This is a genomic window from Fibrella aquatica (genome assembly GCF_041321135.1).
GTDB classification, from domain to species: Bacteria; Bacteroidota; Bacteroidia; order Cytophagales; family Spirosomataceae; genus Fibrella; species Fibrella aquatica.
The window spans coordinates 1-115,343 of record NZ_JBGGWF010000010.1 but is presented as its reverse complement, the minus strand read 5'-3'; the positions used below and the strand labels follow the sequence as shown (position 1 = coordinate 115,343).

Here is a 115,343-nt window from a genome sequence, read left to right as displayed (position 1 = left end):
TGTAACTGTGCCGAGAGTTCATCGTTCTGCGTAAACAAACCACCCGCCTGATAACCCAACGCCGCAATAACGTTGCCTGTCAGCGTGGCCAGGTCGATCAATACGTCGGGTTGAATGTGCCGGACCATGTGCCCCAGCCCATCGGCCAGAATAACGCGGCCTTCGGCATCTGTATCGATAATTTCGATGGTTTTGCCGAGGTAAGAGGTAATTACATCACCGGGTTTCGTAGCCATTCCGTCCACTACGTTTTCGGTGGTCGGCACCACGCCCACCACGCGGCGGGGTAACTTGAGGCGGGCAGCAACTTCCAAGGTACCCAGCACTGCTGCGGCCCCGCCCATGTCGCTCTTCATCATGTGCATATTCGCCGAAGGCTTAATGGAAATGCCTCCTGTATCGAACGTCACCCCCTTACCCACCAGCCCGACGGTTGACCCGGTTGCGTTGGCGGGGTTGTAATCGAGTACCAGCATCATTGGCGGATTCTCGCTACCCTGACCTACGCTGAGCAGGGCGTTGTAGCCTTGCCGGGCTAGTTCATCATGATCCATCACGCTGACGGTGTAGCCATGCGCGCGGCCCGACGCTACTGCCCAATCGGCCAGCACCTGCGGAGTTTTGTAGTTCGAAGGCGCATTCATCAGATCGAGCATCGCCTGTTGAGCTTCCCAGATGATGGTAGCTTTGTCAACGGCTTGCTGAGCGGCCTCGCGATCAGATTCAGCTACGGTTACATGCAATTCGCCCAAAGGACTATAAAACGAAACGGGTGAGGGCTTATCGGTCTGGTATAGTTTCAGGTTATACCCACCGGCCAACGTACCCAGCACAACGGCTTCAACCACCGCGGCCGATTGATTGGTCAGGTCAATGGCAATCGCTGCAGGAAATTTGCCTTTCTGGCTGTAGGTCAATTTCCGGACGGCCCGTAAAAAATCGGTACTTGTGGGTGTTTCTCCCAGACCAAGCAGCCAGTGTTTCGCGCCATACTGGCCGTAGAGAAGCTGCGTCTCGTTGAGATCTCCCTTGAAATCGGCCTGCGCTGCTTGAATTGGCTCGGGCAATGGCTGGCCTTTTAGTAATAACCAGATGGTAGCTGCCGAAGCAGAAGCAGTAGTATGAAGATGAACGTGCATGAAGTTGATGGTCAAAAAGCAGATTTACCTACGTGGATGGTCAAGCCGTTTTGCTGACAATAAAATTGATGGTTCCGTTGATGAGCAAGGCAAACAGAAAAGACTCACCGACCGAAAAAGCGGGCAGGAAAAAAGCCTGTAGAAACAAAAAGGTAGTGAATCCGAGCAGACCCATCACAATGCCACGAAGGGTAGTAATGGCGGCGCTACTGCCATGAAGGTAGTGCGTAAAAATGGCCAGAATCGACGTAATGATCGGAAAAGGGGTTAGCACACCACTCCAGGTTGGTCCCAGCGCCGTAGCAAGCTCCGTAATGCCGATCACGAAGAGCGTGGCTACTACCATACGAATGGGCAGATCGTAGGGCAACCGTTTCACCGCCGAAGCCGCCACCGCGGGAGCTGGGAAAAAGCGGAGTGTGACAAGAACAGCACCCATGATGAGGCCATAGCTGACCGGTAAATCCAGGTTAATGGCGTTGAACAACACAGCAATCACTACGAAAACCAAATATGATACCAGCAGTGTCCAGATGCCTGATAGGTGAGGGGCAAGTCGGGCGTAGCAGTAGCAAAAGCCGATCAGCGACGCAATGCCCGTCAGAATGCCCGGAACAGCCTGTATACCAAAGGCTTTTCCCTGTTCAAGAATAAGAAACAGCAAAATGGGCCCTGCTATCCAGGGTAAACTGGCAATCAGCCCTCCCGCTTTGTGGCCCCACCGGCGACTAACCAGCGTAACCAGGCCAATCACAAAAGGCATCAGCGTAACCTTGATGAGCAGGATGTTCATGGAAACAGCCCCTAAACCGCTACTGGCGCTTTAATGGCGGGCCAGGGATCATAGTTTTCTAACGTGAAATCGGCGTAGGTGAACTCAAAAACCGAGGTGACATCAGGATTCAGACGCATAGTAGGCAGGGGCCTGAATGAGCGCGACAATTGGGTATTGACCTGTTCTAGGTGATTGCTGTAGAGATGCGTGTCGCCACCTGTCCAGATAAACTCGTGGGCTTCGTAGCCGCATTCCTGAGCTACCATCATGGTCAGCAGGGCGTACGACGCGATGTTGAACGGCACACCCAGAAAAACATCGGCACTACGCTGATAGAGTTGGCAGGATAGCTTGCTGCGCGTTTCGCCTTTTTCCGGATCGGGCGGGGCCACGTAAAACTGGAAAAGCGCATGACAGGCGGGGAGTGCCATATTAGGAATGTCCGAAGGGTTCCAGGCCGTGATGATCATCCGGCGCGAATCGGGCGAGTTCTTCAGTTGCCGTAAGACATCAGCCAACTGATCAATTTTACCTCCGTCGGGATCAGGCCAGCTTCGCCACTGCTTGCCGTACACCGGCCCCAGATCACCATTTTCGTCCGCCCATTCGTCCCAAATGCTGACGCCATTATCTTTCAGGTACTTGATGTTGGTGTCGCCTTTGATAAACCAGAGCAATTCGTGAATGATTGACTTGGTATGTACCTTTTTGGTGGTCAACAGGGGAAATCCATCCTGCAAATTGAAGCGCATCTGATAGCCAAATACGCTGAGGGTTCCGGTTCCGGTACGGTCGGTTTTACGCGCACCATTGGTCAGGATATGTTGAAGCAGGTCGTGGTATTGCTGCATGGGAAAGGCTAATTGAAGCCGCAAAAGTACAAAAATGCCAATACAGGTAAGTGGTGGATGGAAATCCCCTAATCGGCGTTTTCGTAGAGAAGTACAAAAGGCTGGGTGATGGGGGCTTCGCCCAGATCGTTGAAGGTGAGCCATTCGCCGCCGGGAGCGTGCGTTTGCGTGTACCGGCCACCGGGTTGCGGCGTATGGCCAACAGCCTGATTAAAACCTGTTAAAGGGTCTGCTTGAAGTTCACGCTGGTCGCACCAGATGGGGCCACCCGATTGCGATAAACCGCCACGTTTCACGCCTACGGTGGCAATCAGATTAGTATAGGCATCGGGCGAAACCGTTTTCAGGCTGGTATTGAGGGTCTGCACCAGATTGTCTAGTTCGAGCGGCTGGCGCATTCGTCGCTCATAAGCGTGCTGAAACTGCTTGACCCACCAGTTGGTGAATCCGGCATGGCTGGCAAAGGTCTGGTCAAAACGGGAAGCGAGCCGGAACAGGTCCAGGTTTTTTCGGATCAGGCTGTGCCATTCCTCAGCGCCATCCTCGCGGTAGCCCGAACCGATAAACATGGGATTATTATAAAAATAATAAAAGTCGTGATTCCCGAGGTGTAGCCTAATTTTGTCGGGATGAGCCTGCTTCAACTTAATGATTGCTCTGAAATTGGCATCAATCCGTTCGGTAGTCATCCGCGGGTCGTGCGTATCGAGGTAATCACCCAGAAAAACGATCTGATCGGCATGGTCTAGCCAGGTTTTAACTACGCTCTGCCAGTTATGGCGACCGTGAACATCTCCGATGAAAACTGCTTGTTTATGCATTGAAAGGGTATAATCAGCCGAAAATACCATTTTAATTTAACACTCAATACGTGGTCGATCAACGTGAAAACAACAATTGACCACTAATTCGCCACTAAAGACTAGTTAATATTTCCTCTATGTTTCTTCTCGGACTCGATCTCGGTAGCTCATCTATCAAAGCCTGTTTGGTAGACGCCGATTCAAATAAGGCAGTTGCTTCGGCTTTTTTTCCTGAAGTGGAAATGACCATTGAAGCCCCGCAACCGGGCTTTGCCGAACAGCAACCCGACTTATGGTGGCACAATGCCACGCTGGCCATTCGGTCGGTGATGGACGCTGCCGGGGCTAAGGGGAGTGATGTACTGGCCATTGGCATTTCTTATCAGATGCACGGTTTGGTAGTGACCGATGCCCAGTTAAATGTGCTACGGCCTTCCATTATCTGGTGCGATAGCCGCGCTGTTCCCTACGGGCAACGGGCGTTCGAAGCGCTGGGGCAGGATCGGGTGTTGCGCCATTTGCTGAACTCGCCGGGTAATTTTACGGCGGCTAAACTGGCGTGGGTAAAAGAAAATCAGCCCGATGTATACGCCAACGTAGCGCACTTCATGCTTCCCGGCGATTACCTGGCCGCCCGCCTCACCGGCGATATCGTTACCACGGCATCAGGTCTTTCAGAAGGCATTATGTGGGATTTTCTGGAGAATCGACCCGCCGAGTTCCTGATGAATTACTACGGTTTCGATACCGCGCTGATGCCGGTGATCAAGCCAACCTTTGGTGATCAGGGCCATCTAACGGCCAAAGCCGCCGCCGAAACAGGATTGGCCGAAGGCATCCCCGTTACCTACCGCGCTGGTGACCAACCCAACAATGCCATGTCGCTGAATGTGCTGGAGCCGGGCGAAATTGCGGCCACCGCAGGTACGTCGGGCGTGGTCTATGGCGTGAGCGATTCGGCGCAGTACGATCCGCAATCGCGGGTGAATACGTTCCTGCACGTGAATCACACGCCCGAAGTGCCGCGCTATGGGGTGCTGATGTGCGTGAACGGTACGGGTAGCCTCAATAGCTGGCTTCGGAACACCCTGTTTCAAAAGACCCTCAGCTACGCCAGCATGAACGATATGGCGCAAAAAGCACCCATCGGGGCCGACGGATTGGTTTGTTTGCCATTTGGCAACGGTGCCGAGCGTGTATTGGAAAATCGCGATTTGGGAGCCACGTTCCAGGGCCTGAATTTGACCCGTCACGGCTTACCACAAGTGTTGCGGGCCGCTCAGGAGGGAATCGTTTTTGCGCTCTATTACGGCATAAAAGTGATGGAACAGGTAGGAGTAGGTCTAAAAACCGTTCGGGCGGGCGAGGCCAACATGTTTTTGAGTCCGCTTTTTGGCAGCACGTTTGCCAACCTGTCGGGCGCTGCCGTTGAACTTTACAATACAGATGGTGCGCAGGGGGCTGCCCGTGGTGCCGGTCTTGGTCTGGGTCACTACGCCAATCGCGATGAAGCTTTCAGTGGCCTGAGTATTGTGCGCACCCTCGACCCTGACCAACGTACCCATCAGGCGTATCAGGAAGCGTATGCGAACTGGCTGAGCGCGTTGGAAAAACAACTGGAGAAACAATAGGCGGTTATCTGTATTGCCCGCTTCTGTGCTGGTGATGCACTGGTAAGGCTAACTGCTCTACACAGTGACCACCTATTTACTGGCGGTTGTTGCTTACTTTTGGGCTAAACAAGCCTAGTGCTGCATGGGTCGTTTCAAGGTCGATGAGGCCCGTTCGACGTGCTTTCATTCCCTTGAAACGACCTATTCGGTATTTTTCCAATGACGCCTACTCAGTTAGCTGACGCGCTACTTCGTCAATTCGAACAAACTCCATACGGTCAGTCACCGGCCGAACTCTACGACCCAATCCGGTATATTATGAGCCTCGGCGGGAAGCGAATGCGCCCGCTGATGACGTTGCTCGCCGCTTCGCTATTCACCGACGAATGGCAGAAAGCCCTGAAACCCGCCGTAGCTGTGGAGGTGTTTCATAATTTCACCCTGCTTCACGACGATATCATGGATCAGGCTCCGCTCCGCCGCGGACAGCCAACGGTTCATGAAAAGTGGAACACCAATATTGCCATTCTTTCCGGCGATGTCATGCTGGTGAAGGCCTATGAACAACTCCTCGATGTAGAGCCCGCCCATTTGCGGCAGGTACTGAAGCGGTTTGGCGAAACAGCGGCTGAAGTGTGTGAAGGTCAGCAACTGGATATGAATTTCGAGACCCTCGATACGGTATCTGAAGCCGACTATATCGAAATGATTCGCCTTAAAACGTCGGTTCTGCTGGGTTTTGCCATGGAAGTAGGTGGCATTGTGGCGGGTGCCGATGAGGCAGATACCAAACGGCTATACGATGCGGGCGTAAACATTGGAATCGGCTTTCAGTTGAAAGACGACTTACTCGATGTATACGGTGACCCGGCTAAATTTGGCAAACAGGTCGGCGGCGACATTATTGCCAACAAAAAAACGTTTCTGCTCATCGAAGCGTTGGAAAGGGCCGAAGGTCAGGTACGTACCGATTTGCTGGACTGGCTGAACCGGGGCGTTTTCGACAAAACCGAGAAGGTAGATGCTGTCACAGCGATTTATGATCAGTTGGGCATTCATGAGCTGACCGAGGCCCGCATTGCTGATTACTTTGCCAAAGGCTTTGCCAATCTGGATCAGATCAGCGCCGACCCCGCCCGAAAAGAATTACTGATCACATTTGCCCGTCAACTGGTTGAACGGGAAAGTTAATTATGCTTCGCTGTCATTAAGTGGTCATTAGCTTTGCGTCATTAGTGGTCACGTATAGAAAAAGCAGTAAATGACTATCAATGACGCGAAGCCAATGACCAATAATGACGTTTTTCTCCCTTCAACATGTCAATCACTCTGCTTCTCATTGCCGTTACCGTTGGCATCAGCCTATGGGCCTGGAATAGCCCCGCGCTGATGGATCGCTGGATTATGAATCCGTATGCCGTGGCAAGGCGAGGCGAATACTATCGCTTAATCACCTCGGGCTTTCTGCATGCCGATATGGGCCATTTGTTCTTCAATATGCTCAGCTTCTACTTTTTCGGCCGATTTACCGAACGTATTTTCGAAGAGATTTTTGGCGATTTGGGTGGCGTTGTCATGATCGTCTTTTACCTGATCGCGATCATCATCTCCGATATTCCGACGCTGATGAAGCACAAAGACAGTCCGGGCTACAATTCGCTGGGTGCCTCGGGTGGAGTAGCGGCTATTATTTTCGCTACTATCCTGATTTTTCCGCTCACGCCGATTTACTTTTTCTTCATTCCGATACCTATTCCTGGGTTCATCTTTGCGTTTCTGTATCTAGCCTATTCCTACTACTCGGCCCGCCGGGGCGATTCAGGCGTGAACCACGATGCCCACTTGTATGGTAGTTTGTTCGGCTTGCTGTTCATGGCTATAGCCTATCCGCCCGCCGTTCCCGGATTCATTACCCAAATCAGTCAGTGGAGCCCTTTCTGATTTGTTAAGCGAGCGCCATGAAACTGCTTAAACTGCTTCGTCAGCCGTACCCTGTTCCCGAAAATGCGGGTAATGAATGGGTTATCGGTGCCTTCGTGGGCGGCTTTCTGCTTTTGTTTCAGCCTTTTGGTTTGTCACTTTGGAATACGTCTGACAAGGTTTACAAAGTGCTCGGGTTTGGCGCTGTCACTACTGGGGTTATGCTTCTGGTCAATGAAGGAACCCGTTTATGGCCCCGGTATTTTGCCGAAGAACACTGGACCGTAGGGCGCGAAATTGCCAAAATTTTGATCCTTATTTTCCTGATCGCGTTGGCTAATCGGTTATATATGAGCTGGCTAATGGGCTGGTCGTTGCAAGGCGGCTGGTTGCTGTCGATCGGTATGACGTTTCTGATCGGGATTTTTCCGACGGTGGGAGTGGTCATGACCAACTACATTCTGCAACTGCGGAAATACCAGCAACAGGCAGCTCACCTGGTATTGCACAAACCGATACCTGCCGCGCCGAATTCACCGCCGGAAAAGCAGACTCCCGACGAAGATTCAGTTACGGTTGAACCACAACCTTTCTTAGATGAGCAGCTCGTGCTTGTAGCCGAAAATGAAAAAGATACGCTGACGCTTAAACGGGATGAATTGCTCGCGATTGAATCGAGCGATAATTACTGCACGATTTTGTACCTCAGGAAAGGCGTACTAACCAAAGAATTAATGCGGAGTAGCCTGAGCCGCTTCGAGAATCAGCTTGTCAATGGCTCGTCCTTTGTTCGTTGCCACCGGTCGTATATCGTTAATCTCGATCGCATTGAGCGGGTATCTGGAAACGCACAGGGTTACAAACTGCACCTCTTTAATGGACAGCTTACGGTGCCGGTAGCCCGTAAATACAACGATACGTTGGTGGCGGGACTGAAATAAGTTATTCCCGAATCTGCCCCGTTCCGGTTACCACCCATTTCTCGGTCACGAGTTTTTCGAGCGCGAATGGCCCGCGAGCGTGAAGTTTTTGGGTCGAGATGCCGATTTCGGCACCCAGGCCGAAACATCCTCCGTCGGTGAAGCGGGTCGAGGCATTGGCGTATACGGCGGCGGCATCTACTTCACTCAAAAACTGATCGATCAACGCCTGATTACCGGAAACAATGGCTTCCGAATGTTTTGATGAATAGGCCTGAATGTGCGACAGCGCCTCATCGAGACCAGATACGACTTTCACGGCGCATTTAAGATCCAGAAACTCGCGGCCAAAATCGGCCGGTTGCGCGGGCTGTAAATACGGATAACCAGCTTGTTCTAAAAGGCTAAAAGCCTTTTCGTCCGCGAAAATTTCGACTTGGTGTGTTGTGAGTGCCTCGGCCAGCAAGGGCAGGAACGTACCTGCAACGGCTTCATCGACCAGCACCCCATCGAGCGAATTACATACGGAGGGGCGCGATACTTTGGCGTTTACCACAATGCGGGTTGCCATGGCCAGATCGGCCGATTGTTCTACGTAGGTATGACACACGCCAGCCCCCGTTTCGATGGTCGGGATTTGCGAATGCTGGCGTACGTACTGGATCAGAGACTCGGAGCCGCGTGGAATGATAATGTCGACGTAGCGGGTAGCGGTCAGCAATTCGTTCACCACCGCCCGGTCGGGAGGAAGTAGCAGTACGGCTTCTTTGGGTACGTTAAACTCGATCAGTACATCCTGAATGAGGCTGACCAGCATCCGGTTCGAGTAATCAGCTTCTTTACTGCCTTTCAACACACACGCATTACCCGACCGCAGGCACAGCGACGCTACATCGACCGTTACGTTGGGCCGTGACTCATAGATGACACCCACAACACCCAGCGGCACGGCTATTTTCTTCAGCGTTAGACCGGGCTCCAACTCCCGTTCTAGTTGCACCGTACCGGCGGGATCGGGCAACAGGGCTACCTGACGCAGACTATTAGCCAGATCGGCCACCCGCGCTTCAGTTAAACGCAGGCGGTCTTTTTTGCTGTCGGTATCGGGCATTCGGTCCAGGTCACGCTGATTTTCGGTCAGGATGGCCGCTGAAGTAGTCAGCAACACATCGGCCAGACGATTGAGCAGGGCGGTTTTCTGATCGCTGCTCAACCGCCGTACGGCTATGGCTGCCTGTTGCGTGGCCTGAAGAAGAGGCGTGATAGGAGTCATGGTTTCAGGGTATTTTCTTCAGATACGTTATTGTGTAATAGGGAACGTACCTGGCTTTCGTTACAAAAGTACAATGTCGTTGGCGTTGGCGACCTCCACATTTTGACGCGAGGTGAGATTAGCCAGATCAAAAGAAGAAAGTCGGGCTTGGGCTACGGCCAGTGCGGCATCTGTTTCGTCGACGATTTCAATGACTTCGCCCGCCGAAAATTCGCCCAATATTTCTGCCACCCCAACGGCAAGCAAGCTGCTTCGGCGTTGTAAAGCCGCTGCAGCTCCGGCGTCGACCCGAACCCGGCCTACCACCAAACTACCACTGCCCAGCCATCGGCTCCGCGCCGAGAGCGTCATGGCCTGTGGTTCAATCTGTGTGCCGATGCTTCCATCAAGGGCTTTGCTGATGCTGTCTGCTTCGGTTAGTCCGAAAATTACCACCCGGATTCCCATGCGGGTAGCCAGTTTGGCAAAGGTCAGTTTCGAGGCCATGCCGCCCAGCCCCATTGATGATTTGTCGGTGCGAACGACGCCAAATACGGCTTCGGTCAATCTGGGTACGTGCCGGATGAGGTTACCGTCGGGGTCGAGCAAGCCGCCTACTGAGGTGCAAAGCATGAGCACTTCGGCCCCGAAACCAACCGCTAGTAAGGTCGCCAGTTCATCGTTGTCCGAAAACTTAAGTTCACGGTTACTTACCACATCGTTTTCATTCACGATGGGAATGATACCGTTCTCCCACAATTTTTCGTAGGTGTCTTTGAGTTGCAGAAACTGGTCGCGGTTGGCAAAATGATGGCGTTCGCACAGACTTTGCGCCACGGTGATGCCATACACATCAAAAAAACGGCTATAGAGGTTCAGTAGCAGGTGATTGCCAACGGCAGCGGCCGCTTTTCGCTGACTGATTTCGCCCCGGTAATTGCTTATACTGCTGCGCCCGGCCCCAACGGCTCCCGACGATACCAAGACAATCTGGTACTGATCGCGCAAGGCCGATACCTGACGGGCAATGTCCATCAGAGCGGGTTTATTCAATTCGCCGCCCGGCAGGGTAATCGACGCGGTACCAAATTTTAGAACTAGAATAGGAAGGGGCATGGGGCAAAATTAGACCCAACGAGTAAGGGTTCAAAGTCTAAAGTTGCCCGTTCAACATAATCCTCAATTTCCGGCATGGGTTTTAAAGAGGTGTTCAACGGCGGGTTCAGTGAAGCGGGCCTTAAAACGCAATGCTTTTTTAAGCAAATCGGTGTAGTCGCGCTTGCTGATATCGATGGCCCCATAGCGTTTCACGTTGTCGTTGATAAATTGGGTATCGAGCAACTGGAAACGCTGTTCACGCAGAATCATGATCAGGTGATGAAAGGCTACTTTCGAGGCGTTCGAAACAAGATGAAACATAGATTCTCCGAAGAACACAGAACCGATTGCCACGCCATATAAGCCACCAACTAACCGATCATCAATGTAGGTTTCTACACTGTGTGCCAGACCCATTCGATGTAGTTCAGTGTAAGCATCAATGATTTCATCTGAAATCCAGGTGCTGTCGTCTTCCGAGCGAGGCAATGCACAGTGCCGCATAACCTGTTCAAAATCAGTGTTTATGCGAACTTCGAAGAGCCGTTTGTTGAGTGTGGGCCGTAACGATTTAGCCGGTTTATAGGCGTCGATCGGAATAATAGCACGTGGATCCGGCGAGTACCAGTAAAGCGTACCGTCGGCATCGGCCATCGGAAAGATGCCGTTTATGTAACCGTAGATGAGATCGTCGGCGGTCAGCTTGTTCATGAAATCCGAAAGGGATACCCTATTTGGACAAAGTTATAGAAAACTCCGCCTTACCAACAAGTCGATAGGCCGTTAAGTTTAGTCTTGTCCTTGCCTTTACCGGAGGGCTAAAATCGGCCAGATTTTACATAAAAAAAGAGCTACGCTAATTGGGGCAGCGTAGCTCTTGTTGGCGCGTTTATTTCGTTTTTCGTCGTTGCCGGGCAAAATAAACAGACATAATGCCTGCCGTGGCACCACCGGTGAGGGCGGGTGGCGCTTCATAGCCACCCATGTATTGCAGGGCGGTAAAGAAAATTTGAAGCGCCAGTATAAGGCCGAGTATTGTTAGCAAGTTGTTACGATTCATATGTAGGTTAGTAAAAGATAAAGTCTACTAATCTACAGGGTTTTGCTGAAAATGCCAACCCGGACTTGGTTAGAATTGGTAAAATAACCGGCCGCGAAGACCAACCGATGCCGCATTGAGGCTAGCTGCCGACTGCTGTACCGGCATAAGAACAACCGGGCTAAATTGACCCACAAAGTGCCCCCATTGCCGTTCAACCCCCGCACCAGCCTGCACCGTACTGTACCAGGCAAGTGGCCGCTGAATGCGTATCTGCTGTCTTACGTCTTCGCGAGGCTGCAAACGGTCATACTCGAAGTTCACGGTTTCGTAGGTGTTGACGCTTAAATTCAGCCCTACGGTGGGCGTTAACACAAACAGGTTGTTTACATTGAAGCGATACCCAAATTGCACCGGAACCATGATACTCTTAGCGGTTCGGTTGATGTTCAGCACCTCGTGCGGCCGACCGGGGCCTGTGGGCATCTGCGGTTTGCTACCGGGGTAATTCTCTTTAAAGTCGCGTTTTGTCTTGGCAGTGAATTGTTTCTCGGTGATGAATTCGTCGCCTTTCCATTCCGTCTGCGCTAGTCCGGTGCTAATTGTAAGGCGGTTAGAAATAATTGCTTCGGCATGAAAACCCAGTCCCGATTGCACTGTTCCTACATCTCCACCCACACCTAACCGAAACTTGACGGGTAATGGTACAGTATTTTGCTCGGGCGCAGTGGGCTTGACCGTCGCCACCGTTGCATTCATTGTAGTAGTATAGGGCGATCGGTAACGTACCCGGCGGAGATGGCGTTGCCAGCTATCAGTGAACGCGTCAGCCGGATCGGGCATCGATCTGGGCGCCAGGGGCTGAACCATAGATAACGGGCCTGTAGAATACAACATCGGGTTGGCAACGGTGGTTTCTGACGTATTTATCTGGTTAGCTACTGAAGGAGAGTAGAGGGTTGGTTCATTGACTCTGGTTAAGCGGTTTTTCGATGCACTGCTTTGATAATCAGAAAATTGATTCTTATCTGGCGACTTACCTGGCTGGGTAGTTTGGCCCATGTTTTTTCGGTCCGATTCGGGGGGAAGTGGAACGGCCCCTGCTGATTCGCCGGCATAACGAGATCGATCTCTTGCAAGCGAATTAGCCGACCTTGCCGTGTTACCTGCTGCCACTGGATCGGCCTCGAGCCGAGAGGGTTCGCTAAGCCTATCAACGACGCTATCATCGGCACGTTGTTGATTAACCAAACGGTTACTTCTGGTTGCTACAGCAGAACCTGACGGCTCCTGTATTGATGAAACAGAGCCCTTGGCAACTTGTTGCTGTTGCTGGTTTGGCTGATCTAAAACAGCATCGGTAGAGTGGAGTTGGCCAGCTATCGCCTTAGGTGTTGTCAGGGCGTTTGCTGATGGGGTAGTGGTTAGGTAGACAGTATCGATCCGAACCGACGCGCTAAGTTGATCAGCCATCGACTGTTGCAGGCGAGTTTGCGCCTGTTCCATTCGCTCAACTGTTTTAGTCAGCGTACGTACATGTTCAGTTAGCGCCTGTGTAGTTCGGTACTGCCAGATGGTGCTGATGATAACCCCAGCTACGGCGGCTGCCATCATGGTGGGTTGCAGCCAGCGGGTAGGTGTTTGCCAAAGCGAGGGGGGAAAGCCCTGGCTTCCCATAAACCGCTGAAACTGTGTCCAGTTTTTTTCCTGAAAGGGGGGATCTACTCCCTCTAATTTACGGCGTATAGCGTCGTCAAATGGATCAGTTTTCATAGAATTGTGACGAACGTTTTGAAGATGAAGAGGCGGTGGTGACTAATTCCTGAAGGCGGACTCGGGCCCGCAAAAAGTGAGATCGTATAGTTGCCTCGTTCGCATTGAGACTGTCGGCTACTTCGCGCAAACTGTAACCATCAACTACATGCATCAAGAATACGGTTCGGTGGATAGGGGGGAGTTGCTGGACCAGTGCCAGAATTTCCTCAGCTGCCAGTTGATCAACAGCCGTTTCATGAACGGGAATATCGGGCGGAGGACTGTTGCCGGTTGTCGGCGATAAAGAAACTGTGTCGAGCTTATGGTGTTTGCGGTGGTAACTGATGGTGGTGTTTACCACAATGGTGCGTAGCCAGGCCTTAAAGGGTAATGAGGTATCGTAGGAATCGAGGTGTTGAAAAACTTTCAGAAAACTCTCATTCAGCACATCATCGGCTTCGTCGACATTAGCCATATAGCGCAGGCAAACGCTCTTGGCGTAGCTATAATACTGCCGGAACAACGTCCGCTGTGCCCGAACGTCATTTGTTCGGCAAGCTTCGATAACACTCAGCAGGTCGTTATCGGTGAAAGAGGAACGGCGGCGGAAAAACACGAGCGGTGGCAGATTAAATGAGACAAACTACACAATACGCGCTACGCAAAGAATGCGTGTACCGTTGCACGCACGTAATCTTTTTGTACGCCGGTGAAATTCATGCGGTTTAATGATATAAACTGCAACGCCCTGTCTTTGTCGTACGTATGGTCGATAGGAGGATATGCAGACGCACTAACCTTCGGCACCATCTACTTTATTCGTTCTTAAACTACCATGAATATACTTGTTTTGGGCGGCAAACAGGCCTACAAATCTGAAATGCCCGATAGTAAAAGTTACCTTGCCCAGTTTGCCAGGCGGATTAGAAAAACCGGCAACCCAGTCAAGATCGATCATCGTCCTGTGGCTCTGGCAGAAGCTACCCAACTCATTCCGCAGCTACAGCTTTCTGATTATGATCTGATTTTGCTTCAGTTCGATTTGCCTCTTGACTGGCTTCCGATCACGCCTGTGAGTCGGCTAGGTATGCGGACCACACTCTGGCTGCGGGGAATGCGGTTTCTGCTCCTGAAAGATGTCCGCAGGCAATTGGCGCAGGTGTTGTTACAGGTACGGGTGTGTAATCGGCAGGTGATTCTGATTACACCGTTTCCCAACCGTCGTGGGCTGGAACAACAACTAACACAGTTAACGCATACTGTTTATGTTCAGGAAAGTCTTGAGTGGCAAGTGCCTTTGTTTGATGTAAGCAAACAGCTTTCGTGTGGTGATGAATTTTTCCGAAATGGATCAATGGATCAACTCAGTACGGTAGCTCATGAACTGCTTGGAAGTGAACTGCACACCTTTATCACTGAACCCACCTACACACTATGGTCATAATCTTTACGTCATCAGTATCAAAAAAAGGGTCGTAGCAATGCTACGACCCTTTTTTTGATACTGATGACCACTATTTCTACCGGCTCCGGCCAACGGCTACCGGCTCAACGATAGCGTCAACGTCGGCCAGGATACGGCCGCAATGTTCGCAAACGATGATTTTCTTTTTGTCTTTAATGTCGGCCTGGCGTTGTGGAGGAACCACGTTAAAGCAACCGCCACAGGCACCGCGCCGAACCGTTACTACGGCTAGTCCGTTGATGGCGTTGTTACGAATTTTGTCGTACGAAAGCAGCAACCGGGCTTCTACGTTTTTGGCCTGCGTATCGCGGTCAACAGAAAGTGATTTTTCGTCAGCTTCGCTTTCGGCAACCAACTGGTCGAGTTCCTGCTTTTTCATCTTCAGATCTTCTTTTCGAAGATTGAGCGACTGCTGCGTGGTGTTGATCTCCTCCTGCTTGCTCTGCATCCGGAACTGAGACTCGCCGATTTTCTTATCCGACAGTTCCATTTCCAGCGATTGCAATTCGATCTCTTTCGTGATGGCGTCGAATTCGCGGTTATTCCGCACATTCATCTGTTGCTCCTTGTAACGGGCAATCAGTTTGTCGGCGTCTTTCTTGATACCCTTGTGGCGGTCAACTTCTTCCTGAAGGGTGCTTACCTCGCTGTTGAATTTACCAATACGTGTTTCGAATCCGGCAATTTCGTCTTCAAGATCGCGAACTTCTTCGGGTAGATCGCCCCGCATTTTGCGAATATCATTTAACTGAGAATCAATGGCCTGCAGTTTAAGAAGTGCGTCTAACTTTTGCGCTACCGTTAGTTCCATTCGGAGGAGTGATGTTTTAAAATGTATACTGTGAGAAGTGAGAAATAAGATATGAGAAACAAGATGACTAACTAATACTTGCGTCTTGCCTCTTATTTCTTGCTTCTTTGTTCTATCTAAAAGAAATACCGCACCGGATTGGTGTCAGTATCTGCTAAAATTACCGCAAAGGTAGTGAATTTCTGCCTCAAATGCTGGGCTATCAGGTCTTTGGTAAATACCTCGCTTTCGTAGTGGCCAATGTCGCAGATTATGGTTTGTCCGTCGGCATCAAAGAACTCGTGATACTTGTAATCGGCAGTAACAAACACATCGGCTCCTGCCCGAATGGCAGCGGGAAGCAGAAAGCTGCCTGACCCACCGCAAACGGCCACGCGACTTACTGGCTTGTTGCGTGGTGCCGTATGCCGAATAACGGATGCATTCATGCTATACCTGAGGTGGTTGAGCCAATCTGTTTCGTTCATCGGTTCGGACAAGTCACCTACCGCCCCGGAGCCCACGGTCTGGTTTATATTATTCAGAGCGTAGAGATCATAGGCAGGTACTTCGTAGGAGTGAGCCTGTTTCAGGGCACCTACAACGGTACTTTCCAGGTACGTTGGCAATAACACTTCCAAACGTTGTTCGGAAACCGTTTCGTCTTTCCCCACCTCTCCAACCACCGGACTGGCACCATTCAGCGGCCGGAACGTACCTGTACCGCCCACCCGAAACGAACAATGATCATAGCTGGCAATCTGGCCGGCACCTGCCTCGTAGAGGGCTGTCAGGACGTTCTGAAGATCAGCCTCAGGTACGTACGCCACAAGCTTACTAAGGGTCTGTGCTTTCGGAGCCAGAATCTGAACATTCGTTAAACCCAGTCGACTGGCGATGTGGTAATTGACGCCTCCCACTACGCTATCCAGATTGGTATGTGCCGCGAAAATAGCAATGTCGTTTTTAATGGCTTTGATTACTGTGCGTTCTACATAGTTCTTACCATTCAGTTTTTTCAGGCCTTTGAACACAATAGGGTGGTGAGCCACAATGAGGTTGCAGCCGCGGGCAATGGCTTCGTCGACAATGGCTTCGGTGGCATCGAGCGAAACCAGTACACCAGTTACGGGTACGTTCGGGTCGCCCACAATAAGCCCGGCATTATCGTATGATTCCTGATAGGCGGGTGGGGCCCAAGCGTCGAGGTAGCGCGTGAGATCCCGGATCAATGGCGTTGTCATGGCGCAAAGGTACAGGAAGGCGGCGCATAGGCAGTGTGCCGGTGATTTTTGGACGAGCTAGGATTTGGCTAAGATTTTACGGAATAATTAACGGTATTATACATTTTCGATAACCACATTTTTCCCGGCGCTGTTATTAGTACGGGTGGGTATACTTACCCGATAATTTTAGTCTAGATACACTATGAAAACGATTCAGTCAATTACCGCGATTCTTCTACTGACGCTGATTTTAAGCGCATGCGGACGAAAAATGAACTTCATCAACTCAACCATTGTGCCTGGTGCTACCGGACAGGTTGCCGTGAAGAAAGACAAGAACAACAACTACGTGATTAATGTAGACGTGCTGAATCTGGCCGAGCCCAATCGGCTAAGCCCCCCTAAGGACGTGTACGTTGTCTGGATGGAAACAGGCCGTGGTGCTGCAAAGAAGCTGGGTCAGATCAATCCAAAGTCAGGATTGCTGTCTAAGGCACGGAAAGCAAGCCTGAATGCCACGTCGACTACCGATCCAAGCAGAGTATTTATCACAGCAGAAGATAACATTGACGTTTCGTACCCAGGTGGCCAAACGGTGCTGGCTACTCAATAATCTCTGACATTAACGCAAAACGCCCCTGACTGTGTAGCCAGGGGCGTTTTGTGTAGTAGCGAAGGGGCAATTACATCATGCCACCCATGCCGCCACCGCCGTGGGCGTGACCGCCACCGGCAGGCGCTTCTTCTGGCTCGTCAGCGATCAGGCACTCTGTTGTCAGTAACAGGCCGGCAATAGAAGCTGCGTTCTCAAGAGCAAGACGCGTTACTTTCTTCGGATCGATCACACCAGCAGCGAACAGGTCTTCGAAAGTGTCGTTTTTGGCGTTGTAGCCATATCCGCCTGTACCTTCTTTCACTTTGTTCACAACTACCGAACCTTCGCCACCAGCGTTGGCAACGATGGTACGAAGAGGTGACTCAAGGGCCACACGGATGATGTTCACACCCGTTTTCTCGTCTTCGTTGATCGTATTAACGGCATCAAGTGACTCGATAGCGCGGATCAGAGCGATACCACCACCTGTTACGATACCTTCTTCAACGGCAGCGCGGGTAGCGTGCAGGGCATCGTCAACGCGGTCTTTCTTCTCTTTCATCTCTACTTCGGTAGCAGCACCGATGTACAGAATGGCAACACCACCCGACAATTTGGCCAGACGCTCTTGCAGCTTCTCGCGGTCATAATCAGACGTTGTGTTTTCGATTTGCGCTTTGATCTGGTTTACGCGACCAGCGATATCTTCTTTACCGCCAACACCATTTACGATGGTTGTGTTGTCTTTATCGATGATGATCTTCTCGGCCTGACCCAGATACTCGGCTGTAGCGCTTTCCAGCTTGTAGCCACGCTCTTCAGCGATTACAGTACCACCAGTCAGGATGGCGATATCTTCCAGCATGGCCTTGCGACGATCGCCGAAGCCAGGTGCTTTTACGGCAGCCACTTTCAGAGCACCACGGATTTTGTTTACAACCAGTGTAGCCAGGGCTTCACCGTCAACGTCTTCGGCGATGATCAGCAGCGGACGACCCGTTTGGGCCACCTGCTCCAGAACTGGCAACAGTTCTTTCATCGACGATACTTTCTTCTCCGAGATCAGGATGAACGGGCGCTCCAGTTCAACTTCCATTTTCTCGGTGTTGGTTACGAAGTAAGGCGACAGGTAACCGCGGTCAAACTGCATACCTTCTACGGTTTTCACTTCCGTTTCAGTACCACGAGCTTCTTCAACCGTGATCACACCTTCTTTACCTACTTTCTTCATCGCCTCGGCGATCATGGTACCGATTTCTTCGTCGTGGTTAGCCGAAATAGTAGCTACCTGCGCGATTTTGCTGAAATCATCACCTACTGTCTGAGCTTGCTCTGACAGATTGGCGGTCACAGCCAAAACGGCTTTGTCAATACCGCGCTTCAGGTCCATTGGGTTGGCACCGGCAGCTACGTTCTTCACACCGATCGAGTAGATCGCCTGCGCCAGTACGGTGGCTGTAGTAGTACCGTCACCTGCTGAATCAGCGGTTTTAGAGGCTACTTCTTTCACCAGTTGAGCGCCCATGTTTTCCATGGCGTCTTTCAACTCAATTTCTTTAGCTACCGTTACACCATCTTTGGTGATGGCTGGTGAGCCAAATTTTTTGTCGAGGATAACGTTCCGGCCTTTAGGACCCAGGGTTACCTTAACGGCATCGGCTAACGTATCAACGCCCTTCTTGATTTTATCGCGGGCTTCTGTATCGAAAAGAATTCTTTTAGACATGGTTTTTGGGGTTTAAAGTTCAAGGTTCAACGTCTAAAGTTGCTCCGCCTATTGATATAGACCCTGGCAACTGACATTGAACATTAGACCTTAGACGTTAAACTGTTATTAAACGATTGCGAAGATGTCAGACTCACGCATGATGAGATACTCTTTACCTTCAATAGTGATTTCGGTTCCGGCGTATTTGCCGTACAGCACCGTATCACCCACCTGAACAGTCAGGGGTTCGTCTTTTTTGCCTGTACCGATAGCGACGATAGTGCCACGCTGGGGTTTTTCTTTGGCCGTGTCGGGAATAATAATTCCAAATGCGGTTTTTTCTTCAGCCGGGGCCGGTTCAACCACCACGCGGTCGGCGAGGGGCTTTACTTTCACGTCTTCCATTGCTGTGGTCATAGCGATAAGAGATGATATAGGGTTGATAAAACTAGTTTGACTAATGAGTAATCAGACAGTAAGCTGTTGGTCAACCTCTGTGCCAAATCGAAAATACTGACAAAGTTGCAGGTTGCCCCTGTCAGTGTGTCAATGGAGCAAATGCTTAATATTTGTTCGGCGAAGTAGATAAACTGTCTACCTTTTATATGGCAATTATTCGTTATTGCCATATCTTGTAAAAAAGAACGATGCTTCACCTTATCTGTTTTCTTCGTGTATGACTACGTTACCGTACGATTGGCTGACACAAAACCGGATTGATGTCGAGTATAAGCAGTATGTCGTTTTGGCGTATTTGCAGAGTGTAGAACGCCGGTTCGCCGACAGCCAGCTTCATCCCGACCTGCCAGAATTGAAACGTCACTATGAGGCTACGCTTCATTTCAGAACGGGAAAAGGCTCACTTACAGCCTCTTTTCCCAAGCGAGTAACCGGAATTAGCGGACCACCCCCGCGCATAAACTATGAATCTGAGTTGCCGGAAGATTCGTTGCTGGACGAAGTAGATGAAATCATTGATTTTGCGTTGCCACGCTTCAATGCAACTCTGACCGAAGGGCAGCAACGCTGGAACGATCTGGCTGCTACCCTTACTCTGGAGCCTGTAGGCCTGATGCCACTGCGTCCCGATGAAGGATACCTTTTTTTACACTACGCTACATCGTCCGATCTATCTATCTACCAATACCGGCTCACGCTATATGATGAGCAGGCCCCGGGCGGGCGATTGGTGCATTGGCAACTGCGCGAACGTACCCAGCGTACAATAGGTACCACATTTGAACGACTTAAACTGGATTTGATACGACGGTATAACCTGCCAAATCCAGCTGCATTTCGGCTCGAAAGCCAACGTCAGGTACCTGAGCAGGAAACCCTTTTGCCAATTGCTCAGCAACTGTTAAACCAGGCTATTTGCTAGACGCGTTATTACCAAGAGGATAACAAACAGGGTCAATGTTAAGAAATTGTTAAGTTTCTTAACATTGACCCTGTTTGCTTGATTTAAGATAAGTAACTGAAATATAGTTGGTTAAGAAAGTAATTGACTCAAAGATTTAGCTGATTGATAAGTTATATTCGGGAAAATGATTAACATTGACATAACATTGGGGTAATAATTACGTAATATTACATATCAGTCAGCCAGCAGTAGTCAATACGATAGCGCTTCCGGTGCTAATACGAGCGAGTGCCACGACAGACTGGGTTTGGTCTCTTTTCTAATTATAAAAGCCTTATATCATGAAAACACTCATTTGTTCATGGATTATCCTCGGTGTTACAACCGTTGGGGCTTTTGCCAACCCTGGAACTAAAAAAATCAGCAAGGCAAAGCCACAAGTTAGTTTGGAACAACAGCTAGCTAATCAGTTAACGTACCCCGTTGCGCTGCAAAAGGCAACCGGTAATGGGGTCGTTGTCATTCAGTTTCGCCTTGCCGACAATAATAAATTGGTTAATCCAACTGTGTTTACTGACAACAAGCAACTTAACGATGAATTGACGCAGCAACTCATGAATGCCAAATTGTCATTGCCTGAGTCGGGCGATTCAGAACAGGTTCATACCGCCCGGTTGCGCTTCAAGGCATCCGAATAACCAGTAGTACTTACTGACTAAAGCTGTACTACAGTCGACTGCAAAAAGCGGAATGGCCAGTTAGATTTGATCTAACTGGCCATTCCGCTTTTTGTTAAGTAATAGTTGCTGGCTTCAGCGCTCAATGTATTCGGGATGACCTTCCTGAGTGTACGTACCTGTAAAGGTTATTTTACCCGAAACGAGCGAGTGTAGAATACGCTTGGCTTCGTCGCGTGCTTTGGGGTATACGGCCATGAGTGTACTTTCGTGTCCTTCTACCGACTCAGGATTAGCCCCGTATGTCGATAGTATCGATTTTCCATATTCGTTGCCGAGTGTATTCAAAAAAGTAAGCCCGTGGGTGAATTTTTCATACATACTGACCAACGCAGTAAGCGGACGATCTTTCCAGATAATGGCCATCAGCAACTCAGCTAGCTGCTCTTTTTCGTGCTGAGCCCAATCTATATAACCACGAAGTAACTTGTCGAGTAAAGAAGGGGATTCAGTATGTTGGAAATCGATTGACATAAGGGCAGCGTAATCGGTTGGAGAAAGTATAGAGCGTAATTCGGGCGTTGCTTTTACCCATTGGGCAAAATCATCTAATGTTAATCCGCCAACTAGGTAGGAAATTAATTGTGAACTGATTCGACGACTTGTAACGGGGTCCTGATCGGGCATGTGGCAAATGAGGCTGTACTACTAACATAAAAATGGTATGATTTTTCGCTATCAGCATTGGGCCGATAGTTAGATCAGAAACACTCTTGGTTTACTATGCTATCCAACCTTTCTATAAAGCAAACACCCGGCCAGACTATGAGACTGATGCTGTTTTTTGTCGCTTTTCTCTTTTTCGGTTCAACCGCTTGTTCCACTAAACAACCTATGTCAAGAATAAGTAACTTTACTATGTTATCACTTGGCGATTCGTATACCATTGGCGAAAGTGTTGCAGAAAATGACCGCTGGTCGGTACAATTGGCCGGATTATTGCTAGAGCGTGAAACGGCCGTAGAAAAGCCTACTATTATTGCTCGAACCGGTTGGACTACCGCCGAGTTAATCACCGCCATTGAGGCATCGGGCAATCAGAAACAATACGATTTGGTATCATTGCTGATCGGGGTAAATAATCAGTACAGGGGGCAGGGAATTGAGCAGTACCGGAGTGAGTTTCGGCAGTTGCTGCAAACAGCGGTCAGGTTTGCGCACGACCGGGCCGATCGGGTTGTAGTGCTGTCAATTCCTGATTGGGGTGCATCACCTTTCGCAGCTAATCGCGATCGAACAGTCATTGCCGCGCAAATCGATTCATTCAACCAGGTAGCCCGTCAGGAGTGTGAAAAAGCGGGTGTTGCCTATGTCGACATTACGCCGTTGACAAGGCAAGCCAGCGGTGACGCTACTCAATTTGCAGACGATGGCCTGCACTATTCTGGAAAACAGATGAAGAAATGGGCCGAAAAAGCCCTGCCGGTGGTAGAGGGAATGTTGAAGAAATGAAGTCTAAAGTCTAACGTTCAAAGTCCAAAGAGCTTTGCTTTGTCAGGATATTTGCCAAGCGAAGCACCTTAGACATTAAACAGTAGACCTTGAACTTTTAAAATCTTACCGTTGCGTGAAATCGGAAAGAGGCAGATTGTCGGCTTCATCGTTGAGTGAGTTCAGCATCTGCTCTACCTCCTGCATACGTACCTTATCGCTATTCCGGTCGAATGAGAGCATCAGGTTTCTGAGCATGCGGCGGATAATATCTACGTTGGAGCAAGGTTGGTAAAAAATCGGAGCCGGTTTCAGATTCAACTGACCAATATAATGGTCAATATCTTTGGTTGAGAAGATCAGTCCGCGGTTAAAGACGTTGATGTAAAACTGTACGCCGTTGGGTGCTTTATAGGTCAGCACAAACAGATTGGGCAGGTTGACACCATAGATGGGCAGCCCTAGTTTTTGGGCAATCATCATATAAATCAGGCACAGGGAAATGGTATTGCCCTTTCGGGTTTCCAGCACCTGATTAATCATCGAATTGGCTGGTGAGTGGAAGTTCTTTGTGTTAGGCGCAAACTTCATTTCGTTATAAAACACGCCATTCAACCCTTTCACCTGATCGGCAGGGTGAACGTCGGTCTGTACCTTTAGCCAGGCGTCGTAATAAAGTTGCTCCAGATCTTGCCGAAGTTTGTCGATCGACAAATCAGGATATTGGTAGGTCGCCACAATCCAAAGCCCTTCCAATAAGTCCATTGCACCACCTTCTTTCCAGGCATACAGCCTATCGAGGACAGAAGTATATTGCAGGTCATGAATGATTTCTTCGATCCTTTTCTGCAAAAGGGGGTTAAAACTGCCTTCCCACTCCGTTTCCAGAAAGGGGATTATGGTATTGCCCAATTGCCGGATGCGCTCTTCCACATGAGTGGTAATTTCAGCATCGTCATCGTCGAGCAAAGAGATCAGGGCTTTGATTTCGTTGTCGTTCATAAGCGTTGTCACGTAAAGCGGCAGGTGATAAGCTAAATAATTGATTGAGAAACCAGGTTGATTTGGTTAGTTTTGCCCGGTTTTTACGAGCCAGACTGTATAGGCCCTCTTTGCAAGTAACAACAAAAAATTACAAAAAACGATTTGGACGCTCACCCAATCAATCCCCCGAAAATACTTGTTACCGGAGGTGCCGGTTTCATTGGTTCACACACCGTTGTAGCCCTGGTAGAAGCCGGTTTTGAACCCGTCATCGTAGACGACTTTTCTAATTCAGAACCGAGTATCCTCAACGGTATTCAAGCGATACTTAACCGCGAGGTACGTTCATACCACATCAACTGTAACGATTCTGCCGCCATGACCGATGTGCTCGATAGAGAACAGGTTAGGGGTATTATTCATTTTGCGGCATCGAAGGCAGTTGGCGAGTCGGTTGAAAAGCCGCTGAAGTATTACCGGAATAATCTCGATTCGCTGTTGTTGCTGCTCGAACTTATGCCGCAGTTTGGCGTGCAGAACCTGGTATTTTCTTCTTCATGTACGGTATATGGTCAACCCGAACAGTTACCGGTTACGGAAGAAACGCCGCGTTTACCTGCAATGTCGCCTTACGGTAACACCAAAGCCATTTGCGAAGACATTATCCGCGATACGGTAACGGCGCAAATGCCGGTTCGGGCCATTTCACTGCGTTACTTTAATCCAATTGGGGCGCATCCGTCAGCACTTATTGGCGAATTACCACGCGGCGTGCCGGCCAATCTGGTACCTTACCTGTTGCAAGTTGCTTCTGGGCAGCGGGCGAGCCTGACAGTTCACGGCAACAACTACAACACACCCGATGGAACAGCTATCCGGGATTATATTCACGTGATGGATCTTGCCGATGCCCACGTGAGCGCCATTAAATTGCTGGCTGCAAAAGAAGAAACGTCATTTTATGATGTGTTCAATATCGGTACCGGTCGAGGTGCTTCGGTGCTTGAACTGATCAGTACATTCGAGGAGGTCAATGGGGTTCAACTACCTTATTCACTAGGTACCCGTCGCGCCGGAGATATCGAGCAGATTTACGCCGACGTCACCAAATCAACCCAGGGATTGGGTTTTGAAACAAAACGTACTCTTGCCGATGCCCTGCGCGATGCCTGGCGCTGGCAGCAAAAAATCAGTTAAAAAGTTTGCCGTTTACCGTTTTCTGTTGCTTTGCTAAATAATCAATACGATGCAGGGCAAAGCAACAGAAAACGGTAAACGGCAAACAGTAAACTTCCTCCATGAAAACCATCATCATTACCGGCGGGGCCGGCTTTATCGGGTCGCACGTGGTGCGTCTGTTCGTTACCAAATACCCCGATTACCAGATTGTCAATCTGGATGCGTTGACTTATGCGGGTAATCTCACCAACCTGACGGATATCGAGAGTGCGCCTAATTACACTTTTGTGCGGGGCGATATTACGGATGCCGCCTTTCTGGAGAGCTTCTTTACGGAGTATAAACCGGAAGGTGTTATTCATCTGGCTGCCGAATCGCACGTTGACCGGTCAATCACCGACCCAATGTCGTTTGTGATGACTAACGTGGTGGGAACGGTTAACCTGCTCAACGCCGCCAAGAAAAGCTGGCTAGCCTCAGACTCTGGTTTCGACGGAAAGCGATTCTACCACGTATCGACCGACGAAGTATACGGATCATTGCATAACCCGGAGGATTTTTTCACCGAAGACACCGCCTACGACCCGCAGTCGCCCTACTCAGCGTCGAAAGCCGCTTCTGATCATTTTGTTCGTGCGTATGGCAACACATACAAAATGCCTGTTGTGCTGACCAACTGCTCAAACAACTACGGTCCGAATCATTTCCCGGAGAAACTGATTCCGCTGATGATTCACAACATTCAGCAGAATAAGCCGCTGCCTGTGTATGGTAAAGGCGAAAACGTGCGCGACTGGCTATACGTGGTCGATCATGCCCGGGCCATCGATACGGTATTTCACACGGGGAAACTGGGCGAAACCTACAATATTGGCGGTTTCAACGAGTGGAAAAACATCGATATTGTTCACTTGCTTTGCCGGGTGATGGACGAGAAACTGGGTCGTCCCGCAGGTACGTCGGCACAATTGATTACTTACGTAACCGACCGTGCCGGACACGATCTACGTTACGCCATTGATGCCAACAAGATCATGAATGAGTTGGGCTGGCAGCCGTCGCTTCAGTTTGAAGAAGGCTTGAACAAAACAGTCGACTGGTTCTTGGCTAATCAGGAATGGCTCAACAATGTTACGTCAGGTACGTATCAGGGCTATTATCAGGAAATGTACGCGAACAGATAAAAAGAAGTCTTGACAGTCGGTTTAGAAAAGTGCTGAGTCTGGAAAGTCAGCTTGGTGCGTCAGCGCTGCTAAATTGACTTTTCAGACTTAATACTCTTTTTGCATTGACTCACCAGACTTAAAATCATGAAAGGAATTATACTCGCCGGTGGATCCGGCACCCGATTACACCCGTTGACACTGGCTGTATCGAAACAACTCATGCCAGTCTACGACAAGCCGATGATCTACTATCCGCTGTCGATTCTGATGTTGGCCGGTATTCAGGATATTCTGATTATTTCGACGCCCCACGATTTACCCCATTTCGAGAAACTACTGGGTGATGGATCGCGCATCGGATGCCGATTTACCTATGCCGTTCAGCCAAGCCCCGACGGGCTGGCTCAGGCGTTTATTATTGGCGAAGAGTTCATTGGCACCGACAAAGTGGCGCTTGTGTTGGGTGACAACATTTTTTACGGTTCTGGCTTATCGAAACTTCTACAAGCCAACAACGACCCTGATGGAGGTGTTGTGTATGCCTATCAGGTGCAGGATCCCGAACGGTATGGCGTAGTTGAGTTCGACGATGATTTCAACGTATTATCAATAGAGGAAAAGCCGGAAAAGCCAAAATCGAATTACGCCGTTCCGGGGCTGTATTTCTATGATAACGATGTGGTAGAGATTGCGAAAACGATTCCGGCGTCTCCCCGTGGCGAACTGGAAATCACCGACGTAAACCGGGTATATCTGGAGCGGGGTAAGTTAAAAGTAGGCGTGCTCGACCGAGGCACTGCCTGGCTAGATACAGGTACGTTCGCCTCGCTGATGCAGGCTGGGCAGTTTGTACAGGTTATTGAAGAACGACAGGGCCTGAAGATTGGCTGCATTGAAGAAATCGCCTATCGAATGAAATTCATTTCTAAGGAGCAACTCACCGAGATTGCCAAACCGCTCGTCAAGAGCGGATACGGGCAATATTTATTGGGTATATAAAAAAAGCCGGAGCATTGCTCCGGCTTTTTGTTACCTAACCTATGAGATGAGAAAACTTAAATACTTTTGGAAACTTATAGTCTATGTGGACATCGTCGGAAAACTAACCCGCGTTGATGCCATCAAAGATACCGGTCGAACGGTAGCTCTAAAAGCGCATAACCACCCTTTTTGTAACAAGTGTAGATAATGCGCAAAAACCCGTATACGACCACGTAGTTCTACGTGTTTGCTCTTGTAAAAGGCAATAAATTCGCAACCAGACCTAGTGCGTTGTTTTATAGGGTGGAAACCTAAGAAGTCTTTTGGTAGCTTTCCGGTCAAATTGAAACCACCCTCACTGCAATGACCGATAAGAAAAAATTCCACGGTGACGTGGGCCGGTTCCTGACCGGAAACGACGCTCGTTCCCGCACTGCCCGTTTTAAACGGTACAAGCAGGAGCAGGGCTTCAAAGAAGAGACCTTCACTCGGGGTGAATTCTTTGGTATCAATCGCATTAACAAGCTCCTGGGTCGCAAAGACTGTGTCGGTATACGCATTTACTACGGTAAAACGTACGAAGACCAGGATGAAAACCCGGTGGCTGACGGCGAAGGTGAATTGAAATCACGCATGGTCATTGTGGGCGTGCGAGCTGATGGCAGCGATATCTTCGATGACAAAACGGGCCTCAAAGACCCCGGTGACGGCGATGCACTGGGTGATGGATTTATATGCCCAAGACATTGTCCTTCATAAACAGTATGATTGAGCGACTGATCAAGTTTACCTTAAACTATCCGCTAGACATCATTAGTTATCTGTTTCTGCTCCTGCCTGTATTTGTCGCTATATACAGGCGGGAGTTGTTAGATAAAGTACTGTTTCTTGCTGTCATCTACTTCCTGGTTCGCTTCCTTGAAGAGTCAGCTCTTCTGTATTACTCGCTTCTGGCACCAAGCACGATAAGCTTGCAGAAAGGGTTGCTCGTTATTGATGTTATTCTGATAGCCCAACTCTATTATTTCGCTCTGGAAGGCCAGAATCTGACCCGAAAAGCGGGCCTGTTCTTTTCGTTTATAACACTTGTTGTTATTGTTGTTACTTATTTTTACAGTGAATACGCGTCCATAGGGGCTTCTTTACTGCGAGTGCTGATTATCTTTTTCTCGCTGTCTTATTTCAATAAAATTCTATCAGAAAATCGAATACTAAGAATTGTGCATCATCCTATGTTTTGGGTGAATGCAAGCATTCTGCTCTATGGTATGGGTACGTTTATGATCTGGCTATTTATTGATTACCTGCTGGATATGACCAAAACCTCAGATCAAACATTCGACCTTTTCTGGAACATGGGGCAGATCATCGTTATCATTCAATGCATCGTTTCAGCTGTCGGTATATGGGCAACTAAATTTGACCGGGATAACTATATCCAATCGGTGTAGACGGTTAAGTGTCGTAGTTGTTGTGATACTTCTTTACTGTGTTTCTTGCTTTTGCCGGTGCTGATTAGCTTACTTTTGCGTGGTTAGCCAACCTGAACACCGTCTATGACTGAGCCTACCCCGAACGTACCTGCCAAATCCGTCAATTACTCCCGTACCACGCTAACCGAATTGATGATTCCGGCTTATGCCAATTTCGGTGGTAAAATTCATGGCGGTACCTTGTTGTCGCTGATGGATAAAGTGGCTTATGCCTGTGCCGCCAAACACGCTGGCGAATATTGCGTGACGGTGCTGGTCGACGGCGTTAACTTCCGCCAACCCGTTGAAGTAGGTGAACTGGTTTCTTTCATGGCGTCGGTTAATCACGTCGGACGCACGTCGTTGGTGGTGGGTATAAAAGTGATTGCCGAAAACGTGAAAACGGGTACTGTGAAGCATACCAATACCTCGTACTTTACAATGGTGGCCAAAAACGACGACGGGGTACCGACCGAAGTACCACCGCTGTTGCTCGAAACAGCCGAAGATGCCCGCCGATTTCTAGAAGCCATCAAGCGGAAAGAGCTCCGGGCCGATTATAGTAAACACTTTGATAATGAACGTACCCGGATGCTACTGGTTGAGCGATTGGTTGAACTGACCAGCGAACGATGTGTGCTTGGCCCCGGTTTATTGGGCGACAATCAATAACCATACAACGGCCAACGAGTTATCAGTTTATGTGGTATTTCATACTGAAGCAAGACGATCTCAAACCCGAGCCTTACCGGACATTACAACAAAAAGCGGTGCAAACGGAAGTTGAACCGTTCAATGAGCCGTTTGATAATCTATGCCTGTTTACCGTGGAAGATTATGCCGCGTTCGTTGATGCGCTTGATCTGGAAGGGCTGCAATACGACGTCCATAATCAGCGCCCCAGCCGCGATCGTCTTCTGGAGCAACTGCGGGCGGCGTAGCGTCTGCTCATCCACTCGACCTGATTTTATAGTTTCTGGCTGGCGAGCTTAAAAAACCGCAGGGTGAGCAATAGGGCGGCGAGGCTAAGGCCAACTAGTAAGCCAATCCAGACGCCGGCCGCGTCATAGCCGAAGGTAAAACCCAGCAAATAACTGGTTGGCAGGGCCACGAGCCAGTACGAAAAAAGCGTGATCAGCGTAGGTACGTTCACATCCGAGAGGCCACGCAACACACCAACCCCCACGGCCTGAATACCGTCGGAAAGCTGAAAAAAACCAGCCATAAACACTAGTGTGGCCGCAATCTGGGCTACTTCGGGCGCATCGGTGATATACAGGTTCACCAGCACCTCGTTGAACGACAGAAAGACGACACCGGCAAAACCCATCAGCATGATCGTTAGCAGGAAGGCCGCAATTCCTGCCCTTCGAATGCCCGCCTGATCACCTCTGCCCAGCGCCGACCCTACCCGGATGGCAGCGGCCGACGATATACCGGTAGCCATCATATACGTCGACGATACCATGTTGATCGCAATCTGATGCGCGGCCAGCCGGTCGGCCCCCAGCCAGCCAATGATGACCATAGCAGCGGTAAAGAGCGCAATTTCGAAGAAGAAGGTTAGGCCACTGGGCAGGCCCAATCTTAGGATTGTTCGTACGTCGGCGGCAATAGGGAGGCGGGCAAATTCAGGGTTGAAATAGGCCCGAAAATTGACCGACCGGCGAACGTACCAGATCATGGCCCCCGCCATGAATACCCGCGACAACAACGTAGCAAACGCCGATCCCTGAATGCCTAACTCCGGAAAGGGCCCGATGCCTAGAATAAAGAGGTAGTTAAACAACGCATTGAGCACCAGCGCCATGATGGTAATGGTCATGGCTATACGGGGGAAACGGAGCCCATCACAAAGCTGACGGGCGGCAATAAACACAAACAAGGGTAGGTTAGACGCGCTCAGGATCAGCATGAACGGCCGGGCCAGCACGTTTACTTCGGCGGTTTGTCCCAGCCACTGAAAATTCAGAGCCACTACCGCTACCACCGCACCAAGCACCAAACTGAGCAGCAGAGCCACCCGAATACCAGCCCGGTAGTTACGGTGTACATCGGCCGCATTTCCCCGCCCGTTCGCCTGCGATACCAGGGCGGCCACAACGGTAAGCCCGCCCATACCGATGCTCGACAGAAGGAATGACATAGAGTTGGCCAGCCCCGCTGCGCCCAATGGAATAGCGCCCAGCAGCCGACCCACAAACAGGTTGTCGGTTACGCCCATCAGTACGTTACTCAGTTGGGCAATAACGATGGGAATACTAAGACGAAGGGTATCGGATAAGTCGGCGCGGAGGGTCACTGGAAGGGAGGAGAGGGAGAACGGAGGGAAGAAAATAGAGGGAAAGCAAAGGTAGGAAGACAACGCCCTTTCTTTCCTCTACTCTCCCTATTCCCCTTACTCCGTTCTCCGTTTCCTCCTTTCCTCCCTTCATTTTCCTTACCTTTGTTTATACACAAGAATCAAACGTTCGCTTGAAAGAATACGGAAGTAGTATCGAGAAGATGGTCAAGTACCTGTTGACTATCGAAGACCGCGAGAAGCGCACCCGGCAGGCGCATATCCTGGTAGAATTGATGCGGCAGATTCACCCGGGCATGAAAGACGGGCAGGATTACTATAATAAACTGTGGGATGATCTGTATATCATTTCAGAGTTTAAACTAGACGTCGATAGTCCGTTTCCGCCGCCATCGCCGGAGGTGCTTGGTAAGAAGCCCAAGAAGATTGAATACCAATACCATAACCTGAAATACAAACATTTCGGGCAGAATATAAATCTGCTGGTCGAGCGGGCCATTAATACCGAAGACCCCGAAGAAAAGCGGGCATTTGTGTCATACCTGACACGGTTAATGAAAACGTTCTACATGGCCTGGAACAAGGAGACCGTTGAAGATGAAACAATCTACCAAAGTCTGCTCGATATTTCGAAGGGTAAACTGGCCGCCGACATCCAACTCATTCGGGATGAAGGGCTGGTAGAAGGGTCACCCCGCGAGCGGACCGAAGATCAGCCGCAGAAACTGGGTCGTCAGCCGCAATTGAAGCCCTATGCCGGTAACTACCAGCCTCAACAGCAGCGTAACCGGCCCGATCGTCCCAACAACAATAACAATCGTAACCCATTCCGGGGGGGCAACAACAACGGTGGCCGAAACAACCCTAATCAAGATTCGGGTCCCCGTAATTTCCGGGGTGGTGGCGGCAATAATCCGAACAACAATAGCGGCGGCGGCAATAACCGGCGGCGGGGAAGGTAGATCAATTAAGAATTAAGAATTAAGAATGGTCGCGTGCCTAAAAACTCTTAATTCTTAATTCTGCATTCTTAATTCATAAAAATGGCATCTTTTAAAATTACCGGCGGCCGTCGGCTATCGGGCGAGTTAGTGCCGCAAGGGGCTAAAAACGAGGCTCTGCAAATTCTTTGTGCAGTATTGCTTACGAAAGAACCCGTTACGATTCACAACATCCCGAATATTCGGGATGTCAATCAGCTCATCGAACTGTTAGGCGACATGGGCGTTTGGGTGACTAAAATCGGTGAGAGTTCATACCGATTCGTGGCTAGCGACGTAAACCTTGATTTCCAGAATACCGACGCCTATAAGCGCAAAGCGGCTGCCCTGCGTGGCTCTGTCATGCTGCTCGGGCCTATGCTGGCCCGCTATAAGCAGGGACGTATTCCCCGGCCGGGAGGCGACAAAATCGGTCGTCGTCGGCTGGATACTCACTTTTTGGGCTTTGAAAAACTAGGGGCCAAATTTCATTTCGACGGCGATTTTTACCGCGTTGAAGGCGATCAGCTCAAGGGGGCGTATATGCTACTCGACGAAGCTTCGGTGACCGGAACAGCCAATGTTCTGATGGCTGCTGTTATGGCTGAAGGTACCACAACGATCTATAACGCTGCCTGTGAGCCGTATTTGCAACAATTGAGCAAAATGCTCAACCGCATGGGCGCCAAAATTTCAGGTGTAGGTTCTAATATGCTCATTATTGAGGGGGTCGAGCAACTGAGCGGTACTGAGCATACGATGCTGCCTGATATGATTGAGATTGGCTCGTTCATTGGTATGGCTGCCATGACCCAGTCGGAGGTGACGATCAAGAACTGCCAGATTCCTGAACTGGGTATCATTCCTGACGTATTCAAGCGGTTAGGTATTCAGCTCGAATTCCGAGGCGACGATATTCACGTACCTGCCCAGGAAATTTACCAGGTTGAAACGTTTCTTGACGGCGGCATGATGACCGTTTCTGATTCGCCCTGGCCCGGTTTTACACCTGATCTACTGAGTATCGTGCTTGTGACCGCTATTCAGGCGAGCGGAACGGTGCTGATTCACCAGAAAATGTTTGAGAGCCGCCTGTTCTTCGTTGATAAGCTGATAGAAATGGGTGCACAGATTATCCTCTGCGATCCGCACCGGGCCACGGTGGTTGGCTTGGGGCGGCAGCAGCAGTTGCGCGGTATTCGTATGTCGTCGCCTGATATCCGGGCGGGCGTGTCGTTACTGATTGCCGCCATGTCGGCCAGCGGAACAAGCATCATTGACAATATTGAACAAATTGACCGGGGTTATCAAAACATCGATACCCGCCTCAACGCCATCGGCGCCGATATTATCCGGCTGTAGGTACGTTGTTGATTTTAAGTAGATTTTGACAAAGCGCGGGAGAGTTACCCGCGCTTTTTTATATTTCGGCCATGCCGTCACTAAATGTACTATTCTGGAATGTCCAGAAAAAAGATCTGATAACTCAGATTACTAATCTTGTTGAAAGTAAGGATGTTGATATTCTAATACTAGCTGAAAATCCGGTGAGTTCAGAACGTCTCGTGGATGTATTGAGCACTGTGAGATTTGGAAAAGCTTATACTAGCTTTTCCAAATGCGAAAAGATTACCATAATTACCCGGTTTTCTAACCACTTAATTAAACCAATAGAAGAGGATCCTCGACTAACAATACGTCAGGTTTCGATACCTGGTATTGACCCTTTTCTGTTAACGGCTTTACACCTCCCTGATAAGATGAGTGCAGATGAAGAAAGCCAAAGTGAAAATGCATCTTCAGTTGCTACCCAACTGATTATAGCAGAGAATCGACTTGGCTTGAAGCGACATCTGGTAGTTGGTGACTTCAATATGAATCCATTCGAACGTGGAATGATAAAAGCTAATGGTTTCCACGGAACGATGTCGAGCGAAATAGCCAGTAAAGGCGCACGAACCGTACAGGGTAAGTCATATCCTTACTTTTACAATCCTACCTGGGGTTTGTTTGGCGATTTGAACAAAGAGGCGTCAGGCACGTATTATTATCGTAAAGCTGAACACGTTTGTTACGAGTGGAATTTATTTGATCAAGTATTGATACGTCCTAGTCTGATCGCCAACTTTGTCAAAGAGAGCTTGACAATAGTTCAACAGGATAGTGTATCTTCACTTATAAAGAGGAATAGCCAGCCTAATAAGAACGCTTACTCGGACCATTTACCCCTGTTTTTTACCCTGAATTTTTAAGCAATATGGAAACGCAAAATCTTTGGCCTGATTTCCCTGTCCAAGAAAGTAAAGGGCCTAAAACTATCTTGAGCGAGCAGGCACGGTACCTAACGGAACAGACAAACAACATACTTTCGGCAGCGGTTACGCCAAGTGCTGTGCCAAATAACGAACGTATTCAATATACGCTGTTTATCATAGCTCCCCTACTAAACGATTACCGTTATAAATTGCTGACTATCTCTTATGATCTAGCGGTGAATTATCCTCTATATATAACCTGGAGGTATGAAGAGGACCCTAAAAAGGAAATTCTTAGTGAAGAAGAGTTCATCAAAGAATTGAGAATGATATTCAATGATCCAACCACAATAAGTGTGGTCTCGTCGCTTTTAGCACAAAGTAGAACTGAAGCGCTAACTGAGTAATTATTTATACCCGCCTCAACGCTATCGGCGCCGATATTATCCGGCTGTAGGTACGTTATAGCTTGAAAAGCAAGATAGGCCATTCCCGCGAGGGAGTGGCCTATTTACGTAATACCGATTCGGGGCGAGTAGCTTACGAAACGTTTAATAAAGTTAGACGTATGAGTTCTGTATTTATGGTAACTTTTCAACTGTTTGCTCTCCCCCTATCGCTATACCGCCAATGAACCGTTCTTTACTTTATTTGCTCGTCATAAGTCTACTGGTCAATCTGACCGCACAGGCTCAGAAAAAGCCGTACCAACTGCTCATGCAGGATGACAACGTCCGTTATCAGGAAGTAAAGGCTGAATTTGAAAAAGAACGCCAATCTGTAGAGCGAATTAGGGAGAAAGCGCTACGAAAAGCCCGTCGCAAGTCATTGCCTGAGCCTGAATTTGAAGAGAACGAAGATGAAGCCAAGTTCTATCGTTGGGAGCAGTGGCGATTACGGCATCTTGGTCCCGATGGCAGTTATGACCCTGCCTACGTACCTGCAGAGTTAGCTCGTTTCGAGAAAAGTCAGGTTTCCAGTCGGGCACGAAAAGCGGCCAACCCAGCCTGGAAAGAACTAGGCCCGTTTACAACGCCGACCTCAGCCCTGAACAACAGCAGCCATTTGCTGAACGGCTATAATGTGGGGCGGCTAGGTGCGGTAGCCTTTCACCCCACCGACGCTAGCACAGTCTACACCGCCTCGCCGGGGCGTAGCAACTCCACAACCGGAGGCCTTTGGAAAACAACCGACAACGGCGTAAGCTGGACTCCTTTGTTCGATAAGGCGAACAACATGATCGTCACTGATGTGGCGGTGTCTGCCCGTACCCCGCAACTCGTAATTGCAACCAGCAACTGGTTTGCCGCAGCCGCGTCGGGCGGTACGGTTGGGTATGGCATTCAGAAATCAACGGATGGGGGTGTTACGTGGTCTCATCTGCCTTTCCGCATCCGCTACGAAAACACGGCTGGTAGCACAAACACCGTAGGTATCGGCCGGGCTACCAATATTATTATCGACCCCGCCGATGATAATCATCTGATTGTGACTTGTGTGAACGGTATTCTTTATTCAACCGATGGCGGGTTAAACTGGGTGAAAGCAACAACGCCCATTGCCGACCGCCTGGCCAGTTACGCCGATATTGAGCTAAAACCGGGTGATCCGCAGACGGTATACGTGAGTGGCGCCGGTCGCGACCAGATGCTTCGGTCTGTTGATGGGGGCAAGACGTTTACCTCACTTAACCTGCCCACTACCATTGAAGTAGGTACGTCGGGCCGGATTGAACTCGCGGTTTCTGACGCCGCTCCAGATTACCTGTACATGCTAACCGGCCAGGGCTCCGAGAAACACGCCGGGCTGTATCGCCTGAATACCGCTACCAGTGAGGTGCGGGTTATTGTGGCGAAAGGAGCCCGGTTTGCCACTAACCAGCAAACGCGCGATGATACGCAACTCTTCTGGTGCCAGTCGTTGGGCGTATCGCCGGTTGATACGAGCGAGATTCATGTGGGCATGGTTGCCCTGATGTCGACCTTCGATGGGGGACGTACCTGGGAATACCGGCATGGATGGGCCACTAACCGGGCGGGTGATGTCCATTCAGACGTGAGCAGTTTCGGCTATCAGCCCGGTACAAACCGATTTTTTGTTACGTCAGACGGCGGGTTGAATGCGGCAACAGGTAAACGAGGGGCGGCTTACCAATTCTTCGATCAGATTGCGGTCTCACAGATCTATTTTCTGGCGCAGTCGGCTACAGTGTCAGATCGAATGGTGATCGGCTTGCAGGATAATGGATCGAAGATGTTCATCAATGGCACCTGGCAACAGGTCAGCGGTGGCGACGGGATGAGTTGTCTCATCGACGGTGATAATCCGAATGTGTATTATTCCACGGCACAAAACGGCGTACTGTATCGGGTAGCCAATGGCTTTCAAACGTATATCACGCCAACCGGAGTCACGGGTGATAACACCAGCTTCTACAGTCCGATCGATTACCATCAAGCCACGAAAACGCTGTTTTTGGGGTCGAATAGCCTGTGGCGAAAAAATGAGCAGAACTTTCTGTCGCAGTGGGAGAATGTGAAGACCTTCGAGACGGGTGAAGAAATTCAGGATGTTTTTGTGGCTCCGTCTGACGTAAATACGCTCTACGTCCGTACCTATAAAACGGGGGCTAGTTACCGGTTCTATTTCAGTACCGATGCGGGGCAGAATTGGGAGCGGGTGTTGGGCGACAGTTTCGATGCCTACATGACCGCCATCGTTGTTAGTCCCACCGACCCCAAAACAATCTACGCTTCACGGTATGTGCTGGCCGAATCGACGTATCACGTCATGAAATCAGCCGATAATGGACGTACCTGGACTAAGATAACGGAGAATTTGCCCCGCATCGCTAGTAACGCCATCGCCTTTCAGGAAGGGACTGATGAGGGGATTTACGTGGCGATGGATCAGGGCGTTTATTACAAAGACAACAGCATGAGTCAGTGGGCTCGGTATGGTACAGTATTACCCAACGCTATGGTGTATGATCTCGACATCGACTATGCAGGCGGTAAAATTAAGGCAGCTACGCATGGTCGGGGCGTTTGGGAGGCCGAATTGGCTGTCCCGGTTGGTCAGGTAACGGCGCTGGCCACTGCCGCTCAGCAAGTGTGTGCTGGAGGCAACATACCTGTTACGTTTCAGGTGTCTAGAGGAAACACGGGCGTTAGCAACTACGGCATACAACTATCGGACGGAAACGGGTCGTTTGCCAATCCGCAGCTTTTAGCCTCGGTTACTTCTACAACTGCCAACGTTACCATCCCTGCCAGTTCGTCGGCCGGCAATGGCTATAAAATCCGGGTATTGCGCAACAACAACATCAGCACGGCCGACACATCCGCTACGTTTTCTGTACTGAGTTTGCCCAGCCTGGCGGTCAGTGCTCCCGCAGAGGTCGTGTTTGGGAATCCCGTGAGTGTTACGCTGAATTTCGGTGGTTCGGGCCCCTGGCAGTATAGCCTGACTGGTGATACATTACGCACATCGGCGAACAATACACTCGTTCGTTCACTGTCTATTGCAGAAGGAACGACCTACCGGGTCAACAGTGTCAGCAACGTGTGTGGCTTGGGTGAGGCCACCAGCACGGCCAAAGTGGTTGTGATTCCAACACTGGCCATCCAAAATATAGCAAAAACGGCCCTTTGTGCGGGTCAGAGCGGGTCACTGACCGTGGTGCAAGGTGGTTCGTTCAACGGGTCTACCGGGTACGTTGTCCAGCTTTCTGACGCAGTAGGCAGCTTTGCCAATCCTGTGGCTGTTGGTAGCGGCACACAAGCCGACATTGCCTACACGATTCCTGCCAGTCAATCGGCGGGAAGTGGATACCTACTCCGGGTGGTGGGCAATACCGCTGAAAAAGTGGAAACAACCCCCGGTCAGGTATTTACGGTAAACGTATTACCTACGGGAGTGATTGCCGCCGGGGGCGATGTCAGTATTCTGCAAACCACCACCACAACGCTCCGCCTCACATTCACTGGCACACCGCCGTATTCCTTCACGTTATCGGATGGCCAAACCGGTACGTCACCATCATCACCGTTTGAGGTGACCGTCAAGCCTGACAAAACGATAAGTTACGAAGTGACTGGTCTGTCGAACGGATGCGGTACAGGTACGTTCTCGGGTAGCGTGGCCATTACCGTCATTCCACTGCTGGCTGTCGATCCGGCTCGTGGGCCGGTAGTTACGGTATTACCCAATCCAGCCTCTGAGCAGGTTCGGGTTGAAACCAGTTTAGGCGGGGCTCATAGCGTTATTTTGTATGATGTGCTGGGGCGTGAGCAATTGCGCCGTAGCTTCGAAAAAAGTACCGACGTAGGCCTTCGCACACTGGCAAAAGGCGTGTACGTGTATCGAGTCATAACTCCAGTGGGAGCAGTAGAGGGCCGTTTGCTGGTTCAATAAGTTAGAAATAAGGTTTGGGGCGGTTTGCTATTCGTCCCAAACCTTGTTGAATGCCCCAAAAAGCGTGTTTTTGTGTACGGGTCCCGCTACGTTTGTTTCATCAAACGATAACCTAATTGCGCCATGAAAACGCTGCTGACTCTTCTCCTGGTTACACACATAGCTACTGGTTTTACCGCATTGGTTGTTGGCCTGATTCCCATGCTCGCTCAGAAAGGAAGCCGACTGCATAACCGGGCCGGGCTGGTTTATGTCTACTGCATGATTACTGTAGCCGTTACGGCCCTGCTACTTTGCGGACTTCAGCCGTTTAAAATGATGCGCCTTTTTCTGACCGGAATTGCTGTGTTTAGTTTCTACCTGTGCTTCACCGGCTGGCGGGCTATCAAAAATAAAAAAGGCCAGCAGGCAACGCTCGATATAGCGCTTACCTACGCTACCCTGGTTGTGGGCGCTGCCATGATTGTCGTTGGAACGTACCTGCTTACTCAACGCGGGTTCTCGTTCATGCCGATTGTGTTTACGTTTTTTGGCGCCTTGACGGGGCGTTTTGCCTGGCAGGATTACCGTCAACAAAGCCAGCCAACGCTAAAAATGGGCTGTTATTTTCAGCATTTCACCCGGATGGGCGGTTCGTACATCGCCACGTTTACCGCCGCAGCCGTCACCAACGTACCCCGATTACTGCCCACTAATGCGCCAGAATGGGCCGGCACGCTCATCTGGCTTGCCCCGTCAATTCTGGGCGGCATGCTCATTGGGCGCACGGTGCGTTATTACAAACAGAAATTTGCATCTAAATCGGCGGGTATGGCTGTTTCGTAGATTCGGACTGTCCGTTACCTTTACAATTCACTCGTAGGGTAGGGGACACCGATCATGAAAATTGCATTTATCACCGATATACACATTGCCGGCGAGGGCGAAACACCGGCGGGAATCGATGTGCGGGCTAATTTCCTGAAAGCACTCGACATCGTTCGGGCCATGAAACCAGCCTGTCTGGTGATTGGGGGAGATCTCTGCTTCGATGTAGGCGTGCGGGAAATTTACCAGTGGATTTACAAGCAGCTGCAAAACGATCTGCCTTGCCAGTGGTACGCCATCCCCGGCAATCATGATGATTCGGTGATGATGGCTGAAGAACTGCACTTAACCCACCATCTGACTGGCACCGAACTCTATAGCGCTTTGCCGCTCGATGGGTATCCCGCCTTGTTCCTGGATTCGTCGAAGGGAAGTTTCTCCGATACACAGTGGGCCTGGCTTGCCGACCAACTTGCGGTTATCAGCCACAATGTGCTTATTTTCTGCCATCACCCTGTGCTGCCTGCCAATGCCCGATTTATGGACACGAAATATCCGTTCCGCCAGCAAAATCAGTGGCTCGAGGTTACCGAAGAGTTACCCTGCCGTATGCAGATGATTAGCGGCCATTACCACACCGAAGCCACTGTGATGCGCGGCAACACAACGATACTGGTTACGCCTTCAACCTATATTCAGCTCGACCCCCATACGACAGAAATAAAACTTCTTAACTCAGGTCCATACATGCGCGAAATCGATGTGACAACGCATGGTGTGAGTAGCAGGTTGATTACGTTCTAATAGTCTGGATAGTCGTTAAAAGAGTAGTGCCGAGTCTGGAAAGTCAGTTTGAGCGACTTTCCAGACTCGGCACTACTCTTTTAACGACTATCCAGACTCAATTGACCTCTACTTCGAGCTATAATTCGGCGCTTCTTTCGAAATCTGAATATCGTGGGGGTGGCTCTCTTTTGAACCGGCGGTGGTGATCTTCACGAATTTCGCCTGTTGCAGCGCAGGTACGTCGGCAGCACCGCAGTAGCCCATACCCGCTTTCAGACCACCTACCATCTGGTAGATAATTTCCGATACTTTTCCCTTCACCGGCACCCGACCTACAATACCTTCGGGAACGAGCTTCTTGATGTCGTCTTCGGCATCCTGGAAATAGCGATCTTTCGAGCCCTCTTCCATGGCTTCCACTGAGCCCATACCCCGGTAGCTCTTGAAGCGGCGACCTTCAAACAACACCACTTCGCCGGGGGCTTCTTCCGTACCGGCGAGCAGTGATCCGATCATCACCGTACTGGCTCCACCGGCAATGGCCTTGGTGATATCGCCGGAGAAACGAATACCGCCATCAGCAATAATGGGAACGCCCGTGCCGAGCAGTGCCTTGGCTGATTCATAAACGGCGGTTAGCTGTGGCATCCCGATACCGGCAATGATTCGCGTGGTGCAGATGCTACCGGGGCCTACGCCTACTTTAACGGCGTCGGCTCCGGCATCGGCCAGGGCTTTTGCACCATCGCCGGTGGCCACGTTACCGGCAATGACCTGTAGGTTGGGGAATTTCGTCTTGATGTTCCGAACGGCATCGAGTACACCCCGTGAGTGGCCATGCGCCGTATCAAGGCTCACCACATCGACACCTGCTTTTACCAATGCTTCGATGCGCTGAATCAGGTCGGGGGTTACGCCAACGGCAGCACCAACGCGCAGGCGACCCAACTCGTCTTTACAAGCATTGGGATGGCTTTTGCGTTTTAGAATATCCTTGTACGTAATCAGGCCTACCAGTTTGTACGCTTCATCGACGATAGGGAGCTTCTCGATTTTGTACTCCTGAAGCATATTCTCCGCATCTTCAAAAGACAGCCCCACTGTAGCCGTGATCAGGTTAGCGCGCGTCATGATGTCGGTGACAGGCAATGTAAGGTCGCGCTGAAAACGAAGGTCACGGTTTGTCAGAATGCCAATCAGTTTGCCATCGGCATCAACGATGGGAATACCGCCAATCTTCGATTCGCGCATGATCCGGTGCGCATCCGACAGTTTCGAGCCTTCAGTGAGCGTGATCGGGTCGATGATCATACCACTTTCTGAGCGTTTCACCTTGCGGACCTGTTCGGCCTGCCGTTCGATGCTCATGTTTTTGTGGATCATACCAATGCCGCCTTCCTGCGCCATAGCAATAGCCAGGTCAGATTCAGTAACCGTATCCATGGCGGCCGAAACGAGTGGAACGTTCAGACGGATGGTGCGTGTAAGTTGTGAAGTGGTGTTGGTGTCTCTCGGTAAAACCTCCGAATAAGCGGGGAGGAGGAGTACGTCGTCGTAGGTGAGTGCCTCGTACAGAAACTTGCTGGCGTCTAAGCTCATGGCAAATAAGCAGGGGATGTTATTTGCCGGACAAAAGTACTACTAATCTGCGGAACTTAGGTAATGGAATTGTTAAGTTGCTTGAACTAGCTGGGAAATAGGCTTGTACTGGGGCTACTTGCCAATACAGAAACGGCCAAAAATCGAGGCTAACAAGTCATCGGTTGTCACTTCACCAGTCAACTCACCTAGCTCGCGGAGGGCGATGCGGAGGTCCATGGCGATCCAGTCGGCCGACGTACCTGCGTCGATGGCCGCAATGGCGTGGGCCAGCGCGTCGTCGGTAGCGGTGAGGTGCTGAAGGTGCCGGGCGTTGGTTACTACCGAGCTACCTGACTGCATGGCCGAATCGGTTCGGGCGCGGGCCGATAGCACGGTTTTTAACGCGTCGATCTGCGCATCTTTAGCCGAAATCCAGATGATTGCCCGATCGCTAGGCACGTTGCCGGGTACGTTATTCGCTGGCGAAAGGGCATAGATACTGCCGTCAAGGGTTTGACGCGTTGCGTCTGATATAGCGTCGACTTTGTTGCCAACCAGCACGTACGGTTTGCCCGATTCGTGCAGTTCGGCGATGGCTTGCTGGAGTTCGTCGGGCGTAGTGGTGGTACCGTCGAAGAGGTAAACGACCAACGCAGCCTTATCGATCTGTTGCCTGGTACGGGCCACGCCAATGGCCTCAATGGTGTCGGTGGTGTCGCGCAGACCGGCCGTGTCGATCAGGCGGAAACGAACGCCGTCGATGAACAACTCATCCTCAATGACATCACGGGTGGTGCCGGGAATATCAGAGACAATGGCTTTTTCTTCGTTCAGCAAGGTATTCAACAACGTCGATTTACCTGCGTTGGGTTTACCCACAATCACAGTAGGAACGCCATTTTTGATCACGTTTCCGGCCGTAAATGACTCGATCAGCGGTTGAATTACGCCACGGATCGTTTGCATGAGTCCACGCAGTTGATCGCGTTTGGCAAATTCAACATCCTCTTCGCCAAAATCCAGTTCCAACTCAACTAAGGCGACAAAGTCGATCAGTTGCTGGCGGAGGTCTTTCAGCCGTTTAGAGAAACCACCCCGCAGTTGACTCAACGCCGCCCGGTGACTCGCCGCCGAATCGGCCGCAATCACGTCGGCTACGGCTTCTGCCTGAATGAGATCAAACTGTCCGTTCAGAAAAGCCCGTTGCGTGAACTCACCCGGTTTGGCTAGCCGTGCCCCCGCATTGGTCAGCTCGGTCAGAATCTGCCGGATAATGTACTCCGACCCATGACACGAAATCTCGACGACATCTTCTTTCGTGAACGATGTCGGACTCTGAAAAATCGTCACCAACACCTCATCAATAATGACATCACTAGCCGACCGGAACGTGCCGAAGTGAGCTGTATGGCTGGGCTGCTGCGTCAGGTCTTTTCCGCTAAACCGGTTGTTTGTCAGTGCAATAGCGCCTTCGCCCGACACACGGATAACGGCAATGGCGCCAATACCCGGTGCAGTGGCCAACGCCGTAATGGGTTCAAGTTGGTGGATCAAAGGTAGTTTGAAGTTTGAGGTTTGATGTTGCGTTGCCGGTCCGGCGTTACGTGCTCTGGCAACGCAACATCAAACCTCAAACGACAAACTTCAAACGATAGAAGTTGGTATCAATTTCGGGAAAATAGGCAGGCGACTGACTACGCTCATCAGGCGGGACTCGACAGGTACGTTGGGAATGTCCAGCGCATCGGCGTGATCGTTGCCGAGAAAGAAACGCATCTGTGCCGCCGCGAGGTTCCGGGCATTCTCGCTGCCGGCCTGTTTACCAATGGTGTCGAGCAGGGCTTTGGTGAGGCCCGAACCGGCTTCCGATGGGTTAAACTGCCGTTGCACAATCAGCTTATCAAGGTGGAAAGCTTCGCGGGAATTCTTGGGAAGCAGCTCTTCAGCTACGCCGTTGATATAGCCGACTACATTGATGTGGTGCAGGTAATCTTCTTCTTCCTGGTTCGTTACAGAAACCCCCATTTTCCGAAGACCACGTAACACAATATAACCAAACGAGCCAATGGTACCCACCATATCTTCCTGACAAACAGGCATCCCCCACTCCATATTCCAGCGCCCCGTGTGTAACCCAAACCAGCGCGAAGCGGCATGGATCAGGCGAATTTTAAGGGTATAGTTGATGGCTTTCGACGAATCTCTCCAGTTTTTCGGGTCGTTCACCGCGAATACCCATTCGCCGGTTTCCTGCAAACGTCGGGCAGTGTCGGTGCGGATTCGGTCGGTGAGCCAGAGCAGTTGTACGCCGTTGGCACCCAGGTACGTATAGGGTAATGAGAACGTACCCAGAATGAGCCCGATTACGCCGATGTGTTGCTGATAAAAAGCCATTCCGCGTCGCATCTGAGCCTCATTGGCCCAGATAGGCAAGTGAGCAAAGTCGGTGAAAAATTGCTGAACTGCCTCGGGCTGAGTGCTGGTGTCGAAGTCGGTGTTATTGGCCAGCCAGCGCATTAACGTACCCACGCCTTCGCGGCCTCCGTCGGCTACCACGTTGGCAACGACGGCATCGGCAGGCGGATCGCCTACTTGTCGGTAGGCCTCAAGTTGAGCGCTGGTAAAGGTGCGGGTAGGGGTAATAGGAGTGGCCATAACAGGAAAGCTGTTTTGACTGACTAACAAAATGTGGATGCGTTTGATTGCATCGTGAAACACCCGCTAGAGTTTAATCTGAAGGCCATCGTAGCCTAGCTGTACACCGGCAGGAAGCACTTGATTGATTTCACGGTGAAGGCCCATCTGATGGCTTATATGCGTCAGGTATGTTCGCTCGGGCTTGATACGCTCGATGAGCGCCAGCGATTCACTCAGTGCAAAATGAGAGAGGTGAGGTTCCTGACGCAGGGAGTCGAGCACCAATACACGCGTTCCGTAGACCTTTTCCAACTCGGCGTCGCTGATGTAGTTAAGATCAGTCAGGTACGTAAAATCGCCGATTCGAAAGCCGAAGACGGGCAATTTATGGTGCAACACGTTGATAGGAATGACGGGAACACCCATCACCTCGAATGGTTCGTTGCGAATCTCGTAGGTGTCGATGCGGGGAATGCCGGGATACTTGTGTTCGGCGAAGATGTATTCAAATTCCCGCTCCAACTGCCTAAGCACGCTGGAGCGGGCATAAACCGGTATATCCTGACCTGAACGGAAGTTAAACGCACGTACCTCGTCCAGACCGGCAGTATGATCTTTATGCTCGTGAGTGAACAGTACGGCGTCGAGGTTCAGTAGATTTAGCCGGAGCGCCTGCTGACGGAAATCAGGCCCGGTGTCTATCACGAAGCTTTTGCCCGCCACCAGGATGTGCGCCGATGTGCGGAGCCGCTTATCGCGAAAATCGACAGACCGGCAAACGGGGCACTGGCAGCCAATCATCGGAACGCCCGACGACGTACCCGTACCGAGAAGGGTGACGACCATGAGTAATGAGTGAATTAGCGAATAAGTGATTGAGTGAATGAGCCGCTAGTGTAAAACGCTACGGATAGTGTCAACGAGGCTATTTGCGTAGTATTTCAGATTAGTCACTCATTCACTCATTCGCTCCGGGCGGCGTTCCGCATTCACTCATTTTTACTTGTCCGTAAGTTGATTGACCACTTCAACGAGGCGGTCGAAATTGAGGGGCTTTACCAACACATCGTTAAAACCAGCCGACTTGAATTCTTCTTCCGTATAGTTGCGGGCGTTGCCTGTGATGGCTACGATGGGTACGTTGGCTTTCGTTTGATCACTAAGGGCACGGACCTGCTTTACGCATTCCATACCATCCATGACGGGCATATTAATATCGAGCAGCAGGATAGAAAAATCTTCTTTATCAAGAATCTGCAGTACCTGCTCGCCGTTTTTTACCGCCGTAATATCGTAGTTCTGAAACTCCAGAATTTTACGGGCGAGGTTTTGAATGACGGAACTGTCTTCGGCAATCAGGACACGTTTTGAGGAAGCCATGCGGTTCGTAGGGTCTGTTTTCGGTGGGTGAAATTAACGTAAAAAGCTCAGCCTATTTCACCGGAGGCTAAAATCGGTCTCAGAATTTTTTAGATACTTATGTAGGTATCGAATCGGACTTTTTGTAGATTCAACTTTTTAAACTATATTATCGATAGGTATTGATGAGTTAATTTTTGGGTGGGCGGATGCACCCGTCCGGCTTGCAGATCTCTCTAACTACTGACCCATAAGCAATGAAACTTACAGGACCACGGGGTGACTTCGAACTGAATATACTGGACTATGAGTACAGCGATTCGAGCGATTTTTTAGATCGCAACTGGCTTATTGTAAGTATGGTAACCAAAGAAGGGGCTCAACAGTCGACCCGGACGCTTACGTTTCTGTCGACCTGGGAGCTGGAAATGCTTCATAGCTGGATGCAATCGGTTATCGATAATGCCGAACTAGCGCCCAAGCTGACGTTCATTGAACCATCGCTAAGTTTCTGTAATCTTTCTGACGGCAAAGAACACTACGTTTTTCGAATAGGCATGAACAAAGAGGCCTCGCCAAAATGGCACGATGATCACTCAAAAACGTATTGGCTACCCGTAACACCCAACAAAGACGAACTTCGACAAGCGATCAACGACCTTGCTCAGCAGCTAAATAAGTTTCCCGTCCGGGCGTAGGTGACTTCTGTGAATGGGTACGCGGATCTCGCAGATTTAAAAGGATTTACACGGATTTTTGGATTTAGAGGGATTTGCTATGCCTCAGTCTAAAAATCTGCGTACTCAATCAAAAATCCGCGTGAATCGGTTTAAATCTCTTTAATCCGCGTACCTATCAAAAAATCCATGAATTCGGCGAAGGCGGCTTCAAGTGCTTTAAGTTCCTGCGCTAACTGACTGGTGTCCTGAACTTTCAGTTTGCCTTCTGCTTCACGGGCAATACGCGCCAGCCGCGCCACACCAACCGTACCGGCGCTCCCTTTTAGCGTATGCAGATGGCTCTTCACTGTAGCAATATCACCCGCTGCAAAGGCCGTCAGCGACTCCGTTACTAACTCGGTGGCCTCGGTTACGAAATCCTCAAAAACGCTTTCGACCAGCTCGGCCCCACCAATGTCGCGCAACTGCTCCAGTATCTCCGTATCTATCACAGGTACGTCAGCGTAGGCTTGTAGAGACGGAAGACTTTCCGTCTCCCGTGCGTCAGCAACTTTTTCAGGCATTTGCTGATGCACGGGAGACGGAAAGTCTTCCGTCTCTATAGCTTTTCTGCCCTTCTTCACAATCTCAGCCACTTTGGCAATCAGGCCCTGGGCGCGGATAGGCTTGGCAATGTAGTCATCAAGGCCCTGACTCAGGAACCGTTCGCGGTCTTCCCGCATCGAATAGGCCGTCATGGCTACGATGGGCGGTAATTGCGCCGCGTACTGGGTACGTAGATAGCGCGTGGTTTCAACACCGTCCATGTCAGGCATCTGGATATCCATGAAAATTACGTCGAACCGGTTGTTGCCCTGCCCGCTGCCAGCCGCTACTTTCTCGATGGCTTCGGGGCCGCTCGACGCCGTAGTAACCACACAACCCGATTTACGGAGAATCTCGCTGGCCACTTTCCGGTTTACGGCGTTGTCGTCGACGAGCAAAATAACGGGCTTATAGTCGGTGAAAAAGTCGGTCACCTTCATGTCGGCGGCGGCTTCGCTTTGGCTTTGCGTGGGGCTAATGGCGGTTTCTTTCAGCTCAAGCGTAAACCAGAACGTACTGCCCATACCCACGGTCGACTCAACACCCACTTCGCCTTTCATCAGGGCCGCCAATTCCTTCGAGATCGACAGGCCGAGTCCCGTACCACCAAATGTTTTGCGTGACGACGTATCGACCTGGCTGAACGAATTGAACAGTAACCCAATGTTTTCGGCGGAAATGCCAATGCCCGAATCGCGCACCTCAACTTTAATGCGATTGAATTTACCGCGTTTGCTCACCAGCGAAGCCGCTACCTCCACGGTGCCATCTTCGGTAAATTTCAAGGCGTTCGACGTCAGGTTCGACAAGATCTGGAGCATCCGGGTTTGGTCGGCAATCACGAATTTGGGTAATTCGGGGCTAAGCGTGTAGAACAGGCGGTTGCCTTTGGCGTTAGCCTGCTGACCAAACAAGGCAATGAGTTTCTCGAAGACCTCGCTCAGAGTCACTGGCGCTTCGTGCAACACCATTTTACCCGCCTCGATTTTCGACAAGTCGAGAATGTCGTTCAGAATGTTCAGCAGCGTTTCCGACGAGCGGCGAATGGTGCGCACATAGTCGCGTTGTTCGTCGTTTAGCACGGTGTCGTTCAGCAGGTCGACCATGCCGATGACGCCGTTCATGGGGGTACGTATCTCGTGGCTCATGTTGGCCAGAAAACGTTCTTTTACTTTCAGTGACCGTTCGGCTTCGTCTTTCGCCTTCACCAGTTCGGCCGATTGTTTTTTGAGTTCGGTGATATCTCGGGCCAGCGCGGCCACTACCGAGTAACGACCATCTTCATCTTTCAACAGCAGCATGTTGAACATAAACTGTCGTTCAGACCCGTCTTTCCGACGCAGTGTGGCCTCGAAATTGCGCACCGACCTGGTACGTACCAGCTTGAACAAGGCCCGCCGAATCACGCCGGGATCGACGAAATAGGTCAGCGCATTCTGGCCCAGCACTTCGTCGGGCGTATAGCCGCTCCGTTTAAATATTGACGGGCTAACCATGGTAATTTCCCCGTGCCTGTCAACGCGGACGTATATATCCTGGAGGTTTTCGAAGATGCCCCGGAACTTCTCTTCGCTCCGTTCCAAGTTCAGTTGCGCACCTTTCCGGTTCGTGATGTCGCGGCCAATGCCCGATACTTCTTCGATGACCCCGCCCGACAGCAGAATTGGATTCAGGTGTAATTCGAGCCACGCCTCTTTTCCGCCCAGCTCAAGGCGCATCTCGAAGTTTTGTGCTATTCCTTTAAATGCCAGTTTGTACCGATCGTCGAGTAGTTGCTGGTTATCATCGCCGATGCCACGCCATCCCTGATTTTCGGCGCTAATGAATAGCCGGGGTTGCTCGTTGGTCAATTGCTGAATCAGCCCGGCGTAGTTCTGGTTGAATGACGTTAACTGTAATGCCTTATTGACCGACCAGATCAGGTACGTGCTGCTGTTGAAAATGGCGTTCAGGCGGGCGGTTTGCTTATTCAGCGCGGCTTCGGCCTGTTTGCGGGCAATGGCCAGTGCCACTTGTCCCGAAATAAATTCGAGCAGTTCCAGATCGCGGGGGCCATAGAGGCTGGGATCGGTATACGATTTGACGCCGATGATGCCCGTGATTTCGTCACCAATCCGAAGCGGGGCAGTCAGCATCAGCTTGGGTTGCTGTTGTCCATAAAGGTCAATCTGGTGTTCCTCGGCGAGGTGCAGAATGTCGGTGTCGCGCAGGAAAAGCGGTTTGTCGGCCTGAATAGTGTATTCGGTGAGGCCGGTGCCCAGTCTCTTTTTGGTGAAGCGCATGTTTCCCTGAAACGACTCGTCGACGTAGTAGGGGAAGGTTAGGTACTTTTTGCTCTGGTCGTAGAGCGCAATGAAGAAGTTGCTGGCGTCGATGATGTTACCTAGTTCGCGGTGTACGCGCTGGTAAAAGTCATCAAGGTTAGGCATGTTCAGCGTCCAGCTGGCAATGCTGTAGTAGAGGCGCTGTGCTTTTTCGGCCCTGATCTTCTGCGTGATGTCGCGCAGGATACACCGGAAAGCGGTTGGTTTTCCCTGATCGTAGCGGCAGTTGACGCTACCCGACAGAAAGAGCGTACGACCATCGCGGCTGCGGAAAACGGTTTCAAACGACGGATTGGGTTCTCCTTCCTGCACCCGTTGCAACCGGTCGATGGTGCTTTTAACGTAATCGGGGTGCAGCACATCGCGCAGGGTGAGCGAGGCAATCTGATCGGCGCCATAGCCCAGTAGCTCGCGCCAGGCTTTGTTTACGAAAATGAACTTACCGTCGAGCGTTATCAACTGAATCAGGTCACTCGTGTTGTCGACTAGATCCTGCAATTGGGCGTTGGTGTTGCTCAGAGCCGAGGCCACGCGCCGTTTGCTGGTCAGGTCTTCGCCAATGATTGTAAAAGCGTCCGTTCGACCACCGGTACCACTCGGAATAAACGAGTTCAGGTGAACATTGCGCGTTGATCCGCTCTTGGTCAATAGCTGAATTTCACGCTGTTCCGGGAAACTTCCCCGCTCAAGTGCCTCCCGAAATAATTGCTCCAGCACAGTCCGATCAGCCGGGGGAACGAGGACGTCGAAGAAGTTGCGGCCCACAATTTCGTCGATACTCCAGGCGGTAACGCGCAGTGCATACGGGTTCACGTACGAAACAGAGCCGTCGTGCTCAACGGTCAATCCGATCAGGTTTAGTTGGTCAACGGTTTTTCGGGCGTCAAACGGTTGGGTGGTAGTCATGGAGTTATTTACGATGTACGATAGACGAATTACGATTTAGTGCCATATGCCAGCGTGATGTCACAAAGGTCAATAACACTGGCAAGTCATAACCAAATCTTACGTCATATATCGGTTAATTCAAGGGAAGGATCCCAAAGTCGAGTTTTAAAATCAACAACGGTATCGTCGACGACCTGCATGCCTTCAGCTTCGAGGAGTTCCTGCATCCGGGTAGGTGATCCGAAAAAATTCTTACCTGATAATACGCCCAGTCGGTTAATGACGCGATGTGCAGGTACGTTCGGTTGGCCGTGGCTTGCACTCATAGCCCAACCCACCATTCGGGCACCGGCGCGCAGGCTTAGGTACTGCGCAATGGCCCCGTAGGTTGTAACGCGCCCCGCAGGTATCTGCCGAACAACGGCGTAAACATCTTCGAAATAATCACGGGGAGGGTCGGATACTGAGCCGTCGGCAGTAGTGATGGTGCGTTTTGTGGCCATACGTAAATATACAACGGAACGCCCGTTCGGCATAGTCTGCAAAGACATGGCCAAACGGGCGTTGTATGAGTCAAAGTTAAACCGTTATACGCATGCTTCGCCCCGCCGGGGCTTAGACTTTTTCGTCAATGCTAGGTTCTACCGATGCTACGGCCCGCTGGGCCTTTGAGGGTGAGCATCCGCCACAGGCCCAGTGGGCCGCAGCATCGGTAGTCAATCATACATACCCCTGTCAACCAGAGCCCCAGCGGGGCGAAGTATGCGTTTCGAGAGTATTTACAGTTGATTAACAATGCCTCTCTATTTCACCAGATTCTTGAATGCTGATCCGAAAATTAAGTAGCTGGTATTGCCACCAATCGTGCCTTCATTCTGGCCCCAGAAAAATGGCCAGTCGTCATAGTTTTCAAAGTGATCGGGCTGTCTGAACAATAAGCCCGGCGCAACATTGCCCGGTATAAAGGAGAAATCAGCCCGGTTGTTGCCGTAGAATACCGCTTTGGGACGGGTAGCGCCCACCGTTGCTACCAATGAATAATTGTGGTACGGGTGGCAGCCATAGAGATAGTTAGCGGCCTTATACGCATGGCTTTCGCTGATGATGTCCGGGAAGTATTTGCTGGCGAAGCAAATGGTAGTACCAAAGTTTATCACATCGCCGCTACCTGCCCAGTTACGAAGCCCAATGGGCACGCCGTATGGATTATCCTTCTCCAGATTTTCGATGTAGGCTTTGTACTTGACAATATAGGGCTGGAGCTTTGCCTTGTACGCTGCGTCCATGTGCGGTATGGCATCTAGGGCGGTCAGCAGGGCGAACGTAAGATTGCGATCAAGGGCAGGCCATAAAGCTTGCTGAAATTTATCAACGTATTCTTTTTCACCGGTCGATATATACAATTGGAGATTAGTGCCAATATCAGCCCCCCGTCCCCGCCTGCCTAGGCTATCTTGCGACCGATTAGCCATTAATTCCGTTGACTCTTTCAGCAATCTTTTTGACTGCTTCAACGCTCTGGCTGAAAGATCGTCATTATACCCCTTCAGCGCCCGGCTGGCTGCGGCAAACATCGTTGCTGCACTTAGGTCGAGGCCGGGATTGCGGCTGGTGAAGGCCCACAAGTCATCTTTCACGCCGCTCGACCGGCCGTCGGCCGCTACTTCATACGGCCCCAGTTTGGGATCATAAGGCAGACCGTCGGTTAAGGAAGCAGCATCGCCGAGGTGATGGTAATTGTCGAGCACTGCATTCGAGAGTGTTTGGGTCATGTGGCCAACAATCTCGGCCTGAGCTACCAGGTTCAACGTGCCGTGCTCAATAAACTGTAATACGTCTGGTGTGCCATCGGGGCGGTGAAGGTCAACATAGCGTTGCTTTTGGTCAACAAACGTCTGATCCCGTAATGGCTTGAACGATTCCCAGGTACGTACGAAGTTTTGCACCACGCCAATATTCGATCCGGTCTCGATGTCAAAATCACCCGCATCGAAAAATCCGCCCACGTTCAATCCCGGGATCAGTTCAAGCGCTTTATATTTTGTATCGGTTTTGGGCCCCTGGGCATGCAAGTCGAAGTGGTCCGTGTTTGGCGGTGCCTGCCGATAGCCTTCCTTAAACGGCTCGCCATGCCATACCCGGTACGCTTCGTTTACGAACATATGATCCATATGAATCGGAATCCAGATATCGCTCGTGGCATCGGTGATTTTGTCGTAGACGTTATCTTGAATTAAAAAATTATTCGTTTTAATACTTCCGTACTGGATATAATATATGCCAGGCGTTTTAACCGACGAGAAGTCAAACTTTACGTAGTTGTATTTGAAATAATTTCCCCAGGAGGCAATTTTTCCAGTAAATACTTTGGTCGCTTTGCCGTCGTCTCCAATTTTAAATAGGGTTGATGTGGCGAGTGGTTTGTCTTTTTTGTCGAGTTCAATCACCGCAACTTTCGCTTGAGAAGGCATGTAGCCCACTTGAGAAAAACCGATGTTCGGCTCTCGTACCCAACCCGGAATGGCATTTGGTTCAACCGTCCAACTCAATACCTTACCCGTTTTTCCGGCGGGTAGTAAACTACGGACAACAAACCAGCCATTTTGGGCCAGCATACGACCATCAAAAAGCATCAGATCGGCATCGGCTGAGGTGATTTTAACCAGGCGTTCCGGTTCATCAGGGGCCAGAAGTAAGGTACGTCCGGTTTCGAGGGGAAGCGGATCAATGTATTTGCCGGTTCCTCGGTCGTCTGATGTTTTATATCCTTTATACTGTTTTGGCTTTTCACTGTTCGGCTTCGTAACGGTGTTACCTACAACATAGCGTGGAAACCGGTTGTAACGTCCATCCATCAAATAGGCCTTCTGCCAGTATTGCGAGGGAAGAAACTCCAGATTGAATCCGGCACTGCCTTCGAGTGCTTTGGGAATGGGTTTATCCAGATAAACAGCAATCTCGACTCCTTTACCTTTCGCCGTTACCACCACTCGCGACTCAAAATCATAATCGGCATATTTTAAGGTAGCCTCAATGGTTTGGGTGGCCGTATTTACCTTCCGGTTTGATATGTTGGGCACGAGGTCCCACTGCTCCGGCGTGTGGGAGAGCCGTACGGCACCACCCTGCGCTGTGCGTACGCCGTGGTGAATCAATTCGATCCCGGCGTTCTTCTCATCGTTAAATCCCCCGGTAAACAGGTTGTTGTATACAAGTACGTTGACGCCCTGCGTCTCGAAATACTCAAGCTTGTTGAGTTTCAAACCCTGGGCCGACGCATACGTGAATGCTACCAGCAGTTGCAGGGCAACTAGTAAAAATTTTCGTCTTATCATGTTAATTCAAACTACCTATCCGTTTTCTGTTGCTCCGATTGCTAACGGGTGAAGAAGCCTGAAAGTGGTCTGATATACTATGCTAAAAACTTTGAAAATCGGTTTATAAAATCATCACCCTTGTTCTTTGAATATTTCTATAGAATAAGGTCAAAATCGTATAGTTAATTGATCAGTATTACTTCTAATCGACAGCTAAGGCAACTAGCTGGCTTTTTAACTTTTGTTGCGAAAATTGATTTGAAAATATACTATTTGACCAACGACTAAACTATTTCTGGAATACGAAAATCCATATTTCGGATATAGGCTGTCGTTCTTGCCGTTCGTTGGTTATCCCTTTTAGTGTGAAACGACTTTTAGTCCGACGATAGACCCTATCAACGTGCTGATAAAAAGCAATCGAAGAAAAGTAGCCGGTTCGTCAAAAACCAAAATGCCTACTAAAACAGTCCCAACTGCGCCAATACCTGTCCAAACTGCATAAGCGGTGCCGATTGGTAGTGTTTGAGTTGCTTTAATTAACAGTGCCATGCTGATAGTGAGAGCCACAATAAACCCTGCATACCATAAATACATTTCGTTGCCTGTGGCTTCTTTTGCTTTCCCCAAACAGAATGCAAAGGCAACTTCAAATAGGCCGGCAATAATTACGATAATCCAATTCATTTTTTACCTGTTAAAGCTATTTTTACTAATATTCTTTTGAAAAAATTTAGTTGATTTTATATAGTTTTTGATCTGCCAAAGGCAGGACTTTCTCATGAAAAATAGTTGTGCTAACAATTGCTGCCGAAAGGCCCTTCGACTAGGCGTCCCCGACAGGCTCAGGGTGGCATTACCACTCAAGGTTGTCATTCACATTCTTGAGTTTCCTGGTACGCCAGACCGGTGTCACCCTGAGCCTGTCGGGGACGCCTAGTCGAAGGGCCTCGCGTCAGCAATTGTTACGCTGAAAGTTTTTGTGAGAAAGCCCTGTCAAGAAGGTAAAGCGTAAGCGTTCGGTAGTTTTCTTTAGCCTCCTCCCCCCAAACTACTTGGTAATCCATTGCTTAGCCTCCTGAACTACATCACTGTGAGGGGTAAAGTTACCGGCCGAAGCCGACGATAAGGCGTGCTGCAACTGAGCCAATAGCTCCGGGGATTCATCGGGTAGCCCACCACGATGGCTGACAAATTCGCTGACAGTCAATAGTAAGTCTTGCAGATCGTCTTCCTGCTGAAGCCGGTCAATTTGATCGTGCAGGAGGCTTTTAAGGTCAGTTGTAGACATAGCAATACACTTTTTAACAAATATACGTGAAACCCACTCCGACAATTCTGCACCAGACCATTGTTAGGCAGCCTATCTCTGATCCCCGTCATACCGCCTTTTGTGATTACTTTTGAAGAAGCCAATTTGATCTTCTTCTGAATGACTGCTTTTCGCCAGACACTGCTAAGTGTCTTTTTCCTCCTGCCTTTCTCTGCCCAACTGCTTGCTCAGACGGCTGTTGCCCCTGCTCGTAAGCCTATTTCACTCCCCAACACCGTCCCCATGTTCCTGCGCAATACGGAACAATCGGCGCGGTGGGCCGATTCGGTCATGACCGATCTGTCTCTGGAACAGCAAATTGCCCAGCTTATTATGGTGGCGGGCTACTCGAACCGAACACGTACCTACGAAGATTCGCTGACCCAATTGGTACGTACCTGGCAACTTGGCGGCGTGGTCTTTTTTCAGGGTGGACCTATGCGGCAGGCCAAGCTGAGCAACCGGCTACAGGCCGCGTCGCAAATTCCGCTGCTGGTGGCAATGGATGCCGAATGGGGCATTGCCATGCGGCTGGATAGTACCGTGCGCTATCCGTATCAGATGACCCTGGGCGGCCTGCCCAAAGCTAGTGAAGGACTGATCTACCAGATGGGGGCCGACTTGGCTCGTCAGGCGCGGCGGCTTGGAATGCACGTCAATTTTGCGCCCGTTGCTGATGTTAACAACAACCCAAACAACCCGGTAATTAACTTCAGGTCGTTTGGCGAAGATAAATACGCCGTTTCCCGCAAGTCGCTGGCGTATCTGCGTGGTATGCAAGATAATCAGCTGTTAACCAGTATAAAGCATTTTCCCGGCCATGGCGATACGGGTACTGATTCGCATTACGACCTGCCGCTGATTGTTAAAAGTCGGGCGCAACTGGATAGTTTGGAGCTGTATCCGTTTCGGGAACTGATCAAAGCAGGGGCGGCGGGCGTCATGGTGGCGCATCTTAGCATTCCGTCGCTCGATAGCACGCGTAATCGGCCGTCAACGCTGTCGCCAAACATCGTGACGGGCTTGCTGAAAAATGAGCTTGGTTTTGGCGGACTGATTTTTTCCGACGCTATGAACATGAAGGGCATGACCAAGTTTTTTCCGTCTGGCCTGGCCGACCGTCGTGGTTTGGAAGCGGGTATGGACATTCTTGAATTTACCGAAAATATTCCGCTCGCCATTGCCGAAATATGCAAAGCGGTTGACGAACGTACCCTGTCGGCGCAGGCCGTGGCCGAGCGCTGCCGCAAAATGTTGATTGCGAAATACTGGGCTGGCCTGAATAACTACAAACCCATTGTGCTCGATGGCCTGGTGGCCGATCTGAACCGGCCTGAGTCGGAGGTGCTGAACCGCCGCCTCACCGAAGCCAGTATGACGGTGGTTACCAACAACCGCAATGTGCTGCCGTTGCAACGTCTCGACACGCTTCGCATTGCGTCGGTATCGGTTGAAGCCGTTGCACCAACGGTTTTCCAGAATCGCCTGGGCGACTACACAACGGTAACTCCGTATCAGATTTCGTCGAAATCGACGGATGCGCAGATAACGGCGCTGCTCGATTCGCTGAAGCAGTATAATACGGTACTGGTGGGGGTGCATCTGAACAATATCCGGCCGGGGGCCAAATACGGTATGATGCCCCGTACCGCCGAACTGGTGCAAAAACTAGCCAATACGGGTAAAGCGGTGATTTCGGTATTCGGCAACCCCTACGTGCTCGACCGGTTTGCCGACCTCGATAAGGCGCAGGCGATTGTGATGCCGTACCAACTCACCAATCACACCGAAGACCTCTCGGCCCAACTGATTTTTGGCGCTATTGGCGCATCAGGACGGTTACCCGTAACGGTGAATCAAACCTACCGTCTGGGCGATGGCGTGACGGTTCAGCCCATTGGCCGACTGAAATACACGATTCCCGAAGAGGTGGGCATCAGCAGCACGTACCTGGCGCAGCAGGTCGATTCGGTGGTAAATGTGGGCCTGAAGGCGAAGGCATTTCCGGGTTGTGTGGTGCAACTGGCCAAAGATGGTAAAGTCATTTTCCGTAAGGCATACGGTCAACATACCTATGATACAAGCCTCGGCGGCGATGCGCAACCCACCAAACTCGATGACCTATTCGATTTTGCGTCGGTAACGAAAGTAAGCACATCGACACCCGCCCTGATGCGCCTTGTCGATGCCGGAAAGTTCAACATCGATGGAACGATGGGCGAATACCTGCCTGGCTATAAGAAGTCGAACAAAGACACCGTTCGTTTTCGCGATGTGCTTACGCATCAGGCCAAGCTAAAGGCCTGGATTCCGTTCTGGCAAGACACTAAAAACCCAGATGGCACCTTCAAGAAAAACACCTTCAGCCCGGTGCGCTCAAGCAAATTTCCGATTGAAGTAACGGATAGCCTGTTCCTGCACCGCAAATATGCCAAAACGATTTTCGATAAGATCAAAGATTCGCCGCTGAGCGCCAAGCGAGATTATGTCTACAGCGACCTATCGTTTTATCTCTATCCGCAGATCGTTCAGCGCATCACCGGTGTGCCGTTCGAGACGTACATGAAAGACAGCCTCTACCGCCCAATCGGTGCTACCACGCTGACCTACAATCCACGGCGGTTCTACCCGCTCAGCCGGATTGTGCCAACGGAATATGATTCGCTGTTCCGCAAAACGCTGATCTGGGGACGGGTGCATGATGAAGGCGCCGCTATGCTCGATGGTCTGTCAGGCCACGCCGGTTTGTTCGGAACGGCCAATGACCTGATGAAGTTGACCCAATTGTATCTGCAACACGGTTCGTTCGGCGGTCAGCAGTTTATCAGTTCAGCTACGATCACGGAGTTTACGCGTTACCAGTTTCCTGAGCTGGGCAATCGTCGTGGGTTGGGCTTCGAGAAAGCGGCCTACAAATATAACGGCAACGCGCCCCGGCTTGCCAGCCCGTCGAGCTATGGGCACTCGGGTTTCACAGGTACGTTCACCTGGATCGACCCCGCCGTTGGTCTGAACTACGTGTTCCTGTCGAACCGGGTTTATCCCACGCGCAATAACAACAAGATTAGCGAGCTAAGCACCCGCACCGGCGTTGCTGATGCCTTCTACCGCGCGATACGTCGCGGAAACGATGTGATGTAATGGTGATGGAACGCGGATAAAAATGGAACACGGATTTCGCTGATTAAACGGATTTACGCAGATTTCGGATTTAAACGGATTGTCCAGTCGCAGCAGAGCAAATCCATTTTAAATCTACAAATCAGCGTAAATCCTTTTTAATCAGCGAAATCCGCGTACCCATACTCATCCGTGTACTATTGGTTTATGGAATTAGGCAGGTCACGGCATCAATGAGTTGTCTTTGTTGTTCAACTGGAAAACAGTGCCTGGTCGATGTTCTTCAAACGGTTCAGAAACAGTGCGAGTAGGGCCCGCCCCACTACCGATGCCGAGTATGTGGCGGCCTATAAGGCTACGGGTAGTCTGGAGCTGTTGGGCGAACTGTATGAACGGCATATGGAACTGGTCTACGCCGTGTGTTTCAAGTACCTGCGCGACGAAGCTGACAGCAAAGACGCTGTGATGCAGTTGTTCGAGCAACTCATTGTTGATCTGCGGCGGCACGAGGTCACCAACTTCAAAAGCTGGCTGCACTCGGTGGCCCGCAATTATTGCCTCATGCAGTTGCGTAGTCAGCGGGTGCGGGTGGGTGAAGGTGGTGATGCCGATCTGATCGATGAAGAACGCCCGGTGACTGAATCACTGGTGGTGTGGCCCAACGAAGCGCGGCCCGATGACTATGAAACGGCGCTGGATATAGAACGTCATCTTAGCCGTTTACCCGATGCCCTGCACCGCCTGCCCGACCCGCAACGCGTGTGCATCGACTTATTTTATTTGCAACAGAAAAGCTACGCCGACGTAGCCGATCTGACTGGATATGACCTCAAACAGGTGAAGAGTTACCTGCAAAATGGTCGCCGTAACCTGAAATTGATTTTACAGAAATGAATCGCCATTCGTCATCCCATACACCACCCGATCAGCTTTCTCTCGATGACCTTCGGGCCTATCAGGCCGACCAGTTAACCGGCGCAGCCCGGCACCGTGTAGAGCGTTTGCTGCTCGAAAATCCATTCTATGCCGACGCCCTCGACGGCCTCGACGCTTTACAGCAGGTAGGGGGAAACCTGAAATTGCAAACCCGCGATCTGCACGTTGCCTTGCAGGAACGGGTACACGAATCGGCCACCACCCAGCGCCTGATGCCGCTGTGGGTAACTAGTTTGGTCGCTTCGGTGCTGTTGGTTTTGTCTGTGTCGATCTACCTGATTTTCAATACGGCACAAAGGCAGAAACAGGCGGTACAAGCTGTTCCACAAGCCATTGAACCAGGTACCATACTGATTGACCCCGACGATCTGGGTACGTCAACGTCGGTTGAGACAACGCCAAACGTATCGGCAGTCGTAGCCAAACCGATTCAGGAAACGGCAGTGCCTGGTTCTGCCAGGAAAATATCCCGGAAGAGTTATCGGACACCTACGAAGAAAGCCGTGGTTGTGATAGAGGAAGCAGAGCCGGTTATGTATCAGCACTGCTCGTATTGCGCCATGAATGACGAAATGCCTTTGCTCCCCAAACTAGAGTTGGAGGCTCCTAACCGTCGCTACGTCAACACGGAGCGGGCGTTTTTAAATTAGAGAAGACAGGGCGATCTTCAGATGTTGGTGTGCAGGGCTTTTGTCATCCCTCCGTTGTCGGGATGACAAAAGCCCTGCTTGGTTTGAGATAACCAAATAGGTCAGGCGCTAGAGAAAGTTCTTAGATGGTGTGCTGCACCGCCTACGAATACGCTGGCTTATACGCCACGGCATCGATCACGATTTTGGCAATTATTTCGCGCATGATCTCCGACGTACCTCCAGCAATAGTGCCTACGCGGGCGTCGCGGTAAGCCCGACAGATCGGGTAGTCTTCCATGTACCCGTAGCCTCCGAAAAATTGAAGGCAGGTATCGATCACGCGTTTTTGCATTTCGGAAGTATGCAGCTTTGCCATCGAGCATTCTTTTACTACCGGTTCGCCCTGCGCAAAGAGCCAGCAGGTGTGGTACACGAACTGCTTCGCCACTGCTACTTCGGTAGCTACATCAGCAACTTGGTGTCTGATTGCCTGAAACTTTCCGATGGATTTACCGAAAGCTTCGCGCTCGTGCAGGTACGTTAGCGTCCACTCCAAAGCAATCTCGGCTCCCGAAACGGCCATGATCGCGGCTACCAGGCGTTCAAGTTGCAGGCTTTCCATCAGATAATAAAAGCCCGAATTCTCGACGCCTATCAGGTTGTCGGCAGGTACGTGTACCCCGTCGAAACGGATCTCGGCCGTGTCAGACGAGTGCCAGCCCATCTTATTTAGCTTGGTTCGGGTTATGCCGGGGCTGTTTAAATCGACCACGATCAGGCTGATACCGTTTAGCCCTTTTTCGGGGGCGGTCTTCACCGCTAGCGTGACAAAATCGCCGTAAGTGCCGTTGCTGATAAACGTTTTGGCCCCGTTGATGATGTATTCGTCGCCCAGGCGGTGGGCCGTTGTGCGTATAGCGGCTACGTCAGAACCTGTATCGGGCTCCGTAATGGCCAACGCCGCCACTTTCTGACCAGCGATGGCCGGGGCCAGGTACGTTCGTTTCAGGTGCTCACTCCCCGCTTTGGCAATATGGTTAATGGCCATGTACTCGTGGACGCTTACGGCGGTGGTAAACCCACCCATGCCGCAACGCGCCAATTCTTCAAGGAACACGACCGAAAACCAGAAATCGGTGTTGGAACCGCCATACGCTTCAGGGAAGGGGAGACCCAGAAACCCCAGTTCACCCATCCGCTGAAACACGGAGACCGGAATGCGCCGGGCTGTTTCCCAGGCCTCGGTGTTGGGTACAACTTCTTTGTCAATGAACTGTCGAACACTTTGCCGAAACAGGTCATGTTCATCGGAAAAATACAGCGAAGGGCGTTTCATGGTTTTTTTTTGTTGATGCGAGTTTGGGGGCAATTCGAGTATACTATCTACTGAGTGGCGTCCTATGTTCGCTCCTGAAAAATCCAGAAAAAGTCATTTCGCGTAGTTGAGCTAGATGGTCGATCAAAGCTACAGAATGCGGGCCATTCACAAAAACTATTAAACTTTTTGAAACAAACCCCCCGCATTACCGTTATCGGAACAGTCAATCAACGTAGAAATTTCATACTGCTAGTCTGGCAAAGCAATTTTTTAATGCTATAACTGATTGACAAGCAACTAATTAAGAAAAATAATTTGCCGGACTAAATCCATCAATCATCTTATTATGCAAAACGCACGTTTCGCTCTACTCATCGTTACACTCTTTTTTATTCAATTAACTGGCTACAGTCAGTCTCGTCAGCGGTGGAGCTTTGGTCCACGGGTGAATCTTAATCTAACCAACTTTGCTGGTCCCGACGCGGATACTTATGGCACTGGCGAGTTACCTTCTAATGCCAGTAGCGTAGAGACCAATCGGCTGTTGCCGGGTATCGAGGCAGGGGTAGGTTTTATGTACAGTGACATCAGTCGGTTTGGGTTTGCTTTTGATGTCTTGTACTCTCAGCGGGGTAATCAGACAGCCGCCACCACGAACAATACAGAGTTTACACGGAACACACGGCTCAATTATTTATCGGTGCCCATTACGGCGCGTTATTTTTTGAACCGGTCCGGTAATTTCCGGCCTAACGTTTATGCCGGTATCGTGCCTGCTGTTTTGCTTAGCACCAAGCAAGTTGACAAGCCTGCAAATTCAACGAATACAGGGAATGTTAACGACCGTTTCAAAAAAGGCGATTTGGGTCTGACTGCTGGTTTTCAAGCTAACTTCCGCACTGGCGACCGGCAGCGTTTCACGGTAGATGCCCGCTACACGTATGGTGTCCCCAACATTTCTGAATTCACCAGTAACCTGCATAATCAGATGATCACGGTTGGACTAGGCTATAACTTTGGTATCGGCCGTCAGTATCAGCCTGGTGATCGTAAACTGCCGATTCGCAACCGGTAGTTACAACTGGTGTCTGATGTCAACGAAGATCAGATACATAGAAATATTGGCTGTCAGTCTGTTTCGCAATAGGCTGACAGCCCAATTAAAACCATCAATCACCCTGTTATGAAAAACGCACGTATTACACTACTCATCATTGCACTTCTCTTTGTTCAATCTGTTAGCTACAGTCAGTCTCGGCAGCGGTGGAGTTTCGGTCCACGGGTCGGCCTGAATCTAACCAACTTCGTAGGCAGCGATGCGGTAAATGAGCAACGCAATGCGATTGATCCAGACTCGAGAGACAATCAATTACTGCCGGGGCTGTCGGCTGGCGTTGGTTTTATCTACAGCGACGTTAGCCGGTTCGGTGCCGCCGTTGATCTGTTGTATTCGCAGCGGGGCGTTCAGTCGAAGACCAATTTGGGTAGTGTTGCAACTACTTACACAAATCGGATCAATTACTTAGAACTGCCTATTACTGCCCGGTACTTCCTCAACAGATCTGGAAATTTCCGGCCTAACGTGTTTTTCGGGGTTGTTCCCGCTCTTCGCCTCAATGCGTACACTCGTGAAAAAGCGGCTGATGGTAAAGATGTCAAGACGGTTACTACAGACTTGTATCGCTCTGCTGACTTGGGTTTGACTGCAGGTTTCCAAGCCAACTTCCGGGTTGGTGATCGGCAGCGTTTCACTGCTGATGCCCGGTATACGCATGGCATTACGAATGTGGCAGTTAATTCTACTGACCTTCGTAACCAGATGATTACGATTGGTTTGGGTTACAACTTCGGCATTGGCCGTCAGTATCAGCCTGGTGATCGTAAGTTGCCAATCCGCAACTAGTCTGCTTTTCAGGTACGTTATATAACGCAACAGCCCGACCAATTGATATTGGTCGGGCTGTTGCGTTAAGAGGGTCAAAGTTTTTAATCCAGAATGGAGAGGGCCAAATCAACAATTTGGCCGAGCATTGGTCCATTCGGAATTGCCTTGCCGAGAACACGAATCCCCGAAAGCTGACTCATCAGGTAAGGAACCACCTGATCGGGTGCCAGGTTGCTGCTGAATTCTCCGCTGGTTTTGCCATTGTCGATCAACTCACGAAACGTCTGGTCGAGTTGCTCAAAATTATCGGCTACAATGGACTGAACGTCGGCGTAGTGAGGTAGCATTTCCAGCGTAGCGTTGGTCATGAAACAACCTTTGTGCTCCTGATCGTCGAGGGTTTCGGCAATAGCCCGGTCGAATATGGCGTGAATTTTTGCCTTTGCCGTAGTTGCTCCGGCAACCGCTTCGGCCATATCGGCGCAGTTCAGGTCACGGTACCGTTCTAGCGCATTCAGGTAGAGCGTGTGCTTGTCGGTAAAGGTATCGTAGAGGCTGGCGCGGTTGATACCCATTGAGTCAACGAGATCTTGCATGGAGGTATGGTGATACCCTTTCCGCCAAAACGTTTCCATCGCCGCGTGCAGGGCATCCTGTTCCGCAAATGCTTTTGGTCGAGCCATATAAACAGTTTTCTGTTTACAATTTTCAGTTTACTGCGGTTCGCCGTCGCGATGCGCTGCTAACGTACCTGATTTTGGTGTGGCATCGCAACTGAAGACAGTAAACTGAAAACTGTAAACTTAATTTTATGCTCCGTGCAGGAATTCCATGATGTCGCCGTCCTGAACGACGTATTCTTTACCTTCAACGGAAAGTTTTCCTGCTTCGCGAACGGCTGATTCTGACTTATAGTGTTCGAAATCAGCGAGTTTTATTACCTGAGCGCGGATGAATTTCTTCTCGAAATCGGTATGAATGACGCCTGCTGCTGCCGGGGCTTTCCAGCCGCGACGGATCGTCCAGGCACGTACTTCTTTTACACCGGCGGTGAAATAGGTGATCAATCCCAAGAGGCCATACGAAGCCCGGATAAGCTTACTTAGGCCCGATTCGGTCAGTCCGTATTCGCTCAGAAAGAGCTCACGCTCTTCGGCATCTTCCATCTCGGCGATCTGCGATTCGATACCGGCTGAAATGATCACGATTTCGGCACCCTCTGCCTTGGCGGCTTCGCGAAGTTTATCAGAATACGCATTGCCATCGGGTAGCGAACCCTCATCTACGTTGGCTACGTACAAAACGGGTTTCACGGTCAGCAGATCGATATCGCCGATCGCTTCTTCCTGCTCTTCGGGCGTAACCTGAACGGTGCGGGCACTTTTGCCCTGTTCCAGGGCTGTTTTATACTGTTTCAGAATTTCGAGTGATGCCTTCGCTTTAGCGTCGCCTGATTTGGCATTGCGCTCAACCTTCTGAATTTTCTTGTCAACTGACTCTAAATCTTTAAGTTGCAGTTCAGCATCGATGATTTCTTTGTCGAAAACGGGATCGACCCGGCCTTCAACGTGCACGATGTTGTCATCTTCAAAGCAACGAACAACGTGAACGATGGCATCGACCTCGCGAATGTTGGCCAGAAATTTGTTTCCTAGACCAGCTCCCTGACTAGCTCCTTTCACCAGTCCGGCAATGTCGACAAATTCGATAATAGTTGGTACCACACGCTGCGGATTGACCAGTGTTTCGAGCGAGTCGAGTCGTGGATCGGGTACGGTCACCACGCCAACATTTGGCTCGATGGTGCAGAAAGGATAATTGGCTGCTTCGGCTTTACCGCTCGAAATCGCATTAAATAAGGTGGATTTACCAACGTTCGGTAAGCCCACAATACCACATTGAAGTCCCATGAATTGTAGTCTATAGCTATATAGTCTGGAAAGTCGAATCAGGTTAATAGTCCATAGTCTGAAGACATTTTGTAGACCTTATAACTGTTAAGGCTTCGGGCTATCGACCTGGAACGATAGTTCAGATTCGTAAAAGTACAACAAAAAAGCCTCGGACAGGGTACCGGGGCTTGGTAATGCAATCATGACGTAAATAGGATTATTCCCATTTTAGGCTACTGCTTATTTCATCGCCTACTTCTTCCTTCCGGTCAAACTGAGCGAAGTCAACATCAGGCATCAACTCTGTTTTTACGTAGTCGATTGTCTCCTGCAGTGCTTCAATGAACTTGGCAAAATCTTCTTTGTAGAGAAACATTTTCTGTTTCTCGTAGCTGAAACTGTCACCCTGAGGCTGGCGGCGGCTCTCGGTCAGGATCAGGTAGTAATCATTTCCGCGCGTTGCTTTAACGTCGAAAAAATAGGTTCTCTTGCCCGCCCGTACCCGTTTTGAGTAAATTTTCTCTTTATCTCGTTCCTCCACTTGTCGAAAAAGTTAACCATTGTAGACTGCCAAAGTACGCTGATTGGCATATAGGTTAGTAAGCAAACCATAAAATAATTTACTGCCTATTTATGATTCAGCGGTTACGCTCGATTTGACCGCTGCCAGACACCGCTCGGGCAAACCATTGCTTTTTAAGGTGTTATACTTATCTTTGTGTTACGGGAATTGCATTTTTTGGTGAAAGAGGGCGTTATGAATCCTAGTTTAATTAGGTCTTCTTTTAATTGTTTCACTAACCAAAAACTGTATGAGTTTACTAATGTCCCTACTGCTGTTTTCGGGCAGTATCCATCCGACAGAGGCTCCTGCGAAGGGCCTCATACAGCAGGAAGGTAAAGCGTCTTATTATGCCAATAAGTTTGAAGGGCGCAGAACAAGTAATGGTGAGCGTGTAAAGCAACACATATTTACGGGAGCTCACCGGTATCTACCATTCAATACGCTGGTTGAAGTAACAAACAAGGCAAACCAGCAGTCGGTCATCATCCGGATCAATGATCGGGGGCCGTTTACAAAAGGCCGTGTTGTCGATATGACATACGCCGCCGCTAAAGCCATTGGCATGCTCGGACGAGGTGTAGCCAATGTTACCCTTCGGGTAGTGAATCCAACCAAGATGGTGGCACTGCTCGATCATTCGCTAACGCTTGACAGGCGTTCACCACTACTACCGGATTTGATGCCGGTACTGTAAAAACGGTATAGCTACATAGCGACGTAGCCTAACCTGTGCGGACGAGTACAGTCCGATTTTTTAAAACCTGATTCACGGGCTGGCCCCCTTTTTGCAATTCCCTAAGTAGGGCGCCAGACTCACGAATCAGGTTTTTTGTTTGTAAACGACGCTGGATTGTGGATATTAGACGTTAGAATGTAGCGCTGAAGCTCCAGCTTCGGCAGTTTGCACGTTGTTATACTACCGAAGCTGGAGCTTCGGTGCTACCAGTCTCTTTCTCTGTGGCAAACACACTCAACTTATCGCAGGTACGTTCATTCGGAAACGTCGAATTTTTGGCCCGTCAACTCGTTGAGGGATTCATTACGGGTTTGCATAAATCGCCTTTCCACGGCTTTTCGGTTGAGTTTGCCGAGCACCGTCTGTATAATCCCGGCGAGAGCACGCGCTATATTGACTGGAAAGTGTACGGTAAAACAGATAAACTTTTCGTAAAACGGTACGAAGAAGAGACTAACCTTCGCTGTCATTTGCTGATCGATACGTCGTCGTCGATGTATTACCCGGAGAAGGATTACGGGAAGGTAACGTTTAGTGCAATGGGTGCTGCCAGCCTGGCCTATATGCTTCAAAAACAGCGTGATGCGGTAAGCCTGTGTACATTCTCGAACGAGATTGAGGTACAAACGCCCGTAAAATCGACGCCGGGCCATGTGCATAAAATTTTTACGTTGCTCGATCAGGTGCTGCAATCACCCAAACCTAACCGACGCACGAGCACGGCCGAAGTGATTCACCAGATTGCCGAGAAGATCAATAAACGATCGCTGGTGGTGCTCTTCAGCGATATGTTCGATACCGCCGGTGCCGACCCTGACCGACAGGACGCCCTGTTTTCGGCCCTTCAGCATCTGCGCCACAACCTGCACGAGGTACTTATCTTTCACGTGACCGATCGCAAAACCGAGCAGGCATTTGCTTTTGACGACCGTCCCTACGAATTCATCGATCTGGAAACCGATGCGCGGGTAAAATTGCAACCCAATCAGGTACGCGATGCCTATAAACAGGCTGTTGGCGATTACCTGCAAAGTCTGAAAATGCGCTGCGCTCAGTACCGCATCGACTTCATCGAAGCCGATATTGCCCAGGGTTTCGAGCCCGTCCTGAGTGCCTATCTGGTGAAACGCACGAAGATGCGGTAAGAAGAAGGGTTAACACTAAATTAGATTGCTCCGCGCATCGTGCCCTTCGACCGCGACGGCGGACCGCTCCGCTCAGGGTGACAATTACCACCTGGATGTTTGACTGAGCATGATGATGGCTGATGTCACCCTGAGCGGAACGGTCCGCCGCCGCGGTCGAAGGGCACGATGCGCGAAGCAATCTTGTTTATCCGTAAGCAACTCTACTTCCCAGCGGCCGCGGCTTTCTGGTCCTCCCGCAACGTGGGATACTTGATGCCAAGCTGTTCCAGGTACGTCTTGTACTTGGCTGGGTCATAATAGAACGATTGAAGCTTCGGTTTGAAATCGGTCATGATTTTCTCATTCAGGTAGACCGCCGGGTTCTCTTTGGCCGTAATAAGCGGCGTGTATTTCAGGTCTTTCGTTTGCTCGTTGACGTAGTATTCCTTCGCCTTCTGAATCAATTCGGGTTTTAATAGCAGGTCGAGTAGGGTCATTGCCTCAGCTTTGGCACCGGCTACAATGCCTTTGTGGGCAATCGGTGTGGCCATCGAAATAGCGTTGCTCCAGTGGTGACCAGGTAGGTCGGGAATGTTGCTGGGGTAGCGGAGAACGATGGTGGGCACCGACCAGGCAATGTCGGCAATGTCATCGGAACCACCAGTAAGCGGGACGAATGATTGCCCGCCCATCATCATGGTCGGGGCGGTATTAGCAGGCAGGCCCAGGCTGTCCAGTTTAATGGCCAGCCCTTCTACTTTGCGGGCCATCATCTCTTTTTGGGTGGCTTTGGCCAGCATCTGATCGTCGGGCGACCAGGTAGGTAATCCCACTTTCTTGATGTTCTCTGACATAGCCTCGGCAATCGGTTTATTAAAATGCCCCGGCCAGGCCGATCCCAGAATATCGTAGGTGAACTTGGTGTCGGTCATTTTAGCAGCTCCTTCCGCTATAGCCAGCCCTGTTTCAAACAGGCTACGGATTTTGGGGTAGCTACGTTCGCGGAAGTAATACCAGACCGATGCTTTCGAGGGAACAACATTGGGCTGGTCGCCGCCATCGGAGATTACATAGTGAGATCGTTGGGTGAGTTCGAGGTGTTCGCGACGGAAATTCCAGCCTATATTCATCAACTCCACCGCATCCAGCGCCGACCGGCCCCGCCACGGAGCGCCCGCTGCGTGGGCTGCGGAGCCCTCAAAGGTGAACCGCACCGAAATGAGGCCGTTGTTGCCAGCATCGCCGTAAGAGGTAACCAGATTATTGCCAACGTGGGTGAAAATACAGGCGTCGACATCCTTGAAATAGCCATCCCGAATGTAAAATGCTTTGGCACCTACCAGCTCTTCGGCAACACCGGGCCAGAGCATCAACGTACCCGGAATTTTATCGCGTTCCATCAGTTTCTTCACGGCCAGGGCCGCAACGATGTTTAGCGCCTGCCCTGAATTGTGCCCTTCGCCATGTCCAGGAGCGCCGTCGACGATGGGGTCGCGGTAGGCTACGCCGGGTTTCTGGCTGGCTTTCGGAATGCAGTCGACATCGGAGCCAATGGCGATGACGGGCTTACCGCTTCCCCAGGTGGCGATCCAGGCGGTGGGCATTCCCGAGATGTTTTTCTGGATGGTAAACCCTTCTTTTTCGAGTAAAGTGGTCAGGTACGTAAATGTTTCGACTTCCTGAAAGCCCAGTTCCGAATAGCTGAACAGCATGTCGTTGATCTGTTGCGCCTGATCCTTTCGTGCGTCGACAGCAGCCGCTGCTTCGGCTTTAAGCTTGTCGAGTGGCGTAAGGGCGGGTTGTTTTTTGGGTTTCTGCGCCAGTAGCGCGGCGGGCAAAAGAAGTAGGGCGATGAAGAATAGGTACGTGTGTTTCATATGGGGAGTCTATCAGGTTGATTATTTTCTGTAATCGAGTGGGGGTTTCCGATCACCCGCAAGCGATTTGTAATTGAACTGGTCACCGCCTCGGGCCGCCTGAAGTTCCGCTTTTGCATTGGCAATGGCTTCGGGATGCTGAAACAAATCGATGGCAGTGAGCGAGAGAGTTTTGGCGGCTACCATCATCCCTTTAAAGCCAATCGACATCCCGTTGCAGGCAACTGCCTGCCAGCTATGCGCCGGTACGCCGGGTACCCAGGTCGCCGTAGATAAACCAGCCGTGGGTACCACCCAGCTTACATCACCCACATCGGTAGAAGCCGGTGTAATACCACCCGGCGCGTACGGTAATACATCTTCGGACTGGCTTAGGGGTGGCAGCGTAGAGGTGGCTATTGTTTGGCGAATCTTGTTGGCAAAGTCTGTTTCACTGGCAGTAAGCCGAACCCCACCCACTTCCTGAAGGCTGTTGTGCATGGAACGGGCCAGCGTTTCGTTGGGGAGCAGGTTGTACAAGCCAGCCATTACCTCGTAGGTCATGGTTGTTTCGGTGCCCAGGGCGGCAGCCTGCGCCGTTTTCATAATGCGTGCCCATACGTCTTCCAGCCCCTTGGCCGATGGATGGCGGATCGTATATTCCACTTCGGCGTAGTCGGGAACGATATTGGAGGTGAGCCCACCCTGCTTGATCACGTAATGAATTCGGGTTTCGGGGGTGACGTGTTCCCGCATCAAGTTCACCATGTAATCCATGGCTTCAACGGCATCTAATGCTGAACGCCCTTTTTCGGGTGCGGCGGCGGCATGCGCTGCCTGCCCATTAAATCGAAACAGCGCAACCCGATACGCCAGTGACGACGACGGACTGGCGCTGTTGTTAGCCCCCGGATGCCAGTGTAGGACGGCGTCTACCTGGTTGAAAAGGCCCGCACGAACCAGGTATGTCTTGCCACCACCAGCGCCTTCTTCGGCCGGGGTGCCAATCAGTTGAATAGTGCCCGGCTTACCGCTTTGCTGAAGCCACTGTTTTGCCGCAATGGCTGCCGCCACCGAGCCAACGCCAAACAGGTTATGGCCGCACCCGTGTCCGTAGGCATTGCTGACGAGTGGCTTACGAACGGGCACCGAATCCTGCGACAGTCCCGGTAGGGCATCCATCTCGGCCAGTAGGCTGATTACGGGTGAACCGCTGCCATAACTAGCCACAAAAGCCGTAGGAATCCCCCCTGCTCCCTGAGTGATGGTAAAGCCGTTTTGCCGTAGTTCATCTTGCAAGAGGCCGGTCGTTTTTTCTTCCAGGTACCCCGGTTCGGCGAGTTTCCAGATGGCACGGGCTAAATCCGAATAATGCGTATACTGCTTGTCTAATTGGCTGATAACCTGTGCCTGTTCTTTTGAGGTTATAGCTGCCTTTCCCTTATTGGGGAAGGCTTTTTTATTGCTTTGCGCCTTGACGAGCGCAGGAAGCAGCAGAAAAGCGATAAAAAAGTAGGTTTTTCCCATGTAGGTGTACAGTAATTGGGTTGTCCTACAAGATACTAAAAAACAGAAATCGTCAAGGTACTCTTCAAGTCAGATTCTGTTGAGGCTGTGTTCGTTACCGAATGCGTTGGTAGCGAAAGCCGGTAACCAGGGTGTTGCCGTTACTGGCATATATGTCCAGGTACGTATCGTCGATGTGAAAGACTGTCCATCCCCGTACGAGCGCGCAGTATGCGTTTGGGCAGAGCACATGATCGGTAAAATCGATGAAGAAGGCTACCTGAAGACATGACGCGTTGATTGGGCAGGGTTCCGGCCGCTTTGTAGCGTATTGTGTAGGTTGGCAGCAACCCCGCTGAGGCTGACCGTTGCCGTTGAGGTAGTCGACAGAGCCGTCTCGTCTGAACTCAAGCACAACGGGTACAAGGGGGAGAAGTGGCTGCCACGCCCCTGCGGTGTCGCGCTGTGCCACGAGCGACCAGCGGCCAATTAGCTCACTGTTAGGCGAAACATTGTCCCCTTCTTTGCAGGTAGCGAACAGTAACGGTAACAAAAGCAGGAAAAGGTAGCGTTTCATAAGCTTAGTTTTTGTGCATGACCCGTTTTGTGGGCATAGGGTTGGAGCCAAACCCGTGAAGATGTAGTACTTTTGCGCCCAATTTGTATCGATTATTCTCGCATCTAACCGCAGTACAATGGAAAAAATTAAAGTGGCTAATCCGGTAGTGGAACTGGATGGCGACGAAATGACCCGCATTATCTGGAAGTTTATTAAAGACAAGCTGATTCTTCCTTACGTTGACGTTGATATCAAATACTTTGACCTTGGCATCGAATACCGCGATGAAACCAATGATCAGGTAACAATCGATGCTGCCAACGCCATTAAACAGTACGGTGTAGGTATCAAATGTGCGACCATCACCCCTGATGAGCAGCGTGTTGAAGAGTTTGGTCTGAAGCAAATGTGGAAGTCGCCAAACGGCACGATCCGCAATATTCTGGATGGTACTGTTTTCCGCGAGCCAATCGTGATGCAGAACGTACCCCGCCTGGTTACCAACTGGACTGCCCCGATCATCATTGGTCGTCACGCGTTCGGTGATCAATACCGCGCTACCGATTTCGTAGTGCCCGGCCCCGGTAAACTGACGATGAAGTTCGAAGGTGAAGACGGAACGGTGATGGATTTCGACGTGTACAATTTCAAAGCCGCTGGTGTGGCCATGGGTATGTACAACGTCGACGAGTCGATTCGTGGGTTTGCCCGCGCCTGTATGAACGTAGCCATGCAGAAAGGCTGGCCGTTGTACTTATCGACCAAAAACACGATCCTGAAAAAGTACGACGGTCGTTTCAAGGATATTTTCCAGGAGATTTACGATACCGAATATGCTGGTAAAGTAGAATACGAACACCGCCTGATCGATGACATGGTGGCATCGGCGCTGAAATGGAACGGCAATTTCGTGTGGGCCTGTAAAAACTACGATGGTGACGTACAGTCAGACACCGTAGCGCAGGGCTTCGGTTCACTGGGTCTGATGACCTCGGTACTGGTTACACCCGACGGACAGACGATGGAAGCGGAAGCTGCTCACGGAACCGTGACGCGTCATTACCGTGAATACCAGAAAGGTAACAAAACGAGCACTAACCCAATCGCTTCGATCTACGCGTGGACGCGTGGTCTGGCCTTCCGTGGTAAGCTTGACGACAACCAACCGCTGATCGATTTCGCTAATGCGCTGGAAGCCGTTTGCGTGGAAGTGGTTGAAAGTGGCAAAATGACCAAAGACCTGGCTTTGTCGGTATATCCGCAGGGAACCAAATTGATGGCCAATGAGCACTACCTGAACACCGAAGATTTCCTCGACGCGCTGGATCAGGCGTTGCAGGCGAAACTGGCGTAACGGTAAATAGTAGATGTTGTCTACTTTTCCAGACCTATAAGGTTTCCCGAAACCTTATAGGTCTTTTCTTTACCCCAAAACCAACCCTACCATGGTAAAATCAATCGCTTTTCTTTTCGCCGCAACGCTGCTGTCAGTAAGCTCCTTCGCCGCAAGCCCGACTACTGAAACGCCAAGGCCCCCTAAAAAACAAACCGCGGCACGAATCGCCGTCAAATCTATGGTTCAACACATCGTATTGTTTAAGTTCAAACCGGAGGCAACCCCGGAAAAAGTAGCTGAGATCGTCGCTGCTTTTGAAGCATTACCCTCACAAATCAAAGAGATCAAAGGATTTCAGTGGGGAACCAACAACAGCCCCGAGAAACTCGACAAAGGCCTGACCCACGCGTTTATTCTGACGTTCGATAACGAGAAAGACCGTGACACGTACCTGCCACACCCGGCCCACAAAGCTTTCGGTGGCATCGTTGGCCCCTGGCTGGCCGACGTAACGGTGGTTGACTTCACGAATAAAGGAAAGTAAAAAGGAGGAAAGTAAAAAGGAGGAAAGGGAGAACGGAGGAAGGGGAGAAGGGATTGCTTACGCCAGAGCAAATAAACTGGCGTAAGCAATCCCTTCTCCCCTTCCTCCGTTCTCCCTTTCCTCCTTTATTTATCGTGATACTGTTGAATGATTTTGTAGAGCGCCTTCTGCTTCTCCAATTCGGGGAAAAACTCGAACAGTTGTACGTGCGTATCGTAATCAAGGGTTAGAGCCGTTTCCAGATTGAGCAACGCTTCCCGGTAATTGCCCGCATAGATTTGGTACACCACCGCCCGGTAGTATAAGTCGGCTTCCTGTGGTAACTCGGCCAGGCCAAGCTGAATCACGCCAAACGCTTTATCATAGTCGCCCTGATCGAATGGAATCAGCGACCACATCAGGTAGACGTCGGCATTGGCAGGGTCAACTTCCGATGCTTTTTCAAAGGCTTCGATGCTGGAAACGACATTGCCTATTTTGTATTCCGTTTCGGCCAGAATGACGTAGTAATCAGCGTTATTGTCGTTGAGTTTAATTGCTTTTTGCAGGAAGGGAATGGCTTCGTACCATTTGCCCAACTCGCTCATGCAGGCACCAATGCCATACCAGGCTTCGTCCCAGAGCGGATCTAACTTGGTGGCTTCGCGGTACTCTTTTATCGCTTCCGGTAACCGATCCTGACGTTCCAGACAGGCGCCCAGATGTGTGTAGGTGTCAGCTGTTGGTTCTTCGTACTTCAGCGTCAATCGATACGCACCCTCGGCCTTATCAAACTGACCGAGGTTCATGTACGTGTTACCCAGGTTGAAATGCGCTGAGGCGAAATCTTCCTTAATTACAATCGCATAGTCGTAGGCGTCTGCTGCTTCGGTGAACCGACTCAGTTTGCTATACGCAATGCCGAGATTGTACCAGGCATTGAACGAGTAAGGATCTTTATCGATAAGCCCCTCGTAATAAGGCAAATTGGCCTCCAACTCGCCATTGATGTCGAGACAGAACGAGAGTTCGTATAAAGCACTTTCGTTGCTTGGATTAAGGTCAATGGCCTTTTTGTAGTGCGCCACGGCCTCTTCAAATTTGCCCCAGTTCTGGTAACTCTGGGCCATCTGAAAAAACACATCGTCCTGATCGTCGGTGCGGTCAAGCATGTCGGTCAACACTTCGATCGACTCCTCGAACCGCCCGGCCATGTTTAACACTGTACCGCGCATATATTGCACGTCGAGGTCACCGGGATTGAACAGACCAGCGCTGTCTAGCTGGTCAATGCTTTCATCAAAACGTTGAAAGTTAGCCAGGATTTGTGCCCGATCGAGCATCAATTCCAGAGCATAAGGAAAATTGGCGAGCCCTGATTCTGCCGCTTTAAAAGCACGCTCAAGGTCCGCCTCGTTGAGGTAATGTTCAACCAGCCGTTCGTAGACGTCGAGGTCAAAATAAAAATTTTCTTCGCTGGCGAGCATCTGCTCAAAGCGCTGAATGCTCTCTTTGATGTCGCCAGCCCGTTCGTCAAACTCTTGCTCCATGTAGCTGTGTCGATTCTCGAACTACCACTTACGATTTGCGAAAAGCGGAATGCGTAAGCCGAAAGTCGTACCGCAGGGGATAGGGGCCGCACCACGGGCGCGATTTATCCGATGTTGTTATGAAATATATAGATAAAAACACAAACTTCAATAGCCCGGTTCAAATACTTTCCATGCGCTTTACTTGACTGGCAATTCGATTCAACGTCACATCCAGCGGTCGGTACTGTAAATCAATAACCTGTGTAATAGGTAGGCCGGGATAGTAATATTTATGACTGGCACCCCGGGCAGTTTCCTGCGTAATGAGCGGCGACGTACCTGTCAGCCATGAACGTACGGATTCCAGCGATGCCAGGATTTTTGCCAGTCCCGGCGGAACCCGAATACTAGGCGGTTTCTTTCCCAGGGCTATAGCTAGTTGCGATAGGAAGTCCTGGTAGGGCAGGGCTCCTGCATTCAGGATAAAGCGCTGATCGACAAGGGGGCTGTGAAGTAGTTTAACGATAGCTTCTGCTACATCGAGCACATCCACGTAATTGATGTCGCCTTCTGTGTAAAACGGTTTCTCGTCATATGCGTACTTAACCAGTTGTGTGCTGCTGCGTGTCCAGTCGCCTTCGCCGAGTACAACGGTCGGGTTCACCATCACCACGGGTAGCCCTTCGGCACTGCCGCGCCATACTTCGAGCTCAGCTCGGTATTTCGTTTTAGCGTAGGCCGAGTTCAGCGGCGATTCTTCCCACTTCTGTTCTTCGGTCAAGACAACGGGTTGTCCAGGTACGTTGCTCTTCGATTCGGGCCTTCCCAATGCAGCAACCGAACTAAGATAAGCGAGTTTCCGTACGCCTGCCATCAGACAAACATTGACCACATTAGCCGTTCCTTCCACATTGATCTGCTCCATACGAGCGCGGTCTTTCGGCACAAACGACACAATGGCCGCGCAGTGAATCACATCACAACCGGGCGTAATGGCCGTTTCGAGCGATGGAATATCCAGCACATCACCGTCGAGCCAGGTGATTTGATCGGCCACATCGGTCAGTAATCCGTAGCCGTTCTGACTCCGATAAATAGCCGAAACTGGCCGCCCAAGTGACAACAAGTAGCGCACCACATGCGAGCCAATGAGGCCTGTTGCGCCAGTAACAAGCGTTGAGTTAGATAGTGATGAGGTCATTCAATAGTTGATAACCCAGTCCAGAAAGTTGCTGGTATCGGGGGCGGTGTTGTCTTCCATGACGGTCAGAAGGTAGCTTCAGGTACAGCTTGCCCAGTTTCGGCGGGGTTGGCTGTAGCTGGTAATTGCGTAAACATAACAACTCTTGCCCTTGAATGGCTAATTTTGTAGCCCAATGAAAATGAGTTTGATGTTTGTTGTTTGAGGTTTGATGTTGCTTCGCTGATGAGCAACGCAACATCAAACCTCAAACAACAAACATCAAACAGTATTTTATGCTCGAAAATCCACAACGCTATACCGTCACGGCGGCGCTTATTTACGCCAACGGGCCTATTCATATCGGTCACCTGGCCGGCTGTTACCTACCGGCTGATATCTACGTGCGTTACCTGCGCGGAACGGGTAAAGATGTTGCCTTCATCTCGGGAACTGACGAGCACGGCGTGCCTATCACCATCAAGGCCAAAAAAGAAGGCATAACGCCGCAGCAGGTCGTCGATAAGTACTATGCACAGATAAAAGACTCATTTGAGCAGTTTGGCATCTCGTTCGATATTTACTCGCGTACCTCCAATCCGGTGCACCACGAAACGTCGCAGCAGTTCTTTACGACCTTGTTCGACAAAGGCTATTTCGATGAGGAAGTGACCGAGCAGTACTTCGATGAGGTGGCCAACCAGTTTCTGGCCGACCGCTACATTGTAGGTACCTGTCCGGTTTGCGCTAACCCGAATGCCTACGGCGATCAGTGCGAGCGTTGCGGTACGGCGCTCAGCCCCAACGAGTTGATTGAGCCTCATTCAACGCTGTCGGGCTCTAAACCGGTGAAGCGGCAGACTAAAAACTGGAACTTGCCGCTCGACCGGATGCAGCCCCAGATTGAGCAGTATGTCAACAGCCATACTGAGTGGAAAACCAACGTATTTGGTCAGTGCCAGTCGTGGCTGAAAGAGGGGTTACGTCCCCGCGCCATGACGCGCGACCTGGATTGGGGCATTAAAGTGCCGTTGGCCGATGCAGACGGGAAGGTGCTCTACGTTTGGTTCGATGCGCCGATTGGCTACATCTCGATGACCAAAGAATGGGCCGCTCAGCAGGGTCGCGACTGGGAGTTGTATTGGAAAGACGATAACACCAAGCTGGTGCATTTCATCGGCAAAGACAACATCGTGTTCCATTGCATCATCTTCCCGGCTATGCTGATGGCTGAGGGAAGCCTGATTCTGGCCGATAACGTACCTGCCAATGAGTTCATGAACCTCGAAGGCGACAAGATCAGCACGTCGCGCAATTGGGCCGTGTGGCTCCACGAATACCTGGATGAACTGCCCGGCAAGCAGGATGTGCTCAGGTACGTTTTGGCGGCTAGTGCGCCCGAAACCAAAGATTCGGAGTTTACGTGGAAAGATTTCCAGACTCGGAACAACTCCGAACTGGTTGGCATTTTTGGCAACTTCGTGAACCGCGCCGTAGTGTTGACCGAGAAGTTCAATCAGGGACACGTACCTGCGTTTTCTGTTCCGCTCGACGAAACACAGATTGCTATCGATCAGGCATTGATGGATGAGCTGGCGCAGTACCCCGACCGGATTGGACAGGCGATTGAGCAGTATCGATTCCGCGAAGCGCTTGGCTTACTGATGGACGTAGCGCGGTTGGGCAACAAGTATTTCGCCGAAACGGAGCCGTGGAAAGTAGTGAAGACCGATCCGCAGCGTGCCAACACCATTCTGAACCTCGCCTTGCAGGTTGCGGCGAATCTGGCCATTCTGTGCGAGCCTTTTCTTCCCTTTACAGCACAAAAGCTTCATGCGCAGTTAGGTCTGCAAGAGAAACTGGACTGGACCAACGCCGGTCGCGCCGACTTGTTGGTAGAAGGGGCAAAGCTGGCTCCGGCGGAGTTGCTTTTCGCCAAACTCGAAGACGAATTTATTCAGGTACAGATCGACAAACTGAACAAGACAAAAGAAATGAACGCTAACGAAACACCAAGTACGTTGCCTGATGCAAGCATTGCTGACGCAAGTGTAGAGACGCAAAATCTTGCGTCTCTACAACAGACCGTACCTGAACTGAAAGCCGAAATTACATACGATGACTTCGCCAAGCTGGACATTCGGATTGGCACCATTACGGAGGCCGAGCGCGTGCCTAAAAGTGATAAACTGCTGAAATTGCAGGTAGAAGACGGTATGGGTAGCCGGCAGATTCTCAGCGGTATTGCCAAGCATTTCACACCTGAGGAATTGATCGGCAAGCAGGTAACCTTCCTGGCTAATCTGGCACCCCGCAAGATGATGGGCCACGTTTCACAAGGCATGATCCTGATGGCCGAAGACGCCGATGGTGCCCTGGCGATGCTGCCGCCGAGTAAAGCGGTTTGGAACGGAGGGACGGTTTCTTAAATTGGTTGGTAGTTTGTCGTGTGAGGTTTATGGTTGCGCTGCTGATTCATCATTTCGTGGGCTTAGCAGCGCAACCACAAACCTCACACGACAAACCACAAACTGACCTATTCTGGCATCATCATCAACGTCAGCTCCACAAACTGAGCTACGCTGAGTTGTTCAGCGCGTTTGTCCATGAAGGGGCTGGCGGCGGCAGCTTCGGTGATGCCAAGTGGTTTCAGGGCGTTGCGCAGGGTTTTACGCCGTTGGTTAAAACCGTGTTTCACGACCTGTGTGAATTTGCGCTCATCGCAACCTAAATCGCTCTTGCTGTTCCGACGGCAACGAATCACGCCCGAATGCACTTTTGGCGGCGGGTTAAACACTTCTGGTCCTACCTTGAATTCGTAGGTGACGTCGTACCAGGCTTGCAGGAATACGCTTAAGATGCCGTAGTCTTTGTTGCCGGGGCCGGAGGCGAGGCGCATGGCTACTTCGTGCTGCAACATACCGATCACTTCCGGCACGCGGTCGCGCATTTCGAGCACTTTAAAGAAAATCTGACTGGAGATATTATAAGGAAAATTGCCAATCACGGCAAAGGGCTCCTTAGTCTCGTCGTAGAAATCGGTGGGCTTCATTTGCAGAAAGTCGCCCTCGATAATGTGCCCCTTCAATTCAGGTACGTTTCGTTTCAGGTACGTTACCGACTCGGTATCAATCTCTACTACGTCGAGTTCAAAGCGACTGTCTTTCAGTAAGAACTGCGTCAATACACCTGTTCCGGGACCAATTTCCAGCACTTTCTTATAGGGTACTCCGTCCAGACCAGCATGGCCGCTGAGAAGCTCGGCGATCCGCATGGAGACGCTCATGTCAGTCAGGAAATGCTGGCCGAGGTGTTTCTTGGGCTTTACGTAATTTGGGTCGCCCGGGCGGTGTGATTTCATCTGACAAAGGTACGAAGAACCCCCGCAACGGTAGGGGCAGCCAACAAGTGTTTACCGTTGCCAGGATAGCGCGTTGATATGTTGTCCCACTTTTTTGCCTTCAGCCAGCCCAATCTGATTGTCTTGCTCGGTATGAATGCCGCCGTAAAAGCGCGATAGCGCTGCTTCTTCGGCCGTGGCCCAAAACGAACTGAACGAGCGGGGCAGGTAATCGATCCCTCGAAACGAATCGCGAGGTCGGCCTTCGTGGGTGTTATCGACAAACAGAAAACGAGCGCCGTAAAGGTCGGCCAACACTGTTGCCGTAGCTGCCGACTGAACGGAATGACCGGAATAAAAAGCCGGGAAAGGCGGTTCGGGCCAGAACTGTGTCCAGTTGGGGTCAATGTTGGCGCGAACAAAGGTCGAAGGTCGTTCGCAGTGGTACGTGAACTTGGCCTTCCAGCAGTTAACAAAGCCATCAGCTACAGCCATACCGACGCGTGCATAGGTTTCGGCGGCTTTGACCAAATCAGGCGCCGCCGTTTTGACGACAATATTGACCAGATTATACGAATGACCGGGCGGCGAATAGGTTTCGGTTGGGTCGTCGGCCCACCAGGCGGCAATGGCTTTTTCGCTGTACTTCAATGTTCTGTTCTTCTGGTACACATCCAGACACTGCTGGTAGTACTCGCTTTTAGGATCTTTTGAATAGGGTAGTATAGCCGGAACCGGGATTGTGCTGTTTTTGGGGACAAACGTGCGGTTAGTTCCCCAGGTTGGGTGCAGCGGAAAACTGGTAACGATCTGTCCCATAACAGGTGCAACCCAGTAACCCGCCCCGTGCGGAAAGCTATAGCCAGGATCAAAATTACGTTTGTACCCTTCATGGCCTCCGTCGGTTTTAGACCATGTAAAAATGGCCTCTGCGGTACTTTGTCCGTAAGCGATCGATCGGTCGATTACCTCTGGTTGATCCTTTTCTGCCAACTCCCGGTAAATCACCCGTTCCAGCGAATCGACTTTAGTCAGGCGCTCGGGCACGAAACTGAACAGGCTCTTCAGGATAGTGGCCTGACCTGCATTGAGGGCTAGAGAGTAGTTGTACTGCTGCCCCGGCCCGGGTAACGGTAGGTTGGTCAGGCCGGTTAGCTGCCCGGCCAGTGAGCGGTGAGTCGGACTACTATGCACCACGCATTCGTACATGGTCAGCCCGGCATAACCCAGGGCCCTCGACCCGAAGGTGGGCGAGTTCTGCGGCAACTGATGCATGAGAGTAAGCGTGAGCTGTCCCCAGCGTACGGCCACGTTCGTTTCCGGATCCAGTACTGGAGTAGGTTCTGGGTCAGGTTGTTGGCAAGCTGCCAGACCCATTAATACGAAGAGTATATAAACTTTCTTCATCGTAACCCAATGCAATGTGTGGGCCTGTTTTATGATCATAAACCAACCGAACTTACCTAATCTACTGATTCGTAAGCTTGAAAATTAGTGAACTTAGTTGGACTGTCTGGTGTAGCTATCGATTTTATATAAGTTACGTATATTCATTGAGTATAAAATAGTTTTTACCTTGTGGCCTTTATTCGGTTACCCCACCTACTCTTTCATCCGTATGTGTTTTTCTACTGCCTGTCAGTGGCGTTTCTTATTGTTTTGCTTATTATTTCCTGCCGTTTCTTTGTTCGCGCAATCAACGCCTCCCTTTTCGTTTACTTCCGACCCTCGTGACACACTGGGCCGCCAGCTGGAGCTTGACCAATGGCTGACGAAAGACCCCGCCTTGGGCCGTGTTCCTGACGGGCGTCTGGCTCAGGAACGCGAACGAATAGACAAGCAAATCAAGTCGGGTGCTGGCACCAACGCTTCAGCTATTCCCGGTATGATCTGGCAGGAGCGTGGGCCCAGTAATACCGGCGGACGTACCCGGGCTGTGCTCTTCGACCCGAACGATCCAACCCACAAAAAGGTCTGGGTGGGTAGTCCGGCAGGTGGACTCTGGTACACGAATGATATCACCGACGCTAACGCTACCTGGACGCCCGTCAGCGATAGTTGGGAAAGTATGATCGTTACATGCCTGGCGGCCGACCCTTCCAATCCGCAAGTGATGTATGCGGGGACAGGCGATGGCTACTGGGGAGGAAACGGCGGCGGCATATGGAAAACGATAGATGGTGGCACGACTTGGAGTCGCCTCAATGGTACTATTCCTGGCATGTCCTATGGAACGCTGGAGGGCAGTTTGGGCTATATTCAACGGTTAGTCGTGAATAATAGAGGGTATATTTTTGCTGCCACGCGCTATGGCCTTGTTCGGTCATCCGATGGCGGGGTCAACTGGCAATTTACGCTGGCTCCATCGCAGGGTATCGGTGGGGTTGGGCCAGTCACGAATGATTATAATCAAGATTTTGTGTCCGATCTGGAAGTCGGCACTGACGGAATTGTGTACGCCTCCCTTAATACCAGTCGGATATTCAGGGCAAACAATTTCTCTGGTGTTACTTGGACAGAAATCACCCCGGCAGGCGTTCCTACGGGCGGTGGACGTGCCGAACTGGCATTAGCACAATCGACCAACGGAGCAAGTCAGGTGGTCTATGCTGTTTCGAGGAAGTACAATAGCGCGACGTACACCCAGGACATTCAGTGGTTTAGAAAAAGTATAGATGGTGGCGCTAACTGGTCAGTAGTAACAATACCAACCTACAACTCAGGGGAGCATTTTACCAACGGGAATGGCGATTTTGCTCTCAGTCTGACTGTGGATCCATCCAATGCGGCTGTTGTTTACGCAGGTGGTTACGGCTATGGCTGGTTCCGGTCTACAACTAGTGGATCGTCGTGGAGCAACGCGCTTCCAACTAATAATACTAGTTCTTACACCTACCAACAAGGCTTGTTGCTTCAGCCGGGCAATACAAGTAATGCGGTGCTCATTTCAGATCAGGGAGTTGCCTGGACAACTGGCTGGGGCAATGCCACAGGCTCAACCGCACCTGTGGTTCAGTATCGAAACGCAGGATACCGGGTTGCAGAAGTCAACTCAGCCGCGATGAGACCGACACCGGGTGGATACTACCTGTTGGCCGCTGTGAGAGAATCGGGCGTTTTAACATTGCCGAATCCTGGCTTAAGTACAGCTACATCGCCAATCTATAGCTCTGTCAATGGTACTACACAGACGTTTATTGACAAAGACGAACCGTCGCTTCAAATTTTTAATGTCTATAGTGGCTGGTATTTATATCGAAATAATACTCCCTTCAATTTGTTCGTATTAAATGGATGGAACTCATTGAATACATCAGCTTATGATAGCCAGAGTAATACCTTGTACGTAGCTGAATATACTGACAATGCGTGGACTATAAAGCGGGCAACCGGCATTGGGGGTACACTAGCCTACACCAATTTTGCTCTTACGGACTATCCGCTCAAGGTAACATTGGGCACTAGCCAGCAGAGCCTTTACGTGGCGTCTATAAATGGTATAATAACTAGATATACAAACCTTTCACAGACTACGCCAACGGCTACCGTTTTAACAACGGGAACTACATTTCCGCAGTTTTCCTATGTGTCGTATATAGATGTGGGAGCCAGCGATAACGAACTACTAGTCACGCTGTCAAACTATGGCGTATCGTCAGTATGGTATACCAGTAACGGCGGGGCTACGTGGATAAATAAAGATCCGGCTGGTTCTGGTTTACCTGACGTACCTGTGCGGGTAGGCATGTTCAACCCGCAGAACCGGCAACAAGTGTTTTTAGGAACCGATTTGGGGGTCTGGTCAACCAATGACATAAGGGAGGCTAATCCCGGTTGGGCGCTGAGCAGTACAGGTATGAGCTTAGCTAAAGTTAACCAGTTACGTTACCGTGCCTCTGATGGCCGTTTGATTGCCGCTACAGGCGGCCGGGGTATTTTTGAGAGTAATACGCTGGACATTCCCTACACGCCGTCATCCATTTCGCTTACCAATGTCTCTACAACTACACTTTGTGCGGGTAGCCCGCTATCTGTGTCTTTTATCACGAGTGGCCCGGCCTTCGTGGGTACTACCAACTACGAGCTCTGGATTTCTGATGCCAATGGCAGCTTTGCCACTCAGCGGCGAATCGGTACGGGAACGAGCAGTCCCCTCTCAGGTACGTTACCTACAGGTTCAAATGCCCTGGTCTATGGAACTGGTTATACGGTTAGGCTTGTGGTGCCTGATTCCGAAATTACGTCTAACAATAGCCTATCACTGGCTGTTGGGCAGTTGTCGAGCTCTCGTATTACAGACCGCCGAACAACAGAATGGTATCAGAGTACCTATGCGCCGATTTGTCCCGGTGATCAGGTACGCTTGCGGGCAACACCCACTACGGGCGGGGGGGCAATCGATTCGTGGCAGTGGTCACGCGATGGAACGTCCATTGCCGGGGCCACATCGGAAACCTATCTGGCAGGCCAAACAGGGAGGTATCAGGTACAGTTGCGGCAGGCGGGGTGTACTGTGCAAAGTACAACATACAACGTATCCATAAATACGTCTGTTTCAACCTACGTAACGACCCGACTTGATGGGCTGCCACAATGCGATAACGTACCTGTGCAGTTAATGACCGATTATGCTGGTGAGCAGGCTGCTCTGCAATGGCAGTTCAATGGAGTGGTTATCAGCGGAGCAACGTCGGGCAGCTATACGGCCACCCAATCGGGGAGTTATGGTGTCAATCTCAGTAGTAGTGGTTGTTCGTCTTATACAAATGCGCGCTTCGTGTCGGTGGGGCGGGTGCTATTAGCTCGGCTCGAATTATACCCAAAAGCCGACTCGGTGCTGTGTGCAGGACCCTCTACTGGAGCCATTTCTTTGTCGGCAGGCAACATCTACTCGTCCATGCTTGGTTCGGGTGGTTATTCGATTACCTGGTATCGGGATAATATGCCTATCAACAACCAGACTAATACCTATATGTACGCAGATGAGCCAGGGCGCTACACGTTTGAGCTAAGGCAGGGTGACTGTGTGACAAAAAGTAACGCCATTGTCATTAGCCAGGGATTGATCAGCCGCCCGGAGGTCAATTTCTATTCGTCGAAAATGGCCTGTATGGGAGATAGCCGGACGATGTCGATTCAATCGGCTGGTTATTGGTCGCAACAGTGGCAAAAAGACGGGGTTGATATTCCTAATGCAACGGGCAATAGCTACATCGCTCAAACAACAGGGTCTTATACCGTACGCGTCACCAGAAGCGCCTGTTCGGCTACCTCACTGCCCGTTGCGATCACGTTTACGAACAGCCTGACACCTGTCATAAACATTCAAGGTAGTGAGAGTCAGCGTTGTTCAAATATATGGATTGATGTAAATAGTTATACCGCACAGCCGGGAACAGAAGTGCAATGGTACCGTTACAACGTGGCTATTCCGGGTGCTACATCTTCGAATTTCAATACGACACAGACGGGACTTTATTCAGTTAGTGTCACAAGCGGTAGTTGTGGTGGATTATCAAAACCCGTGTTGATAACCCCATTCACACCGGTAAAACCAAGATTATTAATTGGCCAGACGAGAGCCTGCCCGGGAGGTACTGTAGAATTGCGACCTTACGAACACTGGGGGGCGCTACAATGGAAACGAGACGGTGTTGTCGTGCCAGGCGCGACGGGTATGGTATACTACCCCGTCCAGTCGGGTAGGTACTCCGTTTTGGTCATGGGTTGTAATGTCGCCTTGGAATCAGACCCTGTCGAGATTAAAATCGGGGAGCCAACCGCCGCTACCATCGCCGGAACTGCCTTAGTTAGTAGCGGGCAGGTGGCTATGTTGCCAATTGCGTTGAGTGGCCCTGCCCCCTGGTCGTTTACGCTTTCCAACGGGCAGGCGGTAGAGAATACGTACCTGAACCCATATCCACTTGCGGTAACGCCTTCTGTTACAACAACCTATTCTGTTGCGGCCGTGCAGAATGCCTGCGGGACGGGTACGGTATTCGGGCAGTCCACCGTCACGGTTGGTTCGGGAAGTGCCGACCTAACGCTGTCGTCGATGGTGAGCAGTCGAACACCAAAAGTCAATGACGTGGTGAGTTATTCGCTGATTATTACCAATGAAAGTCAACAGGAAGCAAGTGGCGTACAGGTGACAAGTCGACTACCTGCCGGGGTTGATTTCGTAGATGCACAAACGGGCGGCGTTAGCGTTACCGATGGAGTTGTCAGCATTAATGTGGGAACGGTGGGAGCCGGTTCAAACACAATCGTAAGCTACCGCCTGCGCATCACCCAGCCAGGTACGTTCTTTACCACCGCTCAAATTGCCGCCACCAATACGCCCGATCCTGATAGCCAGCCCAATTCTGGTACCGGCGATGGGCAGGACGATGCCGCTTCAGTTGATCTGCGCACCGCTGATGCTGCGGGTACGTTGGTGGCCTCGACCAATCCCAATCAGATTCCCCTGCCACCTACCCGAAGCAGTCAGCCGCCAGTAGACGCCAATACGGTTGAACTGGCTCTGTCGTTGAGCAGCGCAATGCTGGCTCCTCAGCTATACGACGTGATTAGCCTGAGCCTGATAGTGAGTAACCGGGGCGGGGCAAGAGCTACTAATTTAGCTCTACAGACGGTGTTGCCCGCTGGCTGGCAATTGACCAATATTGCCGGACTCGTGGTGACGGGCCAAACCGTAACCGCCTACGTGCCTCAGCTTGCAGCTGGTGGTAAAGCGGTGGTGGTGTTGCAGATGCAGGTAGGTACACCAGGCAGTAGTCAAATCCAGGCTCAAATTCTCGACGTAACCGAGCCGGTCAGTAACGCCCGGCCCGGAAATGGCTATCAGAACGGGGAGCGCGACGAGGCAAGTTTAGTGATGAGGGTAAGGTAAAGCGTCTCTTTTGCCGAGTGGTGTGCCGTACTTTTTCCCCTGTGATGAAAGTCACTGACGGTTCTGCGCCTATGGTGTTGTTTTGTGTATTAATTCATCATCTTAAAAGCCATTTATTTGTCTTGAACAGCGCCACGGCTAGTAGTCGTGGCGCTGTTGTTGCTTACTGAGTAATTGAAAATTCTCAGAGTGGTTGATTCTGAAACGTCCTCTCTAAACAGAAGTATTAACCCTGTCAATCAAATCGATATGCGTTTTATCCTAACCCTTCTTTTTGTCGGCATCTTTCATTGGTGTACCGGGCAAGGTCAACCGGTGGTTAAAAACAGCACCGTCTCCGAATTTAAAGCAGCCGTTGCGTCAAAGGCTCCCAGGCAGTTAATCGACGTTCGCACGGATGCTGAAGTCAAAACGGGCGTCATTGCCAACGCCCGTCAGATTGACTTCTCAGGCCCTCATTTCCAGCATCAGCTTGACCAACTTGACAAAAACGTGCCGGTGTATGTGTATTGTGCCGTAGGTGGTCGTAGTGCCAGGGCAGCTCAGGTACTGGCCAGTAAAGGGTTCAAAGAAGTGTATAATCTGTCGGGCGGTATTCAGCAATGGGTGCAGGCGGGCAACCCGCTTCAGCCCCTTCGTCCGTAGCAACGGCAACGTACCCACACAAGCTTTTCCGAGGGGTAAAAAATGACCCCGGATAGTTTACGGGCTGACGTTAATCAGGCTGGTTTTGTAGCATTTATCACAGAAGGCCACCGGTTGTTCCCTGACTTTTGACCTATCATTTTAAACGAGATAGAGTCATGAAGATTGAACAGATGTACACCGGATGCCTGGCTGAAGCAGCCTATTATATTGAGTCGGAAGGAGAGGTAGCTATTATTGATCCACTACGCGAAACCAAACCCTATATGGATCGGGCAGCGGTAGACCAAGCTCAAATTAAGTACGTTTTCGAAACGCATTTTCACGCTGATTTTGTATCGGGACACCTTGATCTGGCCACTAAAACAGGAGCTGCCATCGTGTTTGGCCCAACGGCCCAACCCACCTACGATGCCCATATTGCCACTGATGGCGAGGAGTTTAGTCTCGGTAAGGTGACCATTCGGGTCTTGCACACGCCCGGCCATACCATGGAGTCGGCGACGTTTTTACTGATCGACGAGGCTGGAAAAGAAACGGCTATTTTTACCGGTGATACCCTGTTCATCGGCGATGTTGGCCGCCCCGATCTGGCCGTTAAAACCAACCTTACCCGCGAGGATCTGGCTGGCTATCTGTACGATAGCCTACAACAGAAAATTCTGACCCTGCCCGATGACATCACCGTGTATCCCGGCCATGGAGCCGGTTCGGCCTGTGGCAAGAACATGAGCAAGGAAACCACCGATACGCTTGGCAATCAGAAGCTGTTCAATTACGCACTACGCGCCCAGTCTAAAGAAGCATTTGTGCGGGAGGTAACTACCGGACTGGCCACACCACCTCAGTATTTCCCCAAAAATGTGGCGATGAACAAAAACGGGTACGCCAATATCGATGAAGTGCTTCGGCAAGGTAAGCAGCCGCTCTCGCCAGCCGCTTTCGACGCCGCCGCCAACGAAACGGGTGCGTTGATTCTTGATGTCCGCGAGGCTCAGACCTTTGCCAAAGGTTTCATCCCCAACGCCATCAACATCGGGCTCGACGGGCAGTTTGCGAGTTGGGTAGGTACGTTGGTCATCGACCTCAACCAGCCGGTGCTACTGGTAACGGCGCAGGGTCGTGAAGAAGAGGCTGTACTGCGCTTGGCCCGCGTTGGCTACGATAACTGCATTGGTTATCTGGAAGGTGGTTTTGATGCCTGGCAGGCCGACAACCGCGAGACCGACGCCCTTACGTCTATCAATGCCGAAACGTTTGCCGATTTTATGCTCGCTAACCCGGATCTGCCGGCCTTTGATGTGCGCCGCAAAAGCGAGTACGATTCCGAGCATGTTGTTGGCGTTGAGAATCTACCACTCGAAAACCTCAATGAAAATATGGCCCGCATCGACCGTTCTAAAACCCACTACGTGTACTGTGCCGGTGGTTATCGCTCTATGATTGCCCTATCGATTTTACGGGCACGCGGTTTTGATAATCTGGTTGATGTAGCCGGTGGATTTGCCGCCATCAAAGCAACCTCCAAACTGCCCATCACCGACTACGTTTGCCCAACCACATTACTGTAGATCAAAACCCATTACACAGAGGGTCTGCTTGCTTAAGTGTATGACGAGTTTATTTTTTTACAGGATTTACATGATCTGTTTCTGCTTCAGAAAGGACAAAACAAAGCCAAACCCTGTAAATCATGTGAATCTTGTCAAAGCTAAACTCGTCTTTCTTGCCTGAGCATGCCGTCTCGTTTCATCAGGTCAAAACTGTATAGGAAGTCTCTTTGTGTGGTTTTTCCATTGTTTTGTGACATTTATCACAGAAGCGGCCGTATGATAGCAGCGGCTTCGGCTTTTAGGAAGCGTACGTTTTCAAATGATGCAGGCACCCAACAACAATTCGTTCGAACAACAATTTACGCGGAGTATCCGAGCCCTCACGGCGTTGATTGCTGTTGCTGCCTGCCTGTTGGCCGTACTGGTATTCTTGCTGGTTTATAAGCCCGATACAGCCACGCCTACGTCAATGGCGAAGGGTATATCGACCCCACCCGATACTAACTTTACCCGCCTTTGGACACCTCCTTCAGATTGGCGGCTGAGCCGACTGACCGATGAAGAACAGCAGCTAACCCGTTATGGGCGTGAACTGGTGGCGCACACCGCCAACTATCTGGGGCCAAAAGGTTCGGTCAGGCACCTCTCCAACGGCATGAACTGCCAAAACTGCCACCTCAACGCGGGTACACAACCCTGGGGGAACAACTACTCGGCAGTACAGGCAACGTACCCAAAGTTTCGGGAACGGTCGGGTACGGTCGAAAATCAGGTCAAACGGGTGAATGACTGTTTTCAACGCAGCCTGAATGGCAAACCTCTCGATTCAACAAGTCGCGAAATGCGGGCTATTCTGGCTTATATCAAATGGCTGGGCGTTGATGTTCCCCGCAAAAAGACGCCACGAGGAGCCGGTATTTTCAAAGTAAAAGGACTTGACCGTGCCGCCGACCCAACGAACGGTCTGGTAGTATACACGCAAAAATGCCAGAGCTGTCATCAGGCCAACGGAGCCGGGCTGATGGCCGAAGGAGGACGCAGTTACACGTACCCACCGCTTTGGGGAGCACACAGTTACAATCAGGGAGCGGGCTTGTTCCGACTGTCGAATCTGGCCGGTTATGTTCGGTACAATATGCCGTTGGGAGCCACCTACGAACGTCCGCAGTTAACCGACGAAGAGGCCTGGGATGTAGCCGCTTATATTAACTCGCAGCCCCGCCCGGCCATAGACCTCAGCCACGACTGGCCCAACCTGGTCGGCAAACCGTTTGACCATCCGTTTGGGCCTTATGCCGATCCGTTTTCGGAGAAGCAACACAAATATGGTCCGTTCCAGGCAATCAAAAAGTGGAAACAAGCGCATAAACGTTCCTAAACGCAATTGATTGTCATGTGACAATTGTCACGGAATGAGCTAAACGAGGCGGGTAGTTTTGCTGTATGAAACGAAAACTACATTATTTGTTTCCGCTGCTGTTGTCACTGCCAATGAGTTGGTCAACGTCGCTTGGGGCCATGCCGAGCCAGGTACGTTCCGATTCGCTTATTCACACTGAAGCGCCCCAACCAGATTCGGCGGCGGGATTAACCAACTTTATTCGCCGGGGGTATTTCTTCGGGCATGTCCGGTCATACTGGATGGGCACCAACAACCGGGGGGCGTTGCAGGATTACCATGCGCTGGCGCTGGGGGCCGGTATTGGCTATCGAACAGCCCGTATTGCCGGTCATGTTGAATTAGGTATGAGTGGCTTTTTTATGTTCAATGTCTTCTCGTCTGATCTGGCCGCCCCCGACCCGCTGACGGGAAAAGGCAGTCGCTACGAAGTAGGCTTGTTTAATATTGAAGAACCCAACAACCGCGAAGACCTCGACCGGCTCGAAGAGCTTTACATCCGGTATTATGTCGGCCGGGCGTCGCGCGTTACCGTAGGACGTCAGATACCGGCTTCGCCTTTCGTCAATCCGCAGGATGGCCGCATGCGCCCGACGCTGACAGAAGGCATTGTGCTGGAATGGAACGAGTGGAAACACACCCGAATCAGGGCCGAGTATTTGACCCGAATCTCGCCCCGCTCAACGGTACGGTGGTTTGATATTGGCGAGAGTATTGGCTTGTTGCCATCGGGTGTAACCACGGATGGGCAGCCATCACGCTATGCCGGAAACGTGGAGTCAAGCCACTTGCTTATGCTGGGCATTACGCAAGAGATTGGTAAGCTGAAAGTCAATCTATGGGAAACTGCCGTGCCGGGGTTGTTTCATACTGCGTATAGCCGCATCGAATGGCATCAGCCCCTGCATTTGGGAGGTGAGTGGTGGCTGGGTGGGCAGGCTAGCCGACAGTGGACGATGGGCAACGGCGGTAATGAAGAAGCCCGGCTGGTATACATAGACCCCAATCACCGCGCCACCGTTTTCTCCGGTCAGGCTGGCCTGCAACTGAAACGATGGACCTGGTCACTAAATGCCACTCGTATAACAGCCGAAGGGCGTTTCCTGATGCCACGGGAGTGGGGGCGGGAGCCTTTTTACACGTTTATGTTCCGTGAACGAAATGAAGGACTGGGTAATGTCAGCGCCCTAACGGCGGGAGTAAACTATAAAGCCGGTGAACATTGGCGGTGGGAATTCACAGCGGGTACCTTTCGATTACCGTCGGTCAGTAATACCCGGCTCAACAAATACAGTTTACCGAGTTATTCGCAGCTAAACCTACGAACCGTTTACCACTTCAGCGGCCTGCCCGACGGTCTGGATGCCGAACTGCTTTTTACGCAGAAACTGAATCAGACAGGGCGTATCATCGAAGACAAAGTAGCGCAAAACCGCGTCGATATGAATCTGGTGAACGTGATTGTCAACTATCACTTTTAGCCAACTTCGGTTGCGCAGCCAGGTGCCTTTGTGGCCCTGCTACAGATTTCGGATGTATTTCTGGCCACCGAGGGCGCGCATTTGGCGGGCAATTTGCCGGGTACGTCGCTGAATGTAGCTCGATGGCTTTTTGATGGAGAACTGGTTTGGGTTGGGGAGTACGGCGGCAATGCGGGCGGCTTCATCGCGGGTGAGTGATGCCGCCGAATGACCGTAGAAACGCTTGGCGGCGGCTTCGACGCCGAAAGTCATCGGTCCGGTCTCGGCCACGTTCAGGTACACCTCCAGAATGCGCTTCTTACCCCAGATTAGCTCGATCATGACGGTAAAGTACACTTCAAGCCCCTTACGAATGTAGCTACGCCCCGACCAGAGAAACACGTTTTTAGCGACCTGTTGCGAGATAGTGCTGGCACCACGCGCCCGTTTTCGGGTCTGATTTTCCTTGATTGCATCCTGAATTTCGTCGAAATCGAAGCCCCAGTGATACGGAAACTGCTGGTCTTCGGAGGCAATAACGGCCAGTGCAGCCTCTTTGTCAATGTCTTCGAAAGAGCGCCAGTTTTTGTAGATGCGGCTCGACTTTTCAGTGCCAATCGTGTCCCACTTTCGGCTTATTGTTAGCGGTGTGAACCAGACCGGTACATATTTTAACACCACCACCCAGGCAATGGATGCTAGAAAAAGGACTAGAAAAACTCTGATAAACAGGTTATATACTGTGTTGAGCCAGGGTCGCTGACGTACATAGGTACGTGCCTGCCGCCAATTGTTCATTACGGCGGTGCCAAAAGCAGAGCGTGTCTTTACCGGCCGTTTTTTGGGCATTGGTCGTGGAGGCGGTGGCCCCGAGGCAGGACTTCCTGATGTAGGCCGGTTTGGTAGAGGCATCGACTGAGCGGGCCGGTCTTCCGGCTGAGGAGGCGTTCGTAGGCGATTAACGCGCTTTTCGGGCTGCATAGTATGACAAACTTACTCGACAAACAGGTCGCTTGCCACGCGGTCGGCGAAGAGTTTACCCGATTCGGTGAGCAACAGCACGTTATTGTCTATTTGAAGCCAGCCCGCTTGTGTCAATTGTGCTAGTTCGCGGGCTTGCTCTGTTATGAACGACCGGCCCAGTAAGTTGTCTAATTCTGTGATCGAACAGCCCCAAATCGTACGAAGTCCCGTCAGCAGATACTCGTTAACCTGGTCGGCCCAGCTCAGCGTTTCGTGTTCGGCGGGGATCTGATGGTCGGCCAATGCTTTCACATATAGCCCGTTGTTGGCTATGTTGTGCTGCCGGGTGGGGCCGTTGTAGGAGTGCGCCGAGGGGCCAATGCCCAGATACGGTTTCCGTTGCCAGTATGCCGTGTTGTGCCGAGCAAACTGACCGGGCCGGGCAAAGTTCGAGATTTCGTAATGAACGTACCCAGCTTTGGTAAGCGCCAAATCCAGTTCTGTAAACTGCGTGGCCGACAGGTTTTCGTCAACCGGGGTTAGTCTGCCTTTGGCCGCCCACCGCCCGAAAGCAGTATCGGGTTCAATGGTCAGGTTGTAAGCCGAGAGGTGGGGTACGTCGAGGGCGATAGCTTTAGCCAGATCGGTAGCCCAGATCTGGTCGGAGATGCCGTAGATGAGATCGACGCTGAGGTTATCGAAACCAGCCTGCCGGGCCAGTTGCACGCAGTTTTCGGCTTCGGTCGCGTTGTGCGCCCGGTTCATCCAGCGCAAGGTTTCCTCGTCGAACGTTTGAATCCCCACGCTTAACCGATTCACATACCGGCGAAGCATGGCCAGATGAGCGGGGTCAGCCAGATCGTCTGGATTGGCTTCGAGCGTGATTTCGGCGTCGGGCAATACCGTGAAATTCCGGTGAATAGCCTCGAACAGGTAGGCCAGTTCGGCCTCGGTTAGCAGCGAAGGGGTGCCGCCACCGAAATAAATGGTTTCGAGCGGTGCCTTGGGCAGGTACGTATGCCGCAGGTCGATCTCGTGGGCCATCGCCTCTACCAACTGCCGTTTCCCGCGCAGGTTTGTACTAAAGTGAAAATCACAATAGTGACAGGCCTGCTTGCAGAACGGAACATGAAGGTACAGGTGCATTTTATGGAGTTTACAGCTTTCTGTTTGCCGTTTACCGTTGCGCTGCTAGCCATACGTCGTCGGCTCTGAGCAACGCAATAGTAAACGGCAAACAGAAAACTGTAAACACTATTTTTCTGGGCAGCTTTTGCAGCGTTTCCCTTTCTTATACTTTTTGCAGCATTTTTTCAGGGCGCAGTCTGCTGTATTACGAAGGGTGTTGGTGAAAAGAGGAAGAGGGGCGAAAGTAGCCAACGATGGCTGTTCGATCTCGTTTTCTGAGTTGAGGTGCATACGTTTTCGATAAAGCGAAACGAAGGTACTTCTTGTTTAGACTCTTTCCAAAGAAAGAAAAAACGTGCTGGCTTCCAGAGAATAAAAAGGGGGCTCATTAAGTGCAACGAAGTCAATCTATATACGGTAATTAGAACGTAGATTTGTTTACCTAACAATCGTTTTTGACTCATCGACTTATGCCCATTTTTTACCGCCTTTTGGGGCTCTTTCTGCTCCTGGCCGGTTCTGCTTTTGCGCAACCGCTTCCTCAATATAATCTGGCGCAAAAAAAGCAGCTTCAGCTTTTACAACAGACCGTAACGCTGGAACAGGCTGTTAATTACCAGGAGGCCGTTACTGTGGCGTTAAAACAGGGTCGCAAAGTAGAAGAGCCCGCCGGCGATGGGCTTGTTCGCCGCCTGCGGGGTATTGACGAACAGACGGGTAATTTGCTGTACGACATGGTTGATTTTAACGCCCGGGCAGCCAATACAACGCGTACTAACAGCCTATATGCCGGTGGTAGCCTCGGGGTTAATCTAACGGGAAGCAGTGAAGCGGTGCGGAACAGATTGGGTATCTGGGATGGTGGGCGAGTATATGCCGCCCACCCCGAGCTGGTAAATCGCGTTATTCAGCAAGATACGCCCTCGAACACGGGCCGTGAAGACGAAGATGTGTACCATGCCAGTCACGTGGCCGGAACGATGGTGGCCACGGGCATCAACCAACTGGCAAGGGGCATGGCAAGCGGTGCCAACCTGAAAGCATGGGACTTTAGTGATGACATTAGCGAGATGACCCTGGCTGCCAACGAATTGCTGGTGTCGAATCACTCGTACGGTACCATTGCGGGCTGGCGATTTAATAGCAGTCGTACCACAACCAATAAATGGGAGTGGTGGGGTGATACTACGCTGAGTGCTACCCAGGATTTTAAGTTTGGTCTGTATGAAACAAATGCCCGTTCGTGGGATCGATTGGCAAATGCTTCACCCTACTACCTGATTGTGAAATCGGCAGGAAATTTTCATGCCGAAGGGGGGCCACCCGCGGGTCAGGGTTATTACCTGGTGCAACATGGGAACAGGGTAAGCACTACACCCCGTGACACGCAGTTTGGCTACGATCAGATTTCGACCTACGGAACGGCTAAAAATATTCTGACAGTGGGGGCCATGTCAGCTATCAGCAGTGGCTACAAGCGTGCTTCCGACGTCAATCTGGGTACGTTTAGTAGCTGGGGGCCTACCGACGATGGGCGCATAAAACCGGATATTTTGGGCGTGGGCGTCAACGTGATATCGACCTCGTCGTCGGCCGATTTTGCCTATGGATCACTCAGCGGAACGTCTATGTCGTCGCCTAATGTATCGGGCTCGGTGCTGCTGTTGCAGGAGTATTTTGCGCAACTGAACCCGGGCAGGTTAATGAGAGCCGCCACCCTGAAGGGCTTGGTCATTCATACGGCCGATGAAGCAGGTACGACTACCGGTCCTGATTATCAGGCTGGTTGGGGGCTATTGAACATGGAACGAGCCGCCCGCGTAATTCAGAATGCCGACAAAAGCCACTTGCTCGACGAACGTACCCTGACGCAGGGACAGTCGTATTCTGTTGCTGTGGTGGCGTCGGGGCTTGGTCCGCTGGTTGCTACCATTTGCTGGAGTGACCCGGAAGGAGCTGCCACTACCGGCACCGATCGATTCAATAACCGGACACCCAAACTGGTGAATGATCTGGATGCCCGCCTAAGTGATGGATCAACAACACTGCTCCCTTGGACTCTTGACCCGGAGAACCCTGCCCAGGCGGCCCGGCCCGGTGATAATATTCGTGACAACGTAGAACAGGTGTACGTGGCCAACCCGGTTCCGGGACGTACCTATACGTTGACCATCAGCCACAAAGGCACGTTGACGGGTGCTGGCGGTCAGGCTTATGCGTTGCTGGTAAGTGGCGCAGGCGGAACGGCCTATTGTGCATCAGCGGCCACTTCATCGGCCGATAGTAAGATCACACGTGTGCAGTTTGCGGGCGTTAATCAGGCGGGGTCTGAAACGTGCGCGACTTACACCGATTTCATGAGTACCACCGCGGCTGTGACCGACGTACAACCCAATCAGCCTATTCCGTTGACGGTGACTACCGGTACATGCGGCGCTGTTAAGCCAGTGGTGGTTAAGGTATATGCCGATTGGAATGCCAACGGTACCTTCACCGATGCGGGCGAACTGTTAGGCACATCGGCTGTACTGCCCGGTCCGGGTACGTTTCTGTCTACGATAACGGCCCCTGCCAGTGCTACGGCAGGTACGTTGGTGCGATTGCGAATTGTAGCCATGGAAACGCAGGAGGCAGGTTCGGTGCAGCCCTGCGGTAGTTACGGCAATGGCGAAACGCAGGAGTATCTGTTGCGAGTGATTCCAGCCCAAACCGATGTAACCGCAGTAGCCTATGTAGAAGGTACGTCGTCGTTTTGCGCCAACACGCAGATGGTCTCGGTTCGGGTACGTAACAACGGCGGAACCGACCAGCGTAATGTGCCGGTAACCTTGCAGGTAATCAATACGGCTCGTCAGCCGGTAGCTTCACTAACCAGCTCCGTGAGTTTATTAAGGGCTTATCACGATGCGCTGGTTACGTTTGATTTACCTGCTTCGGTATTGTTGGCGATTGGAGAAACCTATCAGTTGGTGTCTACAATTTTGCTTGCCAGCGATCAGGACACGACTAATAACCGGTTGGTGGCCAGTCGGACTATTGCGGGTGGTACCGTGACAGGTACGTTCACGGCGGCTTCCTGCGGAGGTGACCCAACGGTGGTGCTTCGCAATACGGGAAACAGCACGGCTCTCTGGTATGATAGTCCCACGTCGGGTACGTTATTGGCCGCAGGCAACCAGACATCAGCTCCGACGCGCCCTGTTTACTATGTCACGACCAACGATTTTGCTGGTCGGTTAGGGCCGGTGGCGAAAACTGATTTTCAGGGCGGGAGCTACGCCGGTAATTTTGGCCCGCAACCCCTGATTAGTACCAAAGTGCCGATGCGTATTGAACGGGCCAGAATTTATACGGGTGCGGCGGGCCGGTTGACATTTCAGGTACGCAAGTACGACGAAACGGTTATTTCCAGCACAACCATCGACGTAGTGGCTACCCGTACGCTGCCTGCTTCGCAAACGAATGCGAATGGTCAGCAATCCGATGATCCGAACGATGTGGGAGCGGTTTATCCGTTGAATCTGTCAATCCCAGAACCGGGCGACTATAAAATCTCGATCGAGTATGAGGAAGGTGTTACTATTTTCAGAAGTAATTCAGTGACAGCCGGTTCCGGGTCAAGTTTTGCTTTTCCGTATGCCCTGCGCGCTCAAAATGGTGATGTGCTAGCCAGTACAAAAGGATCGCTCTTCGACACCGGCACATCGATAGATACGTTGCGGGCTGCCTGGTATTATTTCTACGACATGCAAATCCGCCCGCTTGAGTGTCCGGCTACTCAGCGCACGGCGGTGAACGTGACCACGCGCCCATCACCTACGGCTGCTATTGCTGCTGTAACCAACACAACAGCCTGTCAGGGTGCGTTAATTGTGCTTCGGTCTGCTTCGTCTACAGCGGTGGCTGGCGATGCACTGACTTATCAATGGCTGCTAAACGGACAAGCCATTACCAATGCAACCAGCGAATCATTTGCAGCCGGGGCCAGTGGGCAATATGCGCTCCGGATAGCCGGTAGCTGCGCTCCCGTTACCTCATCGGCAGTAAGTATTTCCATTGTGCAGCCAGAGTTGCCAGTTATATCGCAGTCTGGGCTGGTGCTCACTTCCAATGCACCGGGTCGTGCTTTATGGCTGCAGAACGGGGTTCCCATATCGGGTGCTACAGGACAAACTTATACGGTTACGCAAACGGGACGGTATTCGGTAGAGGCGAGTGTGAACGGTTGCGGTGTGGCTATCTCAGACGAACTCTACGTGGCTATTCTGGCGGTTGAACCAGCCATTCAGGCTAGCCTCCGGGTATATCCAAACCCGACACAGAACCGGCTGACTGTAGAGGTAGCGGCTCCCGCTACGGGTCCGGAACCGACAGTTCGGCTATACGATGCGCGCGGCATACTGCAACAGCAACAAACGATGAGTCGCTTGTTATCGGTTTGTTCGGCAACATTTGATCTCGCTACCCTACCTGCCGGTACGTTTTTTGTACAAGTAATGACAGATACCACCCAAACAGCGGCGGTAAAAGCAGTGCTTAAGTACTAAACAACGATACCCCCCTTGATTTTCCCTGGCAGTACATGGTCTGAACGGACTAACCATTACCAAATTTTCGGTAAAAATCTGGTTAATGTATTCACTGTTAGTTTACTAACTACGGTTTCTGTCTGGGCGCAGTCTGATTACCTTTCGTCTACAACGGCTATGCTTTCCCAACGGCCTGCCTCTTCAACCCTGGTGGTTGAAGCAGGTGGGTCCTTGGCGACTGCCAGTAGCAAATCATATGCCAGTCATCGGTCTACACTCGATTTAGGTACAGACGCCACCGGTCATCCGCTTGTTTACGGGCTTCACAATACGGAAGCGGCTCAGGGAACACGTACTCAATCGCTTTACGGTCAGAATGCAACAGGGCTGTTTTTAAACGGTAGCACCCAGTTTGTAACCGGAAAACTGGGCCTTTGGGACGGTGGCCGGGTGCTGACCGAACATCGGGAGTTTGGCGGACGGGTAACCATGCGCAATACCGGTACCATATTGAATAACCACGCCACCCACATGGCTGGCACGTTGGTAGCGAGGGGTATTTCGCCCGATGCCCGGGGAATGGCCTACGGTGCTTCGCTCTCCGTATGGGATTACACCAATGATGTTGCCGAACTGACTTCGGCGGCTAAAGACCTGTTAATTTCGGTACATGCTTACGGCCCGCTGTCGGGTTGGGTGCAGAATCTGAACCGACCCGGAACTGACCCAAACCAGAAATGGGAATGGTGGGGTAATACCACCGTTAGTAGCACCGAAGACTACCTGTTTGGCTTCTACAGCAGCAAGGCTCGTGATGTCGATCGCATTTTATACACCAATCCCATGTTGCTGATGGTGCGTTCGGCCGATAATAAACGGGGCGAAACGGGACCGCCGGCCAATACGTCTTACTACCTGAATAATACCAATCAACAAAGCACCTTTACCCGGAGCCGTAATGATGCGTATGACGTTATTCCCGGTGAAGCTACTGCCAAAAACGTGCTGACGGTGGGAGCCGCCGAGGTGTCGCTCAACAGTGATAATGACCCGACCCGGTTGCTGGTTTCGCCATACAGTGGCTGGGGCCCTACCGACGATGGACGAATTAAACCTGACCTGGTAGGCGTAGGAACAGGTATTTACTCAACACTTTCTGATGGTGTGGCGGCCTATGGTACCAATACAGGTACGTCGATGGCAGCAGCCAACGTTGCAGGGTCGCTCTTACTAATTCAGGAGTTGTATGCCCGGCAAACTAACGGCCGTTTTTTGCGCTCGGCTACGGTGAAAGGGCTGGCCATTCACACAGCCAACCGGCTCGATCCAGCTACGGGACCCGATTATCGGCAGGGATGGGGGCTGCTCAATACTGAAGCAGCGGCGAGCGTAGTGCAAAACACCAATCAGGCCCACCTTATTAATGAATCGACGTTGACGCAAAGCCAGGTATGGACCACGTCAGTGATTGCTCAAGGGGGCGAACCACTGGTAATAACCCTTTGCTGGACAGATCCCGAGGGTACGGTAAGCCCTTTGCTGCCAACGTCGCTCAATAATCGTACGCCTAAACTGGTGAATGACCTCGATTTACGGGTGCTCGCAGCTGGCGTACCAACGCTGCCATTTGTGCTCAACCCGGCTGCGCCTGCCAATGCAGCTACGCGCGCCGATAATACCCGCGACAATGTGGAGCAGGTATATATTGCCAACCCGGTAGCTGGTCAAACCTATACCATCCGTATTGGTCATAAGGGGGTATTACAGTCAGGAAGTCAGCCGTTTACAGTGATTGCTAGTGGCCGCAGGCACGTGAGTTGCACATTGCCGGGCTTAACACTCTTGTCGAAATCAGATACCGCTATTTGTTACGGAAGTACGATTAACCTTAAAACGGATGATATTCCGGGAGTTAGGTATGAATGGCTACGCGATGGCATTCAGATTCTGGAAGCCAACACGCCCGAATGTCCGATTCGGGACGCCGGGGCTTATACACTTCGGTATACGGACCGGAACGGCTGCACAGGGCTATCTACCCCGGTAAAGGTTCGCCTGGTCAGTCCGGCGGTTCAGGTATCGACTACGGCATCGTATCAGTTTCTTTGTACAGAGCAACGGCAAATTCCGTTGGTTGCCTCGACGGAATACGGGTCAACGCTTACCTGGCTTCGTAATGGTACGCCCTTCAATACAGGGGGAGTCAGTTCAACGCTTATCGTTACGCAGGCAGGCATTTATCAGGCTCAGGTGGCTCAGAATGGCTGTGTTGGTTTTTCGCCCGCAGTGACTGTGCAGGAATCCAGCGTAAACAAAATAACGCTGATTCCCACTGACGACGTCATACAACTACCAGTAGGGGCCAGTTTGAGCTTACGGGCACCGGTAGGTATTGACTATCAATATCAGTGGTATCGCGACAAGCAACTGATTCCGAATGCTACTGACATCAACCTATTGGTCAAACAGCCAGGTACGTATCAGCTACGGGTAAGTCAGCAAAAATGTGTGGGGTGGTCGGGTAGCAAGGTGGTACAGCGTTCGGCCTGGAGCGGAAGTAATATACCCGATTCGTTGCTAACGTTCGAGTCTGACGACAGCATGTTTATTGCTTATCCTAACCCTGTGCTGACTACACTACTGATTCGGTACGCCCACTCGGAATCTTCTGAAGTACGGGTAGATGTGTATACGATAGCCGGTCAGCTCGAAAAATCTGGTTTTCTTCTAAATCGGTTGTCAAACGGTCTCTTCTCGCTCGATTTACCTGTCTCCGATCTACCTATCGGGCTATACATTTTACGGCTTACCGATGGTCCCCGGCAGCGCAGTCTTCGATTCATGAGGCGATAAACGGCTGTGTGATGCCTAAATTATGTTCGGATGGTACTAGCTAACAACCACTTAATGAAAGGGAGATTTTTAGGTCTGTTTTTGTTAGTATCTAACTGATTTTCAGTACACTAAATTGGTGTTCGTGTTATCATATTGTGAACGCTGTTTAACGGTGGACACTGGCTTTAATCTTTGTGGCTTCACACAACTAAGTCAGCGTTTCCATGCAACTATCCCGTTACTTTCTGGCCGGTAGCCTCACTCTTTTAGCCTTAGCTTCATGCGATCACCGCGACGGTGGACTGACTCCACAAACGGAGAATGTTAGCCTGTTTCGTGAAATAGCATCGCAAGATCTAGGTGGAACAGCCGCTTCTGAGATTTCGGCCTACGACCCGCTGAGCAAGCGGATTTTTACAGTTAATAATGAAACCGTTGCCAAAATCGAGATCCTGGACTATTCGGGCGGCACGCTAACCAGACTCCCTGCTATTGAGGTAGCCACGTTGGGTGGTGTTGCCAACAGTGTGGCCGTGAGCAACGGTAAATTGGCTATTGCGCTGGAGGCAGCCAATAAGCAGGCTAATGGTAGTGTGATCGTACTAGATACCCGCACGTTGGCCGTTCTGAAAACCATTCCCGTAGGTGCCCTGCCCGATATGGTCACCTTCAGCCCCGACGGTCGCTACATCGTTACGGCCGACGAAGGGGAGCCCAACGCTACCTATACCGTTGACCCCGTTGGTTCAGTATCGATCATCGATGTGACGAATAATTATAGTGTGAAAACGCTGACGTTTGAAGCTTTTGATTCACAAAAAACGACTTTGATGGCCAATGGGTTTCGCCTCTTTGGTCCCAAAGCCAGTTTTGCCCAGGATGTAGAACCTGAGTACGTGGCTGTTTCGCCCGATTCGCGTAAGGCGTGGGTAACCCTCCAGGAAAACAACGCCATGGCTGAAGTAGATCTGGTAGCAGGCAGCATTCTTCGCATCGTACCGCTAGGACTGAAAGACATCAGCTTGATGAGCAATGCTATTGACCCAAGCGATCGGGATAATAAGATTGAACTGGCTACCTGGCCCATCAAAACATTTTTCCTGCCCGATGCCATCGCTCAGTTTGAGACCAATGGCGGTAGCTACCTCATCACGGCCGATGAAGGAGATACCCGCGACTATAGTGGATACAGCGAAGAAGCCCGTATCAGTACACTGACCCTCGATCCGGTAGCTTTTCCGAACGGTGCTACGTTGAAAAATGCGGCCAATCTGGGCCGGATGCTGGTAACGAAGAGTCTGGGAGATAGCGATGGCGATGGCGACTATGATGTACTCTATGGCTTTGGTGGGCGCGGTTTCAGCATTTTCAATGCGGCTACCGGGCAGCGGATTTACCTTTCGGGCAAGAGCCTGGAAGAAAAGGTGATTGCGGCCGGGCTTTACGACGATGCGCGTTCAGATGATAAAGGGGTAGAGCCCGAAGGTGTAACGGTTGGTATGGTCAACGGACAGCCTATTGCTTTTGTAGCGTTAGAGCGGGTCGATGCCATTGCGGTTTATGACCTTAGCGATCCAGTCAATCCGGTGTTCAAACAGTTGATCGCTACTGGCGATGCGCCCGAGGGTGTTCATTTTGTGCCAGCTGCGACAAGCCCTACAGGCCGAAGTCTATTAATCGTTAGCAATGAGGGAGACGGAACAGTAAAAGTGTATCAACCCGACTTCCTGTAAAAGCAGCCTGGTTTGAAAAAAGGGGAAACCGTGCCGAAAAGGTGCGGTTTTTTTGTGAGTAGGTATCGAAATAGCTTTTTCTGAGCAGAATTTTGAAACAATTGCGCTTTTTAGGGATAAGCTTTGCAACTTGTCGCTTTCGTAGAAAAAGAAGAGTGACGGGCTATAATTCCGGGTTCTATGCCTTTAAATATGAAAATGCGGGTAATTTTGCGTGGTTCTTTGCGAGCCTGATCCCTACCAGTTGTTGTTGTTGACGAAAAAATAGATTTGCGAATGAAACGTATTGCTGTGTTTACCTCCGGGGGTGATGCGCCGGGTATGAACGCCTGTATTCGGGCGGTTGTGCGCGGGGCAGTTTACCACGGTCTCGAAGTGTTTGGCATTCGCCGGGGGTATAATGGAATGATTAATGGCGACATATTCCAGATGACCTCCCATTCGGTGAGCAACATTGTTCAGCGGGGCGGAACTATCCTGAAGTCGGCCCGCAGCAAGGAGTTCATGACCCCGGAAGGTCGGCAGAAAGCCTACGACCAGTTGCAGAAATTTGGCATTGAAGGATTAGTTGCCATTGGCGGTAACGGCACGTTTACCGGGGCTACCCTTTTCTTCGATGAATTTGGCATTCCAACCGTTGGCGCCCCCGGCACGATTGATAATGACCTATACGGTACCGATTACACGATTGGCTTCGATACGGCAGTAAATACGGCTCTCGAAGCGATCGACAAAATCCGCGATACAGCCGATTCACACGACCGTATTTTCCTGATTGAAGTGATGGGCCGTGACTCTGGTTATATCGCTATTCAATCGGGTATTGCGGGGGGGGCCGAGTTGGTCATGGTGCCCGAGGTACTAACGCCTATTTCGGAAGTGGTTAATATTCTGCAGCAGGGATTCATCCGCAGCAAATCATCCTCTATTCTGGTGGTGGCTGAAGGAGAAGAAGAAGGTAGCGCCAAGGAAATTGCTGAGAAAATCAGCAAGATGATGGTTGGCCAGGACCTGGATATGCGCGTAACTACACTTGGTCATATTCAGCGTGGGGGCGTACCAACGGCCTATGACCGCATTCTGGCGAGTCGTCTGGGACTTGGCGCGCTGGAGGGTCTGATGAATGGCGAGAAAAATGTAATGGCGGGTATCATCAACAATGAGCTCGTGTATACACCCTTCCGCGACACCATTCGCCTACCAAAACCCATCAGTGAGGACCTGCTCAGAATGGTGAAGATTTTGTCGGTGTAAATTTTTTGAGGGTTCAACGTTCAAGGTCTAAAGTCTAAAGGGCTCCGCTTATAAACCATTCGGTTAGTAAGCGGAGCCCTTTGGACTTTAGACCTTGAACGTTGAACCCTCAAAAAATTTACTCGGCTGCTTTCTCTTCAGCAGGTTCGCTGGCTTCTGCTTCCGCTACTGGTGCTTCTTCTGTTTTCTCGAATGATTCTGGTGCATGCTGACGCAAGATAGTATACCAGCTGATCAGCTTACGGATATCGGTATCCCGTACGCGTTCCCGGTCATAATCGGGGAGAACCTGCGCCATAAAGTCGGCAAGTTCGGCTCCATCCGCTTTCGAGGTAACTGGCAATTCGTCGCCGAACTTATCAGACACCATCATCAGAATGTCGCCGAGGGGTACTGATTGCTCGTTCTGAGGCGAATCAGGACGGTCAACATACATTGAAATGTCGTTGAGTACAGACACGCGGGCTTGAGGGCCCATCATGGTTTTTGCTTTTTTAGCGTCGATGCTTTCGACGATTACGCCCGAGCGGCCCGGTTTCACAATCCGGTACAGGCCGGGATAACCCGAGATATTGGCAATGGTTTTTAGTGCTTCCATACGAAGTGCAAAGGTAAGGCTTAATCTGTTTAGGGTATTATGTGATGATGTGCTAAAGTTTAACGTCCAAGGTCTAATGTTCAACGTCTAAAGTCTAACGTCCAAAGTTCAAAGGCGCTGCTTCATTGATAATCAGGCATAAGCGGAGCAACTTTAGACGTTAGACTTTGAACTTTAGACTTTACTTTTTCGTCGGGTTCAACGTCCATTCGCCGTTTAGCTCGTCGATGTAGTTGAGTACTTCGTCGCGGCCTTCGCCGGATACGGCTGAGGTGACAAAATACTGGGGAAACGTATCAAAGATTTCGGACATGGCCTCGCGGTATGCATCCAGCGCCAGTTGTCGGCCGCCCGACTTTATTTTCTCGGTCTTGGTGAATACCATGGCAAACGGCAATTCCTGCTCACCGAGGCGGGTCATGAAATCGAGATCGATCTTCTGGGGCGGAATCCGCATGTCGATCAGCACGAAAATACACTGAAGGTTCGACCGGCTGGTGAGATAACCCGAAATGATGCCGGCAAACTGCTCACGAATTGTTTTTGGCACTTTGGCAAAACCAAAGCCGGGTAAATCAACTAAATACCAGGTAGTCTCGCCTTTCAGATCATTGATTCTGAAGTGATTGATGAGTTGTGTTTTGCCCGGTTTTCCCGATGTTTTTGCCAGGTCGGGGCGTTGCACCAGCCGATTGATCAACGACGATTTACCCACGTTTGACCGGCCAATAAAGGCATATTCCGGCCGGTCAGGTTTTGGGCATTTGGTCCAGTCTGTATTACTGATAACGAACTCGGCCTGATGAATTTTCATAGATATGGCAACTTACTGAACCGCAAAGGTACAACGTATTAGATGTTAGATGGTGGATATTGGATACTGGACCTACAGGCAACCACATCTGGTTCATTATCCAGCGTCCAATATCTAGTATCCAACGTCTAGTACGTTGCCATTTCGGGTTCGATCTGCTGCGCCCAGGCGTTGATGCCACCTTCGAGATTATACAGATTGGCGTAGCCACTCTGCGTGTAGAGGTAATTGGCCACGTTAGCTGACCGAATGCCGTGGTGGCAATAAATCACTACAGGTACGTTGGTTGGAATGCGCTTGCGGTCGGCGGCGGCTGTAGCGGCAATCATGCCCACCGGAATGAGGACAGCACCGTCCAGATGGCACAAGTCATACTCTTCACGCTCTCGGACATCGAGCAGAAAGATGGATTCACCCTGCTCCAGGCGGTCGGCGAGTGCACGGGCGGTTATTTTTTTCGGAGCATCGCTGACCGATAAACCCGGCTTTTGCCGGTCGGCAATTCCTTGTCGGGCCATCTCAGCGGCATTAGCCTGGCGCCTGATCTTCACCGTCCGGCTTGTATGTGAGAGTAGATCGGTCATCAGGAGTTTGTCGGTTAGCGGTTCGCCAATACCGGTGAGCAGTTTCAGTACTTCAGTGGCCTGATACGTGCCGATTACACCGGGGAGAACCCCTAAAACACCTGTCTCAGCGCAATTTGGTATTTCCATCTGGCTGGGGTTTTCCGGAAAAACACAGCGGTAGGTTGGCCCGCGCTGTCCGTCGGGTAGTTCAGCGTTGAAAATGGCTACCTGCCCCTCGAAGCGGTGGATAGCCCCATAAACAAAGGGCTTGTTAAGAGTAACGCACCAGTCGTTAACCAGGTAACGTACCCCGAAATTATCAGTACAGTCAACTACTACATCATACGAATCGATCAGGGCGCGGGCGTTGTTGGCATCGAGCGTCTGAACATGAGTGTCGAAGCGCAGATCAGGGTTGAGACGTTGCAGATGAGCCACGGCAGCTTTGGCTTTTGGTTGCCCTATATCGCTGGTGGTATAAAGCACTTGTCGTTGCAGGTTACTAAGATCAACCACATCGGGGTCGATCACCCCAATTCGGCCCACACCTGCAGCGGTCAGATATAGTAATACGGGACAACCGAGGCCGCCGGCTCCAACCACCAGCACACGGGATTTTTTAATGGTCAATTGACCCTCAATGCCCCATTCGGGCAGGTTCAGGTGTTTTTGATAACGGGTTTGTTCGGCTGGTGTTAACATGGATCAGGTGTAGCAATTCAGGCTATATACTGAACGAAAAACAGACCCTTTTTGGGTCACTTTCGATCAAAGGATAGTCATTTTTTTTCAGACAAATAACCGGGTATGATTCCAGTTAGGGCAGAATAAAAATAGCGTTAATCCAATGACTAAATATAGACATACGCAGTATTGTTACTAAGCGACGTATGCTGCGCTAACCTCTACTGAAAACTAGTATGGCTTAGAAAGCTGACTACCGTAATTGGCGTAGTCCCCTGGCGATGCTCTTGGCCATTTTTCGGCGAAAAGCTGGATCAATAATCAGGGATTCGTCGATAGCGTTGCTTAGAAAAGGGCCTTCCACCAGCAGATTTGGATAATCTGTCGGGCTGTTGAAGAAGAAATTGAAATGCCCCACGTTCCCAAATTCCGATACTGGCAAACGGCGCAGTAACTCCGTGAGTACCTTTTGACTCCATGGCCGAAACCCAATGTGTTTGTAATACGTGCTGACGCCCCGCACCCTGGCGTTTCCTGATGAATTGAAGTGAACACTCACCAGTAAATTCGGCATTAGCTTTCTCATGGTCATAATCCGCTCAACGGTGCCAAGTGTAGAGTCGGTCGTGCGGAGCATGATTACCCGTGCCCCGGCACGTTTGAGGTACGTTGCCAGTTGTTGGGCCACATCGAGGGTCAGGTTTTTTTCGAGTTGCCCGCTAAGTCCGCCTTTGGCGCCCGTGTTGGTCCCGCCATGACCTGCATCTACGGCAATGGTCAGTCCCCGTAACCGCCTGCCCTCGGGCGGACGGCGTAATCGGAGCATCAGGGTTGTTTTCTGATAATAGAGCGAATAGCCCCAATGCGCAGGGCCGCGTTTTGGCGTTTTCAAGGCCACAAAAATGCGCACGTGCTCATCGGCAACCTGTTCAAACCAAACCCGTTCAACGGTTTGCACTGTGTGCAACTGGGTGATCCAGTTTGTGTTGATGGCTGCCCCGAAAATATCCAGCACAATTCGATTGGGGTCAACTTCCTGGCTGCTTTGATAGGGTAACCGGGCGGGCAGGCGGATGGCTACGTAATCGTACACGCTATCGCCCGATACAGTCCAGTTGCCAGTGAGCAAGGTAGCTGGTCCGATACGTTGGCGTAGGCTGGGTACGTTGGTGCTGTCGGTTGGGTTGACGAGCGTATCAATGCGTACCTGATTGCTGGGTACGTAGGCGGTTTGGTTGGGAGCTAACTGCACCCGGTACAGGTTGTCGGTGATACCTGTGATGTGCAGCACCACGCCCGAATCGAGTGTTTCGCGTTTCGCTCCGCCCAGCCGATCGGTACCGGGGCCGTAATAAAGGTTAGTCAGCGCAGTTTTTGTGGAGCCAGTGAGCAGGGTGTCGCGTACGGGCGCGGTTTGGCCGAGTGCAGAAAGGGAAAAAAGAAAGAGGAGAAGTGTCTTCATAAGCGAATGTAAACACAGAGCCACATAGTACACAGAGAAAAACATCCGTGTACTATGTGGCTCTGTGTTTACATTCGTTGGTTCTACTAGTCTATTTTGAAGTCAGTATCAGGTAATCCTTTGTTTACCTCTACTTTATCCACCGATAGCGTCAGGGTCATAGGTCCCATTGGCTGCTTGATCTGGTGAGGTACTTTCACCCCGTTTATGTCTTTATAATCACTGTAGCCAACGATCTGCGCTACTTCACCTTGCGGGCCTTTCTGCATCGACATTGTCTGAATTTTCAGGCCCGTGGTGGCGTCGAAAAAATCGGTCCAGACATGACCGTTGGGCGTTGTGTTCTTCACCTTGAACGAGTCTTTACCATCTACCTGTTCAGCGCCGTCGAGCGTGCTCGTTACTTTGTTGGCAGCGTAGTGTAGTTCTGGAAAAAGTCCGTCCTGAACCAGTTGCTGATCGGCTTCTTTGCCGGTAAGAGAGGTTGTGTTGCCGCGTGATGTCATGGCTACTTTCTGACCGTCGCTGACCGTCTTCATCATCTCATTACCCATCACCATCACCGACAGCACCGATTTATTAGGGGCTTTGTCTTTGCGGGTCAGTTTCACGGCAGTGCCCTGAACTTCCGTGCTCATCAGAGTCGTCATATCCTGCACTTTAACCAGCGCCTCTTTACCACCGATGGCGGTGATATACTTGTCGATCACCTGCTGGGCGCTCATACCTACAGGGGCTGCTTTGGCCGCTGTGGGAGCCGCTACCGGGTTTCCTTTAGCATCGAAATACTCGATGTCGCCAAACCGTTTCAGCTTGTCGGCAATTTCGCTGGCTTTACCAACCACCACAATGATGGCGTTATCGGGCTTGATGAACTGTTTACCGGCGCGGGCTACATCGGCCTCCGTGATGGCGTCAACGTATTTCAGGTAGTTCGGGAAGAAGTCGGCAGGCAGGTTGTAGCGGGCCGTGTTGATGGCGAAATTGGCTACCGTTTGTGGATCTTCGAGAGTGAAAATGAAATTGCCACCAAAGGCGTTTTTAGTTTGCTTCAGCTCAGCCGCCGTTACGGGCGTAGTGCTGATAGCCTTCAACTCGTTCATGATTTCGGCTACCGAACTGTCGGTCACGGCGTTACGAACGCTGGCGCTGGCCCGGAACCGTCCAACCAACCGGTCGCCCGAGAGGCTTGAGTAGGAGCCGTAGGTGTAGCCATGTTTCTCGCGTAGGTTGTTGAACAGGCGGGCTTCAGAACCACCCAGAATGTCGTTCATCACACTGGCCAGAATGGTCTCCTGTGAATAAGGTTTTAACATCACCGGGTAACCCACGCTAATAACCGACTGCACCGATGAAGGCCGGTCGACAAGGGCAATTTTGGTTTTGGTGATTGCCGCCGGTGCCGGGTACGTCGGCTTGGGTACTTCGCCCCGTTTCCAGGTGCCAAACGCTTTTTCGACCAGTGTTTTTGCCTGAGCCGGTGTGATATCACCCACTACCGCCAGATAACCGATGTTGGGTCGGAAATAAGTATTGTAGTAAGCCTGTACGTCGGCAATAGTCACTTTATCAACGGTTTCTTCGGTTTGCTGCTCACCGTAGGGGTGATTTTTGCCGAACGTAACGATGTTAGCCACCTTGCTGGCAATGGCGTTTGGGTTATCTTTCTGCGCAGCTAAACCCGATTTGGTCTGTTTTTTTAGTTTGTCGAGTTCGGCCTGCGGGAAAGCGGGGTTCAGCACTACATCAGACATAAGCTCGAATAGCTTACCCGCGTTTTTGCTCAGCGAACCGCCAAAGACACCCGTGGGTGACGTACCCAGATCGGCCCCGATAAAGTCGATCTCTTCGTCGAGTTGTTCTTTGGTGCGAGTTTTCGTGCCGTTGCGAAGTAATTGACCCGCAAAACTGCTCACACCTGCTTTGTCGCCCTCGAAGAGTGGCTCGCGATCGAGCACAAGGCTTACTGCTACGCGAGGCAGCTTATGGTTTTCGACCACAAATACCTTCAGGCCATTGGGCAGCGTAAAGGTTTCTGATTTGCCAATCTTGATTTGCGGCGCTGGTGCGTCTACTGGTAATTTGCTCCGGTCGAGCGTCTGGGCGAAACCACTGGCCGATAAGCCAAGCAGTGAAAGGCCTAGAAGAGTATGTTTGAATGTCATCTTTTTTGAAGTCTTTTGCGGCGTACCATTCGGCTACCGTAGAGACGCAAAATTTTGCCGCAACGGCGGACCGGTCTCTATACGGGCGTCAGCAAAACCGCGTAGTGATCTATTTTCCTTTTCCCGTGTCTTTAGTTTCTGCGGTTCTAGGCAGATAATATAGTACCACACGGTTTTCGGGGCGTAGGTACTGATTGGCAACGCGACGAAGGTCTTCTTTCGTGACTTTGTTGTAGCGGTCAATCTCGGTGTTGATCAGGTTGGCATCGCCGTAATACATCTTGTAGTTGGCCAGGTTTTCGGCCACACCAAAAATGCGGGCGTTCTGATTCACAAAGTTGGTTTCAAGCTGATTCTTAACCTTTGTCAACTCAGCGTCGGTCACCAGATCTTTCTTTACCCGGTCAATTTCTGTGTTTACTGCTGCTTCCAGGTCTGCCGGATTAACACCCTGATTGGCAATTGAATAGGTCAGGAATAAGCCTGTGTCTTCGTTATTCACCGGAAAAGCGGCCGACTGTACAGCTTTCTGTTGTTTGTCAACAATTTCCTTATTCATGCGTGAGCTTTCGCCACCGGCCAAAATCGTTTGCAGTACTTCCAGCGCGTATGAATCGGGAGTGCCCTGTGCGGGTGTGTGGTAAGCCTGTACTACGGCTGGTAGTGTGATGTTATCGAAGATGGTGTCGCGCACTTCTTTGGTCTGCGCCGGCTCTTTGATGGTTGGTCTATAAACCGTCTTAGTGCCTTTCGGAATTTCGGCGAAATACTTCGTTACCAACGCTTTTGCTTGTGCTGGCTCAATGTCACCTGCGATAGATAGGATGGCGTTGTTGGGTACGTAGAAATCTTTGTAGAACTGCCGGAACTCGTCGATGGTAGCGGCGTTCAGGTGTTCCAGCGAACCAATGGGTGCCCATTGGTAGGGATGCTTGGTAAAAGCATGGCTGAGCACTTCGGTAAAGATCGAGCCATAGGGTTGGTTGTCGATTCGCTGGCGTTTTTCTTCTTTCACCACTTCGCGCTGCGTCTCTACCCCTTTCTGGTCAATTTTGGCATGCAGCAACCGTTCCGATTCCAGGTATAAACCCAGCTCAAGTTTGTTTGACGGCATTACCTCGTAATAGAACGTGCGGTCCTGGCTGGTGTTAGCGTTCAATTGCCCGCCGTTGCCTTTCACGATCTTCATGTACTCGCCGCGCGCAATGTTGTCTGAGCCTTCAAATAGCAAATGCTCGAAAAAGTGTGCGAAGCCAGTGCGCGTTGGTTGTTCGTTTTTTGAGCCAACATGATACATCATCGTCACAGCCACCAGTGGCGTGCTATTGTCCTGATGCAGAATGACATGTAGGCCATTAGGCAGGTCAAATTCGGTGAATTTAATGCGCGCCGCTGTGGTCGATGTAGTGGCTGATGCTTTGGTAGCACCTGCCTTTACGGCAGCCTGGGCGGGCGACGGTTTGGCGGCTTTCTTCGATTGCGCTGGTGCCTGAACAGATAGGCACGCACCAGCGGCCAATAGCCATAGGGTTCGTTTCATACAAACTAATTGGAATAAATTGGTTGTGGGTTGCCACATGGCAGCCTATAAAAATACAACCCAGCCGTTGCGCTACACAATGGCTGGGTTGATTGATTACACGAAAGGAAGTTAAAGCCGTATGAACGGTTACTAACAAAGAGGTATGTATATGTACATATTGTACCGGGAATACACACTAACCAAGCAGTGCCATCTGCACCAGGTACGTACCTGCGCCAGCCAGGTAACCAAGCAGAGCGAGCCAGCTGATTTTGCGGAGATACCAGCCGAATTCGAGCTTTTCCATGCCCATAACGGCAACACCAGCGGCCGATCCAATGAGCAGAATACTGCCGCCCGTACCGGCGCAATAGGCCAAGAACTCCCAGAGCTTGTTGTCGGCCGGGTACGTTTGCATATCGTACATCCCCATGGCAGCGGCTACAATAGGTACGTTATCAACTACCGCCGACACCATGCCGATCAAGAGCACAATCACGTCGAGGTTGCCGACGGTTTCGTTCAGGTACGTTGCCATGGCCCGTAAACCGCCGGTAGCCTCCAGCGAGCCAACGGCCAGCAGTATTCCCAGGAAAAAAAGCACGCTGGGCGTATCGATTTTTTGCAGGGCGTAGGCGGGTGTAAGCGGTTCACGCTCAGCTTCATCTTTGTCTTTATGAATGATTTCAGAGGCTAGCCAGATAACTCCTAAAGCGAGCATTACACCCATATAGGGCGGCAAGCCGGTCAGTGTTTTAAACACCGGTACGAAAAGCATACCGCCGAGTCCGATAGAGAGCATCAATCGCCGGTCGCGCCGGGCTACTTTATTGATGTACGGGCGGCTTGCTCCTTCTTCATCGGGGGTAGCTACAAAAGAGGTTGTACCGGCCGGATATCGGAAGGTCACGATCAGCAGGGGGACCAAGAGCGCAATCAAACTGGGGAGTAGCAACGTTTTAATAATGTTGGCTGTAGTCACCTGACCGCCAATCCAGAGCATGGTGGTGGTCACGTCGCCGATGGGTGACCAGGCGCCGCCCGCGTTGCAGGCAACAATGGTCATGCCGGCCATCAGTCGCCGTTGATCGGGATCGCGGATGAGCTTACGGAGTACAGACACCATCACAATAGCGGTGGTCAGGTTGTCGAGTAAGGCCGATAGGAAGAAGGATAGACCACAAGTGATCCAGAGCAGGGTACGTGTATTGCGACTGGCTATGCGGTCGGTAATCAGCGTGAAACCTTCGTGGGCGTCGATCAACTCCACAATGGTCATAGCACCCAGCAGAAAGAATAAAATCGCCGATATATCGATCAGGTGGTGGCCAAGTTGCTCACCTACTACATGATGATCCGGTTCTGTTACCGCATAAACTGTCCAGCAGAGTACACCGGTGATCAGTGCCGTTGCCGTTTTGTTGATATGGATAACATCTTCCAGCGTAATAAGCAGATAACCAAGGAGGAAGACGAGTAAAATAGTAGTCAGCATAGGGCGTTTACGAGTAGCATTGATCAACCATGAATTACCTAAGCAGGCATAGAATCAGCGAATTTTATACGCAGGTTGCTATGTTACTAAGTCAGCATGCGTTTTTATTGTTCACTTATCCCGGCTGGTTACTATTCAGTCTTCAAAAATTGATATTTATTGTTCCCTGGTTGTGGGTCAACGGTATGACCATCTGGCCGTTCGTGCTCTTACGGAGGCCTAACCCATCGGCTCGCTTGCTCAATCATGAGCGAATTCACCTGCGCCAGCAACTCGAGTTGGGCATCGTGCTCTTCTACATCTGGTACTTCTCCGAATATGGTTACTGGCGCCTGAGAGGCCGCGATCATTATACCGCTTACCGGTCTATCTGCTTTGAACGAGAGGCCTTTAATAATGACGATGACCTAACATATCTCAACAAACGGCCGTTTTGGGCGTTCTTGAAGAACAGGTAACAGTTATCAGTCAACAGTTATCAGTAAACAATGAACAGTTATCAAAGGCTTGACCACTGTTCGCTGATTACTGCTCTATGGTAACTGATAATTGTTTACTGATAACTGTTCACTGTTATGAAACGCTCTGTTAAGATTCTCATCGCCCTTTTGGTGCTGATCATTGTGGCTCGCCTGCTGTTACCCTGGTTTGTGCTCAGGTATGTCAACAAAACCCTGGCCGATATGGGCGATTACACCGGATACGTAGATGACATTGATATTGCGCTGCTGCGCGGTGCTTATCAGATCAATGATCTGACGATAAAGAAGATAAACGGAAAAGTTAAGGAACCCTTTATTGAGATTCCACGAACTGACCTCTCTGTTGAGTGGCAATCACTTTTCAAGGGAAAGTTGGTGGGTGAGGTAGAGTGCTACGAACCCGAACTCAACTTTGCGTTTAGCAACAATGAAGCGACCAGCCAAACGGGAGAGGGGGCCGACTGGACCAAACTGGTCAAAGACCTGCTACCTATTCAAATAAACCGGTTCGCCGTAATCAACGGCCGAATTGACCTGGCGAGTCTGGTGACGAAGCCCCGCGCCGATATGTCATTTCACAACGTAAACGGGGAACTCCGCAACATTCGAAATGTAGAAGAAAAAGCCGGTAGTCTACCTTCACCAGTCTGGCTTACGGGCGACGTACCTGGTTATGGTGGTACTATGCGTTTCGATGCCAACATGTATTTGCTGAAAGAACTCCCCGATTTCAATTACAACCTGAAGTTCACCAATTTGCAGTTAGTAAAATTGAATCCGCTGGCGCGTGAATATGCTAATGTTGATTTTGAACGTGGCACTATGAGCGTTTTCTCTGAAATGGCCATGAATGATGGCAAATTGAATGGCTACCTGAAACCGCTCACCAAAGACATGAAGGTGTTTAAGTTGAAGGAACCCGGCGAAAAACGAACGGTTGGCCGCTTCTTCACTGAACTACTCGCCGAAGCAGGATCTGAAGTACTGGAGAACCAGAAACGCGATCAGGTGGCCACTCGTGTGCCGCTGACTGGTACAATCGATGCTATTCAAACGCCAGTCTGGCCAACTATTTTCGGTGTGTTACGCAATGCGTATGTAGAGGCGTTTGAGCAAAAATTTGATGACGACGTCACCTTTAAAGATGCGTTACAAAGCTTCAAAGAAGATTATAAAGAAAAGCGAGCCGAGCGCAAGGCTGAACGGAAAGCGAAACGCGCCGAACGGAAGGCTGAGCGGAAAGCGGAAAGGGAGAAGAAGTAAGAGATGAGAAGCAAGAGGCAAGATTTGCTCCGCTGTCATGTACTTCGTTCCTATGCAGCGCAATTCTTGTCTCTTGTTTCTTACTTCTAGCCTCTTAATTCTCACCGGGCCGGTATCTGATTGTACCAATCGCCATCAGAACGGCAGTTAGAATCACCACTAAGGTGAGGATCCCTTCGCGAAAACCGGTGAGTTTCAGGGCTTGCGGAATATTGGCGTAGAGCAGAATCGTGATCAGTCCGCGCGGGGCAATCCAGTTGAGAGGCCGCCAGTCGCCGGGGTAGATGAGACGCAGAAGAGGCCAACGAACGGCGAAGATCACGATCAGGAATAGGGCGCTGACAATCAGAGCGTCGGTGTCGATGAGCGAGGTAAGATTGGTAGCGTAACCAAACAGCAGGAAGAAAAACGTCTTAACGATGAAAGCTCCTTCAGACGTCAGGTTTTTGAACTGATCCAGTTCCTGTTCAAACAAATCACTTTTAAACATTCGGGCTAGTCGACCACGAATAAACAGTTCGGTATTGTTTAGAAACAGGCCGAAAATAAGCACCAGTAACAGCGACGACAGATCGTAGATATTAGCAATGGCATAAACCAGCAGCAATACCGAAATGATGGGCAGAAACTTGACGGGGTGGTTGATGCGACCAATGAGGTAGAGAAGCGCAAAACAACAAATTACCGACACCAGACCCATTGTCAGCGTATCGCGGATGAATCCGAATGTAGCACCAAGTAACGATACGTCGCTTTCTATCAGAAAGTTATACAGCATAATGCTGATGATAGCCGCAAATGACGTCTCGTAGGTGATAAACTCGCGTTTTTCGGTAGAGAGTGGCCGAACGGCCTGCCCGGCAATGGAGCTACTGACAATACTAAACGGTAGAGCGTTGATCAGGCATTTGTAGTACGACTCATCAAGCAATAGAAACAACATGGTGGCCAATACCAGCGTGGTTAGCAGAATAGACGAAAGGGCCATCAATCCCGTTCGCCGAACGAGGCCGAGCCGATCTGGCTGAATGTCAAGATCCAGCCCCCCCTCCAGCACAACCAAAATCAGCGACAACGTACCCAGCGTAGACAGCGTTGGCGCTACATAGGGCACCTGAATATTCAGCGAGTTGGTTAACAGGCGAAGCAACGCGCCCATGAGCAGCAGTAACAGAAGCGGCGGCGTTCTGAAACGACTGCTCAACAGGTCGAACCCATACGAAACCAGCACAGCGGTACTCAGGGCAATGATCAGGTAAGAGGTGTTCATTAAGGAGCTAAGAATTAAGAATTAAGAATTAAGACGGTCCGCCGTTGCGGTTGCGCTGCTGAATCACCACTAGGTACTATAGCAGCGCAACCGCAAC

93 protein-coding genes (1 of these 93 running past the window's edge) are annotated in these 115,343 nt (G+C 50.9%); 45 read left to right on the top strand and 48 right to left on the bottom strand.

Annotated elements, in window-relative coordinates; translation table 11 throughout:
* From ACAW87_RS20080 to ACAW87_RS20065, 4 genes are all read right to left on the bottom strand, one after another.
* Positions 1–1,139, bottom strand: partial view of a leucyl aminopeptidase family protein gene (locus tag ACAW87_RS20080; RefSeq protein WP_370725426.1) — the 5' portion only. 292 nt of this gene lie to the left of the window's left edge; only the first 1,139 of its 1,431 coding nucleotides appear in the window; the start codon lies at positions 1,137–1,139; the stop codon falls past the left edge of the window.
* A gap of 40 nt (positions 1,140–1,179) precedes the next feature.
* Positions 1,180–1,932, bottom strand: a complete 753-nt coding sequence (locus ACAW87_RS20075) for a hypothetical protein (protein ID WP_370725425.1) — start codon at positions 1,930–1,932, stop codon at positions 1,180–1,182.
* An 11-nt stretch (positions 1,933–1,943) separates the two neighbouring features.
* A complete protein-coding gene (locus tag ACAW87_RS20070) occupies positions 1,944–2,765 on the bottom strand; it encodes a thymidylate synthase (protein ID WP_370725424.1) in 822 nt (273 codons plus the stop codon).
* A 68-nt stretch (positions 2,766–2,833) separates the two neighbouring features.
* Positions 2,834–3,586, bottom strand: coding sequence for a metallophosphoesterase (locus ACAW87_RS20065; protein WP_370725423.1), 753 nt, complete (start codon positions 3,584–3,586; stop codon positions 2,834–2,836).
* A 119-nt stretch (positions 3,587–3,705) separates the two neighbouring features.
* Here ACAW87_RS20065 and ACAW87_RS20060 point away from each other — a divergent pair, with 119 nt between their 5' ends.
* The 4 genes from ACAW87_RS20060 (at position 3,706) to ACAW87_RS20045 (ending at position 8,042) form a co-directional block, all read left to right on the top strand.
* Positions 3,706–5,199 (top strand): xylulokinase, encoded by a 1,494-nt coding sequence (locus ACAW87_RS20060; RefSeq protein ID WP_370725422.1) that lies wholly within the window; start codon positions 3,706–3,708, stop codon positions 5,197–5,199.
* A 201-nt stretch (positions 5,200–5,400) separates the two neighbouring features.
* Positions 5,401–6,372, top strand: coding sequence for a polyprenyl synthetase family protein (locus ACAW87_RS20055; RefSeq protein WP_370725421.1), 972 nt, complete (start codon positions 5,401–5,403; stop codon positions 6,370–6,372).
* A 126-nt stretch (positions 6,373–6,498) separates the two neighbouring features.
* Positions 6,499–7,122 (top strand): rhomboid family intramembrane serine protease, encoded by a 624-nt coding sequence (locus ACAW87_RS20050; RefSeq protein WP_370725420.1) that lies wholly within the window; start codon positions 6,499–6,501, stop codon positions 7,120–7,122.
* A 17-nt stretch (positions 7,123–7,139) separates the two neighbouring features.
* Positions 7,140–8,042 carry a LytR/AlgR family response regulator transcription factor gene (locus tag ACAW87_RS20045; protein ID WP_370725419.1) on the top strand — a complete coding sequence of 301 codons (903 nt, stop codon included), beginning with the start codon at positions 7,140–7,142 and terminating at the stop codon, positions 8,040–8,042.
* A 1-nt stretch (position 8,043) separates the two neighbouring features.
* On the opposite strand, the gene ACAW87_RS20040 is transcribed toward ACAW87_RS20045, so the two are convergent.
* From ACAW87_RS20040 to ACAW87_RS20015, 6 genes are all read right to left on the bottom strand, one after another.
* Positions 8,044–9,294, bottom strand: a complete 1,251-nt coding sequence (locus ACAW87_RS20040; protein WP_370725418.1) for a glutamate-5-semialdehyde dehydrogenase — start codon at positions 9,292–9,294, stop codon at positions 8,044–8,046.
* Positions 9,295–9,354: 60 nt separating this feature from the next.
* The gene (gene proB, locus ACAW87_RS20035) at positions 9,355–10,389 is read right to left on the bottom strand and encodes a glutamate 5-kinase (protein WP_370725417.1); all 1,035 of its coding nucleotides are present in this window, start codon (positions 10,387–10,389) and stop codon (positions 9,355–9,357) included.
* A gap of 63 nt (positions 10,390–10,452) precedes the next feature.
* Positions 10,453–11,082: a leucyl/phenylalanyl-tRNA--protein transferase gene (aat, locus tag ACAW87_RS20030; RefSeq protein ID WP_370725416.1), complete on the bottom strand. Its 630-nt coding sequence runs from the start codon at positions 11,080–11,082 to the stop codon at positions 10,453–10,455.
* A gap of 178 nt (positions 11,083–11,260) precedes the next feature.
* The gene (locus ACAW87_RS20025) at positions 11,261–11,431 is read right to left on the bottom strand and encodes a hypothetical protein (RefSeq protein WP_370725415.1); all 171 of its coding nucleotides are present in this window, start codon (positions 11,429–11,431) and stop codon (positions 11,261–11,263) included.
* 69 nt (positions 11,432–11,500) lie between these two features.
* A complete protein-coding gene (locus ACAW87_RS20020) occupies positions 11,501–13,183 on the bottom strand; it encodes a hypothetical protein (RefSeq protein ID WP_370725414.1) in 1,683 nt (560 codons plus the stop codon).
* Positions 13,173–13,781 (bottom strand): RNA polymerase sigma factor, encoded by a 609-nt coding sequence (locus ACAW87_RS20015; RefSeq protein WP_370725413.1) that lies wholly within the window; start codon positions 13,779–13,781, stop codon positions 13,173–13,175. The genes ACAW87_RS20020 and ACAW87_RS20015 overlap by 11 nt, the downstream gene beginning before the upstream one ends.
* Positions 13,782–14,000: 219 nt before the next feature.
* On the opposite strand from ACAW87_RS20015, the gene ACAW87_RS20010 reads away from it, so the two are divergent.
* Positions 14,001–14,609, top strand: a complete 609-nt coding sequence (locus ACAW87_RS20010; RefSeq protein WP_370725412.1) for a hypothetical protein — start codon at positions 14,001–14,003, stop codon at positions 14,607–14,609.
* A gap of 76 nt (positions 14,610–14,685) precedes the next feature.
* On the opposite strand, the gene ACAW87_RS20005 is transcribed toward ACAW87_RS20010, so the two are convergent.
* Both ACAW87_RS20005 and ACAW87_RS20000 read right to left on the bottom strand, forming a co-directional pair.
* Complete coding sequence (locus ACAW87_RS20005) at positions 14,686–15,441, bottom strand: zinc ribbon domain-containing protein (RefSeq protein ID WP_370725411.1); 756 nt, start codon at positions 15,439–15,441, stop codon at positions 14,686–14,688.
* Between the two features lie 116 nt (positions 15,442–15,557).
* Entirely contained in the window at positions 15,558–16,664 is a 1,107-nt protein-coding gene (locus ACAW87_RS20000; protein ID WP_370725410.1) for a Nif3-like dinuclear metal center hexameric protein, read from the bottom strand.
* A 184-nt stretch (positions 16,665–16,848) separates the two neighbouring features.
* On the opposite strand from ACAW87_RS20000, the gene ACAW87_RS19995 reads away from it, so the two are divergent.
* On the top strand, positions 16,849–17,259 hold the full coding sequence (locus ACAW87_RS19995) for a hypothetical protein (protein WP_370725409.1): 411 nt from the start codon (positions 16,849–16,851) through the stop codon (positions 17,257–17,259).
* Between the two features lie 70 nt (positions 17,260–17,329).
* On the opposite strand, the gene groL is transcribed toward ACAW87_RS19995, so the two are convergent.
* Positions 17,330–18,967 carry a chaperonin GroEL gene (gene groL, locus ACAW87_RS19990; RefSeq protein WP_370725408.1) on the bottom strand — a complete coding sequence of 546 codons (1,638 nt, stop codon included), beginning with the start codon at positions 18,965–18,967 and terminating at the stop codon, positions 17,330–17,332.
* A gap of 108 nt (positions 18,968–19,075) precedes the next feature.
* Positions 19,076–19,354: a co-chaperone GroES gene (locus tag ACAW87_RS19985; protein ID WP_198172210.1), complete on the bottom strand. Its 279-nt coding sequence runs from the start codon at positions 19,352–19,354 to the stop codon at positions 19,076–19,078.
* Positions 19,355–19,625: 271 nt separating this feature from the next.
* Here ACAW87_RS19985 and ACAW87_RS19980 point away from each other — a divergent pair, with 271 nt between their 5' ends.
* Both ACAW87_RS19980 and ACAW87_RS19975 read left to right on the top strand, forming a co-directional pair.
* Positions 19,626–20,330, top strand: a complete 705-nt coding sequence (locus ACAW87_RS19980; protein ID WP_370725407.1) for a hypothetical protein — start codon at positions 19,626–19,628, stop codon at positions 20,328–20,330.
* Positions 20,331–20,653: 323 nt separating this feature from the next.
* Entirely contained in the window at positions 20,654–21,010 is a 357-nt protein-coding gene (locus tag ACAW87_RS19975; RefSeq protein ID WP_370725406.1) for a hypothetical protein, read from the top strand.
* Between the two features lie 114 nt (positions 21,011–21,124).
* Here the strand turns inward: ACAW87_RS19975 and ACAW87_RS19970 are convergent, their stop codons facing one another.
* The gene (locus tag ACAW87_RS19970; protein WP_370725405.1) at positions 21,125–21,676 is read right to left on the bottom strand and encodes an RNA-dependent RNA polymerase family protein; all 552 of its coding nucleotides are present in this window, start codon (positions 21,674–21,676) and stop codon (positions 21,125–21,127) included.
* A 231-nt stretch (positions 21,677–21,907) separates the two neighbouring features.
* Between ACAW87_RS19970 and ACAW87_RS19965 the strand changes: the two genes are divergently transcribed.
* The gene (locus ACAW87_RS19965; protein ID WP_370725404.1) at positions 21,908–22,501 is read left to right on the top strand and encodes an SGNH/GDSL hydrolase family protein; all 594 of its coding nucleotides are present in this window, start codon (positions 21,908–21,910) and stop codon (positions 22,499–22,501) included.
* 105 nt (positions 22,502–22,606) lie between these two features.
* Here the strand turns inward: ACAW87_RS19965 and ACAW87_RS19960 are convergent, their stop codons facing one another.
* Entirely contained in the window at positions 22,607–23,482 is an 876-nt protein-coding gene (locus ACAW87_RS19960; protein WP_370725403.1) for a transglutaminase-like domain-containing protein, read from the bottom strand.
* 144 nt (positions 23,483–23,626) lie between these two features.
* Between ACAW87_RS19960 and galE the strand changes: the two genes are divergently transcribed.
* The 7 genes from galE (at position 23,627) to ACAW87_RS19925 (ending at position 29,203) form a co-directional block, all read left to right on the top strand.
* The gene (galE, locus tag ACAW87_RS19955; protein ID WP_370725402.1) at positions 23,627–24,661 is read left to right on the top strand and encodes a UDP-glucose 4-epimerase GalE; all 1,035 of its coding nucleotides are present in this window, start codon (positions 23,627–23,629) and stop codon (positions 24,659–24,661) included.
* 101 nt (positions 24,662–24,762) lie between these two features.
* Positions 24,763–25,827 carry a dTDP-glucose 4,6-dehydratase gene (gene rfbB / locus ACAW87_RS19950; RefSeq protein WP_370725401.1) on the top strand — a complete coding sequence of 355 codons (1,065 nt, stop codon included), beginning with the start codon at positions 24,763–24,765 and terminating at the stop codon, positions 25,825–25,827.
* A 126-nt stretch (positions 25,828–25,953) separates the two neighbouring features.
* Positions 25,954–26,808 (top strand): glucose-1-phosphate thymidylyltransferase RfbA, encoded by an 855-nt coding sequence (gene rfbA, locus ACAW87_RS19945; protein WP_370725400.1) that lies wholly within the window; start codon positions 25,954–25,956, stop codon positions 26,806–26,808.
* A 345-nt stretch (positions 26,809–27,153) separates the two neighbouring features.
* Entirely contained in the window at positions 27,154–27,549 is a 396-nt protein-coding gene (locus ACAW87_RS19940) for a hypothetical protein (RefSeq protein WP_370725399.1), read from the top strand.
* A 5-nt stretch (positions 27,550–27,554) separates the two neighbouring features.
* Positions 27,555–28,241, top strand: a complete 687-nt coding sequence (locus ACAW87_RS19935) for a hypothetical protein (RefSeq protein WP_370725398.1) — start codon at positions 27,555–27,557, stop codon at positions 28,239–28,241.
* Between the two features lie 105 nt (positions 28,242–28,346).
* Entirely contained in the window at positions 28,347–28,934 is a 588-nt protein-coding gene (locus ACAW87_RS19930) for an acyl-CoA thioesterase (protein ID WP_370725397.1), read from the top strand.
* Positions 28,935–28,963: 29 nt separating this feature from the next.
* Positions 28,964–29,203 carry a hypothetical protein gene (locus ACAW87_RS19925; protein WP_370725396.1) on the top strand — a complete coding sequence of 80 codons (240 nt, stop codon included), beginning with the start codon at positions 28,964–28,966 and terminating at the stop codon, positions 29,201–29,203.
* Between the two features lie 26 nt (positions 29,204–29,229).
* Here ACAW87_RS19925 and ACAW87_RS19920 read toward each other — a convergent pair whose 3' ends face one another.
* Positions 29,230–30,564 carry an MATE family efflux transporter gene (locus ACAW87_RS19920; protein ID WP_370725395.1) on the bottom strand — a complete coding sequence of 445 codons (1,335 nt, stop codon included), beginning with the start codon at positions 30,562–30,564 and terminating at the stop codon, positions 29,230–29,232.
* A 131-nt stretch (positions 30,565–30,695) separates the two neighbouring features.
* On the opposite strand from ACAW87_RS19920, the gene ACAW87_RS19915 reads away from it, so the two are divergent.
* The 7 genes from ACAW87_RS19915 (at position 30,696) to ACAW87_RS19885 (ending at position 39,826) form a co-directional block, all read left to right on the top strand.
* On the top strand, positions 30,696–31,526 hold the full coding sequence (locus ACAW87_RS19915) for a DUF4290 domain-containing protein (RefSeq protein ID WP_370725519.1): 831 nt from the start codon (positions 30,696–30,698) through the stop codon (positions 31,524–31,526).
* 81 nt (positions 31,527–31,607) lie between these two features.
* Positions 31,608–32,906, top strand: coding sequence for a UDP-N-acetylglucosamine 1-carboxyvinyltransferase (murA, locus tag ACAW87_RS19910; protein WP_370725394.1), 1,299 nt, complete (start codon positions 31,608–31,610; stop codon positions 32,904–32,906).
* A 71-nt stretch (positions 32,907–32,977) separates the two neighbouring features.
* On the top strand, positions 32,978–33,796 hold the full coding sequence (locus ACAW87_RS19905; protein ID WP_370725393.1) for a hypothetical protein: 819 nt from the start codon (positions 32,978–32,980) through the stop codon (positions 33,794–33,796).
* Positions 33,797–33,801: 5 nt separating this feature from the next.
* Positions 33,802–34,206, top strand: a complete 405-nt coding sequence (locus tag ACAW87_RS19900; protein WP_370725392.1) for a hypothetical protein — start codon at positions 33,802–33,804, stop codon at positions 34,204–34,206.
* Positions 34,207–34,429: 223 nt separating this feature from the next.
* Positions 34,430–38,215 (top strand): T9SS type A sorting domain-containing protein, encoded by a 3,786-nt coding sequence (locus tag ACAW87_RS19895; protein ID WP_370725391.1) that lies wholly within the window; start codon positions 34,430–34,432, stop codon positions 38,213–38,215.
* Between the two features lie 123 nt (positions 38,216–38,338).
* Entirely contained in the window at positions 38,339–39,040 is a 702-nt protein-coding gene (locus ACAW87_RS19890; protein ID WP_370725390.1) for a DUF2306 domain-containing protein, read from the top strand.
* Positions 39,041–39,094: 54 nt separating this feature from the next.
* Complete coding sequence (locus ACAW87_RS19885; RefSeq protein WP_370725389.1) at positions 39,095–39,826, top strand: metallophosphoesterase family protein; 732 nt, start codon at positions 39,095–39,097, stop codon at positions 39,824–39,826.
* A gap of 108 nt (positions 39,827–39,934) precedes the next feature.
* Here ACAW87_RS19885 and guaB read toward each other — a convergent pair whose 3' ends face one another.
* From guaB to ACAW87_RS19860, 5 genes are all read right to left on the bottom strand, one after another.
* Positions 39,935–41,407, bottom strand: coding sequence for an IMP dehydrogenase (guaB, locus tag ACAW87_RS19880; RefSeq protein WP_370725388.1), 1,473 nt, complete (start codon positions 41,405–41,407; stop codon positions 39,935–39,937).
* Between the two features lie 114 nt (positions 41,408–41,521).
* Positions 41,522–42,940, bottom strand: coding sequence for a tRNA uridine-5-carboxymethylaminomethyl(34) synthesis GTPase MnmE (gene mnmE, locus ACAW87_RS19875; protein WP_370725518.1), 1,419 nt, complete (start codon positions 42,938–42,940; stop codon positions 41,522–41,524).
* Positions 42,941–43,033: 93 nt separating this feature from the next.
* The gene (locus ACAW87_RS19870) at positions 43,034–44,044 is read right to left on the bottom strand and encodes an oxygenase MpaB family protein (protein WP_370725387.1); all 1,011 of its coding nucleotides are present in this window, start codon (positions 44,042–44,044) and stop codon (positions 43,034–43,036) included.
* A gap of 66 nt (positions 44,045–44,110) precedes the next feature.
* Entirely contained in the window at positions 44,111–44,872 is a 762-nt protein-coding gene (locus ACAW87_RS19865) for an MBL fold metallo-hydrolase (protein ID WP_370725386.1), read from the bottom strand.
* 153 nt (positions 44,873–45,025) lie between these two features.
* The gene (locus ACAW87_RS19860) at positions 45,026–45,406 is read right to left on the bottom strand and encodes a response regulator (RefSeq protein ID WP_370725385.1); all 381 of its coding nucleotides are present in this window, start codon (positions 45,404–45,406) and stop codon (positions 45,026–45,028) included.
* 236 nt (positions 45,407–45,642) lie between these two features.
* On the opposite strand from ACAW87_RS19860, the gene ACAW87_RS19855 reads away from it, so the two are divergent.
* Positions 45,643–46,083: a WapI family immunity protein gene (locus ACAW87_RS19855; RefSeq protein WP_370725384.1), complete on the top strand. Its 441-nt coding sequence runs from the start codon at positions 45,643–45,645 to the stop codon at positions 46,081–46,083.
* A gap of 131 nt (positions 46,084–46,214) precedes the next feature.
* Here the strand turns inward: ACAW87_RS19855 and ACAW87_RS19850 are convergent, their stop codons facing one another.
* From ACAW87_RS19850 to ACAW87_RS19830, 5 genes are all read right to left on the bottom strand, one after another.
* Positions 46,215–49,880 (bottom strand): PAS domain S-box protein, encoded by a 3,666-nt coding sequence (locus tag ACAW87_RS19850; protein WP_370725383.1) that lies wholly within the window; start codon positions 49,878–49,880, stop codon positions 46,215–46,217.
* A gap of 104 nt (positions 49,881–49,984) precedes the next feature.
* Positions 49,985–50,365, bottom strand: coding sequence for an MGMT family protein (locus ACAW87_RS19845; RefSeq protein WP_370725382.1), 381 nt, complete (start codon positions 50,363–50,365; stop codon positions 49,985–49,987).
* Positions 50,366–50,665: 300 nt separating this feature from the next.
* The gene (locus ACAW87_RS19840) at positions 50,666–53,197 is read right to left on the bottom strand and encodes a cellulase N-terminal Ig-like domain-containing protein (RefSeq protein ID WP_370725381.1); all 2,532 of its coding nucleotides are present in this window, start codon (positions 53,195–53,197) and stop codon (positions 50,666–50,668) included.
* Between the two features lie 342 nt (positions 53,198–53,539).
* Positions 53,540–53,866: a DMT family transporter gene (locus tag ACAW87_RS19835; RefSeq protein WP_370725380.1), complete on the bottom strand. Its 327-nt coding sequence runs from the start codon at positions 53,864–53,866 to the stop codon at positions 53,540–53,542.
* 364 nt (positions 53,867–54,230) lie between these two features.
* Entirely contained in the window at positions 54,231–54,470 is a 240-nt protein-coding gene (locus tag ACAW87_RS19830) for a hypothetical protein (RefSeq protein ID WP_370725379.1), read from the bottom strand.
* A 141-nt stretch (positions 54,471–54,611) separates the two neighbouring features.
* Between ACAW87_RS19830 and ACAW87_RS19825 the strand changes: the two genes are divergently transcribed.
* From ACAW87_RS19825 to ACAW87_RS19815, 3 genes are all read left to right on the top strand, one after another.
* Complete coding sequence (locus ACAW87_RS19825; RefSeq protein WP_370725378.1) at positions 54,612–57,632, top strand: serine hydrolase domain-containing protein; 3,021 nt, start codon at positions 54,612–54,614, stop codon at positions 57,630–57,632.
* A gap of 255 nt (positions 57,633–57,887) precedes the next feature.
* Positions 57,888–58,505 (top strand): RNA polymerase sigma factor, encoded by a 618-nt coding sequence (locus tag ACAW87_RS19820; protein WP_370725377.1) that lies wholly within the window; start codon positions 57,888–57,890, stop codon positions 58,503–58,505.
* The gene (locus ACAW87_RS19815) at positions 58,502–59,197 is read left to right on the top strand and encodes a hypothetical protein (RefSeq protein ID WP_370725376.1); all 696 of its coding nucleotides are present in this window, start codon (positions 58,502–58,504) and stop codon (positions 59,195–59,197) included. The genes ACAW87_RS19820 and ACAW87_RS19815 overlap by 4 nt, the downstream gene beginning before the upstream one ends.
* Before the next feature lie 142 nt (positions 59,198–59,339).
* Here the strand turns inward: ACAW87_RS19815 and ACAW87_RS19810 are convergent, their stop codons facing one another.
* Positions 59,340–60,515, bottom strand: coding sequence for an acyl-CoA dehydrogenase family protein (locus tag ACAW87_RS19810; RefSeq protein ID WP_370725375.1), 1,176 nt, complete (start codon positions 60,513–60,515; stop codon positions 59,340–59,342).
* A gap of 328 nt (positions 60,516–60,843) precedes the next feature.
* On the opposite strand from ACAW87_RS19810, the gene ACAW87_RS19805 reads away from it, so the two are divergent.
* Both ACAW87_RS19805 and ACAW87_RS19800 read left to right on the top strand, forming a co-directional pair.
* Positions 60,844–61,572, top strand: coding sequence for a porin family protein (locus ACAW87_RS19805; protein WP_370725374.1), 729 nt, complete (start codon positions 60,844–60,846; stop codon positions 61,570–61,572).
* A 108-nt stretch (positions 61,573–61,680) separates the two neighbouring features.
* A complete protein-coding gene (locus ACAW87_RS19800; protein WP_370725373.1) occupies positions 61,681–62,400 on the top strand; it encodes a porin family protein in 720 nt (239 codons plus the stop codon).
* Positions 62,401–62,483: 83 nt separating this feature from the next.
* Here the strand turns inward: ACAW87_RS19800 and ACAW87_RS19795 are convergent, their stop codons facing one another.
* From ACAW87_RS19795 to ACAW87_RS19785, 3 genes are all read right to left on the bottom strand, one after another.
* A complete protein-coding gene (locus ACAW87_RS19795) occupies positions 62,484–63,065 on the bottom strand; it encodes a TetR/AcrR family transcriptional regulator (protein ID WP_370725372.1) in 582 nt (193 codons plus the stop codon).
* 126 nt (positions 63,066–63,191) lie between these two features.
* Positions 63,192–64,292: a redox-regulated ATPase YchF gene (gene ychF, locus ACAW87_RS19790; protein ID WP_370725371.1), complete on the bottom strand. Its 1,101-nt coding sequence runs from the start codon at positions 64,290–64,292 to the stop codon at positions 63,192–63,194.
* A gap of 199 nt (positions 64,293–64,491) precedes the next feature.
* On the bottom strand, positions 64,492–64,815 hold the full coding sequence (locus ACAW87_RS19785) for a DUF3276 family protein (RefSeq protein ID WP_370725370.1): 324 nt from the start codon (positions 64,813–64,815) through the stop codon (positions 64,492–64,494).
* 271 nt (positions 64,816–65,086) lie between these two features.
* Between ACAW87_RS19785 and ACAW87_RS19780 the strand changes: the two genes are divergently transcribed.
* Both ACAW87_RS19780 and ACAW87_RS19775 read left to right on the top strand, forming a co-directional pair.
* The gene (locus ACAW87_RS19780) at positions 65,087–65,533 is read left to right on the top strand and encodes a septal ring lytic transglycosylase RlpA family protein (RefSeq protein WP_370725369.1); all 447 of its coding nucleotides are present in this window, start codon (positions 65,087–65,089) and stop codon (positions 65,531–65,533) included.
* Between the two features lie 263 nt (positions 65,534–65,796).
* The gene (locus ACAW87_RS19775; RefSeq protein ID WP_370725368.1) at positions 65,797–66,720 is read left to right on the top strand and encodes a DUF58 domain-containing protein; all 924 of its coding nucleotides are present in this window, start codon (positions 65,797–65,799) and stop codon (positions 66,718–66,720) included.
* Positions 66,721–66,923: 203 nt separating this feature from the next.
* Here ACAW87_RS19775 and ACAW87_RS19770 read toward each other — a convergent pair whose 3' ends face one another.
* The 3 genes from ACAW87_RS19770 to ACAW87_RS19760 form a co-directional block, all read right to left on the bottom strand.
* Positions 66,924–68,579 (bottom strand): amidohydrolase, encoded by a 1,656-nt coding sequence (locus ACAW87_RS19770; RefSeq protein WP_370725367.1) that lies wholly within the window; start codon positions 68,577–68,579, stop codon positions 66,924–66,926.
* A 21-nt stretch (positions 68,580–68,600) separates the two neighbouring features.
* Complete coding sequence (locus ACAW87_RS19765; protein WP_370725366.1) at positions 68,601–70,085, bottom strand: amidohydrolase; 1,485 nt, start codon at positions 70,083–70,085, stop codon at positions 68,601–68,603.
* A gap of 94 nt (positions 70,086–70,179) precedes the next feature.
* The gene (locus ACAW87_RS19760) at positions 70,180–70,641 is read right to left on the bottom strand and encodes a hypothetical protein (RefSeq protein ID WP_370725365.1); all 462 of its coding nucleotides are present in this window, start codon (positions 70,639–70,641) and stop codon (positions 70,180–70,182) included.
* A gap of 118 nt (positions 70,642–70,759) precedes the next feature.
* Here ACAW87_RS19760 and ACAW87_RS19755 point away from each other — a divergent pair, with 118 nt between their 5' ends.
* Together ACAW87_RS19755 and ACAW87_RS19750 are read left to right on the top strand one after the other, a co-directional pair.
* Positions 70,760–71,977, top strand: coding sequence for an NADP-dependent isocitrate dehydrogenase (locus ACAW87_RS19755; RefSeq protein WP_370725364.1), 1,218 nt, complete (start codon positions 70,760–70,762; stop codon positions 71,975–71,977).
* 91 nt (positions 71,978–72,068) lie between these two features.
* Positions 72,069–72,503 carry a Dabb family protein gene (locus tag ACAW87_RS19750; RefSeq protein WP_370725363.1) on the top strand — a complete coding sequence of 145 codons (435 nt, stop codon included), beginning with the start codon at positions 72,069–72,071 and terminating at the stop codon, positions 72,501–72,503.
* Between the two features lie 125 nt (positions 72,504–72,628).
* Here ACAW87_RS19750 and ACAW87_RS19745 read toward each other — a convergent pair whose 3' ends face one another.
* Positions 72,629–74,032 (bottom strand): tetratricopeptide repeat protein, encoded by a 1,404-nt coding sequence (locus tag ACAW87_RS19745; RefSeq protein ID WP_370725362.1) that lies wholly within the window; start codon positions 74,030–74,032, stop codon positions 72,629–72,631.
* Between the two features lie 160 nt (positions 74,033–74,192).
* Entirely contained in the window at positions 74,193–75,215 is a 1,023-nt protein-coding gene (locus ACAW87_RS19740; RefSeq protein ID WP_370725361.1) for an NAD-dependent epimerase/dehydratase family protein, read from the bottom strand.
* A 275-nt stretch (positions 75,216–75,490) separates the two neighbouring features.
* On the opposite strand from ACAW87_RS19740, the gene metG reads away from it, so the two are divergent.
* Positions 75,491–77,623 (top strand): methionine--tRNA ligase, encoded by a 2,133-nt coding sequence (metG, locus tag ACAW87_RS19735; RefSeq protein WP_370725360.1) that lies wholly within the window; start codon positions 75,491–75,493, stop codon positions 77,621–77,623.
* 107 nt (positions 77,624–77,730) lie between these two features.
* Here metG and rsmA read toward each other — a convergent pair whose 3' ends face one another.
* Positions 77,731–78,555: a 16S rRNA (adenine(1518)-N(6)/adenine(1519)-N(6))-dimethyltransferase RsmA gene (rsmA, locus tag ACAW87_RS19730; RefSeq protein WP_370725359.1), complete on the bottom strand. Its 825-nt coding sequence runs from the start codon at positions 78,553–78,555 to the stop codon at positions 77,731–77,733.
* Between the two features lie 51 nt (positions 78,556–78,606).
* Entirely contained in the window at positions 78,607–79,809 is a 1,203-nt protein-coding gene (locus ACAW87_RS19725) for a vanadium-dependent haloperoxidase (protein WP_370725358.1), read from the bottom strand.
* 409 nt (positions 79,810–80,218) lie between these two features.
* Here ACAW87_RS19725 and ACAW87_RS19720 point away from each other — a divergent pair, with 409 nt between their 5' ends.
* From ACAW87_RS19720 to ACAW87_RS19700, 5 genes are all read left to right on the top strand, one after another.
* Complete coding sequence (locus tag ACAW87_RS19720; RefSeq protein ID WP_370725357.1) at positions 80,219–85,426, top strand: hypothetical protein; 5,208 nt, start codon at positions 80,219–80,221, stop codon at positions 85,424–85,426.
* A 249-nt stretch (positions 85,427–85,675) separates the two neighbouring features.
* Positions 85,676–86,071 (top strand): rhodanese-like domain-containing protein, encoded by a 396-nt coding sequence (locus ACAW87_RS19715; protein ID WP_370725356.1) that lies wholly within the window; start codon positions 85,676–85,678, stop codon positions 86,069–86,071.
* A 158-nt stretch (positions 86,072–86,229) separates the two neighbouring features.
* On the top strand, positions 86,230–87,642 hold the full coding sequence (locus tag ACAW87_RS19710) for an MBL fold metallo-hydrolase (RefSeq protein ID WP_370725355.1): 1,413 nt from the start codon (positions 86,230–86,232) through the stop codon (positions 87,640–87,642).
* Between the two features lie 304 nt (positions 87,643–87,946).
* Positions 87,947–89,002, top strand: a complete 1,056-nt coding sequence (locus ACAW87_RS19705) for a c-type cytochrome (RefSeq protein WP_370725517.1) — start codon at positions 87,947–87,949, stop codon at positions 89,000–89,002.
* A 65-nt stretch (positions 89,003–89,067) separates the two neighbouring features.
* Entirely contained in the window at positions 89,068–90,504 is a 1,437-nt protein-coding gene (locus tag ACAW87_RS19700; RefSeq protein WP_370725354.1) for an OprD family outer membrane porin, read from the top strand.
* A gap of 39 nt (positions 90,505–90,543) precedes the next feature.
* Here the strand turns inward: ACAW87_RS19700 and mtgA are convergent, their stop codons facing one another.
* Together mtgA and hemW are read right to left on the bottom strand one after the other, a co-directional pair.
* The gene (mtgA, locus tag ACAW87_RS19695) at positions 90,544–91,464 is read right to left on the bottom strand and encodes a monofunctional biosynthetic peptidoglycan transglycosylase (protein ID WP_370725353.1); all 921 of its coding nucleotides are present in this window, start codon (positions 91,462–91,464) and stop codon (positions 90,544–90,546) included.
* Positions 91,465–91,476: 12 nt separating this feature from the next.
* Positions 91,477–92,592 carry a radical SAM family heme chaperone HemW gene (hemW, locus tag ACAW87_RS19690; protein WP_370725352.1) on the bottom strand — a complete coding sequence of 372 codons (1,116 nt, stop codon included), beginning with the start codon at positions 92,590–92,592 and terminating at the stop codon, positions 91,477–91,479.
* 452 nt (positions 92,593–93,044) lie between these two features.
* Between hemW and ACAW87_RS19685 the strand changes: the two genes are divergently transcribed.
* The 4 genes from ACAW87_RS19685 (at position 93,045) to pfkA (ending at position 102,925) form a co-directional block, all read left to right on the top strand.
* Complete coding sequence (locus ACAW87_RS19685; protein ID WP_370725351.1) at positions 93,045–97,121, top strand: S8 family serine peptidase; 4,077 nt, start codon at positions 93,045–93,047, stop codon at positions 97,119–97,121.
* A gap of 159 nt (positions 97,122–97,280) precedes the next feature.
* Positions 97,281–99,956, top strand: coding sequence for a S8 family serine peptidase (locus ACAW87_RS19680; protein WP_370725350.1), 2,676 nt, complete (start codon positions 97,281–97,283; stop codon positions 99,954–99,956).
* A 206-nt stretch (positions 99,957–100,162) separates the two neighbouring features.
* Positions 100,163–101,671 (top strand): choice-of-anchor I family protein, encoded by a 1,509-nt coding sequence (locus ACAW87_RS19675; RefSeq protein WP_370725349.1) that lies wholly within the window; start codon positions 100,163–100,165, stop codon positions 101,669–101,671.
* A 276-nt stretch (positions 101,672–101,947) separates the two neighbouring features.
* Positions 101,948–102,925, top strand: coding sequence for a 6-phosphofructokinase (pfkA, locus tag ACAW87_RS19670; protein WP_370725348.1), 978 nt, complete (start codon positions 101,948–101,950; stop codon positions 102,923–102,925).
* A gap of 118 nt (positions 102,926–103,043) precedes the next feature.
* Here the strand turns inward: pfkA and ACAW87_RS19665 are convergent, their stop codons facing one another.
* From ACAW87_RS19665 to nhaD, 7 genes are all read right to left on the bottom strand, one after another.
* Complete coding sequence (locus ACAW87_RS19665; RefSeq protein WP_370725347.1) at positions 103,044–103,523, bottom strand: DUF5606 family protein; 480 nt, start codon at positions 103,521–103,523, stop codon at positions 103,044–103,046.
* A 181-nt stretch (positions 103,524–103,704) separates the two neighbouring features.
* Positions 103,705–104,337, bottom strand: coding sequence for a ribosome biogenesis GTP-binding protein YihA/YsxC (gene yihA / locus ACAW87_RS19660; protein ID WP_370725346.1), 633 nt, complete (start codon positions 104,335–104,337; stop codon positions 103,705–103,707).
* A gap of 128 nt (positions 104,338–104,465) precedes the next feature.
* A complete protein-coding gene (moeB, locus tag ACAW87_RS19655) occupies positions 104,466–105,605 on the bottom strand; it encodes a molybdopterin-synthase adenylyltransferase MoeB (RefSeq protein WP_370725345.1) in 1,140 nt (379 codons plus the stop codon).
* 235 nt (positions 105,606–105,840) lie between these two features.
* Positions 105,841–107,049 carry an N-acetylmuramoyl-L-alanine amidase gene (locus ACAW87_RS19650; protein ID WP_370725344.1) on the bottom strand — a complete coding sequence of 403 codons (1,209 nt, stop codon included), beginning with the start codon at positions 107,047–107,049 and terminating at the stop codon, positions 105,841–105,843.
* Between the two features lie 86 nt (positions 107,050–107,135).
* Positions 107,136–109,214, bottom strand: a complete 2,079-nt coding sequence (locus ACAW87_RS19645; protein WP_370725343.1) for a M16 family metallopeptidase — start codon at positions 109,212–109,214, stop codon at positions 107,136–107,138.
* Positions 109,215–109,323: 109 nt separating this feature from the next.
* Complete coding sequence (locus ACAW87_RS19640; RefSeq protein WP_370725342.1) at positions 109,324–110,754, bottom strand: M16 family metallopeptidase; 1,431 nt, start codon at positions 110,752–110,754, stop codon at positions 109,324–109,326.
* A gap of 178 nt (positions 110,755–110,932) precedes the next feature.
* On the bottom strand, positions 110,933–112,231 hold the full coding sequence (gene nhaD, locus ACAW87_RS19635; RefSeq protein WP_370725341.1) for a sodium:proton antiporter NhaD: 1,299 nt from the start codon (positions 112,229–112,231) through the stop codon (positions 110,933–110,935).
* 185 nt (positions 112,232–112,416) lie between these two features.
* Here nhaD and ACAW87_RS19630 point away from each other — a divergent pair, with 185 nt between their 5' ends.
* Both ACAW87_RS19630 and ACAW87_RS19625 read left to right on the top strand, forming a co-directional pair.
* Positions 112,417–112,689, top strand: coding sequence for a hypothetical protein (locus tag ACAW87_RS19630; RefSeq protein WP_370725340.1), 273 nt, complete (start codon positions 112,417–112,419; stop codon positions 112,687–112,689).
* Between the two features lie 117 nt (positions 112,690–112,806).
* The gene (locus ACAW87_RS19625) at positions 112,807–113,976 is read left to right on the top strand and encodes a DUF748 domain-containing protein (protein WP_370725339.1); all 1,170 of its coding nucleotides are present in this window, start codon (positions 112,807–112,809) and stop codon (positions 113,974–113,976) included.
* A 94-nt stretch (positions 113,977–114,070) separates the two neighbouring features.
* Here the strand turns inward: ACAW87_RS19625 and ACAW87_RS19620 are convergent, their stop codons facing one another.
* The gene (locus ACAW87_RS19620; protein WP_370725338.1) at positions 114,071–115,246 is read right to left on the bottom strand and encodes a cation:proton antiporter; all 1,176 of its coding nucleotides are present in this window, start codon (positions 115,244–115,246) and stop codon (positions 114,071–114,073) included.
* Positions 115,247–115,343 lie beyond the last annotated feature (97 nt).

Bases quoted from the DNA above. Each gene is read 5' to 3' on its own strand.
- ACAW87_RS20075 (WP_370725425.1), bottom strand. From the start codon at position 1,932: ATGAACATCCTGCTCATCAAGGTTACGCTGATGCCTTTTGTGATTGGC.
- ACAW87_RS20070 (WP_370725424.1), bottom strand. From the start codon at position 2,765: ATGCAGCAATACCACGACCTGCTTCAACATATCCTGACCAATGGTGCG.
- ACAW87_RS20065 (WP_370725423.1), bottom strand. From the start codon at position 3,586: ATGCATAAACAAGCAGTTTTCATCGGAGATGTTCACGGTCGCCATAAC.
- ACAW87_RS20060 (WP_370725422.1), top strand. From the start codon at position 3,706: ATGTTTCTTCTCGGACTCGATCTCGGTAGCTCATCTATCAAAGCCTGT.
- ACAW87_RS20055 (WP_370725421.1), top strand. From the start codon at position 5,401: ATGACGCCTACTCAGTTAGCTGACGCGCTACTTCGTCAATTCGAACAA.
- ACAW87_RS20050 (WP_370725420.1), top strand. From the start codon at position 6,499: ATGTCAATCACTCTGCTTCTCATTGCCGTTACCGTTGGCATCAGCCTA.
- ACAW87_RS20045 (WP_370725419.1), top strand. From the start codon at position 7,140: ATGAAACTGCTTAAACTGCTTCGTCAGCCGTACCCTGTTCCCGAAAAT.
- ACAW87_RS20040 (WP_370725418.1), bottom strand. From the start codon at position 9,294: ATGACTCCTATCACGCCTCTTCTTCAGGCCACGCAACAGGCAGCCATA.
- proB (WP_370725417.1), bottom strand. From the start codon at position 10,389: ATGCCCCTTCCTATTCTAGTTCTAAAATTTGGTACCGCGTCGATTACC.
- aat (WP_370725416.1), bottom strand. From the start codon at position 11,082: ATGAACAAGCTGACCGCCGACGATCTCATCTACGGTTACATAAACGGC.
- ACAW87_RS20025 (WP_370725415.1), bottom strand. From the start codon at position 11,431: ATGAATCGTAACAACTTGCTAACAATACTCGGCCTTATACTGGCGCTT.
- ACAW87_RS20020 (WP_370725414.1), bottom strand. From the start codon at position 13,183: ATGAAAACTGATCCATTTGACGACGCTATACGCCGTAAATTAGAGGGA.
- ACAW87_RS20010 (WP_370725412.1), top strand. From the start codon at position 14,001: ATGAATATACTTGTTTTGGGCGGCAAACAGGCCTACAAATCTGAAATG.
- ACAW87_RS20005 (WP_370725411.1), bottom strand. From the start codon at position 15,441: ATGGAACTAACGGTAGCGCAAAAGTTAGACGCACTTCTTAAACTGCAG.
- ACAW87_RS20000 (WP_370725410.1), bottom strand. From the start codon at position 16,664: ATGACAACGCCATTGATCCGGGATCTCACGCGCTACCTCGACGCTTGG.
- ACAW87_RS19995 (WP_370725409.1), top strand. From the start codon at position 16,849: ATGAAAACGATTCAGTCAATTACCGCGATTCTTCTACTGACGCTGATT.
- groL (WP_370725408.1), bottom strand. From the start codon at position 18,967: ATGTCTAAAAGAATTCTTTTCGATACAGAAGCCCGCGATAAAATCAAG.
- ACAW87_RS19985 (WP_198172210.1), bottom strand. From the start codon at position 19,354: ATGGAAGACGTGAAAGTAAAGCCCCTCGCCGACCGCGTGGTGGTTGAA.
- ACAW87_RS19980 (WP_370725407.1), top strand. From the start codon at position 19,626: ATGACTACGTTACCGTACGATTGGCTGACACAAAACCGGATTGATGTC.
- ACAW87_RS19975 (WP_370725406.1), top strand. From the start codon at position 20,654: ATGAAAACACTCATTTGTTCATGGATTATCCTCGGTGTTACAACCGTT.
- ACAW87_RS19970 (WP_370725405.1), bottom strand. From the start codon at position 21,676: ATGCCCGATCAGGACCCCGTTACAAGTCGTCGAATCAGTTCACAATTA.
- ACAW87_RS19965 (WP_370725404.1), top strand. From the start codon at position 21,908: ATGTTATCACTTGGCGATTCGTATACCATTGGCGAAAGTGTTGCAGAA.
- ACAW87_RS19960 (WP_370725403.1), bottom strand. From the start codon at position 23,482: ATGAACGACAACGAAATCAAAGCCCTGATCTCTTTGCTCGACGATGAC.
- rfbB (WP_370725401.1), top strand. From the start codon at position 24,763: ATGAAAACCATCATCATTACCGGCGGGGCCGGCTTTATCGGGTCGCAC.
- rfbA (WP_370725400.1), top strand. From the start codon at position 25,954: ATGAAAGGAATTATACTCGCCGGTGGATCCGGCACCCGATTACACCCG.
- ACAW87_RS19940 (WP_370725399.1), top strand. From the start codon at position 27,154: ATGACCGATAAGAAAAAATTCCACGGTGACGTGGGCCGGTTCCTGACC.
- ACAW87_RS19935 (WP_370725398.1), top strand. From the start codon at position 27,555: ATGATTGAGCGACTGATCAAGTTTACCTTAAACTATCCGCTAGACATC.
- ACAW87_RS19930 (WP_370725397.1), top strand. From the start codon at position 28,347: ATGACTGAGCCTACCCCGAACGTACCTGCCAAATCCGTCAATTACTCC.
- ACAW87_RS19925 (WP_370725396.1), top strand. From the start codon at position 28,964: ATGTGGTATTTCATACTGAAGCAAGACGATCTCAAACCCGAGCCTTAC.
- murA (WP_370725394.1), top strand. From the start codon at position 31,608: ATGGCATCTTTTAAAATTACCGGCGGCCGTCGGCTATCGGGCGAGTTA.
- ACAW87_RS19905 (WP_370725393.1), top strand. From the start codon at position 32,978: ATGCCGTCACTAAATGTACTATTCTGGAATGTCCAGAAAAAAGATCTG.
- ACAW87_RS19900 (WP_370725392.1), top strand. From the start codon at position 33,802: ATGGAAACGCAAAATCTTTGGCCTGATTTCCCTGTCCAAGAAAGTAAA.
- ACAW87_RS19895 (WP_370725391.1), top strand. From the start codon at position 34,430: ATGAACCGTTCTTTACTTTATTTGCTCGTCATAAGTCTACTGGTCAAT.
- ACAW87_RS19890 (WP_370725390.1), top strand. From the start codon at position 38,339: ATGAAAACGCTGCTGACTCTTCTCCTGGTTACACACATAGCTACTGGT.
- ACAW87_RS19885 (WP_370725389.1), top strand. From the start codon at position 39,095: ATGAAAATTGCATTTATCACCGATATACACATTGCCGGCGAGGGCGAA.
- guaB (WP_370725388.1), bottom strand. From the start codon at position 41,407: ATGAGCTTAGACGCCAGCAAGTTTCTGTACGAGGCACTCACCTACGAC.
- ACAW87_RS19870 (WP_370725387.1), bottom strand. From the start codon at position 44,044: ATGGCCACTCCTATTACCCCTACCCGCACCTTTACCAGCGCTCAACTT.
- ACAW87_RS19865 (WP_370725386.1), bottom strand. From the start codon at position 44,872: ATGGTCGTCACCCTTCTCGGTACGGGTACGTCGTCGGGCGTTCCGATG.
- ACAW87_RS19860 (WP_370725385.1), bottom strand. From the start codon at position 45,406: ATGGCTTCCTCAAAACGTGTCCTGATTGCCGAAGACAGTTCCGTCATT.
- ACAW87_RS19855 (WP_370725384.1), top strand. From the start codon at position 45,643: ATGAAACTTACAGGACCACGGGGTGACTTCGAACTGAATATACTGGAC.
- ACAW87_RS19850 (WP_370725383.1), bottom strand. From the start codon at position 49,880: ATGACTACCACCCAACCGTTTGACGCCCGAAAAACCGTTGACCAACTA.
- ACAW87_RS19845 (WP_370725382.1), bottom strand. From the start codon at position 50,365: ATGGCCACAAAACGCACCATCACTACTGCCGACGGCTCAGTATCCGAC.
- ACAW87_RS19840 (WP_370725381.1), bottom strand. From the start codon at position 53,197: ATGATAAGACGAAAATTTTTACTAGTTGCCCTGCAACTGCTGGTAGCA.
- ACAW87_RS19835 (WP_370725380.1), bottom strand. From the start codon at position 53,866: ATGAATTGGATTATCGTAATTATTGCCGGCCTATTTGAAGTTGCCTTT.
- ACAW87_RS19830 (WP_370725379.1), bottom strand. From the start codon at position 54,470: ATGTCTACAACTGACCTTAAAAGCCTCCTGCACGATCAAATTGACCGG.
- ACAW87_RS19825 (WP_370725378.1), top strand. From the start codon at position 54,612: ATGACTGCTTTTCGCCAGACACTGCTAAGTGTCTTTTTCCTCCTGCCT.
- ACAW87_RS19820 (WP_370725377.1), top strand. From the start codon at position 57,888: ATGTTCTTCAAACGGTTCAGAAACAGTGCGAGTAGGGCCCGCCCCACT.
- ACAW87_RS19815 (WP_370725376.1), top strand. From the start codon at position 58,502: ATGAATCGCCATTCGTCATCCCATACACCACCCGATCAGCTTTCTCTC.
- ACAW87_RS19810 (WP_370725375.1), bottom strand. From the start codon at position 60,515: ATGAAACGCCCTTCGCTGTATTTTTCCGATGAACATGACCTGTTTCGG.
- ACAW87_RS19805 (WP_370725374.1), top strand. From the start codon at position 60,844: ATGCAAAACGCACGTTTCGCTCTACTCATCGTTACACTCTTTTTTATT.
- ACAW87_RS19800 (WP_370725373.1), top strand. From the start codon at position 61,681: ATGAAAAACGCACGTATTACACTACTCATCATTGCACTTCTCTTTGTT.
- ACAW87_RS19795 (WP_370725372.1), bottom strand. From the start codon at position 63,065: ATGGCTCGACCAAAAGCATTTGCGGAACAGGATGCCCTGCACGCGGCG.
- ychF (WP_370725371.1), bottom strand. From the start codon at position 64,292: ATGGGACTTCAATGTGGTATTGTGGGCTTACCGAACGTTGGTAAATCC.
- ACAW87_RS19780 (WP_370725369.1), top strand. From the start codon at position 65,087: ATGAGTTTACTAATGTCCCTACTGCTGTTTTCGGGCAGTATCCATCCG.
- ACAW87_RS19770 (WP_370725367.1), bottom strand. From the start codon at position 68,579: ATGAAACACACGTACCTATTCTTCATCGCCCTACTTCTTTTGCCCGCC.
- ACAW87_RS19765 (WP_370725366.1), bottom strand. From the start codon at position 70,085: ATGGGAAAAACCTACTTTTTTATCGCTTTTCTGCTGCTTCCTGCGCTC.
- ACAW87_RS19760 (WP_370725365.1), bottom strand. From the start codon at position 70,641: ATGAAACGCTACCTTTTCCTGCTTTTGTTACCGTTACTGTTCGCTACC.
- ACAW87_RS19755 (WP_370725364.1), top strand. From the start codon at position 70,760: ATGGAAAAAATTAAAGTGGCTAATCCGGTAGTGGAACTGGATGGCGAC.
- ACAW87_RS19750 (WP_370725363.1), top strand. From the start codon at position 72,069: ATGGTAAAATCAATCGCTTTTCTTTTCGCCGCAACGCTGCTGTCAGTA.
- ACAW87_RS19745 (WP_370725362.1), bottom strand. From the start codon at position 74,032: ATGGAGCAAGAGTTTGACGAACGGGCTGGCGACATCAAAGAGAGCATT.
- ACAW87_RS19740 (WP_370725361.1), bottom strand. From the start codon at position 75,215: ATGACCTCATCACTATCTAACTCAACGCTTGTTACTGGCGCAACAGGC.
- metG (WP_370725360.1), top strand. From the start codon at position 75,491: ATGCTCGAAAATCCACAACGCTATACCGTCACGGCGGCGCTTATTTAC.
- rsmA (WP_370725359.1), bottom strand. From the start codon at position 78,555: ATGAAATCACACCGCCCGGGCGACCCAAATTACGTAAAGCCCAAGAAA.
- ACAW87_RS19725 (WP_370725358.1), bottom strand. From the start codon at position 79,809: ATGCATCAGTTGCCGCAGAACTCGCCCACCTTCGGGTCGAGGGCCCTG.
- ACAW87_RS19715 (WP_370725356.1), top strand. From the start codon at position 85,676: ATGCGTTTTATCCTAACCCTTCTTTTTGTCGGCATCTTTCATTGGTGT.
- ACAW87_RS19710 (WP_370725355.1), top strand. From the start codon at position 86,230: ATGAAGATTGAACAGATGTACACCGGATGCCTGGCTGAAGCAGCCTAT.
- ACAW87_RS19705 (WP_370725517.1), top strand. From the start codon at position 87,947: ATGCAGGCACCCAACAACAATTCGTTCGAACAACAATTTACGCGGAGT.
- ACAW87_RS19700 (WP_370725354.1), top strand. From the start codon at position 89,068: ATGAAACGAAAACTACATTATTTGTTTCCGCTGCTGTTGTCACTGCCA.
- mtgA (WP_370725353.1), bottom strand. From the start codon at position 91,464: ATGCAGCCCGAAAAGCGCGTTAATCGCCTACGAACGCCTCCTCAGCCG.
- hemW (WP_370725352.1), bottom strand. From the start codon at position 92,592: ATGCACCTGTACCTTCATGTTCCGTTCTGCAAGCAGGCCTGTCACTAT.
- ACAW87_RS19685 (WP_370725351.1), top strand. From the start codon at position 93,045: ATGCCCATTTTTTACCGCCTTTTGGGGCTCTTTCTGCTCCTGGCCGGT.
- ACAW87_RS19680 (WP_370725350.1), top strand. From the start codon at position 97,281: ATGCTTTCCCAACGGCCTGCCTCTTCAACCCTGGTGGTTGAAGCAGGT.
- ACAW87_RS19675 (WP_370725349.1), top strand. From the start codon at position 100,163: ATGCAACTATCCCGTTACTTTCTGGCCGGTAGCCTCACTCTTTTAGCC.
- pfkA (WP_370725348.1), top strand. From the start codon at position 101,948: ATGAAACGTATTGCTGTGTTTACCTCCGGGGGTGATGCGCCGGGTATG.
- ACAW87_RS19665 (WP_370725347.1), bottom strand. From the start codon at position 103,523: ATGGAAGCACTAAAAACCATTGCCAATATCTCGGGTTATCCCGGCCTG.
- yihA (WP_370725346.1), bottom strand. From the start codon at position 104,337: ATGAAAATTCATCAGGCCGAGTTCGTTATCAGTAATACAGACTGGACC.
- moeB (WP_370725345.1), bottom strand. From the start codon at position 105,605: ATGTTAACACCAGCCGAACAAACCCGTTATCAAAAACACCTGAACCTG.
- ACAW87_RS19650 (WP_370725344.1), bottom strand. From the start codon at position 107,049: ATGAAGACACTTCTCCTCTTTCTTTTTTCCCTTTCTGCACTCGGCCAA.
- ACAW87_RS19645 (WP_370725343.1), bottom strand. From the start codon at position 109,214: ATGACATTCAAACATACTCTTCTAGGCCTTTCACTGCTTGGCTTATCG.
- ACAW87_RS19640 (WP_370725342.1), bottom strand. From the start codon at position 110,754: ATGAAACGAACCCTATGGCTATTGGCCGCTGGTGCGTGCCTATCTGTT.
- nhaD (WP_370725341.1), bottom strand. From the start codon at position 112,231: ATGCTGACTACTATTTTACTCGTCTTCCTCCTTGGTTATCTGCTTATT.
- ACAW87_RS19630 (WP_370725340.1), top strand. From the start codon at position 112,417: ATGACCATCTGGCCGTTCGTGCTCTTACGGAGGCCTAACCCATCGGCT.
- ACAW87_RS19625 (WP_370725339.1), top strand. From the start codon at position 112,807: ATGAAACGCTCTGTTAAGATTCTCATCGCCCTTTTGGTGCTGATCATT.
- ACAW87_RS19620 (WP_370725338.1), bottom strand. From the start codon at position 115,246: ATGAACACCTCTTACCTGATCATTGCCCTGAGTACCGCTGTGCTGGTT.